A 110,863-nucleotide genomic window follows, 5' to 3' on the forward strand; every position below is an offset into this window, starting at 1 on the left:
GCTTCGTCCCAAGAGTCTTGAGCTGAGCAACATCTGCACCCCAAATAGCCATTCGAAAAAACTCCTTAGTTCACCGGACCCGAAACTCTCGGCATCCCCAGCGGCCCCCGGCTGATCCGGAAGATCCAATGCCTCGAACCTACCCTGCCTCGCAAAAAACTGTCGATGGGCAGGCCTCCCCATCGGGTTACTTGCCGAAGCTGCGCAGCCGCAGCGAGTTGGCCACCACCAGCACGGAGCTGGCCGCCATCGCCGCGCCGGCGATCATTGGGTTGAGCAGGCCCAGCGCAGCAACCGGAATGCCGATGGCGTTGTAGAAGAAGGCCCAGAACAGGTTCGTCTTGATCGTGGCCAGGGTCCGGCGGGACAGCTCGATGGCCCGCGCGACCTGCCCCAGATCGTTGCCCATCACGGTCAGGTCCGCGGCTTCGATGGCGACGTCGGTGCCGGAGCCCATTGCGATGCCCAGATCCGCCTGGGCCAGCGCTGCGGCGTCGTTCACGCCGTCGCCGGCCATGGCCACCGTGGCGCCGCCGGCCTGCAGCCTCCGCACGGCGTCGACCTTGCCCTCCGGCAGGACCCCCGCGAAGACGTCCTCCGGCGGGATGCCGACGGCGGCGGCCACCTGGCCGGCCACCGCGGCGTTGTCGCCGGTCAGCAGGATGGGCCGCAGCCCCAGCTCCCGAAGCCGGGCGATTGCCGCAGCGGAGCCGGGCTTCAGCGTGTCGCGCAGGCTCACGATGCCCGCCGGTTCGCCGTCCACGGCCACCCAAATGGCGGTGGCCCCGGACTGCTCGGCGGCGGACAAGGCTTCGCGCTGCGCTCCGGAGACCGCAACGCCGTTCCCCTGCAGCCAGCCGGACCGGCCCACCGTAACGAGGCAGCCTTCCACGCTGCCGCGGACACCGCCGCCCGGGGCCGAATGGAAGCCGACGACGGCGGGCAGCCGCGCGTCGTCGCCGCGCCCACGCTCCGCGCTGAGCGCCGCTGCCGCGATGGCCCGGGCGACGGGGTGTTCGGACGCGGCCTCCGCTGCGCCGGCGAGCCGCAGGACCTCGTTTTCGCTGAACGGGGCGAACGCGCTGGTGCCGGCGACGGCAAGGTGCCCGGTGGTGACGGTGCCGGTCTTGTCCAGCAGGATGGTGTCCACGGTGCGGGTGTCCTCGAGCACCTGCGGGCCCTTGATCAGGATGCCCAGCTGGGCGCCGCGGCCTGTGCCAGTGAGCAGGCCGACCGGGGTGGCGAGCCCGAGGGCGCACGGGCACGCGATCACCAGCACCGCGACGGCCGCCGTGAAGGCGGCGCGAAGCTCGGCGTCGCTGACCTCCGGCCCGGCCAAGAGCAGCCACGCACCGAAGGTGAGCGCGGCGATGGCGAGGACCACGGGGACGAAGACGGCGCTGATGCGGTCTGCGAGCCGGGCGATCGGGGCCTTCCCCGACTGCGCCTGGGAGACCAGCCGGCCCATCTGGGCCAGGGTGGTGTCGGCGCCGACCCGCGTGGCGCGGACCAAGATCCGGCCGGAGGTGTTGATGGTGGCCCCCGTGACGGGGCTGTCCGGACCGACTTCAACCGGCACCGATTCCCCCGTCACCAGGGAGGCGTCAACGGCGGAGGCGCCCTCGATGACCACGCCGTCGGTGGGGATCTTCTCGCCCGGGCGGACCACGACGACGTCCCCGACCCGGAGCCGGTCCGCGGGCACCGGGAACTCGGTGCCGTCGCGGAGCACGGTGGCATCCTTGGCGCCCAGATCCAGCAGGGCCTTGAGCGCGTCACCGGCCTTGCGCTTGGCGTTCGCCTCCAGGTAGCGGCCGAGCAGCAGGAAGGTCGTGACGACCGAGGCGACCTCGAAGTACAGGCCGGCCGAACCCATGCCCTCCATGCCCGGGTGCTCGGTCAGGCGGGGATCGGCCAGGAGCTGCCAGGCCGAGAAGATATAGGCAGCGGATACGCCGATCGACACCAGCGTGTCCATGGTGGATGACAGGTGCCGGGCGTTCACTGCCGCGGCCCGGTGGAACGGCCACGCCGCCCAGCTGACCACCGGCAACGCCAGCGCGGCGGCAACCCAGCCCCAGTTCGGGAACTGGACGGCCGGGAGCATCGAGAGCACGAAAACCGGGACGGTGAGGGCGGCCGCGACAACCAGCCGGGGCTTCAGCGTCGCCGCAGGTCCTGCGGCAGCCTCCTCGGCCGGGGAGGCAGGCTCCCGCAGGGTCCGCACCGTGGCCTTGTAACCGGCGGCGTTCACTGTCGCAGCGATCTGCTCGTCTGAGATGTTGGCCGGGACGGTGACCCGGGCGGACTCCAGCGGGAGGTTAACCGAAGCCTGCACGCCGTCGAGCTTTCCCAGCTTGCGCTCGACCCGGCCGACGCAGGAGGCGCAGGTCATGCCCTCGATGTCGAGTTCAATCACCCGGCTTCCGGACTGGTCCAGCAGTTGCGCGTTGCTCACGGTATGTTCTCCTCGGTCGTGTTCGGTGAAGTCCTGCTCAGGTCCTGCTTCCGGGAGGCCGCCCGGCGCCGGGCTCAGGCCTCGTTCGCGACCACCAGGTAGCCCGCCTCGGCGACCGCTTCGCCGATTTCGGCGGGCGAGAGTGCCTTGTCGGAGGTGATGGTGACGGTGGAGATCCCGCCCGCGTTGAGGTCGACGTCGACGCTTTCGACGCCCGCCAGCGCTTCAAGTTCTTCGGAGACGGAGGACACGCAGTGCCCGCAGGTCATCCCGGATACCTCGACGGTGGTGGAAACGGTGCTCATGGCTTGCTCCTTGGTGGGGGACTGGTTTACCAGTCCGGTCGTGTTGTGGGAGGTGTGGTGAGTGGTGTTGCCGCTACCGCAGCAGGCGCCCGATGGCATCGGTGGCCTCCTTCACTTTGAAGTCGATGGCTTCGGCGCGAAGTTCCGGATCCGGTTCCGCGGCCGCCCCGACCACGCAGTGGCCGATGTGTTCTTCCACCAGACCGAGGCTGACGGCGTGCAGGGCCTTGGTGACGGCGGCGACCTGGGTCAGGATGTCGATGCAGTACTTGTCCTCATCGACCATCCGGGCAATGCCGCGGACCTGGCCCTCGATCCGCTTGAGCCGCTTGAGGTAGGCGTCCTTGTTGGCGGTGTAGCCGTGCTGCTGGGGCAGTGCGCCCTCCAGGGGTGCCACGCTGGAGGCTTCGGACTCGTTCATCCCATCAAGTTATACCCCCCAGGGGTATCTGGCAAGTACCCTCCGGGGGTACCGTGCCGGGAAAGGGAATTCTGTCCGGAAATTAAAGAGCTCCGGAGTGCGTTATTGGGGGATACGCACTCCGGAGCAGCTATGGGGTAGGGGTTTCCCGCCTACGAATACAACCTTACTTGGCAGTAGAGACCATGCGCCAGCACCTCGAATAACTACTTTCGCTTTATTTTCCCGGGCCGGTCAGGAGCCGCGGCGGGGCCTGCCCGCCCCGCTGGATCGCACCGGGACGATGAGGACCGGGCGGTCCTGATGATGGCTGAGCCAGGCGGCCACCGATCCGTTGAGTGCAGCAGTGAGCCGGTGCCCGGGTCCGGGTTCGGGAGTACCGACGATGATCATGGCCGCACCGGCGTCCGCCGCCAGCCGGCCGAGCGCCCGGGCGGGATCCCCGGCCAGGGTCCGCAGGTTCCATTCCACCCCCGGGACATCGCAGACGGCGGCGATCTCGGACCGCAGCCGCTCGGTGGCTGCCCGGATCTCCGCATTGTCGGCCTCCGGGTGGAGCGAGAGCCGGTGCGCGGACCGGGCCGGATCCCACTCCACGAGGTAGCTGGCCTCGTCCACGTAGGCACAGACCAGCGGGGCGGAAAGGCTTCTCGCCAGTGTCACCGCCGTTTCAAGCACCTCCGGGGGCTGGCCCGGGAGGACGCCGACAACCAGAGGTGCTGGGCTCATGCGCTCTGCGGGCATACCCAATTCTTGCCCCGGCTCTTCCGGCCCGGCTAGGGCCTTCCTCCCTTGATCGACTCCGGCGCCGGGCCTACGGTTGGAGGACACGGGAAGGGCGGCAGCGGTGGAAATCTTCATGTGGTGGCTGGACCTGGACCTTGCCAGCAAGGAATGGCTGCGCGGCAACCTGCGGGCCGAGGAGTTACCGCTCCCGGTGCTGCAGGGCATCGCCGAGGCCGGCGGCCCGCATCCGGACAAGGCCACCGGCGTCCTGAGCGCCGCGGACTGGGACTTCGTCGAAACCCAGTCTGAATTCGTCGATTGACCCCCGAAAAACCATTGCGGCGGCCGGGCCGCGGTGGTTGCATGTAGGGCATGGCTACCGCAGAAAGTTATGTCCTGGCGATCGGCACCAAGAAAGGGCTCTGGCTGGCCAGCAGCCCGGACCGGCAAAACTGGTCCCTCTCCGGACCGCATTTCCTGATGAGCGAGATCCCTAGCATCGGAATCGACACGCGCGAAGGCCGGACCCGCATCCTCGTCGGGGTCCGCTCGGAACACTGGGGACCCACCGTCTTCCACTCTGACGACCTTGGCGAAACCTGGAACGAGCCGGAAAACGGAGCCATCCGCTTTCCCGAGGACACCGACGCCGCGCTGGAGCGCGTCTGGCAGATCCACCCCGACGCGGAGTCGCGCCCCGGCGTCGTCTGGGCCGGGTGCGAGCCGATCTCGGTCTGGAAATCCACCGACGGCGGCGAACACTTCGAGCTCAACCGCGGCCTCTGGGACCACCCGCACCGCAGTGAATGGGGGGCCGGCTACGGCGGGGCGGCGGCACATTCGATCGTCGTCAACCCGGACGGGGAGAAGGTGCACGTCGCCATGAGCACCGGCGGTGTCTACCGCTCGCTCGACGGCGGGACGTCCTGGGAGCCGCGGAACAAGGGGATCTCGGCTTACTTCATGCCCGATCCCAACCCCGAATTCGGCCAGTGCGTCCACAAGATTGCCGCCGACGCCGCGGTGGACGGGCGCCTGTACGCGCAGAACCACCACGGCGTCTACCGCAGCGATGACGACGCCGAGAACTGGGAATCGATTGCCGAGGGCTTGCCGGCGGACTTCGGCTTTGTCATGCTGACGCACCCGCGCCGCGCGGGCACAGCCTGGGTCATCCCGCTGAAGGCCGACGGCGAACGGATCCCGCCCGGCGGAAAGCTTGCCGTGCACCGGACCGACGACGCCGGCGCGAGCTGGAAGCGGCTGGACGCCGGCCTGCCCGGGGCAGAGTTCAATTCCGTGCTCCGCGACGCGGCCTGCGTCGACGCCGCCGAACCCGCCGGAGTCTATTTTGGGACCCGCGGCGGCAGCGTCTACGCCAGCGCCGACGAAGGCGAACACTTCACCGAGGTCGCCTCGCACCTGCCCGACGTGCTGTGCGTGCGGGCCGCGGCTGTTGTCGGCGCCCCGGCGCCTGCGGCGCGCGTTGCCGCGGCTTCCGCTTGAGGCTAACTGTGCCTGAGATCAGTGTGCTGCTTCCCAGCGTCCTCCAACCGCTGGCCGGCGGGCAGTCCATCCTGACTGCGCCCGCGGACGGGGCCGTAACGGTCCAATGGGTGCTGGATACTGTGGCCGGGGACTTCCCCGCCCTGTCCCGGCGGCTGCGGGACGAAACCGGAGCCGTCCGCCGCTACGTGAATATATACGTCAACGGGAATGAAATCCGGCGGCTGCAGGGCCTCGGCACGGAAGTGGCGCCCGGCCAGGAGGTCCTGATCATCCAGTCCGTCGCCGGCGGCTAGCTCGTTAGGCCACGCGCCAGAGGGTGCACTCGTCGGCGTTGACCGCCTTGCGCGTGCCCGATTGCCGGTCCAGGATCCAGACGACGCCGATCCCCGGCGCCGTTTCCTGCACGCTGCCGCGGCGGATCACGACGTCGTCGTAGTTGGGGCCGACGCGCAGGCGGGCCTCGATCTCGTCGCCGCGGTGCAACTGATCGAGGGCGCGGATGCGGGTGGTCTGGGCTTTGGCTTCCTTCAACATGGCGGGCCTCCTGGACTGGAGCTGGTGCCTGCTCTTGCCGGCACTTCCAGTGTCCTGCGCCATTGTTGCCGCTGCGTTTCGGCCCGGTAAGCGGTGGGTTAGTTTTCCGGGCCGTCCTGATTTCCGCGCCAGGGCCGCCGGCTCAGGGGCACGCAGGCTCTGTCGTGGAAATCCGCACGACGGTCGGCCGCTAGCCCCCGGCTGGCCGCCCGGGGGTCGACGTCGGCGGCCGGCCCGGACAGAATGGGCCGTATGCGACTGCCGCTGATGCCCCCGATCGCGCCGATGCTGGCGAAAGCCGTAAGCGCCCTGCCGGAGGGTTCGATGAGTTTTGAGCCCAAGTGGGACGGATTCCGTTCCATCATCTTCCGCGACGGCGACGAGGTGGAGATCGGCAGCCGCAACGGCAAACCCCTGACCCGGTACTTCCCGGAGCTCGTGGAGTCACTCAAGGCAAACCTCCCGCCGCGCTGCGTTCTCGACGGCGAGATCGTCCTGGTCGGCGCCGCGGGGGACCGCCTGGACTTCGATGCCCTCCAGCAGCGGATCCACCCGGCGGCGAGCCGCGTCCGGCTGCTCGCCGCCCAGACCCCCGCAAGTTTCGTTGCCTTCGACCTGCTGGCCCTCGACGACGAGGATCTCACCGCCCGGCCCTTCGGGGAGCGCCGGGCGGCCCTCGAGCGGGTGCTCGCGGACAGCTCCGCGCCGGTGCACTTAACCGCCGCCACCGCGGACCGGGACACCGCGGCGACGTGGTTCCGGCAGTTCGAAGGCGCCGGCCTGGACGGGATCGTGGCCAAGGCGCTTGACTCCAGCTACCAGCCGGACAAGCGCACCATGTTCAAGGTCAAGCACGAACGCACCGCTGACTGTGTCCTCGCCGGTTACCGGGTGCACACCTCCGGCCCGGACCGGATCGGTTCGCTGCTGCTGGGGCTCTACGACGACGACGGCGTGCTCGCCAACGTGGGTGTGGTGGGTGCGTTCCCGATGCAGCGCCGCAAGGAGCTGTTCGAGGAACTCCAGCCACTCGTCACCGATTTTGCCGACCACCCGTGGGCGTGGGCCAGGCAGGAGGAGGGGGCCCGGACGCCGCGCAACGCCGAGGGCAGCCGGTGGAGCGGGGGCAAGGACCTGGGCTTCACGCCACTGCGCCCGGAGCGGGTGGTGGAGGTGAAGTATGACCACATGGAGGGCGCGCGTTTCCGGCACACCACCCAGTTCGTCCGCTGGCGGCCGGACCGGGAGCCGGGGTCCTGCACCTACGCCCAGCTGGAGGAGCCGGTCAGCTACGACCTGGCCGCCGTGCTGGGCGCCGGCCAGGGCTGAACTCCCGCCGTCGGGCGGTCCACACGACGCTCCCGCCCGGTTCTTCCGCCCGCAACACCGCCGACACGCGGAAAAACCCGGCGTGCTCACCGAACACGCCGGGCTTTTCCAATAAGAACTGGGCGGGAGCGTCGCGGATGCCCTTGCCCGTCGAGGGCCTTAGCGCAGGCCGAGCTCCTTGGTGGGAACCTTGAAGGTTTCCTTGGCGGTCAGCGCGGAGATGGCGGCGATGGCGCAGATGATCCCGGTGAAGATGGTGATCTGAACCCAGCCACCGGGCTTGATGCCGCCCATGGCCGCCACGATTGCCGGGGCGAAGCCTGCCATCAGGAAGCCGAGCTGGGTGCCGATCGCCAGGCCGGAGAAGCGGACCCTGGTGCTGAACATTTCGGCGTAGAAGGACGGCCAGACGGCGTTGGAGGCCGCGTAGCCGAAGGAGAAGAAGCCGATTGCGGCCAGGAACATCAGCGGGACGCTGCCGGATTCGAGGCTGAGCAGGAATACCGGGGTCAGCAACGCGCTGGAGAGAGCGCCGTAGATGAAGACCGGCTTGCGTCCGATCCGGTCGGCCAGCTTGCCGAAGAGCGGCTGGGTACCGAGTGCCACGAGGTTGGCGCCCACGACCAGCCACAGCGTGACGGTGCCGTCCACGTTGGCGACGTTCTTCGCGTAGCTGATGGCCAGGGTACCGAACACGGTGGAGACGGCGGCGATGAAGGCGCAAGCGACAACGCGGAGCACGTCGCGCCAGTGGTGCTTCAGCAGGTCGGCGACCGGGAGCTTGGAAATCTGGGCGCTCTTCTGGGCCTCCTCGAAGGCCGGCGGCTCGTGCAGGGTGCGGCGGATGAAGAAAGCAACCACGACGACGACGGCGCTGAGCCAGAACGGGATGCGCCAGCCGATGCCGTACTTGACCTCGTCAGGCAGGGCAAGGACGGGGATGAAGACGAGGGCGGCAAGGATCTGGCCGCCCTGGGTGCCGGTCAGGGTCCAGGAGGTGAAGAACGAACGGCGGTTGTCCGGTGCGTGCTCCAGGGTCATGGAGGAGGCGCCGGCCTGCTCACCGGCGGCGGAGAGGCCCTGGCAGAGCCGGGCAATCACCAACAGCACGGGGGCCCACCAGCCGACGGTCTTGAAGTCCGGCAGGCAGCCGATCACAAAGGTGGAGGCGCCCATCAGCAGCAGCGTGAACATCAGGACCTTCCGGCGGCCCACCCGGTCACCGAAGTGGCCCAGGATGACGGCGCCGACGGGACGGGCCACATAGGCGAAGCCGAAGGTCGCGAAGGACATGATGGCGGCGTTGGCGTCCGCGTCCGGGAAGAAGACCTTCGGAAAAATCAGGGCGGCGGCGGACCCGAAAATGAAGAAGTCGTAGTACTCGACGGCGCTGCCCAGGAAGCTGGCGAGGGCCGCCTTCTTAGGCGTCCCGGCCGGTGCGGCAGTGCCCGGCGTCGTAGACGGGAGTGTCTGGCTCATGGTGTTCCTTTGATGTGACGACGTTGTCGCGGATGGATCGGGAGGGTCCTGCCGGCCGGTGGCTTCAAGTGTGCGGCAGCCAGTGGACCGAGGAAAGACCCGGACTAGTAGCCACATGGTGGGAGCTACTTGTGCGATGTAGCAAGCATGGCTGTGAGCGCGGTCACTTGTCAAGAAAAATAATCACGATCTAGCAATAGCTCTCACTATGTGAGAACATCGATGCATGAGTGTGAATCAAGACACAGAGCCGGACCTCGCTGCCGGGGCCCCCGATGAAGAGACCGCGAAGCCTGCGCGCCCGGCCAAGGAGGACTCGCGCACCGATATGGTGGGCAAGGCTCTGGGCCTGCTGGTCCTGCTCGGCGATGAACCCCGCGGAGCCAGTGCCGCGGAGCTCTCGCGCCGGGCGGAACTGCCCTTCAGCACCACGTACCGCCTGCTCGGTTCGCTGACCAGGGACGGCTTTGTGGACTACGAGCCGGACGGCCGCCGCTATCATCTGGGCCTGCGCGTCTTCCAGCTCGGCCAGCGGGTATCCAACCACCATGGCTTCGCCGGCACGGCGCTTCCCATCCTGCGGCGCGTCACCGAGGAGACCGGCGAGGCCACCATCCTTTCGGTGCGTGACGGAAACCACCACCTCACCGTCAACAAGGTCGACGGTCCGCAGACTTTCCGCGTCACCTCCGATCCGGGCCACCTCGGCGCGCTGCACACTACCTCGGTGGGCAAGGCGCTGGTTGCGTTTGCCGACGATGCCACCCGGGACCGCCTGGTGCAGGACCTCGAGCTGGAGCCCCTGACGGAACTCTCCATCACGGACCGGGATGCGTTCCGGGCCGAAATCGAGCTGGTCCGGAAGCGCGGCTACGCCACCATGGACGAGGAAAACGAGCTGGGCATGCGCGCCGTCGCCGTCCCGGTCTTCAACTCCCAAGGCCACGCCTTCGCCTCGCTGGCCACCGCTGTGCCCGTCTTCCGGATGAGCATGGAGGCCCTTGTGGCCCTCGTGCCGCTGCTCCAATCCGCCGCGGCCGAGCTCTCGGCCCGGCTGCCCCAGCAATGAAGAAATATATGTTCGCAATAAGAACATCAGTGCAATATGTGAACACTTGCGGTAATGTAATCCCTACCACCCGGCCTGCCGCCCACATTGCGGCCGCCGAGTGCCGTTGTCAAAGGAGCTAGACGGATGAGCAATCGAGCAGAGTCCTTCCTCGTGGGCCTCGTAGGCGATGGCGTGACGCCGTCCCTCACGCCCCCCATGCATGAACGCGAAGGCGATGTGCAGGGCCTCCGGTATCTTTACCGCCCCATTGACCTCACCGAACTGGGCCTCCCCGGCCAGGCCGTCGGGGAACTCCTGACCGGCGCCCAGCGGCTCGGCTTCAACGGATTGAACATCACCCACCCGTGCAAGCAGTTGGTGCTGGAACACCTCGACGAGATCTCGCCGGACGCCCGGCGCCTCGGTGCCGTCAACACCGTGACCATCCGCGACGGCCGCTTCATCGGCCACAACACCGATTTCTCCGGCTTTGCCTCCGCCCTCGCCTCCGGCCTGCCCGGGGCGAAGCTGGACCGCGTCGTGCAGCTCGGCGCCGGCGGCGCCGGGTCCGCTGTCGCCTACGCACTGTTGACTGCCGGGGTCCGGCGGCTGGACCTCGTGGACACCGACGCGGCCCGCTGCGCGGACCGGGCGGCCGAACTGGCCGGGTTCTTCCCGCACAGCCAGGTCACGGCCCGGACGACGGCGGAGCTTCCCGGGCTCATGCCGCTCGCCGACGGGCTGGTGCACTGCACCCCGGTGGGCATGGCCGCCCACCCCGGTGTCCCGCTGGACATGTCCCTGCTGGAACCCCGGCACTGGGTCGCGGACATCGTCTACCGGCCGATCGAGACCGAACTGGTCCGCGAAGCCCGCGCCAAGGGCTGCGAGGTGCTCGACGGCGGCCGGATGGCCGTGGGCCAGGCAGCCGACGCGTTCCGGATCTTCACCGGCCTCGAAGCGGACGCGGACCGGATGCGGGCCCACTTCCTGGAGCTCGTGGCTGCCGAGGAGGTGGCCGCCTGATGCGCACCGGAATCGCCACCGTCTGCCTCTCCGGCACCCTGAAGGAGAAGATGCACGCCTGCGCCGTCGCCGGGTTCGATGGGATCGAGATATTCGAGCAGGACCTCGTGACGTCCTCGCTGAGCCCGGAGGAGATCCGATCGATGGCCGCGGACCTGGGCCTCGGCCTCGACCTGTACCAGCCGTTCCGCGACTTCGACAGCGTGCCGGAGGAGCTGCTCGCCGCCAACCTGCGCCGGGCGGAGGCCAAGTTCCGGCTGATGTCCCGGCTGGGCATGGACACCATCCTGGTCTGCTCCAACGTGGCCACCGCCAGCATCGACGACGACGAGCTCCGCGCCGGGCAGCTGTCCCGGCTCGCCTCGCTCGCCGGCGAGCACGGTGTGAAGGTCGCCTACGAGGCCCTGGCATGGGGCAAATACGTCAACGACTACGAGCACGCCCACCGCCTCGTGGAACTGGTGGACCACCCGAACCTGGGCACCTGCCTCGACTCGTTCCACATCCTGTCCCGGGACTGGGACACGGCCCCGATCGAGCGGTTCAACCCCGAGAAGATTTTCTTCGTCCAGGTGGCGGACGCCCCGAAGCTGTCCATGGACGTGCTGTCCTGGAGCCGGCACTACCGGGTCTTCCCGGGCGAGGGGCAGTTCGAGCTCGCCAAGTTCATGGGCCATGTGGTCCGTGCCGGCTACTCCGGCCCGGTCTCGCTGGAGGTGTTCAACGACGTCTTCCGGCAGTCCGACGTCGAGCGCACTGCGGTGGATGCCATGCGTTCGCTGATCTGGCTCGAGGAACAAAGCGCACAGTGGCTGGAGGCGCACCCCTCGGCGCCAGAGGCGGCCGAAACGGCCGCCGGGACCGCCGGCCGCCGTCGTCATCCGATGGAACTGGCCACGCTGCCGCAGGTGGCCGAACCGGCGGGCTTCAACTTCGCCGAGGTGCGGGCCGCCGACACCGCCGCCCTGGAGACCCTGCTGGGCCAGCTCGGCTTCGCGTTCAACGGCCGGCACCGGACCAAGAATGTGCAATTGTGGATCATGGGCCACGCGCGCGTGATCATCAACGAGGAAGCCCCCGCCGCGGCGGAGACCGCCATTGCCGCGGCCGGCTTCGACGTCGACTCACCCGTGATCGCCGCCGCCAGGGCGCAGCAGCTCAAGGCCCCCGCAGTGCCGCGCAAGAGCCAGGCGAACGAGGAAATCTTCCAGGGCTTCGCCGCCCCGGACTCCACCGAAATCTTCCTGTGCCAGGGCAGTCCGGACGGGACCGCCGCCTGGGTCAACGAGTTCGGCACGCCCGCCGGAACTGGAAACGCCACTGGAGGCGGCGCTGCCGGCGCAGCCGCAGGCAGGGCTGCGGGGCCGCAGGCCGTGATCGACCACGTCAACCTCGCCCAGCCGTGGCAGCACTTCGACGAGGCCGTGCTCTTCTACACCAGCGCTCTGGCCCTCGAGCCGCAGCCGTACGCCGAAGTGGCCAGTCCCACCGGGCTGGTCCGCTCCCAGGTGATGACGACCCGGGACCGCGGAGTGCGGCTGGTGCTGAACCTGGCCCCGCTGCACCAGCAGGACGGCGGCCAGGACGCAGCCGGCGGCGCACCCACCGGAATCCAGCGCCGGACCTACCAGGAACACATCGCGTTCGCGGTGGATGACCTTGTGGCCACGGCCCGGGCCGCCCGCGGCCGCGGCCTGGACTTCCTGCGCATCCCGGCGAACTACTACGAGGACCTGGACGCGCGTTTCGACCTGGATCCGGGGTTCCTCGCCACCCTCCGCGAGCTGAACCTGCTCTACGACCGTGACGCCGACGGCGAATTCCTGCACTTCTACACCGCGACCGTCGGCAGCGTGTTCTTCGAAATGGTGGAACGCCGCGGCTCCTACGACGGCTACGGGGCCCCCAACGCCCCGGTCCGGCATGCCGTCCAGTACGACCATCTGCACCAGCTCAAACTCACCGCCTGACCGCTCCCGGCCAGGTTCGACCCACCCCAACGAAAGGAGGCTGCTGTGCCTGAAGAAATCAACCTCGAAATTTTCAACGCGGACCCGATCACCGAAGACGTGTCCGACGCAGCGCCCGAGGCCACACCGCAGGCCGCCGCGCAGGCTGTTCCGGCCCTGGACACTGCCGCGGAATCGCAGCAGATCCTCAGCGACGAGATGAAGGCACTGGGCGACGCCTACGCGCAGGCCCGCCTCAACGGCGCCGCGGCGGAAACCCAGCCGCGGCTGGACTACCCCCCGTACCGCAGCAGCATCCTCCGGCACCCGACCAAGAGCCTGCAGCATGCGGACCCCGAGACCATTGAGCTGTACTCGCCGGCCTTCGGACACATGGACGTGCACGCCCTCGAATCCGACCTCACCATCCAGCACAACGGCGAACCGATGGGCGAGCGGATCATCGTCTCCGGCCGCGTGCTCGACGGCGACGGCCGGCCGGTGGCGGGCCAGCTGGTGGAAATCTGGCAGGCCAACTCCTCGGGCCGCTACATCCACAAGCGCGACCAGCACCCGGCCCCGCTCGACCCGAACTTCACCGGCGTCGGCCGCTGCATCACGGGCGCGGACGGGTCCTACAGCTTCACCACGATCAAGCCCGGCGCCTACCCGTGGAAGAACCACCTGAACGCCTGGCGGCCGGCCCACATCCACTTCTCCCTCTTCGGCCAGGAGTTCACGCAGCGGATCGTCACGCAGATGTACTTCCCCGGCGACCCGCTCTTCGCCCTGGACCCGATCTACCAGTCGATCGTGGACCAGGACGCGCGGGACCGCCTGGTCGCCAGCTACAACCATGATCAGACCAAGCCGGAGTGGGCGCTGGCCTACAACTGGGACATTGTCCTGACCGGTTCGAAGCGGACCTGGACCGAGAACGAGGCGCTGGGCGCAGAAGGAGACGACCATGAGTAAATTGACCCCCACACCCGGCCAGACGGTGGGCCCGTTCTACGGCTACGCACTGCCCTACGCGAAGGACCGGGAGCTGCTGGCCCCCGGGTCCGCCGGCTCGATCCGCCTGCAGGGCACCGTGTTCGACGGCGCCGGCCATCCGGTCCCGGACGCCATCCTGGAGATCTGGCAGGCCGACGCCGAGGGCCAGGTCCCGCAGCGCACCGGCTCCCTGGTCCGTGACGGCTACACCTTCACCGGCTTCGGCCGCAGTGCCGTCGGCAACACCGGCGTCTTCACCTTCACCACCGTCAACCCGGGCCCCACCGCGCCCGGCGCCGCACCGTTCATCTCCGTGGTCGTGTTCGCCCGCGGTCTGATGAACCGGCTCTTCACCCGCGTCTACCTGCCGGAGAACGAGGAGGCCCTCGCCGCGGACCCGCTGCTGTCCTCCCTGGAGCCGGAACGCCGCCGCACCCTGATCGCCCGGCGCGATCCCGACGGCGGCCTCAGCTGGGACATCCGGCTGCAGGGCGAGGGCGAGACGGTGTTCCTCGATTTTGAAGGCGACGGCGCTAAAGCCAGTAGCGTCGAGGATGCCGGCGTTCAGGACGCTTCGCAGTGACGATTCCCAACGGTGACGCCGCTGCCGGCCGGGACGGCGATTTCGGCCTGCTAAGCCCCGTGTCGGCGTCGCCCCGGGTGGCGGCGCTGACCGGGGACCGCGCGGTGCTCGCCGCCATCCTCCGGGTCGAAGCCGGCTGGGCCGCGGTCCTCGAGGAAGCGTCCCTGGCCCCGGCCGGGTCCGCCGCCCTCGTGGCGGAGGCCGCCGACGTCGGACGCTACGACATCGCTTCAATCGCCGTCCGAGCCCAGGGCGGCGCCAATCCGGTGATCCCGCTGCTTGCCGACCTCCGCAAGCAGGTCACGGCCCTCGACACGGCCGGCATCGGCGCCGGACGCGCCGTGCACACCTCGCTGACCAGCCAGGACGTGCTCGACTCCGCCCTGATGCTGCTGGCAGCCGGAACCGTTGGGGAACTGCTCACCGACGTCAAACGCACGACGGCGGCCCTCGCCGCCCTCGCGGAGCGGCACCAGCAGACGCTGTGCGTGGGCCGGAGCCTGACCCAGCACTCGCTGCCGTTCAGCTTCGGGCTCAAAGCCGCGCAGTGGTTCCACGGGCTCGCCGCTGCCGCGCGCCGGCTCGAGGCACTGGAGCTGCCGGTGCAGACCGGGGGAGCCGCCGGAACCCTGGCGGCCGGCACCGTGCTGACCGAAGGCTCGGCCCTCGCGCCGCTCGACCTGGCCGACCGCCTGGCCGCCCGGCTGGGACTGGCCGCTGCCCCGGCGCCCTGGCACACCAACCGGCTCGCGGTCACCGCGCTCGGCGACGCCCTGGCAGCCGTGACGGACGCCGCTGGCAAAATCGCCGCCGACGTGCTCTTCCTGAGCCGCCCGGAGGTGGCCGAACTCGCCGAACCGCGGGCCGCGGGCCGGGGAGGCTCCTCGGCCATGCCACAAAAGCAGAACCCGGTGCTGTCCGTGCTGGTCCGCAGCGCCGCGCTGCAGGCACCGGCGCTGGCGGCGCAGCTGCACCTCGCGGCGGCCAATTTCAACGACGAACGTGCCGACGGCGCCTGGCACAGCGAGTGGCCCGCGCTGCGTTCCCTGCTCCGGCTGGGCCTGGGCGCCGCCGGACAGCTCCGCGAACTGGCCGAGGGCCTGCAGGTCTTCCCGTCGGCGATGCGCCGGAACCTGGACCTGTCCGGCCCGCTGCTGCTCTCCGAGGCGGTGACTGCCGCCGTCGGCCCGCTGCTGGGCGCGGACGGCCCACGACGGCTCCAGGACGTGGTGGACCAGACCCTGCAGGCGCCGGCGGCCGAACAGCCAAGCACCTACCGCAAGCTGCTCCGCGCGGCCGTCCCGGCCGAACTGCTCTCCGACGAGCGGCTTGAGGAGTTGCTGGACCCGGCCAACTACCTCGGCCAGGCCGCCGAAATCTCACGACGCATCCTCGCGGCGTGGCCCGACTTCGCGGCGGCCCTGCCCCAACCCATCGAACCGAACCAAGCGACCGAAGAGAACGGAGCCCACCGTGGCTAGACCAACCGTCAAGGCCGTACTGCTCTCGCCCGTGCGCGAGCTCGGCGATAAGCCCCTCCTCGTGGTGGGCCCGTCGCTGGGCACCTCCACGCTGCTCTGGAGCCAGGCCGGCGCACTGCTAGGCAACGACGTCGACGTCGTCGCCTGGGACCTGCCCGGCCACGGCGTCTCCCCGGCCGCCGCCGAATCCTTTTCCGTCGCCGAACTGGCCGACGCCGTCATCGAACTGGTCGACTCGATCGCGCCCGGCGCGCGGTTCCACTACGCCGGAGTCTCCCTCGGCGGGGCCACTGGCCTGCAGCTGGGCATCAAGCACGGCGAACGGCTCAAGAGCCTGTCCGTGCAGTGCAGCGGCGCGAAGATCGGCACCCCGGAAGGCTGGCTGGAACGGGCCGAAACCGTCCGCAACCAGGGCACCGGAGTGATGATCGAGGGCTCCGCCCAGCGCTGGTTCGCGCAGGGCTTCATGGAGCGTCAGCCCGAGCTCAGCAGCCGACTGCTGCACACCCTGCGGGACGCGGACCGGTTCAGCTACGCCTTCTGCTGCGAGGCCCTCGCCGGCTTCGACGTGCGGGACGAACTCGGCAACATCCGGGTCCCCACCCAGGCCCTGGCCGGCGCCGAGGACACCGTCGCCCCGCCCTCGTTCGCCGAGGAGATCGCCGCCGGCATTACCGCCGGCGGGGGCACGGCCAGCGCCGCGACGCTGGAGGGCGTATCCCACCTGGCACCCTTCGAGGCCCCGGGGCACGTGGCCGAACTGCTGCGCAGCCTGATCAGCTGGACCGAATCCCGCGGAGCCGCAAAGTGACCGGCCCCCGGCCCGGCGGCCCGCAGGCCGGCCCGGAACGGAACGGCGTCGTGCAGCCGGACGCCACCAGCCAGGAGATCTACGACGGCGGCATGAAGGTCCGCCGCGAGGTGCTCGGCGCGGCCCACGTGGACCGGGCCAACGCCAACAAGGATTCCTTCACCGAGGACTTCCAGGACATGATCACCCGGATCGCCTGGGGCGGGATCTGGACCCGGCCCGGGATCAGCCGCCAGATGCGCTCCGCCGTCACCATCACCGCGATGGTGGCCCACGGCCACTGGGAAGAACTCGCGATGCACATCCGTGCCGCCATCACCAACGGCCTGAGCAGGGACGAGATCAAGGAAATTTTGCTGCAGACCGCCATCTACTGCGGCGTTCCCTCCGCCAACACCGCCTTCAAGACCGCGCAGCAGGTCTTCCACTCCATGGACGAGGCCGCCCCACCCAACTAGCTCGCAATAGTTGTCGTTTTGAGGGCTGAAAACGACAACAACTGCCAGCTACTTGGGCCCCACCGAGAATTCAGAGGAAATCATGATTCAGGCTTTTGTTTACGACGCCGTGCGGACCCCGTTCGGCAAGTTCGGCGGCGGACTTGCTGGCGTGCGCCCGGATGATCTGGCCGCGCACGTGATCGGCGAGGCGGTCAGGCGCGCCCCGGGCCTGGACGCAGCGCGGATCGACGAGGTGGTGTTCGGCAACGCGAACGGCGCCGGCGAGGAAAACCGCAACGTGGCCCGGATGGGCACCCTGCTGGCCGGGTTGCCGGTCTCGGTCCCGGGGACCACGGTCAACCGGCTGTGCGGTTCCTCGCTGGATGCGGCGATCATCGCGTCCCGGCAGATCAACACCGGGGACGCGGAGCTGATGCTGGTCGGCGGGGTCGAATCGATGTCGCGGGCGCCGTGGGTGCTGCCGAAGACCGAGAAGCCCTACCCGGCCGGGGATCTGTCCCTGGTCTCCACCACGCTGGGCTGGCGGCTGGTAAACAAGGACATGCGCCCGGACTGGACCATCTCGCTGGGCGAGGCGACCGAACGGCTGGCCGAGAAATACGGGATCACCCGCGAGGCGCAGGACGAGTTCTCCGCCAACTCGCACAACCTCGCCGCCGCGGCCTGGGACGAGGGTTTCTACGACCGGCTCGTCACCGCGGTCCCGGGCACGGACCTGGTCCGGGACGAGGGCATCCGGCCCGGATCCTCGGCGGAGAAGCTCGCCTCGCTCAAGACCGTGTTCCGGAGTGAGGCCGGGACCGTGACGGCCGGGAACGCGTCGCCGCTTTCGGACGGCGCCTCCGCGGCGTGGCTCGGGTCCGAGGACGCCGCCGAGCTCCTGGGCCTGGAGCCGCTGGCCCGGATCGCCGGGCGCGGCGTGCATGCGAACGATCCGCAGTTCTTCGGCTACGCCCCGGTGGAGGCCGCGAACAAGGCCCTCGCCAAGGCCGGGATCGGCTGGGACCAGGTCGGCGCCGTCGAGCTCAACGAGGCGTTCGCCGCGCAGTCCCTGGCCTGCATCAACGCCTGGGGCATCGACCTCGCAATCGTGAACCGGCACGGCGGGGCGATCGCGATGGGCCACCCGCTCGGCGCCTCCGGCGGACGCATCCTCGGCACCCTGGCCCGGTCCCTGCAGGCCTCCGGCGAACGCTGGGGCGTCGCCGCGATCTGCATCGGCGTCGGCCAGGGCCTCGCCGTCGTCCTCGAAAACATGACCGTTGCCGGAACCAACACAGGAAAGGCCTAAGGGAATGCTCAACTTCGTAGATACCGTCGGCGAGGCCGTCGCCGGGATCCAGGACGGTTCCACCGTGATGATCGGCGGTTTCGGCAACGCCGGGCAGCCGTTCGAACTCATTGACGCCCTGATGGACTGCGGGGCCACGGACCTCACAGTGGTCAACAACAACGCCGGCCAGGGCGACCAGGGCCTTGCACTGCTGATCAAGGAGGGGCGGGTGAAGAAGATGATCTGCTCCTTCCCGCGTCAGTCCGACTCCTGGCACTTCGACGCCAAGTTCCGGGCCGGGGAGATTGAACTCGAACTCGTGCCGCAGGGCAACCTGGCCGAACGGATCCGCGCCGCCGGCGCCGGGATCGGCGGCTTCTTCACCCCCACGGGCTACGGCACCATGCTGGCCGAGGGCAAGGAAACCCGCTTCCTGGACGGAAAATGGCAAGTGTTCGAGACCCCCATCCACGCCGACGTCGCGCTCATCAAGGCGCTCACGGCCGACGGCAAGGGCAACCTCGTCTACCGCAAGACGGCCCGCAACTTCGGCCCGATCATGGCCGCCGCGGCCAAACACAGCATCGTCCAGGTCTCCGAGATCGTCCCGACGGGCGGCCTGGACCCGGAGGTCATCGTGACCCCCGGTATTTACGTCAACAGCATCGTGAAGGTGGCCTGATGAGCAGCGCGACGAGTATCCAGACGTCCGACAAGCCGCTGGGCCGCGACGACCTCGCCCGCCTGGTGGCCCGGGACATCAGCCCCGGCTCCTTCGTGAACCTCGGCATCGGCCAGCCCACGCTGGTGTCCAACTATCTCGAACCGGAGCAGAACATCACGCTCCACACCGAGAACGGCATGCTCGGCATGGGCCCGGAAGCCACCGGCGACCAGATCGACGGCGACCTCATCAACGCGGGCAAGATCCCCGTGACCGAACTGCCCGGCGCCTCCTACTTCCACCACGCCGACTCCTTCGCGATCATGCGCGGCGGCCACCTGGACATCTGTGTGCTGGGTGCCTTCCAGGTCTCCGCAACCGGTGACCTCGCCAACTGGCACACCGGCGCACCGGACGCGATTCCCGCCGTCGGCGGCGCCATGGACTTGGCGACCGGAGCCAAGGACGTCTTCGTGATGATGACGCTGCTGACCCGCGAGGGTGTGTCCAAGCTGGTGGAGTCCTGCAGCTACCCGCTGACCGGGATCGGCTGCGTCACGCGGGTCTACACCGACAAAGCCGTCTTCCTGACCGGCCCCGACGGCGTCCAGGTCCGGGAGACCTTCGGCTGCACCCTCGAGGAACTGCAAGCGCTCGTGCCGGTGCCGCTCACCGCCGCCGCCTCAGCCTGACCACCCACGTGCGAACGAACGCTTGGGGCCCGGCCGGAGAGCCGTTTCGGGGCCTCAAGTGTACGTTCGCGCGTATAAAGTGATGCGTGATCGAGAGGCGTGAAATGACTGAGGCAGCAAAGGCCACCCGTGCCGACGGGGCGCCCGCAGCCAGCGACCAGTACGTGCAGTCGCTGGCGAGGGGACTGGCGGTGATCCGGTCCTTCGACGCGGAGCACCCGCTGATGACCCTGACCGAGGTCGCGGCCCGGACCGACCTCACCCGTGCCACTGCGCGGCGTTTCCTGCACACGCTCGTCGAGCTCGGCTACGTCCGGACCGACGGCAAGGCGTTCGCGCTGACCGCCAAGGTGCTGCAGCTCGGTTACGCCTACCTCTCCGGGCTGTCGCTGCCGCAAATCGCCCAGCCGCACCTGGAGGAGCTGTCCCTGAAGCTCGGGGAGTCGACGTCGGCCGCCGTGCTGGACGGGACGGACATCGCCTACATTGCCCGGGTGGCGACGCGGCGGATCATGACCGTCGGCATTACCGTGGGAACCCGCTTTCCGGCCTACGCCACCTCCATGGGCCGGGTCCTGCTGGCCGCCCTGCCGCCCGCGGAGCTCCAGGAATACCTGGACGCGGCCCGGATCCGGCCGCTCACCCCGCGCGCCATCGGCACCCGCGAAGAACTGCTGGCGGAGCTGGCCACCGTCCGGGCCCAGGGCTGGTGCCTGCTGAACCAGGAACTGGAGCTCGGGCTGATGTCCCTGGCGGCGCCGATCTACGACGGGCCGGACAAGGTGGTCGCCGCCATTAACGTCTCCCTGCAGGCGCAGGCCGTTGCGGCGCAGCCGGACCCGGAGGCGTACTTGGATTCGGTGCGCGAGGCCGCCGTCGCCACCGCGGAACTCATCTCCGCGGACCTCTCCGCCGGACGCTGACGCTGCCGGACGCTGACTGGTCCTAGCTTCGGCGGGACTGGGCGAACAGTTGCCGCAGCGTGAAGAAGCAGCCCAGGGCGCTGAACAACAACGCCATCAGGAACTCGCCCTTTAGGCCCTCGACCAGGTCCGTGTTGTTGGCGAAACTGTAGCCCAGCAGGTCCCAGGCCTGCGGTTCGAACAGCAGTGCCAGCGGTGAGCCTCCAAGGTAGTCGGCCAGATCCAGCCAAATGGTGCCGAGGAACGAGAGCAGCACCGTCGCCACTGTCACGGCCACGACAACCCAGGCGCCGCGCCTCGTCATGGCGCCGCCGCTGCCCACGGTGCTGCCGGCGACATACAGCCGGGCGGCGCCGGCCGCCGTCACGAAGGCCACAATCGAGGCCATCCAGCCAAGCTTCCACAGGATCAGCCACAGTCCGACGCCGACCGGGATCACGGCCAGGGCAAAGACTGCGCCCCGCACCGAGTGTTCCAGGGACTCCGTCCGGATCCGGGGAAGGGGCAGCGGTGGCAGCTGCGCCTGCCGGCGTTCGGAGGAATCCGGCCAAGGGGCCCCGTCCGGCCAGCGCTGACTGTAAGACGGCTCGGCCCTGCCGAAGGATTCGGATTCTTTTCTGGCGTCAGAATTTGCGCGCTCTGTCATCATTCCCCCAAATGAGATGAGTGTCCCGGCCCACTGTATGCCGGTAAATCCCGCTTAGTCTGGCACACAAAGGGAGGGAATTGATGATTTGAGCGGCTTTATTTCCGCCCGGGCGTCAGCCGGCGGACTCCGCCGTCGTCGACACCGTGATCGTGACCCCCGCCGCGTCGTCACGGATTCTGAGGTGCAGCGGCCGGTCCACGAGGCTGGCGTGCATGTCTTCGCTGTCTTCCGGGGCAAGTTGCTCCGCCAGCCGGGTCAGGGCCAGCGCCATCGCCCGGCCCCAGTCGTGCGGATCCCTGCTTGAGGCTTCGGCTTCGGCTGAGTAGTTTTCCTCTGGTTCGGTCATGTGGCCGCCTTCCGCGCCTGGAACGCGGCCACCCCGGCGGTTCCGGGACGGCATCCGGCCAGGCCGGCACGCTTCAGTTCCTAAACATGGCCAGTGTAGTGACCCGCCGGACAGCGCGTCCATGATTCGCTGCCATGGCGCGCAAGTTATGCCGCCCCACCCCGATAAGATTTCCTTGCGGGGCCTATCCCGCCACATGCCCGAAGGACGCCATGCCCCAGACCAATGCCGCCCAAGACAATGCCGCCCAGGACAGTTCCGTGCAGCCCAAGCGCGCCGCCGTGATCATCAACCCCATGAAGTCCTCCGGCGAGGATTTCAAGGCTGCGTTCTACCGGCTCTGCGAGACGCAGGGCTGGAAGGAGCCCCTCTGGCTCGAAACCACGGCCGAGGACACCGGACTGGGCCAGGCGCGTGAAGCGCTCGAAGCGGGGGTCGACGTCGTGATTGCCGCCGGAGGTGACGGAACCGTCCGCTGCGTGGCCGAGGTCCTCGCCGGCACCGGCACGCCGATGGGCCTGGTCCCGATGGGCACCGGCAACCTGCTGGCCCGCAATATCGGCGTCGACATCACTGACCCCGTGGCCGCCAGCTACGACATCCTGAACGGCTCAGACATCAAGGTCGACGTGGTGAAGGCAAGCCTGGACCACGCCCGGGACGAACAGCTTTTCCTGGTCATGGCCGGCCTTGGCTACGACGCGGCGATCATGGCGAACACCGTGGACGAACTCAAGGACCGGGTGGGCTGGCTCGCCTACGTCGAGGCCGGCATCCGGCACCTGCCCGGCAAACCGGTGAAGGCGCAGATCAGCATCGACGGGCAGCACCCGGTCCGGCGCCGGATCCGCAGCGTGATGGTGGGAAACTGCGGCCAGATCACGGGAGGAGTGGAAGTATTCCCCGACGCCAAAATCGATGACAACATTCTCGACGTCGTGGTTCTGGCCCCGAAAGGCAAGCTCGGCTGGTTCAGCGTGCTCGCCGGCATGTTCGGCCGCAAGAACGCCAAGAACAAGTCGGTCGAGTATTTCGCCGGCAAATCCGCGGAAATCACCCTCGACCATGAGCAGGAATTCCAGCTCGACGGCGACCACATTGGCAAGGCCAAGCACCTCAAGGTCGCGGTGGAGCACGAGGCGCTGACCATCCGGATGACGAAGGCGGCCTAACCGTTCCGGGCCCGGGACCCGGAGCTACCGCCAGGTAGTATCCGGGCCGTGCCAGGCCGTTGGGTGAAGGCCTCGGCGGGTTCGGCCGGCCGGTGCGGCCGCCCGAATTAGCGGCTGTGTTTCCCCGAGAGCTCGACCGTGCGACCGCCGGGGAGTTCGGATGTGTCTTCGCCGCGGTCGGGATGCCCGGCGGTCCCGCCGTCGGCGTCGGGATGCCCGGCGGTCCCGCCGGTGCCGGCCAGCCCGGCCAGCAGGTCGCGGATCTCCGCCAGCAGTGCGGTGTCGGCCGGGACCGGGTTCTCCTCCGGCTCCGCGGCGGCCAGCCGGTGCTTGACCATCCTGTTGATCCGGTTCATCGGAGCCACAAAGATGAAGTACACCACCGCCGCGGTGATGAGGAAAGTCACGAATGCCGTGAGGACGGCACCGATATTGACGAAGGTCTTCGCATTTCCGGGCCAGACGTAAAAACCGAGCCCCTGGGTTTCGACGCCGCCGGCTGCCGCGATGATCGGGTTCACGATGTTCGTGGTGAACGCCGTGACCAGGGCGGTGAACGCCGTACCGACGACGACGGCGATGGACAGTTCGATCACGTTGCCGCGCAGGATGAAGTCCTTGAATCCTTTGAGCATGGGTCCTCCGGAAGATGCCGTGTGGGTGGTTCAACCGATAGACGCTACCACCATGCCGATCCCCCGCTTGTTCCGTTGAATGGAATTCGAAGCCTGCCGGCCGCGGTTGCCGGCGTACGATTGAGCTGGATGCCAGTGCCGCCGTCGTTTTCAACCGACTGCAAAGGAAGACCCATTCCACCTGTGAAACCCGCGACATTGTTCGGCGAGATGTTCACCATGGCTCCAGCCAACAAGGACCACCAGGCCGCGGTCCGTTGCGCCGTCGGCGTCTTCGTCCCGCTGATCACCCTCGTGCTGCTGGGCCGGCTGGATCTGGCCATCTTCGCCTCCTTTGGGGCCTTCGCCGGGATCTACGGCCGGAACGAGCCCCACGGCCGCCGCTTCGTGCTGCAGTTGCGCGCCGGCACCCTCATGCTCGCGGTGATCCTGCTCGGCGCCCTGGCGGCCCGCGCCGGGGCGGCGTTGGCGCTCACGCCGTCGGGCACCGTCTGGCTGCAGGTCCTCGCGACCACAGTGGTGGCCGGCGGCTGCTCCCTGATCGTCGCCTGGTGGCGGCTCCGCCCGGCAGGATCGCTTTTCCACATTTTCGCCTTCGCTGCCATCGCCTCCATCCTCAGCCAGCCACCGCTCTGGCAGGGCATGCTGGTGGCCGTCCTGACCGTCGCGCTCTCGCTCCTGATCGGCTTGTCCGCCCGGGTCGCCCCGAGCCGCCGGAAGCCGTGGTCGTGGCCCCGGCCGGTCCGGCTGACCACAGCGGAGCGCCGCGTTGCCTGGCTCGAAGCCGTGGGCTACCTCGTGGCGGCCGGCCTGGCCGGCACCCTCGCGACCCTGGCCGGCGAATGGCTCGGCTTCGGCCACAACTACTGGGCCATGGTGGCCGCCGTCGTGCCGCTCGTGGGGCACAGCACGCGTCACCGCGTCAGCCGCGGCGTTCAGCGCATCATCGGCACCGCGCTCGGACTGGTGCTGCTGGCCGCCATCCTGCTGCTGCAGCCGGCCCCCTGGCAGACCGTGCTGGTGATTGCCGCCTGCCAGTTCGGCGCCGAGATGTTCATCGCCCGCCAGTACATGCTGGCCCAGGTCTTCGTCACCCCGCTGGCGCTGATCTCGACCCTGCTGGTGGCGCCCGTGCCCGCGGGGACCCTGCTGCGCGACCGGTTCCTGGAGACGGTCATCGGAGCCGCCGTCGGCGTCGCCGTCGTGCTGGCGCCGGCCCTCTGGCGCCGGGTGGCCGCCGGCCACCGTTCAATGGAAGACTGATCCCAGGCAGTCAACAATTCGGGGAAGCGGGAAGCGTGGCCAATTCCGGGTCGGGGGACTCCGTGGTGGACCGCGTGGTGCGCCTGATCGAGGCCTTCCCCGAGGGCTCTGCCGCCCTGCAGCTCTCCGAACTCGCGGACCGGGCCGGCCTGCCCCTGACCACCGCCCACCGATTGGTCCGGCAGCTGGCCGGGCACGGGCTCCTGGAGCTCGGCAGCGGGGGGTCGGTCCGGCTGGGGCTGCGGCTGTGGGAGCTGGTCAACCGCAATTCGCCGACCCTGGCCCTGCGGCAGGCGGCGATGCCGTTCATGGAGGACATCCAGCAGGTGCTCAACCAGAACGTGAACCTGGCTGTCCTGGACGGCTGGGACGCCTTGTTCGTGGAGCGTCTGTCGCGCCGCGGCTCGGTCGCCAACCGGGCGAAAGTCGCCGGGCGGATGCCGGTGCACCTGTCCTCGGCCGGGCTGGTGTTGATGGCCCACCAGCCGGCCTCGGTGCAGGCGGCATACCTGCGCCAGTTCAACGACCCCGCAGGCAGACTCCGCGCCGGGGACCTCCGCTCGCTCCTGGCCGAGGCCGCCGAGGAAGGCTACGCCCAGCTGGCCGGCGTCGTGGACCCCGACACCTGGGGGATCGCCGTCCCGGTGCGGGACGCGAGGAAGCGGACCGTCGCTGCCCTCGGCGTCGTGGTTCCGCTGCGGGAGATGCGGCTGCAGGCGCTGGTGCCGGCGCTGCAGACCGCGGCGCGGGGCATCGGGCGCCGGCTCGGGGACTCCCGCACGGCGGCCGAATTCCGTTCAACGGAAGACCTGTAACGCAGATCACTGCTCCGGGCGCACACTGTTAGCCAGAAGACCGATCCGGTCCGGAGCCGCGGCGTGCGGCCGACAGCTTGGCGCGCCGCTCCGGGCCCCGCAACGAAGCGAGGACAACATGGCAGCCCGAAAAGTCATCACCACCCAGGTGGCCATCGTGGGCGGGGGCCCCGCCGGGCTCATGCTCTCCCACCTGCTGGCCAAAGAGGGCATCGAGTCCACCGTGGTCGAACTGCGCAGCCGGCGCGAAATCTCGGAAACCGTCCGTGCCGGCATCCTCGAGCACGGCACCGTCAACCTCCTCGTGGACACCGACGTCTCCGATCGCGTGCTGCGCGACGGCGACCGGCACGACGGGATCGAGCTGCGGTTCAACGGGGAAAGCCACCGCATCGACTTCCAGGACCTGGTTGGCGAGTCGGTCTGGCTCTACCCGCAAACCGACGTCTTCATGGACCTCGCCGCGCGCCGGGAGGCCGACGGCGGCGACGTCCGGTACAGCGTCACGGACACCAGCGTCCATGACATCGAGGGTTCGCCGAAGGTGTGGTTCACGGACGCGGACGGCACCAAGATCGAGCTTCAGGCCGACTTCATTGCGGGCGCGGACGGCTCGCGCAGCCACTGCCGTGTCCAGATTCCCGAGGCTGACCGTAAGTGGTACTTCCACGAGTACCCCTTTGCCTGGTTCGGCATCCTGGCCGAGGCGCCGCGCAGCTCCGACGAGCTGATCTATGCCAACTCGGAGAACGGCTTCGCCCTGATCAGCCAGCGGACCGAGACGGTGCAGCGGATGTACTTCCAGTGCGACCCCGGCGAGGACGTCAACAACTGGGACGACGAGCGGATCTGGGAGGCGTTCCGCAGCCGCGTGAACGGCAACGGCTTCGAACTCAAGGAGGGCCCGGTCATCGACAAGACGGTCCTGAAGTTCCGCAGCTTCGTGCACGCCCCGATGCGGCACGGCAAGCTGTTCCTGGCCGGGGACGCCGCCCACACCGTCCCGCCCACCGGAGCCAAGGGCCTGAACCTGGCCATCCACGACGTCAAGGTGCTGTTCGAAGGCCTGGACAGCTTCTACAAGACCGGCTCCACGAAGCTCCTTGACCTGTACAGCGACCGCGCCCTGGACCGGGTCTGGAAAGCGCAGCACTTCTCCTACTGGATGACCTCCATGCTGCACACCCAGACCGGAGCCGACGACTTCGCCCGCGCCCGCCAGCTCGGCGAACTCAATTCGGTGGTGTCCTCGCGGCACGGCCGCGCTTACCTTGCCGAGGCCTACACGGGCTGGCCGGCAGGGAACTAGGACGTCCTCCGGGACTCCGGCAGCTCCGCATCTTTCCATCGACAGCACCCCGGGCCAGGACTAGCCTTTAACCGTCCCAGCATGACCCGACAAGGACGACGGAGAGGTGTCCGATCATGGGAAACGCAGAGAATGTTGAACTGGTCCGGCGGGGGTACGAGGCCTTCAACGCAGGGGATATGGCGACCCTCAGCGAGCTGTTCGCGGAGGACGCAGTCTGGCACGTGGCCGGAAGCGGCGTGCTATCGGGGACGAAACAGGGCCGCGACGCCATCCTGGCGTATTTCGGCGAACTGGGAGCGCGCACGCAGGGAAATTTCCAAGCCAAGGTCCAGGACATCGTGGGCGGGGAAAGCCACACGGTCGCGATCCAGCAAACCCACGGGGAGGGCAACGGCAAGACCCTGGACATGGGCACCGTCATCACTTTCGTGGTCCGCGACGGCAAGATCGCCGAGGGCCGGGAGTACTTCGAGGACACGGCCAAGTCAGACGATTTCTGGACCTGACGGTCCGGGCCCGGCGGCACTGGCAACGCAGGCACTGACAGCGCAGGCGGCACGCAGCGACGCGCGGCCTCACGCCATGGCGGTGTGCGCGGCGCTGTGCGAATCGATCGGCTTCGCGTAGCAGTACGAGTGCTCCACGCCGATGTATGGGCCGAAGTTGGGCACGGCCACAAAGCCCGAGTTCTGGTAGAACTGCCGCCCGTCGGTCTGCGCCGACCCCGCCTCAGCGGTCAGGGTGGTGACGCCGAGGGCATGGGCGTGCCCCTCTAGCGCCGCCAGGATGGAACTGGCCACGCCCGAACCTCGCGTGTACGGCAGCACGTAGAGCCGCTTGATCTCGGCGGTGTGCTCGTCCAGCAGGCGCAACCCGCCGCAGCCCACCGGCTGGCCCGACGCCTTGTCGTGCGCCACCAGGAACACCGCGGTGTCGACTTCCGACGGCGGTGGCCCGGACTCGTGCCCGCGGTGGCCGAAGCGGGCGTCCAGTTCCGCCTGCTGGGCTGCCCGCAGGTCGGCTCCCACCGGGTTGGACCAGGGGACCTGCCGGATGTTGAGCCGCGGGTTGGTCTGCATCGCTGCCTCGATTCGCCGAAGGGTTATGCAGACCAAGGCTATGGAGCGGCGGTTTCCGTGGTGTTTCGGCCACGTAAGGGCTTCGAGAACTCGGTTTCCGCGATTTCGACGAGTCGGCGCACATTCGGCGTCCGGAAACGCCCGTCCGGCACGGAAACGTCTAAGCGGACGGTTCGGCGGGGCGGCCGGTTGGGTCCTCCGCCGTCGGGTCCGCCAGGGCCAGTCCGCCCACCGGGCTGTCGTCCCAGTGGATTAGCCGCCAGCCGGCGTCGGGATCGCCTTCCAGCGCCACGATGCCGGTGTTGGCGAGCACGTGCCGCGCGGCGAACTCCGCCTCGACATTGGCGGCACGCAGGCCGGTCCAGACCCGGATCGCGGCGCCGTGGCTGACGACTGCGACGGCGGCGTCCCCGGCGGCGGAGGCAGCGGCGGCGATCCTCGCGATCGAGTCGTCGTAGCGTTCGAAGAAATCGTGGCCGCTGGGGCCGGAGGGCATCCGCCGGTCCAGTTCGCCCGCCGTCCAGGCGAACACTGTGCCGAGGTAGCGCAGGTGGGATTCGCGGTCGGTGAGCTTCTCCAGCGCCCCGGCTTCGATTTCCCGCAGCCCTCCCAGCACCTCAATCTCCAGCCCGCGGGTGGTGGCGAGCGGTGCGGCCGTGAGCTGGGTGCGGACCAGGGTGGACGCGTAGAGCAGTCCGATCTTTTCGTTCGCCAGGGAGCGGGCCAGCGCGGCCGCCTGGCGTTCGCCCAGTTCGGTCAGTCCGGGGCCCGGATGGGCGGTGTCCAGCTGTCCCAGGACGTTGCCCGGGGTCTGGCCGTGACGGATCAGCAGAAGCCTCATGGCAGCGATTTTACCGGCTGGGCCGGGGCCCGGCGCGGCCCAGCTTGCCGCCCGTGATTCCGGCGGTCAAGGGATCCGGACCGTGGCCTGGATCGGGGCGTGGTCGCTGGGGTACCGGTCGTCCAGCCGGAAGGTGTTGACCGCGGCCTCCGCGACCTGGATCTCCGGCGTGACGGCGATCCAGTCGATGCGGCTTTCGCCGATGACCGGGTCCTTGTAGTTCGGGAACGTCCCGTACTCCGGAGTCAGCCGCTGCTTGGCCGCGGTCCAGGAGTCCCGGAAGGTGCCGCTCCCCACCAGGGTGCTGTACGCGCCGGAGGCACCGGCGTCGGCGTTGAAGTCGCCCATCAGCACGGTCGGCAGCCCCGGCTCGAAGCGTGTTGCGTGCTCCACGATGGCCTCGGCGCTGCGCAGCTGCGCGTTCTCGGACTCGTGGTCGAAATGGGTGTTGACCACCATCAGCTCACGTCCGGTGTGGTTGTCTTCGAACCGGCCCCAGGTGGCGATCCGGGTGACGTGGTTGCCCCACGTCGCCGAGCCGGCCACCGTGGGCGTGTCAGAGAGCCAGAACTGGTCCCACGTCCGCAGCTTCAGGCGGCGGGCGTCGTAGAAGATGCAGGAGTGCTCGCCCCGGCGGCCACCTTCGCGGCCGTGGCCGATCATCCGGTAATGGTCCGGAAGGGCCTCGCCGATCACGGCCAGCTGGTGCTCCAGGCCCTCCTGGATGCCCAGCACCTCGGGCAGCTCCTCGGCCAGTACGGCCTGCAACGCCGGAACGCGCTCCGGCCAGTAGTCGGCCTGGCCCGGCAACGTCGCCGCGATGTCGCAGCGGATGTTGAAGCTCATCAGGCTCAAGGCAGCCGGGTCGGCCGCGGCGTCAGCAGCCGCGCCGGCTCCTGGGCCGGGGTCGGCGTCGGGACCGGCCGCTGGGCCGGGGTCGGTCAGAACGGTCCGTGCTGTCGACGGTGCGTCGCTCGGCAAGGGGTCTCCTCGGGTCGGTAACAGCCCCAGCTTCCTTTCTGAAGCTGGCCAGTCCTCGACGGCCGCGTAAACGGCGGCCTGCCGGAAGGTGAATTCGGGGCGAGCACGGCTAGGCCAGGTGGTCGACCAGCTTGTCCGCGATGCCGGTGTACTTGCCCGGGGTCAGCGCCAGGAGGCGGGCTTCGGCATCGGCTGACAGGCCCAGGCCCTGGACGAATTCCCGCATCCGGGCGGCGTCCACCCGCTGGCCGCGGGTCAGGTCCTTGAGCCGCTCGTACGGGTTTTCCATGCCCGCGACACCGGCGATCGCCTCGGCCCGCATGACCATCTGGATCGCCTCGCCGAGGACCTCCCAGTTGGTGTCCAGGTCCCTGGCGAGCACGTCCTCGGCCACGTCCAGGCGGTCCAGGCCCTTGGCCACGTTGGAGATGGCCAGCAGGGAGTGGCCGAAGGCCACGCCGATGTTTCGCTGCGAGGAGGAGTCGGTGAGGTCGCGCTGCCAGCGGGAGGTGACCAGCGTGGAGCCCAGTACGTCCAACAGGCCCGAGGAGATTTCCAGGTTGGCCTCGGCGTTCTCGAAGCGAATCGGGTTGACCTTGTGCGGCATCGTGGAGGATCCGGTGGCTCCGGCAACCGGGACCTGCGCGAAGTAGCCGATCGAGATGTAGCTCCAGATATCGGTGCACACGTTGTGCAGGATCCGGTTGAAGCGCGCGACGTCGGCGTACAGCTCGGCCTGCCAGTCGTGGCTTTCGATCTGCGTGGTCAGCGGGTTCCAGCCCAGGCCCAGGCCTTCTACGAAGCTCTTGGCGACCTGCTCCCAGTCCGCCCCCGGCACGGAGGCGACGTGGGCGGCGTAGGTGCCGGTCGCGCCGTTGATCTTGCCGAGGTACTCGGTCCGGGCAATGCGGTCCAACTGGCGGGTCAGCCGGTGGGCGATCACGGCCAGTTCCTTGCCGAGCGTGGTGGGGGTGGCGGGCTGGCCGTGCGTGCGGGACAGCATCGGGACCGCGCGGTTGGCCTCGGCCATCGCGCTGATCTGCGCGACCAGCTTGCGGGCCGCGGGCAGCCAGACGTCCTCCACGGCGCCCTTGACGCCGAGCGCGTAAGAGAGGTTGTTGATGTCTTCCGAGGTGCAGCCGAAGTGCACCATGGCGGTCAGGTGCTCGATTCCGATGCCCGGCAGCCGGCGGCCGATGTAGTACTCCACGGCCTTGACATCGTGCACGGTGACGGCCTCGATTTCGGCCAGTTCGGCGACCGACGCGGCGTCGAACTCGGTGACGATGGCCCGCAGCTGCTCCTGCTGCCCCGCGCTCAGCGGTCCGGCCCCCGGCAGGACGTTGTTGTTGGTCAGGTGGATCAACCACTCAACCTCGACGGCGACCCGGTCACGGTTGAGCGCGGCCTCGGAGAGGTAGTCCACCAGCGGCGCGACCGCCGACTGGTAGCGGCCGTCGAGCGGGCCGAGCGCGATCTGGTGGTCGGACGCGGCGAGGGCCAGGCGTCCGGACGGCGTGCGGGTCTCAGCTGTGGCGGCAGTTTCAGGCATGGTCCGATTCTTTCACGAAGTGCCGCCGGGCCTTAAGCGGGCAGTTCCTTATGACATTTCCCCCCGCGGACGGGACCGTTCCGCCCCCTGCGCGGGCGGCAGCTTTTCCACATAGCTGTCCCGGCCGCTTCCGGCGCCGCTGGCCGGCCCCTAGCGTCGAACCCGGGACTGAACTGCGAATGAAAGGGGCCCGGACCATGAGCGGCACGTTGACAGCGGCGGAGGCGGCGGCGTGCGCCTCACGCAGCTACGAGGTCCAGCAGCTAGCTGCCAGGGTCGCGTCATGTGCGGACCAGGGCGGTGCCGCCTTGGCCGCACTGAGCCGGCTGGAACTCCACGGCTGGCAGTCCCCGGCCGGCCGCGCCTACCGCTCTACGCTGTCGCTTCAGTCCGCAGCCTTGCGGCGGGGCCGGGGCGGGCTGCAGGACGCGGCAGCGGTGGTCCTGCGGCACGCCCAGAACGTGACGCTTTCGTCGGGACGGCCGGGGTACTGATGGCGGAGGCGACCCCGGCGGGCTCCGGAGACGTCCCCCGCCCCTCCGCACCGCCCCCGGACGGGATGCTCCGGATCCGTGGCGGGATCGGCGGCCTCAGCTTCCAGTTCGAGGAACTGCTGGCGGGCGCGGCGGCCCTGGATGGGGTGGTGCGCCAGCTCTACGCCCTGGAGGCGGAGGCCGACGGCGTCCGCCGCGCGCTGTTCGACTACCAGCCCGACTCTTACCGCAGCGGCAGCGACGCCATCATCGCGGTGGGGGAGGCCGGCCGGGACGTCAGCCGCGTCAGGGCCGAATTGGAACACATCGCCGCCCAGGTCCGGGCCAGCCACCGGGAGTACGAATTCACCGAAGCCCGGAACGCCTTGCTGCTTCGGATGGGGCTCTCCGCCCCCGGGTACGGCTCCCCGCAAAGTCTCTTCGCGCTTCCCGGGATCCGCGACCAGGTCGAACACGGCGTGGCCATGGCTCCGCGCAGCCTGGCCCTCCTGTTGGGCCTGCCCGTTCCCCTGGCCGGGGCCGTCGGCGCGCTCAGCGGGCCCACTGACGTCCGGCGCGCAATCCGGGACCTGGCGGCCGCGCCGGGACTGGGGTTCCTGAAACCGCGGCCGGTCACAGTGGTCGGCAGCGAAACAGCCGCCGCGGACGTGGACCTCTCCCCGGCGGGCCTCTTGCGGCGGGCGGACGCGGTGGGCCGGAACAGCGGCGACATTGAAGTCATCCGGGTCGACGGCGGCAGCCGGCGCGCTTGGGTGGTCATCATCCCGGGAACCCAGCTCGGCGGGCTGCCCGCGGGAACCAACCCCTTCGATACGGCAGGCATCGCCGAGGGGCTCGGCTACGATTCGCAGGCAACCACAGCGGCCATCAGGCAGGCACTGCGCGAGGCCGGTGTGGAGGCGGGCGAGCAGCTCGCCGTCGTCGGCTACAGCCAGGGCGGCATCCACGCCATGAACCTCAGCAGGGACAAAGCCTTCCTGGCCGAATTCGACCTGAAGTTCGTACTGACCGCCGGTTCCCCGGTGGGCGGCATCACCCCTGAGCCGGGCATCGGCAGCCTGCACCTGGAGCACCAGCACGACTGGGTGCCGGGAGCCGACGGACTGGCCAATGCGGACACCAAGGACCGCGTGACCGTGACCTTGACCAATGACCTGGTCATGCCGCCGCCGCAGGATTTCGGTCTCGGTCCCGGCCATCGGCTGGAAAACTACACGGCCGGCGCGGAGGCGGTCGCGGCGAGCCGGGATCCCTCGCTGCGGGCATCCACCGCCGCACTGGCCGCCGTGGTCGGTGCCCGCGGCATCGCAACGGTGACCCGATTTTCCCTGCGGCGCGAACCGCAGCCGGCGCAGGGCGTGGTCACGGCTCCGGGGCCCAACCGCTCGACCGGCGTATTGCCCTCAGCCCGCGTCGCGACGGACGCACGACCCGCTGCGGCCCCGGCTGCGGCACCGGCTGCGGCGGGGATGTCCGGCTAGGGGCTGGACGGGGAGTGCCGGCGGGAGTGTCCGCGGAGGGCCGGCTAGCGGCGCCGGCCGCCCGGGAGCCGCCCGGCGACGAGGGACACCACGGTGATGATGATGGCTGCGAAGACCGCGGTCCAGAAGAAGGAGTCGATGGTGAAGTGCACCGGCGTGTAAGAGCTCAGCCAGGAGGTGAGGTACAGCATCGCGGCGTTGATGACGATCGTGAACAGCCCCAGCGTGAGGATGGTCAGTGGTAGCGACAGCAGGCTGACCAGCGGCTTGACGAGGGCGTTGACGAGGCCGAAGATCAGCCCGATAAACAGGTACGCCAGGATGATCCCGATCGTGTCCGTGCCCTGCGTGACGCCGCTATTGGCCACGGCCCCGGTGGTGGCGGACGTGGAAATATCCAGCCCGGGGAGGATCCAGCTGGCGATCCAGAGGGCCAGAGCATTGACGATGACCCGCACGAAGAGTGAGCGCATGGCCCCATGCTGTCACATCACCGGTCGTACCGGCAGGAGGGCGAAGTAGGCTAAGAGGCATGACTTCATCAGACAAGCAGGCCGGAGGGATCCGCCCGCGGCCGGTAGTAGACCTCCTTCCCCGTTACGCAGCCGGAAAACCGCCGGTCCCGGTCGAGGGGCTAGTGAGCTACAAGCTTTCCTCCAACGAGAACCCGCTGGCTCCGATCCCTGCAGTGCAGCAGGCCATCGCGGCGCAGACCGACTTCAACCGCTACCCGGACCCGTTGAGCAGCAAGCTGCGCGGTGCGCTCGCGGGCTTCCTGGACGTCCCCGCCGAGGACATCGTGACCGGCGCCGGCAGCCTCGGTGCGCTCAACCAGCTGCTGGCCACCTTTGCCGGCCAGAACGACGACGGCAAGGCCGACGAGGTCATCTACGCGTGGCGTTCCTTCGAGGCGTATCCCATCAGCGTGGGCCAGGCCGGCGCCGAGAGCGTGCAGATCCCGCTGACGGCCGACGGCCGGCACGACCTGGACGCGATGGCTGCCGCGGTGTCGGCCCGCACCCGGATGATCCTGCTGTGCACCCCGAACAACCCCACCGGCCCCATTCTCACGACCGAGGAGACCGAGCGGTTCCTCAAGATCGTCCCCTCGGACATCGTGGTGGTCATCGACGAGGCCTACCAGGAGTTCGTCCGGGCCGAGGATGCCGTCGACGGCATCGAGATGTACCGCAAGTACCCGAACGTCGTCGTCCTGAGGACCTTCTCCAAGGCGCACGGCCTGGCCGGACTGCGCGTGGGTTACAGCGTGTCCCAGCCGGACCTCACCCAGCACCTGCGCGTCACCGCGACGCCCTTCGCGGTTTCCCAAATCGCGGAGGCGGCGGCTGTCGCCTCGCTGCAGCACTTTGGCGAGGTTGTAGAAAGGGTACAAAGCCTGGTCGATGAGCGGGACCGCGTGACCGAGGGCCTGCGTGAGCTCGGCTGGTTCGTACCGGACGCCCAGGGCAACTTCGTCTGGCTTAATCTGGGTACCAACAGTGCGGAATTTGCCGCACTGGCGGGGGAGCGGGCACTGTCGGTCCGGGCCTTCGGCAACGAGGGGGTGCGGGTGAGCATCGGCGAGGCCGAAGCCAACACCCGTTTCCTCGAATTGTGTGCGATCTATACAAAACCCCCACAGCGTTCCTAGCGCTTAACACGAAGTCCGCCGAAGGTACGCTGCGGATAAAGTAGGGACGAGTAAGCCAAAATATATGCCGGACCTGGAATGCATGCCCGGTCCGGCATATATCCCAGCGATTGCGGCGCATTCGGATGCGGCAGGCAAGGAGACGGTATGGGCGCCACACATCTGCCCTCTACCGAGTTCGACGGAACCGACGTGGATGACCAGCTCGAGGCGCAGGCCGAGGCGGTGCTGGGCGACCCCGCTGTCCCGATGGTCCAGCTGCTGGGTCCGGACGGCACCCTGAGCTCGGATCCGGTGTTTTCCGAGTACGCCGCGCGGCTCGACGCCGGGAAGCTCCGCGGTTTCTACGCGGACATGGCAAAGATCCGCCGTTTCGACGTCGAGGCCACCGCGCTGCAGCGGCAGGGCCAGCTGGCCCTGTGGGTCCCGCTCACCGGCCAGGAAGCGGCGCAAATCGGGTCCGGCCGGGCGAGCCAGCCGCAGGATTACATCTTCCCGACCTACCGGGAGCACGGCGTCGCGCTGACCCGCAACGTCGACCTGGCCGAGCTGCTGCGGCAGTTCCGCGGGGTGTCCAACGGCGGCTGGAACCCCAAGGACACCAACTTCCACCTCTACACGCTGGTCCTCGCCGCCCAGACGCCGCACGCGGTCGGTTACGCAATGGGCATCCAGCGCGACCAGAAGCTCGCCGCGGCCCAAACGGCAGCCGGGGAGGCGCCGGCCGGTTCACAGGCGCCCAAGGCCGCCGTTATGGTCTATTTCGGCGACGGTGCCAGCTCCGAGGGCGATGTCCACGAGTCCATGGTCTTCGCCGCCTCCTACAACGCCCCCGTGGTGTTCTTCTGCCAGAACAACCACTGGGCCATCTCGGTTCCCACCGCCGTCCAGACCCGCATTCCGCTCTCCAACCGCGCCAAGGGCTACGGCTTCCCGGGCATCCGGGTGGACGGCAACGACGTGATCGCGGTCCACGCCGTCACCGAGTGGGCCCTCGAACGCGCCCGCGAAGGCACGAGCCCGGTGCTGATCGAGGCCTTCACCTACCGCGTCGGCGCGCACACCACCGCCGACGATCCGACGAAGTACCGCGGCTCGGATGAAGAGGCGCAATGGCGGGCGAAGGATCCGCTGGAGCGGCTCGAGAAGTACCTGCGCGCCGAAGGCCTCGCCGACGACGCCTTCTTCGAGCAGGTCAAGGCCGACGGCGACGAGCTGGCGGCGTACGTCCGCAGCACCATCCACGACCTGGGAACCCCGGACATCCGGACAGCCTTCGCCAACACCTACGCCGAGGCACACCCCCTGGTGGCCGAGGAGCTGGCGTGGTTCGAGGAATACAGTGCGGGCTTCGCCGACGAGGCAGACGGAGCCGAGGCAGGCGCTGCCGGGTCCGAAACGGCCGCGGCACACACAGAGGGGGCGGTGCGACGATGACCACCATGACCATTGCCAAGGCCATCAACGAGGGCCTGCGCGCGACGCTGAGCAGCAACCCCCGGACCCTGCTGATGGGCGAGGACATCGGCCCGCTCGGCGGCGTCTACCGCGTCACCGACGGCCTGATCGGGGAGTTCGGCGCCGACCGCGTCGTGGACACCCCGCTCGCCGAGTCCGGCATCATCGGCACCGCGATCGGCCTGGCGCTCAGCGGCTACCTGCCGGTCTGCGAGATCCAGTTCGACGGCTTCGTCTTTCCCGGCTTCAACCAGATCACCACGCAGCTGGCGAAGATGCATTCGCGCAGCAACGGCAACCTCACCGTCCCCGTCGTCATCCGGATCCCCTACGGCGGCGGCATCGGCTCGATTGAACACCATTCCGAGTCCCCCGAGGCGCTGTTCGCCCATACCGCCGGGCTGCGCATCATCACCCCGTCCAACCCGCACGACGCCTACTGGATGATCCAGCAGGCGGTCGACTGCCTGGACCCCGTGATCGTCTTCGAGCCGAAGCGGCGCTACTGGCTCAAAGGCGAGGTCGACACCGACTCCCCGGGCCAGTCCGCGGACCCCTTCAGGGCCCATGTGCTGCGTGAGGGGTCGGACGCTACCGTCGTGGCCTATGGCCCGCTGGTTCCCGTGGCCCTCGCGGCCGCCTCCGCGGCGGCCGAGGACGGCCACAGCGTCGAGGTGATCGACCTGCGCTCCATTTCGCCGATCGATTTCGACACCGTCACGGCCTCGGTCCGGAAAACGGGCCGGCTGATCGTGGCGCATGAGGCGCCGACCTTCGGCGGTATCGGCGGCGAGATCGCGGCGCGGGTCAGCGAGCGGGCCTTCCATTCCCTCGAAGCCCCGGTCATCCGCGTCGGCGGCTTCCACATGCCCTACCCGGTCGCCAAGGTGGAAGAAGACTACCTCCCGGACATCGACCGCATCCTTGAGGCGCTGGAACGCGCCCTCGCCTACTGACGGGGACCTCCATGACCGTGAACAAGTTCAACCTTCCTGACGTGGGCGAGGGCCTGACCGAGGCCGAAATCGTGTCCTGGAAGGTCAAGGCCGGTGACACCGTGGCCGTCAACGACGTGCTGTGCGAAATCGAGACCGCCAAGTCCCTCGTGGAGCTTCCTTCCCCCTACGCCGGAACTGTCACCGAGCTGTTAGTCCCGGAGGGCGTGACGGTCGACGTCGGAACGCCGATCATCAGCGTTTCCGACGCCGCCGCCGAACCCGCCGCGCCGGCCGCAACCCCGGCCGCTGCCGCTGCGCCGGCGCCCGAGGCGCCGATGTACGGAAAGCTGGAGCACGACGCGTACGACACCGCCGAGCCGGCCGGGCCCCCGGCCGGCGGCCCGCTGGTCGGTTCCGGTCCGAAGGCCGACGCCGTCAAACGGCGCCGCCGGATCTCCGCGCCGGTTGCGGCGGCCTCCGCCCCCGCCGTCGAACGGGCCGGGATCGAGGCGCACGACATCTGGATCAGCCCGTCCGCGGCCACCCAGGCTGAACCGCCCGTCGCGGCGGAAGCCGAAGCTGTCGACCAGCGCCCGACGCTGGGCGGGGCCATCACCGGCCTCGTCAACCGTGTCCTGGCCAAACCCCCGGTCCGGAAGATTGCCCGCGACCTCGGCATCGACCTGGCCGACGTCGTTCCCACCGGCGCGCGCGGCGAAGTGACCCGTGAGGACCTCGTCAGCTATCAGGCCCAGCGCGACGCCGAGCTGGACCAGGCGGATTCGTTCTGGGGCAAGACCGGCCGCCCCCAGGAGCAGCGGATCGAGCGCATTCCGGTCAAGGGCGTCCGCAAGGCCACCGCACGGGCGATGGTCGAGTCCGCCTTCGCGGCCCCGCATGTGAGCATCTTCGTGGACGTGGACGCCAGCCGCACCATGGAGTTCGTCAAGCGGCTCAAGGCTTCCCGCGATTTCGAGGGCATCAAGGTTTCGCCGCTGCTGATCCTCGCCAAAGCCGTCATCTGGGCCGCCGCGCGGAACCCCAGCGTCAACGCGAGCTGGGTGGATGCCGAGGACGGCAGCGACTCAGCCGAGATCCACGTCAAGCACTTCATGAACCTCGGCATCGCGGCCGCGACCCCGCGCGGGCTGATGGTGCCCAACATCAAGAACGCCCAGGATCTCTCGCTGAAGGAACTGGCGCTGGCCCTCAATGAGCTGGCCACCACCGCCCGGGCGGGCAAGACCCAGCCGGCGCAGATGCAGGGCGGCACCCTCACGGTCACCAATATCGGCGCCCTGGGCATCGACACCGGAACGCCGATCATCAATCCCGGCGAGGTGGCGATCGTGGCTTTCGGCACCATCAAGCAGAAGCCCTGGGTGCTCGACGGCGAGGTGATCCCGCGCTGGATCACCACGCTCGGCGGTTCGTTCGACCACCGGGTGGTGGATGGAGACCTGTCGGCCCGCTTCATGGCCGACGTCGCAGCCATCCTCGAAGAGCCCGCACTGCTGCTGGACTGAGCCGGGCGGCCGCCGGTCCGGCCCCCGCTCCGGGGCGCTGGCCGCCGACGCTCCTGCCCAGTTGTTCCCGGCCAGTTCCTGGCCAGTACCCGGCCGGGCGGCGGGATCCCGCGGTTCTCCGGCGCCGGCGCGGACCCCGCTGCAGTAGAGATGCCCAAAAACCGGGCGGGAACGCGGGGTCCGGGCGTGTTGCGCCTAGTTCGACCCGTAGGCGGCGAAGGTCGAGAGCAGCTCGGTCATGCCCGGGTCGCTGCCCCAGCCGGCAACGGCGGCCGCTGCGGCAAACACCACGCCGGCGAAACCGAAACTGCCGGCCGTGACCGCGCCCAGGAACTTCCAGTCCTCGCGCAGGATGCTCCGGACCGTATCGGGCATCCGCAGCGCCGGGGAGATCAAATTGGGGGCGCTGTCCACCGAGCCGTCGTCGAGGTACGCGACCACCCGGCCGGCGGCACGGTCGACCCGCATCGTGCTGATGTGGTTTCCGTGGCGGGCCAGCAGAATGTCGTGGCCGACGAGCTGGCGGCGCTGAAGAACAGGCATGGTTTCTCCCCGGGAGGTGGCGGATAGGTCTGTCCGCACCATCGGGGGCACCTCCAATTTTACCGCCGCGCGCCGCGCCGTCGCCGGTAATTCCGGGTGAGGCTGCCCACGACAGAGGGTGACCGCGGTCAAATCCAGGCGAATCCTGTCCCGGAACCGCGCGGCGGCACTAGAGTGGCACCAGCCGCCGCCGAGCCGGCGAACGCCGATCAAAGGAGATTTTGCGTGTTCTCGAGCCCGTTCCCCGCTGTAGAAATTCCCGACGTCAGCCTTTACGAGTACCTCTTCGGCGGCCTGGAGGAGGCGGACCTGGACCGGGTCGCCGTCGTCGACGGCAGCAGCGGAGCCGAAACCAGCTACCGCGAGCTGCGCGACCGGATCAACGCCCTCGCGGGCGCCGTCGCCGCCCAGGGGCTGGGCATCCACGGCGTCGCCGCCATCCTATGCCCGAACATCCCGGCGTTCACTGTCGTGTTCCACGGCCTGCTGCGGGCCGGCGCCACCGTCACTCCCGTCAATTCGCTGTACACGGCCGATGAGATCGCGAAACAACTCACCGACGCCGGAGCCAGCTGGCTCTTTACGATCTCGGCCCTGCTGCCCGCCGCCCGGGAAGCGGCCGGCCAGGTGGGCATCCCCGCGGAGCGGCTGGTGGTGCTCGACGGCGCCGAGGGTCACCCCTCGCTGACGGAGCTGCTCGCCAGCGGCGCACCCGCCCCGGATGTCAGCTTCGACCCTGCCACCCACCTCGCCGTGCTGCCGTACTCCTCGGGCACCACCGGACGGCCCAAGGGCGTGATGCTGAGCCACCGCAACCTCGTGGCGAACGTGGAACAGTCGCGCGGGCTGCTCAAGGTCCTGCCGGACGACCGGCTGCTGGCACTGCTGCCGTTCTTCCACATCTACGGACTCACGGTGCTGCTGAACCTGGCCCTCCGGGAACGCGCAAGGCTGGTCACCATCCCGAAGTTCGACCTCGCGGAATTCCTGCGGATGGTCCAGGACCACAAGTGCAGCTATCTCTTCATTGCCCCGCCGGTTGCCGTGGCACTGTCCAAGCACCCGCTGGTGGCGGAATACGACCTCAGCTCCGTGCACACCGCGTTGTCCGGCGCGGCGCCGCTGGACGGCGAACTGGGGGCGCGGCTGGCCGAGCGGCTGGGCTGCCGGGTGCTCCAGGGTTACGGCATGACCGAGATGAGTCCCGTTTCCCACCTGATCCCGGTCGACGCGACGGACGTTCCGGTCAGCTCGGTGGGCTACACCGTCCCCAACATGGACTGCCGGCTGGTGGATCCGGCCACGGGCGAGGAAATCGAGGTCCCCGCGGAGGGAACAAGCGCCCCGGGCCACCTGCTGTGCCGGGGGCCCAACGTGATGCTCGGTTACCTGAACCGGCCGGATGAGACGGCTGACACCCTCGACGCGGACGGCTTCCTGCACACCGGGGACATCGCCACGGTGCGGGCGGATGGCGTGGTGTCGATCGTGGACCGGCTCAAGGAATTGATCAAGTACAAGGGGTACCAGATTGCGCCGGCCGAGCTTGAGGCGCTGCTGCTTACCCACCCCGGCATCGCCGACGCCGCCGTGGTCGGAACCGCCGACGCCGACGGCCAGGAGGTGCCGATGGCTTTCGTGGTGCGCCAGCCGAACGCCGAGGGCGAGCTGCTGGACGAAGCCGGGGTGCAGGAATTCGTAGCCGCCCGGGTGGCGCCGTTCAAGAAGATCCGGCGCGTGGAATTCATCGAGGCGGTGCCGAAGTCCTCGTCCGGCAAGATCCTGCGCCGGATGCTGAAGGCAGTGGATGCCTAGGACAGCAAAGCCGGCGCAGCAGCCCTAGGGCTGCTGCGCCGGCATCTGCAGTTGCGCCGCTACTCGGGGCTGTCGGTCTTGGCGATGTAGACGTCGCAGGGGGCGCCGTGGGCCACGCTGTTGGCAACGCTGCCGAGGACGCGCCCCAGGCCGCGCATGCGGCGGTTGCCGACCACGATCATCTGCGCGTCGGAACGTTCCGCCTCGTGGATCAGCGCTTCCGCGGGCTTGCCCCGGGCTGCCGCGTAGGTGACGTTGATCCCGGCCGTCCGGAGACTGTCGGCTACACCCTTGGCCACCTTCTCGGCGTCGTCGGCGTCGGAAACAATCCACCGGTCGCTGCCGCTGCCGAACACCTCGGTCCGGTCGCTATCGAACGCGCTGACCACGTGCAGCGTCGCGCCGAGCGAGACAGCCAGGTCCCGGGCCGTTTGGGCCGCCTTCAGGGCAGTCTCGCTGCCATCGACGCCGACAACGATGATTCCGGTCATAGGGGACTCCTCTGGTCAGGCATGAATACGTCAGGCGCCGTTCAGTCAACAGCAATAGTTCAGGCTACAACGCCGCGACTGCTTCCCGCAGTACCGGCGCCAGACGCCGGACGCCTTCCTCGATTGCGTCCGGCGGCACCGCACTGAAAGCGAGCCGCAACTTGTTGGAGGGCTCGTCCGAGTGGGTAAATGCTGCACCGGGAATGAACACCACTCCGGCTTCGATGGCCTTCTGCAACAGCGGGTAGGTGTCGATGCCCTCGGGCAGCGTGACCCAAATGAAGAAGCCGCCCTGCGGGCGTGTCCAGTTCAGCCCCTCGGGCATGTACTTCTCGAGGGCTGCGAGCATGGCCTCGCACCGCTCCTGGTACAGCCCGCGGTAGGTGGCAATCTGGCCGCGCCAGTCGTAGTCGCGCAGGTACGCGGAGACCAGCATCTGGTTGAGCGTCGGCGGGCACAGGGTGACGGCTTCCGAGGCGAGGTAGTAGCGGCGCTGCAGGTGCGCCGGGACCAGGGCCCAGCCGATCCGCAGTCCCGGGGCGAAGATCTTGGAGAAGGAGCCCATGTAGATCACATCGTCCGGGTTGCCGGCCCGCAGCGGGGTCAGCGGTTGGCCGTCGAAGCGCAGCAGGCCGTACGGATTGTCCTCCAGGACCAGAATATTCGCGTTGCGGCATATATCGACTACCTGCTGCCGGCGTTCGGCGGCGAGCGTGATACCGGACGGATTGTTGAAGCTAGGGATCGTGTAGAGGAATTTGACGTTCTTGCCCGCGGTCTGCAGGGCCGCGATCCTGGCCTCGAGGAGGTCCGGGATGATCCCGTGCTCGTCCATCGGCACCGTGCCCACCTCGACCTGGTAGGCCTCGAAGGTGTTCAGTGCACCGACGTAGGTGGGATCCTCCACGAGGACGACGTCGCCCGGGTTGCAGAAGACCTTGGTCGCGACGTCCTGGGCGGACTGCGAGCCTGCGGTGATGACGACGTTTTCGGGCTTCGCGTCGAGGATCCCCTCGGCGGCCATGACCTCGCAGATCTGCGCGCGGAGCTCTTCGGTACCCTGCCCGCCGCCGTACTGCAGCGCCGTCAGGCCGTGTTCGGCGATGATTTTCGCGGCGGACTGGCCCAGCCGCTCCAGTGGAAGGGACTGGAGGTAGGGGCTGCCGCCGGCGAGGGAGACCAGGCCCGGACGCAGGGAGATGTCGAAGACGTCCCGGACGGCCGACTGCTTGATATTTGCTGCGCGCTCCGAGAAAAGCCTCTCGTGGCGGTGGGCGGACGTAGCCGCCCGTTCGATTGCGTCAATTGCCTCGGCCGGAAGGAGCTCTGCGGCGGCATCAAGTGTTTCGTGGGTCACAGTCCTAGGATACAGGCCCGCGTTGTCACGGGGAAAACTTTTGTTCACAAGAACGGCCAGGGGATCCCGGACACAGGACACCCCCGGCAGTGGGGGGCGCTGCCGGGGGTGTCGGTCTGTGATGAGCCTGCTTAGGCGGCGTCGGCGGTACGGGCTTCGGCCAAGGCTTCGAACACGCCCTTGATCTGCTCCACGACCTCGGCGTCGTCCTTCGGGTGGACCTCGGCGAAGCGGACCATCGAACCGGGGACGGCAAGCTTGACGTCTTCGAGCACCTTGGCGCCGGCGATGCCGACGGCCTTTCGGGCCTCGTCCTGGGCCCAGACGCCGCCGTACTGGCCGAACGCGGTGCCGACGACGGCGGTGGGCTTGCCGCTCAGGGCGCCGGCGCCGAAGGGCCGGGAGAGCCAGTCGATGGCGTTCTTCAGCGGTGCGGGAACGGTGCCGTTGTATTCCGGGGTGACCAGGAGCAGGGTGTCGGCGTCGTTTGCGGCGGCACGCAGCGCTGCGGCGGCGGCGGGAACCTGGCCCTCGACGTCGATGTCCTCGTTGTAGAACGGAATGTTGCCGAGGCTCTCGTGGATGACGACGTCGACCTGCTCGGGAGCGTTGAGCTGGATGGCTTCAGCCAGCTGGGCATTCGTGGAGCCGGCGCGCAGGCTGCCGACCAGGGTGAGAACGGTGTTGGTAGTCATGTGAACTCCTTGAAACGCGCCGCGGAGATTCCGGCGGCTGGATGGTCGCGGAGGCTTTGATGGCCTTCACCAAAGCTAAACGGACTGCGGTCCGCTTATTATTCCCCCGGGGCTAGAATGGGCGTTGTGAGCCTCATCCCAATTCGGCCCGGCGGGCAAGCAGACGACCCCCCGGCCCACTCCGGTAATCGTCCCGGCGTCCGGGGCGCGGCCGAGTCTGAACGCCGGGATGCCGCCCGCAACCGTGAATTGTTGCTCCGGGCCGCCCGGGAATTGATTGAGGAGTGCGGGGCGGACGGCCTCACCATGGCGTCCCTGGCCGGGCGCGCCGGCGTGGGCAAGGGGACCGTCTTCCGGCGCTTCGGCAGTCGGGCGGGACTCATGATGAGCCTGCTCAGTGATGCCGAGGCGCAGTTCCAGGGCCGGTTCATGTTCGGGCCGCCGCCGCTGGGGCCCGGTGCGCCGCCCCTGGAACGGCTGATTGCCTGTGGCGCGGAACGGATTGCCTGGGTGCTGGAATTTGGTGAACTCGCCCGCGCCGCGGATGCGTCCGCCCACAACCGGTTCGATGTGCCCGCCGCCGTGCTCTGGCACCGGCATCTGGAACTGCTGCTGCGCGAAGCCGGGGTCAGCGCGGATCCCTGGCTGATGGCGGGCGCCCTGAGCGTGACCCTCGAGCCGGAGCGCATCCTGCATGCGGTGCGGGTCCACGGGGTCGCCCCGGACCGGCTGGTTGAGTCCTGGCGGGAGCTGGCCACCCGGGTGGTGCGCGGCGCGTAGGCTAGCCGACCCGCGCGGAGACTGCCAAGTCAAATCAATTCAAATGAGTTATTCATAACGATCTGGTAGTGGGCATACCGTTTCGCCCCCTTTCGCGCGCCTCCCCGCAATTTCTATGTGGTAGTTTCCTCTGGAATGTGACCCGCAACATAGCCCGGCTGGGCTGGCCGCAAGGCCTGCGGGGGGCCAGGCACCCGCTGGCCGAGATCCCGGATCGGCAGCGGACACCCCGCTGCCTTATGGGGGGACGACGGAAGGATCCACGCTGTGAATGTTGTAACGACCCCGGCCTGCGGACAGGCTGGCCCAGCCCGTGCGGTGGCCTCCGGAACCGCGCAGACCACGGCGATCCTGAACTAGCCCCATGCTCCGATACCTTGCCAAACGTGCCGTCACGTATGCATTCATGATTTTCCTGACCACCAGCGCCGGGTATTTCCTGGCGGTCACCAGCCTGCAGCCGGCGCTGCTGGAGCAGGAAAAAATTCCGCGCCCCACGCCGGAACAGGTTGCCAACTCCTTCCGGCTCAAAGGACTGGACCCGGCCCTGAGCCCTTGGGAACGCTACGTGGACTGGCTCACCGGAATCGTCACGCGCTGGGACTGGGGACGCAGCCCCAACGGCGCCTTCGTGAACGCCGAGTTCGGCGACCGGGTCTGGATCTCCACCCGGCTGTTCCTGGCTTCGATCATCCTCACCCTGATCATCGGCGTCGCCCTCGGCGTCTACACCGCGGCCCGGCAGTACAAGTTCTCCGACCGCGCGATCACCTCGTACAGCTACCTCGTGTACATCGTGCCGGCCCCGATCGCCTACTTCCTGGTACAGCTCGGCGCCATCAACATCAACGAAACCGTGGGCGACCGGATCTTTTTCGTCACCGGCATCTCCACACCCGGGCTGGACGGTGACGGCTGGGTGCAGTTCGTCGACATGATGGCCCACTACGCCGTGCCGACCTTCGCGATCACGATCGTGGGCTGGGGCGCCTACCAGATCGCCCAGCGCCAGTACCTGCTGGACAACGTCAACGCCGACTTCGTCCGCACCGCCCGGGCCAAGGGCCTCACCCGCAACCAGGCCATCAGCCGGCACGCCCTGCGGGTCTCGTTCATCCCGGTGGCGCAGAGCATCGCCTTCACCATCCCGGCCATCTTCGCCGGCGGCTTCTTCGCCGAGAAGATCTTCGCCTGGCACGGCGTCGGCTCCTGGAGCATCGACGCGATCGCGCTGCAGGATGTCAACGCGGCCACGGCGACACTCGCCTACGGCTCCGTGATCTTCGCGATCGGGGCGATCCTCGCCGACTTCGCCACCACCCTTGTCGACCCGAGAGTGCGGGTGCAGTAGCCATGACGAACTTGAACGCCATCGATCCGGCCGCCGTCGCGGAAGAAGCCAAGATCGAGAACAACGACGTCGTGATCGCGAAGTCGCGGATCATCGTGCGGCGCTTCCTGCGCAACAAGACCGCCGTGACCGGCCTGGCGATCTTCGTCCTGCTCACCGTGCTGTCCCTGATCGGCGGGATTTTCTCCAGCTGGGACAAGGAGACGATCGACCCCTTCAACATCGGCATGGGCCCTTCCTCGGAGCACCTGCTGGGCACCTCCCAGGCCGGCATCGACCTGTACGCCCTGACCGTGGAAGGGACCCGGGTCTCGATCCTGATCGGCCTGGTCGTCGGCCTCGTGTCAGTGCTGATCGCCGCGGTGTACGGCTGCACCATGGCCTACTTCGGCGGCAAGGTCGACAAGGTGATGCTGTTCATCCTGGAAGCCCTGATCATGATGCCGGCCCTCCTGGTCGTGGCCGTGGCCACGAGCGGCGGCGGCAACGGGCTGCAGCAGAACCTCCCCAGCTGGCTGCTGCTGATCATCGTCCTGCTGATCTTCAACTGGATGGGCACCGCCCGCCTGATCCGCTCGCTCTCGATGTCGCTCATGCAGCGCGACTTCGTCAAAGCCGCCCAGTACATGGGCATCCCCGCGCGCCGCATCGTCTGGCGCCACCTCGTGCCGAATATCGGTTCGCTGCTGGTCCTGGACATCACCCGCGGCGTGACCGGCGCCATCCTCGCCGAGGTCGCGTTCTCCTTCATCGGCATCGGCATCAAGGTCCCGGATGTGAGCCTGGGCGTGCTGATCGGCCAGGCGACCTCCCAGGTCTCCACCTTCCCGTGGATGTTCTGGGTGCCGCTGACCGTGATGTTCCTGCTGACCGGTTCGCTCGCCATGATGAACGACGGTCTCCGTGACGCGTTCGATCCCAGCTCCAGCTCCATTGGCAGCGCCAAGGAAAAGAAGAAGACCTCATGAGCAGCGATACCACCGCCACCGACCTCAGCACCGCCGAACGGCTGCACGTGGCCGGCCTGCACACCGCCGGCGGGCACTACGCAGATGCGCCGGCGGGTGCCGTGCTCTCCGTCCGCGACCTCAACGTCCGCTTCAACACCGAGAACGGCGTGGTGCACGCTGTGCGCGGCATCGACTTCGACCTGATGCCGGGAAAGACCCTCGGGATCGTCGGCGAATCCGGCTCGGGCAAGTCCGTCACCTCGATGGCCATCATGGGCCTGCTGCCGGATACCGCCGAGGTCACCGGCTCCGTCCGGCTCAAGGGCCAGGAACTGTTGGGGCTCAGCGACAAGGCCATGTGCCGCTACCGCGGCAACGAGCTGGCCATGGTCTTCCAGGACCCGTTGTCCTCGCTGACCCCGGTCTACACCGTAGGCAACCAGATCATCGAGGCGCTCACGGTGCACAACCCGACCATGAGCAAGCAGGCCAAGGAGGCCCGCGCCGTCGAACTCCTGGGCATGGTGGGCATTCCCAGCCCCAAGGACCGGCTCAAGGCCTTCCCGCACGAATTCTCCGGCGGTATGCGCCAGCGGGTGATGATCGCCATCGCGATTGCCAACAACCCGCGCGTTCTGATCGCGGATGAGCCGACGACGGCGCTCGACGTCACCATCCAGGCGCAGGTGCTCGAGGTGCTGCACACCGCGCAGGAGGAAACCGGCGCCGCCGTCGTGATGATCACGCACGACCTGGGCGTCGTAGCCGGAATGGCCGACGACATCATGGTGATGTACGCCGGCAAGCCGGTGGAGACCGGCAGCGTCGACGACATCTACTACAACCCCAGGATGCCCTACACCATGGGGCTGCTGGGCGCCGTTCCCCGCGTCGACGTGGCCGAGAAGACCTCGCTGGTGCCGATCGAGGGCATCCCGCCGAACCTCATCCACGCGCCCACCGGCTGCTCCTTCGCCCCGCGCTGCCCGCTGGTCAGCGAGGCCTGCCTGCAGGGCGAACCCGAGCTCTGGCCGGTCAGCGGCACCGGCGACGGCACCCTGGAGCACAAGGCCGCCTGCATCAAAACCGATTCCCTTGCCACCGAGGTGGACGTCCACGAAATCTTCCACGCCCCCGCGGTGCCCGTCTCCCGGTTCGACGCGGTGCCCCGGGCCGAGCGCAAGGCTGTCCTGGAGCTCAAGGACGTCAAGAAGCACTTCCCGCTGATGAAGGGCGCCCTGCTCAAGCGCCGGATCGGCACGGTCAAGGCCGTGGACGGCCTGAGCTTCGACATCCGCGAGGGCGAATGCTTCTCGATCGTGGGCGAGTCCGGCTGCGGCAAGACCACCACGCTGCTGGAAATCATGGAATTCCACCGCGACCAGGACGGCGAGGTGACGATCGGCGGCCTGAGCAACAAAGCCGCCTCGGACGCCAAGACCAAGGCCGCCATGCGCAAGGAACTCCAGATGGTGTTCCAGGACCCCACCGGCGCCCTGGATCCGCGCTTCACCGTCTACGAGGTGCTGGCCGAGCCGCTGGAGAACTCCGGGATGGCCAAGCCTGCGATCCGGAAGCGGATCATGGAGCTGATGGAGCTCGTGGGCCTCCAGCCGGACCACGTCAACCGCTTCCCGAACCAGTTCTCCGGCGGCCAGCGCCAGCGCATCGGCATCGCCCGCGCCCTGGCGGTGAACCCCAAACTCGTGGTCCTGGACGAACCGGTGTCCGCGCTGGATGTCTCCGTCCAGGCCGGCGTCATCAACCTGCTCGACCAACTCCGCGCCGAACTCGGGCTGAGCTACCTGATGGTGGCCCACGACCTGTCCGTGGTGCGCCACATCTCCAACCGTGTGGCCGTGATGTACCTGGGCAAAATCGTGGAAATCGGGGACGTCGACAGCGTCTTCGACAACCCGCGCCACCCCTACACCCGCGCCCTGCTCTCCGCCATCCCGGTGCCGGACCCGCAGCTGGAGCGCACCCGCGAACGCATTATCCTGCAGGGCGACCTGCCGTCGCCGCTCGATGCGCCGAAGGGCTGCAACTTCGCCACCCGCTGCCCGGTCTTCGCCGCACTCCCGGCCGCCAAGCAGGAAAAGTGCCTGACCCTGGAGCCGCCGCTGGAAACCGCGACGGCGCCTGCCCCGGCCACCGGCCCCCGGACCGACGCCTCGCCGTCGGCCTCCACAGACCAGCAATTCGCCTGTTTCTACCCGGACGGCGAACTGGACGCGGACATGTTGGTTGTCCACGAGTCCCTCTGACGCACCAAACCGCACCTGAACCACAACTCGCACCAAAAATGAAGGGGATCATTATGAAGAATCTGACCAAGATCGGCGGGGTGGCCGCCGTAGTGGCAGCCCTCGCGCTGACCGGATGCGGCGGAGGCGGCGCCACCACGACCGCCGAGAGCGCCAAGGCCCAGGACGCCAACGGCGACCTCAACAAGCTCGTCAGCGTCAACGCCAAGAAGGCCGACGAACTGAAGCAGGGCGGCACCGTGACCCTGCCGGTCGGCAACATCGGCCCGGACTTCAACGGCTTCTCCAATGCGGGTAACTCCGCGGACAACACCGAGCTGCACTACCCGATCGACGAAGCCGGTTACGTGGGCTGCTGGAAGCTCGACTTCGACGGCACCGCGAACCTGAACAAGAACTTCTGCGAAGACTTCAAGAGTGAGGTCAAGGATGGCAAGCAGACCATCACCATCAAGATCAACCCGAAGGCCGTGTACAACGATGGCACCCCCATCAACGCCGCTACCTTCGTCAACACCTGGAAGATGCTCAACGGCAAGAACAAGGACATCGACATTGTCTCGTCCGGTGCCTACGAGTTCATCGACTCCGTCAAGGCCGGCAGCAGCGACAAGGAAGTCATTGCCACCACCACCCAGCCGGTCTACCCGCTGAGCGACATCTTCGGCGGCTTCATCCCGCAGACCGTCAACACGCCGGAGCTCTTCAACACCGGGTTCTCCGGCCAGATGCACCCCGAGTGGATGGCCGGCCCGTTCAAGGTCGACAAGTTCGACTCCGCGGCGAAGACCGTCACCATGGTCCCGAACGACAACTGGTGGGGCGAAAAGCCGGTTCTGGAAAAGGTGGTCTTCCGCCAGCTCGAGGCCAGCGCCGAGATTGCAGCGTTCAAGAACGGCGAGATCGACATGGCTGACGGCCGCACGCTGACCAAGTACAAGCAGCTCGAAGGCTCCAAGAACTCCGAGGTCCGCCGCGGCCAGCGTCTGTTCGCCGGCGGCCTGAACCTCAACGCCCTGAAGGCCCCGCTGACCGACGTCGCCGTCCGCAAGGCGATCTTCACCGCCGTCGACCGCCCGGCCATCCGCGCCGTGCGCTTCGGTGGCTTGAACTGGGAAGAGGAAAGCTCAGGATCGATGATGCTGATGCCGTTCTCCAAGTACTACCAGGACAACTACCCGGTCAAGGATGTTGGCGCCGACGCGGCGAAGAAGGCCCTGACCGAGGCCGGCTACGCCCCCAACGCCAAGGGCATCATGGAGAAGGCCGGAAAGCCCGTCTCCTTCAAGATCACCAACTTCGGTGACGACCCCACCTCGCTCGCCACCGTGCAGACCCTGCAGAAGCAGCTCCAGGCCGCCGGCATGGACGTCGGCATCGACCAGCGCGGCGACGCCGACTTCGGCAAGGTTGTGGGCAGCCGCGACTTCCAGCTCACCATCAGCGGCTACACCGTGGGCTCGGACGCGACCTCGGGTGTGAAGCAGTTCTACGATTCCAAGACCAACGAAAACCAGCTCGGCGACGCCGAACTGGACAAGGAAATCAAGGACCTCGCTTCCATCCAGGACGATGCCCAGCGCAACAAGGCCGCCATGGAGGTCGAGAAGAAGCACATGGCGAAGTACTTCTCCATGGGCGTCATCATGAACGGCCCGCAGATCTACTTCGCACGCACGGGCCTTGCCAACTATGGCGCGTCCCTGTTCCAGACCCCGGACTGGAGCCTCGTCGGCTGGCAGAAGTAAGCCTTCCCTTCCGACGCTCCCTCACCTAGGGCAGCAATCCAGGCGACCCTCCCCACTCTGCGGGGGAGGGTCGCCTGCGTTGTTGCCGGGCCTGAGGGAGCCCCGGGCGGGCGGGTAACGTGGACGCATGGCACCTTCCTCCCCGCCCGTCCGCACCGCAGTCGCCGGCTTCGGCCTCTCCGGCAGCGTGTTCCATGCGCCGCTGATCGCGGCCAACCCGGCTTTTTCCCTCGACGTCATTGCCACCTCCGACGCGGGCCGGAAGGCGACGGCCGCCGCGGCCTACCCGGCGGCCAGGGTCGTCGATACCCCGGCCGCCGTCCTCGAACTCGCCGGCGGGCTGGACCTGCTGGTGCTGGGGACTCCGCCGGCCACCCACTACCCGCTGGCCAAAGCCGCGCTGGAGGCGGGCCTCGACGTCGTCGTTGACAAGCCCTTCACGGTGCGCAGCGCCGAGGGCCGGGAGCTGATGGACCTGGCCGCACGGCTGGGCCGCGTACTCACCGCCTTCCAGAACCGGCGCTGGGACGGCGATTTCCTGACCGTGCGCGCCCTGCTGGAGAGCGGCGTCCTGGGCACGGTCACTCGCTTCGAATCACGCTTCGAGCGCTGGGCGCCGAAGGTCACGAAAGCGTGGAAGGCGGCGGCCACCCCCGACGACGGCGGCGGGGTGCTGTTCGACCTCGGCACGCACCTGCTGGACCAGGCGCTCGCGCTCTTCGGCCCTGCCGCCGTGATCCACGCGGAACTGGCGGCCCGGCGGCCCGGGGAACGGGCGGACGACGACGTTTTCGTGGCCCTGCGGCATGATTCCGGGGTGACGAGCCACCTCTCGATGAACCTGCTGTGCGCCCAGCAGGGGCCGCGCTACCGCCTGTTGGGCAGCGACGGCGGCTTCACCAAACACGGCGTGGACCCGCAGGAGCCTTATCTCGCCGCCGGCGGGAGTCCGCTCGACGCAGCCTACGGCGTGGAGGACCGCGAGTGGGCCGGCCTGTTGGGCCGCGACGGCCACCTGGACCGCCTGCCCACCGAACGCGGCGCGTACCCGGAGTTTTACCGGATCCTCGCCGAGAAAATCATCGACGGCGGCACGTCCTCGGCTCTGCCGCTCCCGGTGGATCCCGCCGACGCCGTCGAAGTGCTGCGGCTGATCGAACAGGCCCGGGAGCTCGTTTAAACACCCATCGACTGCTCCGATAACGCCGTTTGGGGGGTCCAAAAGGGCGTTCACGGAGCAGCCGATGCCGGTGGAACTTACGCGGAGACCAGCTCGTGCCAGTCCGCGACCAGGGGCAGGTTGTGCGCCTCGGAGACCGAGCGGTGCGCAACCTGGCCGGCGGCGATGTTGAGGCCGGCAGCGAGGGCGGCGTCGCGCTCAAATGCGGCCTTGACGCCCAGGTTGGCCAGCGAAACCGCGTAGCGCAGCGTGACGTTGGTCAGGGCGTAGGTGGAGGTGTTCGGCACGGCGCCGGGCATGTTGGCGACGCAGTAGAAGATCGTGTTGTGGACCTTGTACGTCGGTTCCTGGTGCGTGGTGGGGTGCGTGTCCTCGAAGCAGCCGCCCTGGTCCACGGCGATGTCCACCAGCACGGAGCCGGGCTTCATCCGGGAGACGAGCTCGTTGGTGACCAGCTTCGGGGCCTTGGCGCCGGGGATCAGCACGGAACCGATCACGAGGTCGGCGTCGACCACGGACTTCTCGATCTCGTAGGCGTTGGAGGCGACCGTCTTCAGGCGGCCCTGGTACTGGGCGTCGAGTTCGCGCAGCCGGTTGATGTTGATATCCAGGATGGTGACGTCGGCGCCGAGGCCCAGGGCCATGGCGGCGGCGTTGGTGCCGGCCACGCCGGCGCCCAGGACTACGACCTTGGCCGGGCGGACGCCCGGGACGCCGCCGAGCAGCACGCCCTTGCCGCCGGCCGGAGCCATCAGCGAGGTGGCGCCGACCTGCACGGACAGGCGGCCGGCAACCTCGGACATCGGGGCCAGCAGCGGCAGCGTACGGCCTTCCTGCACGGTCTCGTAGGCGATGGCGGTGACGCCGGAGTTGATGAGCTCCTGCGTCAGTTCCGGCTCGGCGGCCAGGTGCAGGTAGGTGAAGAGGATCAGGCCCTTGCGGAACCGGTGGTATTCGGCCTTGACCGGCTCCTTGACCTTCATGACCATGTCGGCGCGGGACCACACGTCGTCCGCTTCGGCGACGATCTCGGCACCGGCAATGGCGTATTCCTCGTCCGTGATGCCGGAGCCCAGGCCTGCGCCGCGCTCGACCAGGACGGTGTGGCCGTGGTGGCGGAATTCGTGCACGCCGGCGGCCGTGATGGCGACGCGGAATTCGTTGTTCTTGATCTCTTTGGGGACGCCGATGATCATTTTTGGGCTCCAGTGGTGGTGGCCGCGCGGGCCGGGTGTGCGGGGGAAGTCGTGATTCCAGAATAGAACCGGCTGTGAGGCAGGCGACAGGGCCGCCGGTCCCGCCCCACGCCGCAACCGCGTGTTTCCGGGAATTTCCAAAAGCTCGGCTCGACAACTGTCGAGTCAGGAAACGTCAGGTGTCGCCTCTTGTTCGTCGCCGTTCCGTTCGGCTCCGGGACCCGCGGGGCAGTAATGTGGCAGCATGCAGCAGCAGGACGTAGAGCAGCTCGTGGAGCGGGTGGCCCAGCGGCTCGGGCGCGGGCTCTCGCTCGAAGACCTCGACGGCGTCCTGCTCGCCTACAGCTCCAACCAGTCGCACGCGGACCGGGTCCGGGTGAACTTCCTGCTCAGCAAGCGCGTCGCGGCGGACGTCAGCGCCTGGCAGCTCTCGCACGGCATCGCGACGGCGGTGCGGCCCGTCGTCGTGCCGGCCAACGAGGAACTGGGCATGCTGGGGCGCGTCTGTGTCCCGTTGCTGGTCCGCGGATTCCGGGTGGGCTACCTCTGGGTCCAGCTCGACGCCGCGGAGCCCACCGCGGGCACCGTCCTGGCCCAGTTGCCGGAGGTGGCGCGCGAGCTGGAGGAGCTCTCCGCCCTGCTGCTGGACTCGAACACTGCCGAATCCGAGTTCCGCCGCCGGCGCGAACAGGAGTTCCTCGCCGCCTGCCGGGGCGAGGCGAACGCCGTCGCCGCCGTCGCGGGCTGGAAGGAAGTGCAGGGCCGCGGGCCGTGGCAGCTGGTGACCGTCCTCGACGCCGACGGCTGGGCGGAGGGTTCGGACCCGATCGCCTCCACACTGATCCACAGGTCCGCCGCGCTGCAGGCCACCATCGGTGTGGACGCGGCACTGTTCAGCGCGGGGACCGAGACACACGCCGTCGTGCTGTTCAAGGAATCCACCGGACGGGCCAACCACGCCCAGGTGCTGGTCCACTACCAGCTGGAACTGGCCAAGCGCGCGGGCCGACCGGTCCGCCGGATCATCCTCGGCACCTCCGAGGGCTTCTCCCGGCCGCGGGAACTGGCCGAGGCGTACCGGCAGTCCCGGCAGGCGGCGCAGGCCGCGGCCGTGGACCCCCAGCTGGGCGAGCTGGTGGACTGCCGTGCCACCGGTCTCTACCAGTTGCTGGCCTCGGCCGGCGGCGGGGCCGGAGCCTGGGCGGATGCGGGCTCGGTGTACTTCCGGATGCTGGAGGACCACGACCGGAACGGTGAACTGCTGCCGGTGCTGGAGCTTTTCTACGATAACGACAGTTCGGTCCAGGAGGTGGCGGCCAAGCTGCACCTGCACCGGAGCAGCATCTACAACCGGCTCGGCAGGATCCGCCAGGTGCTGGGCGTCGACCCGCTCAAGGGAATGGTCCGGCTGGAACTGCACGCGGCGCTGAAGGCGCGGCGCTGGGCCCAAAGGCCAAGGATCTAGGCTGCCCCGGCTAGCGGTCGTCGCGGAGGGCGGAGTCCTGCTCGCTGTCTGGGCGGGAGGCCAGCGGCCGCGCCGCCTCCCGAAGCGCATCGGGCGCAGTCTCCCGCGCTGTGCGCCTCCGGCGCGATATCCGGCTGTCCATCCACAGGGCGACGGCCACGAACGCGACGCAGCTGGCCATGAACGCCGCGGTGTTGTTCAGCCCCATCACCGTTCCGAGGATGCCGGTGAGCACCATGGCGGCGATGCCGGCCAGGATGTGCCACCCTCTGAACTTACCCACAATTCAAGCGTAACCCCGGCCTCTGCCGCGTTTCCGCGCCGGGACGGGATCGTTGTTTGATCCTTATCACGCCGTCACGAAGCATCCGCGCCGCCGCTGTCATTGCTGTCAGCTGAGTCGCCGACGGCCTCGGGTGCCGCATTTTCCGCGGCGGTTTTCTTCTTTTGCGTCTCCAGCCACGCCATGATGTCGGCCAGCCGGATCCGCCGGTGCGTGCCGCGGTACTCGACCGGGATCTCGCCGCGGTCCGTCATGTTCCGCAGGTACGTGTGCGAGATGCCCGCCAGCTCCGCCGCCTTCGACGTGGTCAGCATCTCCTCCACGCTGCTGACGGTGACCGACTCGCCCCGGCTGAAGCGGCCCAGCAGGTCGACGACGGCGTCCCTTGCCGCGGGCGGCAGGCGGTGCACGGTGCCGTCGACGAAGACCGTGATGTCGTTGCTGCCGTTGAGCGCGTACTGGAGTTTTTGTGCGTCCTCGGCCGGGAGCCCGGCGGTCACCCGGGGAGCAATCAGTGTCATGGAGTGCATCCTAGCGCCCCGGGTGCGGGCTCACGCTCCGGTTACAGACCCAGTTCTTCCAGCACCGGCAGCTTGGCCCGGACCCAGGCGCGCGCCTCTGTGGCGCTCGGGGCGGAAAGTGCCAGCTTGGCCAGCTCCTGCGCCTCGGCCAGGGTCACGGTCTTCAGCACCGCTGCCACGGCCGCGATGGAACGCGCCGTCATCGACAGGGTCGTGACGCCCAGCCCGGTCAGCACGACGGCGAGGGCAGGATCCGCCGCGGCCTCACCGCAGACGCCCACCGGTTTGCCGTGGCCTTCGGCGGCGGAACCTTCGACCGTCAGGCCCACGAGCCGGAGCACGGCCGGCTGCCACGGGGTGTTCAGCGCGGCGAGCGGGCCCAGCTGCCGGTCCGCGGCCATGGCGTACTGGGTCAGGTCGTTGGTGCCCAGGCTCGCGAAAGACACTTCCCGCAGGATGGCCTCCGCGGTCAGCGCCGCGGACGGCACCTCCACCATGACGCCGGGGGTCTTGATCCCGGCGGCAGCGCACAGGGACGCGAATCGTGCGGCTTCCTCCGCCGTCGAAATCATCGGTGCCATCACCCAGACGTCCGCCTCGGATTCCTGCTCCGCCAGGGCGATGGCCTGCAACTGGCGTTCCAGCACTCCCGGGGTGGTGAAGTCGGTCCGGTAACCGCGGACGCCAAGGGCCGGGTTGGGCTCGGTGGCGTCGGTCAGGAACGGGAGCGGCTTGTCCGCGCCGGCGTCGAGGGTGCGGAGCACCACCTTCTTGCCGGGGAAGGCGTCGAAGACGCCCTTGTAGGCGGCGGACTGCTCCTCCACGGTGGGTTCGGTATCCCGTTCGAGGAAGCAGAACTCGGTCCGGAACAGGCCCACGCCCTGGGCGTTGAGCCCGGCCGCGGCCACGGCATCCTTCGCCCCGCCCACGTTGGCCAAGAGCGGCACGAGGTGGCCGTCCGCCGTCGCACCGGTACCGTCAAAGTCCGCCAATAGCGATGCGGTCGCGGCCCAATGCTCCGCGGCGGCGCGCTGGGCGTCGTCCGGTTCAGCCGTGATGGTCCCGGCGGCCCCGTCGACGTAGACCTCTGTGCCGTCCGGCAAGGCGTCGACGCCGGCGGCAGCGACGACGGCGGGCAGGCCGAGGGAGCGGGCGATGATCGCGGTGTGCGACTGCGGGCCGCCGCCGGCGGTCAGCAGTGCGAGCACCTTTTCGGGATCGAGCGTGGCCGTGTCCGCCGGCGCCAGGTCCTCCGCAATCAGGATGAACGGGGTGGCGGCGGAGGGGATGCCCGGGGCGGGCACGCCACGCAGCTCGGCCACGATCCGCGCCCGCACGTCCAGGACGTCGGTGGCCCGCTCGGCCATGTAGCCGCCGAGGTTGTGCAGCATCTCCGAGACGGACGCGCCGGCTTCCCAGATGGCGCGCTGGTTGGAGGTCCCGCGGCCAATCAGCTTGGCGGCGGACTTCAGCAGCATGGTGTCGGTCGCCATCAGCGCGGTGGCCTCCAGCACGGCCTTGCCGTCGCCGCTGACCGTCTCGGACCGCGCCTTGAGCTCGTCGTGCACGGCCTTCGCCGCCGCCTTCAGGGCCGCTGTGGCCTCCTCGGCGGAGACGCCGGCCGGAAGCTGTTCGCCCGCCGGCGGCTCACTGACCGGCTTCGGCATCTGCCGGATGGTGCCGATGATCCGGCCGGGGCTGACGCCTACTCCTTGGAAGTTCTGCACTGAAAGTCCTCATTCTCTGCCGTGAGCCAGTAAGTCAGTCCAGGTGCCGCCACTGAACCGCTAGATCCTAGATTTCCTGCGGCTGTCCACTACGTCAACCGGCAACTTGCGGTACCTGAAAAAAGTGTATGTGATGCACTTCATATAGCGTTGCTATAGGTGCTAGGGTAGCGGTTATGAGTATCGAAGGCCAGCTGCCGCCCAAAATCCGGCTGCTGCGTGCAGCTGCGGGATTGCTGGCCAAGTCCGGGGGAGCCGCGGTTTCCACGCGCCAGATCACGCAGCTGGCGGGGGTGACTGCCCCCACCCTGTATCACCACTTCGGTGACAAGGAGGGGCTGTTCGACGCCGTTGTGGCGGCAGGATTCGAGGAGTACGTGGCCGGCGAGCGAGACTTCGCTCCGTCCGGGCAGCCGCTGGAGGACATCCGGCGGATGTGGGACCAGCACGTGCAATTCGGGCTGAAGCAGCCGGAACTGTACCTCGTCATGTTCGGCAACATCCGCCCCGAGAGCCGTCCCGCCGTTGTGGCTGACGCCGAGGCGCTCATGGAGGAAATGCTGAACAAGGCCGCGGTCGCCGGCCAGCTCAACGTCCCGCCCCGGGAGGCGGCGAGGAGCATCCTGGCTGCGAACGTGGGCGTGACCCTCATGCTGATCACGGAGAAGGCACCGGAGCGCAACCTCGAGCTCTCCGCCATGACCCGCGACGCGATGATCTTCGCGGTCTCCACGGAACAGGCCCGGCAAGCCGGGCCGGAAGACTCCGGGAAGTCCCCGGTAGTGGTAGCGGCCATCGCCCTGAATGCGGCGCTGCAGGCCTCGCACTCGGACCAGCTGTCCAGCTCTGAACTCAAGCTCTTTCTCGAATGGCTCCACCGGATCTCCACCAGTTCCACCAGCTAGCTCGTCGAAAATATCGGACAATCCTGCGGTGCAGCAGGAATCACGGTTAGGAAATCACATGGCAACAGAGACCGTTGCGAAACCCCGGACCAGTATCAGGGTCGGTGTGCAGAAATTTGGCACCTTCCTGTCCGGAATGATCATGCCCAACATCGGCGCCTTCATCGCCTGGGGCATCATTACCGCCTTCTTCATCCCGGCGGGCTTCACCCCCAACGCCGACCTGGCCAAGCTGGTCGGCCCGATGATCACCTACCTGCTGCCGCTCCTGATCGGCTACACCGGCGGCCGCATGGTCTACGGCGTGCGCGGCGGCGTGGTCGGCGCGGCGGCCACCATGGGCGTGATCGTCGGAACGGACATCCCGATGTTCATCGGCGCCATGATCATGGGGCCGCTGACGGCGTGGATCATGGAGAAGATCGAAAGCCTCTGGGAGAACAAGGTCAAGCCCGGCTTCGAGATGCTGATCGACAACTTCACCGCGGGCATCGTCGCCGCCGTCATGGCCATCTTCGGCATGCTGGTGATCGGCCCGGTGGTGAAGGCCTTCAGCAACGGCGCCAGCGCCGTCGTCGAGTTCCTGGTCAACAACGGCCTGCTGCCCTTCACGAGCATCTTCATCGAGCCCGCGAAGGTATTGTTCCTGAACAACGCCGTGAACCACGGGATCCTGACCCCGCTGGGCACCGAACAGGCGCTCGCCCAGGGCAAGTCCATCCTGTTCCTGCTTGAGGCCAATCCCGGCCCGGGCGTGGGCGTCCTGCTCGCTTACATGATCTTCGGCAAGGGCATGGCCAAGGCTTCGGCCCCCGGCGCCGCCCTGATCCAGTTCGTCGGCGGCATCCACGAAATCTACTTCCCGTACGTGCTGATGAAGCCGATCATCATCCTCGCCGCGATCGGCGGCGGCATGACCGGCATCTTCACCCTCGTCCTGACCGGTGCGGGCCTGCGCTCCCCGGCCGCCCCGGGAAGCATCCTCGCGGTCTTCGCCGCGACCCCGCCGGACAGCTACTTCGGCGTGGCCTTGTCCGTGCTGCTGGCCGCGACCGTGTCCTTCCTGATTGCCTCCGTCATCCTCAAGTCCAGCAAGGACGTCGAGGGTGACGAACTTGGCGCCGCGACCACCCGGATGGAAGCCATGAAGGGCAAGAAGAGCTCCGTCTCCTCCGCCCTCGTGGGCGGCGGTGCGGGCGCCGGCGGCGTCGCGGTGCTGGCCGGTCCGGTCAAGAACATCGTCTTCGCTTGCGACGCCGGCATGGGCTCGAGCGCCATGGGCGCCTCGGTGCTCCGCAACAAGATCAAGGCCGCCGGCTACCCGGATGTCAAGGTCACCAACTCCGCGATCGCGAACCTGAGCGACACCTATGATGTCGTCATCACGCACCAGGACCTGACCGAACGGGCCAAGCCCGCGACGTCCGGCGCCGTCCACGTCTCGGTGGACAACTTCATGAACTCGCCGCGGTACGACGAGATCGTAGAGCTGGTCCGGACCAGCAACGCGCCGGCCGACGCCTCCGGTGCGATGGCGGGTGCGGGAACGGGTGCGGCCGTGGCAACGGCATCCGCTCCGGAAGCGGAGCCCGAAGCCGGGCCGTCCGGCATCCTGGTGGCCGACAGCGTGATCCTCAGCGGCACGGCAACCACCCGTGACGCTGCGATCGACGAGGCGGGCCGGCTGCTGCTGGACCGCGGCGCCGTCGACGCCGGCTACCTGGACGCCATGCATGAGCGCGAGGAATCCGTCTCGACCTACATGGGCAGCTACCTCGCGATCCCGCACGGCACCAACGCCGCCAAGGACCACATCATGAAGTCCGCGGTCTCGGTGATCCGCTACCCGAACGGCATCGACTGGAACGGCAAAGAGGTCAAGTTCGTCGTCGGCGTCGCCGGCATCAACAACGAGCACCTCCAGATCCTCTCCTCGATCGCCAAGGTCTTCACCAACAAGGCACAGGTCGCGCAGCTGGAGGCGGCCACCACCGTCGACGAAGTGCTCGACCTGTTCGGAAAGGTAAATTCCTAGTGAAGGCTGTTCATTTCGGAGCCGGAAACATCGGCCGTGGATTCGTCGGACTGCTGCTGCACGAGGCCGGGTATGAGGTGGTGTTCGCGGATGTCGCGGATGCCCTCATCACCCAGCTCGCCGCGGCGGACAGCTACCAGGTCCACGAGGTGGGGGACAGCCCGGCCGTGCGCACGGTGGACAACTTCCGCGCGCTGAACTCCGGCACCCAGGAAGCCGACGTCGTCGCGGAAATCGCGACGGCGGACATCGTCACCACCGCGGTGGGCCCGCACATCCTCAAGTTCGTGGCACCCGTGATCGCCAAGGGGATCGCGGCCCGGCCGGCCGGGCTGGCGCCGCTGCAGGTGATGGCGTGCGAGAACGCGATCAACGCGACCGACATCCTGAAGTCCGAAATTTCCGCCCAATGGGATCCGGCCGCCGGTTCGCTGGATGCCGCCGCCGTGTTCGCCAACACGGCGGTGGACCGGATCGTGCCCAACCAGGAGGCCGGGCAGGGCCTGGACGTCACAGTGGAGACGTTCTATGAGTGGGTCATCGACCGGACCCCGTTCGCGGGGAAGGAACCAGCCATTCCGGGGGCGACCTTCGTGGACGACCTGGCGCCCTACATCGAGCGGAAGCTCTTCACCGTGAACACCGGGCACGCCTCGGCCGCGTACTTCGGCTTCGAAGCCGGGCTGTCCAAGATCTCCGAGGCCATGGCGGACCAGGACGTCGCCGCCGATGTGCGCGCAGTGCTCGACGAGACCAAGGAACTGCTGGTGGCCAAGCACGGCTTCAACCGCGAGGAGCAGGAAGCCTACGTGCAGAAGATCCTCGGCCGGTTCTCCAACCCGCACCTTCCGGACACCGTGAACCGGGTGGGGCGGGCACCGCTGCGCAAGCTCAGCCGGCACGAGCGCTTCATCGGTCCCGCTGCGGAGTTGGCCGAGCGCGGGATTGTCCCCGAGGCACTGCTTGGTGCAATCGCCGCCGCGCTGCGCTTCAACGACCCGGCCGACGCCGAGGCCGTGGAGCTGGCGCAGATCCTGAACTCCTCCACCCCGGAGGACGCCACGACGAAGATCACCGGCCTGGACTCGGGGCATCCGCTGTTCCCGGCCGTCTGTGCCCTCGTCGAGGAAGCCAAGGCCGCCGTCTAGCCGGACGCTTCCTCACCTTTCGCGGAAAAACAACGGGCCCTCCCTCACACCAGGTGAGGGAGGGCCCGTCGTTTAGGCCGTGGATCTGCGCGGGCGTCGCCCCAGGCCCGGCAGGCCCGGCAGGACCGGCAGGAGCTGCCGAAGCGTCAGACGCGGCTGGCGGCGGCGGTTTCGCCGTCGGCCATCGCCTTCCATTCGGCCACGCGCGCCTGGTGCAGCGGCGAGCGGCGGACGACGGCGAACGCGGCACCCAGGACCGCGAACCAGAGCGGCGTGACCAGCAGGGCCACAAGGGTGTCCGGCTGCGTGGTCAGCGCCCAGACCAGGAACGCGAAGAACGCAAACACGACCCACACCATGGGAATGCCGCCGGGCATCTTGAACGTCGAGGCCGCGTGGAGTTCCGGCCGGCGCTTCCGGAACACGAGGTAGCTGGCCAGGATGATGCTCCAGACAAACATGAAGCAGACGGCGGACACGGTGGTGACCATGTCGAAGGCCACGCCCACGTCCTTGCCCGCATACAGCAGCGCGACGCCGGCCAGCAGCAGCACGCAGGACAGGAACAGCGCGTTCTGCGGGACCTTGCGGCTGGAGAGGCGGCCGAAGAGCCTGGGGGCGTCGCCGTCGTTGGCCAGGCCGTAGACCATCCGGGAGGTGGAGTAGATGCCGGAGTTGGCCGAGGACATCGCGGAAGTCAGCACCACGAGGTTCACCACCGTGGCGGCCATGCCGAGCCCGGCGAGGGAGAACATGGCGATGAACGGGCTCTGGCCCGCCTTGAAGCCGGTCCACGGGGTGACGGACATCAAGATGATGAGGGCGCCGACGTAGAACAGCATGACGCGCAGCGGGATCGCGTTGATGGCGCGGGGCAGGTTGTGCTCCGGGTTCTTGGTTTCGGCCGCGGCGGTACCCACCAGCTCGATGCCCACGAAGGCGAAAACAGCGATCTGGAAACCGGCCACGAAGCCCATGAACTCCTTGGGGAACAGGCCGCCATGGCTCCACAGGTTACTGAAGCCCGCGGTGCCGGCGTTGGAATGGAAGCCGGTGAAGATCATAACCAGGCCCACAGCGATCAGCGCCACGATGGCCACGATCTTGATCAGGGCGAACCAGAATTCCGTCTCACCGAAGGCCTTGACGGTCGGAAGGTTCAGCAGGAGCAGGATGATGATGGTCGCGATCCCCGGGACCCACAGCTGGATGCCGGGCCAGAGCTGCTCGGCGTAGCCGGCAATCGCGATCACGTCCGCCACCCCGGTGACCACCCAGCAGAACCAGTAGGTCCAGCCGGTGAAGAACCCGGCCCAGGGGCCCAGCAGGTCGCCGGCGAAGTCGCTGAAGGACTTGTAGTTCAGGTTGGACAGCAGCAGCTGGCCCATGGCGCGCATGACGAAGAACAGCATGAAGCCGATGATCATGTACACGAAGATCACGGACGGTCCGGCCACGGAAATGGTCTTGCCGGAGCCCATGAAGAGGCCGGTGCCAATGGCGCCGCCGATGGCCAGGAGCTGGATGTGCCGGTTGCTCAACGAGCGTGCAAGGTGGGGCTCGGTGTCCCGGCTGGAGGCAGTTCTCTGCTCCGCGGTTGTCTGTTCGGGCATGTCAACAATCCTTCGTGTGGTCCGCCGCATTGGTGACGGCGGTTACAAATCAGCCTTTCTAAGGTACAGCTTCGAAGGCCGGGCCCCCTGCCGAACGTTTCATCGTTGCGTCATGGCAAGCTGGGCGGGTGACTACAAATTCGGCGGACCAGGCCGCCCTGCTAACATTCGGCGTCGACGGCGGGACGTTCCGGCTGCGCCCCGCCGCCCGCGCGGACCTGCCCGCCATTCTCCGGCTGCTCGCCGACGACCAGCTGGGCTCCTCGCGCGAGGATGCTGCGGATCTGGCGCCGTACCAGACTGCCTTCGACGCGATCGACGCCGATCCGGCCCACCTGCTGCTGGTGGGGGAACTGACACCGGAGCGCGGCGCCGGGCCCGGGGTGGTGGCGACCTTCCAGCTCAGCTTCCTGCCCGGGCTGTCCCGGCGCGGGTCGTGGCGTGCCCAGCTCGAGGCCGTGCGGGTCGCCGGCGAACTGCGGGGCCAGGGCGTCGGCGCCGCGATGGTGCAGTGGGCGCTCGGGGAGTCGCGGCGGCGTGGCTGTTCCCTGGTGCAACTCACAACGGATAAGTCGCGGACAGCGGCGCACCGATTCTACGAGCGGCTGGGGTTCGCGGCCAGCCATGAGGGCATGAAGCTGCTGCTTTAGCGGCCGTGCCGGCGGCAGCGGCACCATTGACTCTTAGGGCGCCTAACTGTTAGGCTCCCTAAGTATGAGTGAACACCCGCTGCCGGATCCCGGCCTGCTCGTCCTCTCCCGGGATTTCCGGGAAGCCCTGCGCCACAGCATCTACCTGGTCCGGCGCTTGGACGCCGACGGCGAACTCAGCTCTGCCCAGCTCAGCACTCTCAAGATGCTGCTGGACAGCTCCGAAGACAGCGCCCAAGACAGCGCCGGGGCCAACGGCGTGCGGGTGGGTGAGATTGCCCGCAACCTCGGGGTCAAGGTTCCCAGCGCCACCGAGCAGATCATCAAGCTCGAACGGGCCGGGCTGGTCCGGCGTGAGGCGGATCCGGCCGACTCCCGGGCCGTCCGCGTCAAGCTCACCGCCGAGGGCCACGCCGCCGTCGAATCGGCCAACGCCCGCCGCAACGCGGTCATGGCAGGGATCCTCGGCTCACTCACCGATGCGGAACGGCAGGCCCTCGCGGCCGCCATCCCGGTGATCGGCAAGATCAACGAGAGCCTGCAGCCCTGACAGCCAGGCCACTGCCTGCCAGGAACAACGACAGCAAGAACCCACAACCTTAGGAGCGCCCTCCATGGACGGCCAGCTCACGGCCCCCGCGCCGGAAGCAACATCAACCCTTGAGGCCGAAAAAGCCTCGCTACTCAAGCAGCCCAAGGCGGTCTGGGCCACGGCCCTGGCGGCGGTGTTCGCGTTCATGGGAATCGGGCTGGTGGATCCCATCCTGCCCGCCATCGCAAAGAACCTTGACGCCACCCCCAGCCAGGTGTCCCTGCTGTTCACCAGCTACTTCATGGTCACCGCCATCGCCATGCTGATCACCGGCTTCGTCTCCTCCCGGATCGGCGGCAAGCGCACGCTGCTGGCCGGCCTCGCCATCATCGTGGTGTTCGCCTCGCTGTCCGGCCTCTCCGGCAGCGTGACCGAACTAGTCGGCTTCCGTGCCGGCTGGGGGCTGGGCAATGCCCTCTTCGTCGCCACCGCCCTGGCCGTGATCGTCGGCGTCGCCAGCGGCGGCGCCGGGACCGCCATCATCCTCTACGAGGCGGCGCTGGGTCTGGGCATTTCACTCGGCCCGCTGCTGGGCGCCCTGCTCGGTGGGTGGCAGTGGCGGGCCCCGTTCTTCGGCACCGCCGTCCTGATGGCCTCGGCCTTCATCGCCTTGATCGCCCTGCTGCCCAAGACCCCGCTGCCGGAACGGAAGGTCCGGCTCCGGGACCCGCTGCTGGCGCTGGGCCATAAGGGCCTGCGGACGACGGCGGCCAGCGGGCTGTTCTACAACTACGGCTTCTTCACCATCCTCGCCTTCACCCCGTTCATCCTGGGGATGGACGCCTACGGTATCGGCGGCGTGTTCTTCGGCTGGGGTGTCGCCGTCGCCGTCTTCTCGGTGTTTGTCGCCCCCGCGCTGCAGCGGCGCTTCGGGGCTGTCCGCGTGCTGAGCGGCACGCTGGCGCTGCTGCTCCTGGACCTGGCCGGCCTCGGCCTGGCCGCGGGGCACTCGGTGCCCGCCGTCGTCGTCCTCGTGGTGGCCTCCGGCGCCCTGCTGGGGATCAACAACACGATCTACACCGAGCTGGCCATGGGCGTCTCCGACTCGCCGCGGCCCGTGGCCTCGGCCGGGTACAACTTCGTGCGCTGGATGGGCGGCGCACTGGCGCCGTTCGCCGCGGCGCAGCTGGGTGAACACTTCGGGCCCCAGGTTCCGTTCTTCGCCGCGGCGGTCGCCATGGCGCTGGCGATCGCGGTGGTCCTCGGCGGGCGGCGGTACCTGAGCACGCACGAGCCGCACCTGGTCTAACCCGCCGGACCTACAGTTGAGGCCCATGTTCCGCGGAACATGGGCCTCAACTTTTTGTTCGTGCAATGCCGCGGGGGCTACTTCTTGGCGGAACCCTTCGGCACGAACAGCGTCTCCGCGTGCTCCAGCGCCATGCCGTTGGTTTCCGGCACCTTGAACATCACGAAGAAGAACGACGCCGCCGCGAACAAGGCGTACATGGCGTAGGTCAGCGGCAGCGAGGCTGCCGCCATCACGGGGAAGCTCAGCGTGATGGCGAAGTTCGCGATCCACTGGGCGGCCGCGGCCAGGCCCAGGGCGCGGGCGCGGATCCGGGACGGGAAGATTTCACCCAGCAGCACCCAGACCAGCGGGCCCCAGGAGGCGCCGAAGCTGATCACGAAGACGTTGGCGGCCACCAGGGCGGCTGGGCCCCAGGCGCCCGGGAGCGTGATCGCATCGCCGGATCCGGTGGCGGATCCGAAGGCGAAGGCCATGGTCGCCAGCGAGACGGCCATGCCGATGGAACCCGCCAGCATGATGGGGCGGCGGCCGATCCGGTCCACCAGTGCGATGGCGACCAGGGTGACCAGGATGTTGGTGATCGCGGTCGCCACGGAAATCGTGAGCGAGTCCTTCTCCTGGAAGCCCACAGCTTTCCAGAGCGTCGTGGAGTAGTAGAAGATCACGTTGATGCCGACGAACTGCTGCAGCACCGACAGGATGATGCCGATCCACACCACCGGCTGCAGGCCAAGCGCCTTGCCGCGCAGGGAGCCCTTCTGGCCGGCGAGCTTGTCCTCCTCGATGGCCTTCTTGATGTCACGCAGGTGGCGGTCGGTGTCCTCGTCCGGCGCGATGGATTCGAAGACCTTGAGGGCGTCCTCGTCCTTGCCCTTGAACACGAGGAACCGCGGCGATTCGGGAAGCGTGAAGGCGATCCAGCCGTAGACGACGGCCGGGACGGCGCCGGCAATGAACATCCAGCGCCAGGCCTCGATGCCGAACCACAGGTTCTGGTCGGCGCCGCCGGCGAAGTTGGCGAACACGGCGTCGGAGAGCAGCGCCGCGAAGATACCGGTGGTGATGGCGAGCTGCTGCAGCGACGCCAGCCGGCCGCGCACGTGGCGGGGTGAAATCTCGGAGATGTAGGCCGGGGCGATCACCGAGGCGAGGCCGATTCCCAGGCCCCCGACGAGGCGCCAGAAGATCAGGTCCCAGACGCCGAACGCGAAGCCGGTGCCGAAAGCGCTGACCAGGAACAGCAGCGCGCCGAGCTTCATGGCGGGGATGCGGCCGTAACGGTCCGCGACCTTGCCGGCCAGGTAGGCGCCGGCCGCGCAGCCAAGCAGGGCGACGGCGACGGCGAACCCGGTCACGGCCTCGCTGAGCGCGAATTCTTCCTTGATGGCGTCGACTGCGCCGTTGACAACCGAGGAATCGAAGCCGAAGAGGAAGCCGCCAACGGCGCCCGCCACGGCCAGCCAAATGACCCGCTTGGGGATCTTGGCGACGGTCTGGTCTTGGGTGGTGGTCATGTGGCTCCCTCGGCAATTCGTGGTCAGCGGCTCACGCCGCAGCTACCCAGTCTGACACCGGGGATGCCGCGATGCACGTCACAGGACGGGAAAATGAGAGCAAGCTTACAATTCCGGAGGAGATGCGCCGCGCGGCCCACCTGCGGCGTCACGCCGGACCCACTTTCGACGTCGGCGGACCTGGAAGGCCGCGTCCCGGCGGCCAAAAGCGTGGGCAGGCAGTCCAAAAGACTGCCTGCCCTGACGTGCTGCGGCGTGTGCCCTAGTGCGCGGGGACTGCCTCCTTGGCGGCGGCCTTCGGGTCCGTGAGCTTTTTGTTCGGCAGCGCGAAGCTGATCAGGAAGGCGATGCCGGTGAGCACGGCGGCGGTGAGCATGACGGCGTCGATCGACTGGGCGAATCCTTCGGTGATCGGCCGGGTCAGGCTGGCGTTCGCGGTGTGCAGCCAGCTTGTGTCGTTCAGCGAGTCGTTGCTGGCGCCGTTCTTGAAGAACTCGTAAAGCTTGGCGTTCGCGGGGTCGGCGGCAACGGCCGGGTCCTTGAGCACTTTGAGGTAGTCCGCGTTCTGCGCGGCGGCTTTCATGCCGGTGGCGATCTTGTCCGCTGCGAGGCTGAACAGCATCGAGATGAACACCGCGGTCCCCACGGCACCGCCCATGGAGCGGAAGAACGCGGCGGAGGAGGTGCCCACGCCCATGTCCTTGGCCGGAACGGAGACCTGCATGGCGAGGGTGAGCGGCTGCATGCAGAAGCCCAGGCCCAGGCCAAAGAACACAGCAATCGCGCCGGGGACCCAGAGCGGCGTATCCACGCCCAGCGAGAGTCCCATAACGACGGCGGCCGCGGTCAACACGGCGGTGCCCAGGATCGGGAAGATCCGGTAGGTGCCGGACGCCGAAATGGTCCGGCCGGCCGTGATGGACCCGGTGAGGATGCCCACCGTGAAGGTGATCATCATGAGCCCGGCCTCGGTGGGGGTGAGGCCCTTGACCAGCTGGAGGTACATCGGCAGCATCGCGATCGCACCGAACATGCCGACGCCGATGATGAAGTTCAGCAGCGAGGAGAGCCCGAAGGTGATGTTCTGGAACAGCCGGAGGGGGATCAGGGCGTAGTCGCCGGCGCGCTTCTCGGCCAACAGGAACGCGACGATGCCGATGATGCCGAGTCCGTAGCAGAGGAAGGCCCCGGTGGAGCTCCAGCCCCAGGTCCGGCCCTGTTCGGCGACGAGCAGCAACGGCACGATCGCCAGGGTGATGGCGGCGGCGCCCCAGTAGTCGATCTTCTGCTTCAGGTGCTTGGCCGGCAGGTGCAGGTAAAGGAAGACGACGGCGAGGGCGGCCAGGCCGATCGGGATGTTGATGAAGAAGACCCAGCGCCAGCCGTCAAAGCCCAGGATGTTGGCGGAACCGGCAAAGGCGCCGCCGATCACCGGGCCCAGCACGGAGGAGATGCCGAAGACGGACATGAAGTAGCCCTGGAACTTGGCGCGGTCCTTCAGCGCCACGATGTCGCCGATGATGGTCAGCGCGAGGGCCAGCAGGCCGCCGGCGCCCATGCCCTGGATGCCGCGGGCGATCGCGAGCTCGGTCATCGAGTGGACCGAGCCGGCGTAGAGCGAGCCGGCCAGGAAGATCAGGATCGCGGCGAGGTAGAGCGGCCGCCGTCCGAAGATGTCGCTGAGCTTGCCGTAAAGCGGCGTGCTGACGGTGGAGGTGATCAGGTACGCCGTCGTTGCCCAGGCCTGCAGCGAGAGGCCGTCCAGGTCGTTGGCGATGGTGTAGATCGACGTGGACACGATCGTCTGGTCCAGGGAGGACAGGAACATGCCGAGCATGAGGCCCACCATGACGGTGATGGTCTGACGGTGCGTCAAGACCTCTCCGGGCAGGTGTGAGGACGTGGTTTTGGACATAACCGCTCCAAGGGGAAGTTTTTTGGGGTCAAGCAGGAAGGTTGCTTTCAGTAACTATCTTAGGGCCTGCTTTGTTCCCGCCCGCACCGGCTCCTTGGGCGTTGCCGTCCAGTTCCCGCCCACCCGCTCAGCGTTCCAGCAGGATGCCGTCCGGGTCGCACCAGATCAGCTGGCCGGGCCGGACGGCGACGCCGTCGATGTCCAGCTCGACGTCGGCCTCCCCGGCGCCTGCCTTGGCGCTCTTGCGCGGGTTGCTGCCGAGCGCCTTAACCCCGAGCGGCAGGCCGGCGACCGCCACCCGGTCCCGGATGGCACCGTTGATCACGACGCCGGCCCAGCCGTTCTCCACGGCGCTCGCCGCGATCAAATCCCCCATCAGCGCGGTGCGCAGCGAGCCGCCGCCGTCGACCACCAGGACGGCGCCGTTGCCCGGCGTGCCCAGCATGGCCTTGACCAGGGCGTTGTCCTCGAAGCAGCGGATGGTCCGGACCGGTCCGCTGAAGTGGGTGTGGCCGCCGAGCGACTGGAACTGCAAGGAGATGGAGTCCAGCTCCTCGCCACGCTCGTCGTAGAGGTCGGCGGTGTTGACGGGATTTGAGGGCTGGTCTGGCACTGGTTCTCCTTGGCTGGGTGAATAGGTGGTGGGCGTTGCTGCCCACGATAGTCTGGGCCCACACTGATCATCAGCTTCAGTCACCAGTTCCGGGGGGAACCACATGAGCCTGTCCAATGCCGCGGCACCGGCCCTTGCCGAGCCGGAACGCCGTGTCCGCCCGGTCTGGACGGCGGGTGTGGTCTTGGTCAACGTGGGCATTAATGCGGCCTTCTTCGGCCCGCTGCAGGTGCTGCTCGGCCAGCAGGCGGCGGCCTTCAACGAGGGCGAAAAGGAGGCAATCCTGGCCCTCGTGACCGGGGCGGGGGCGGCCGTCTCGCTCGTGGCCAACCCGTTGTTCGGCGCCTTGAGCGACCGGACGGTTGCGCGCCGCGGCCGCCGCGTGCCGTGGGTCCTCTTCGGTGCCATTCTTGGCGCGGCCGCCCTCACGGCGCTCGCCGGCGCCCCGAATGTCGCCGTCATGACCATTCTCTGGTGCCTCGTGCAGGCCGGCTGCAACGGAGCCTACGCCGCCATCACCGCCGCCATCCCGGACCGGGTGCCGGTACCGCAGCGCGGCACCGTGGGCGGGCTCGCCGCAATGGGCCAGACCGTGGGCATCCTGATCGGCGCCGTGATCGCCGCCGTCGTCTCCGGCAACTTCGCGCTCGGCTACGCGTTCTGCGCCGTGGCGCTGCTGGCCGGCGTCGGACTGTATTTCTTCCAGAACGACGACGTCGCGCTGCCGCGGCACGGCCGCCCGCCGTTCAAGCTGGGCGAATTTGCCAGGAGTTTCTGGATCTCCCCGGCCCGATACCCGGATTTCGCCTGGGCCTGGCTCACCCGCCTGCTCGTGAACATCGGCAACCACATGGTGACGCTGTACCTGCTGTTCTTCCTCACCGACGCCGTGCGCCTGCCCCAGACGCAGGGCATCGAGGCGGAGTTCGGCGTCCTGATCCTCACCGGCCTGTACGCGGTCATGGTGATCATCACGAGTGTGATCGGCGGCCGGCTCAGTGACCGGATGGGCCGGCGCAAGCCGCTCGTTATCCTCTCCTCGGCCGTCATCGCGGCGGCCGCGCTGATCCTCGCCTTCGCACCGACCTGGCCGGGGGCGCTGATCGGCGCCTCGGTGCTGGGCATCGGCTTCGGCTCCTACCTCGCCGTGGACTTCGCCCTGATTACCGAGGTGCTGCCGACGGCGCTGAACCGAGGCAAGGACCTGGGGGTCATCAACATCGCCAATTCGCTGCCGCAGGTGATCGCGCCGCTTATCGCCTACCCCTTCGTGGCGCTCTGGGGAGGGTACGTTTCGCTGTACGTCGCGGCCGCGGTGATCGGCCTGCTCGGCGCTGTCTTCGTGGTCAAGATCAAGGGCGTGGACTAGGCGTTCCGGGGGTCCGTGTGACTGGCAAACGGCCCCACACCGTGCCGTATAGTGGACGGGATCGCCGAGGCAGTGCTGTGGACTAACCCTCCCGGCTGCCGAGAAAAACGACCCCGGAACGCTGCTGATGCCTGAATTTCCTTCAGATCTTCCACCAATGGCCCCGCCGCCCACCCTGCCCCGGCAGCGCCTGCGCTATGCGCGGATCCTCGACGTCGCAGCCGGCTTTGCCCGCAAGGGACTCGACTCCGTGGTTCTCTCCGAGGTGGCAGCCAGGGCGGACGTACCGCTGGGCACCCTGTACCGCTATTTCCCCTCCTCGGCGCAGCTGATGCTGGCCCTGTACCGCAAGCAGCTCGGCGAGCTGCACCTTGGCGAATGGCCGGCGGGGACCAGGGTGCCGGTGCACGCCCTGGTGGGCGCGGTGATGGAAATCTTCCACATGCGCCTCATGCAGCCTGCAGTGGAGCAATGCCTGACCCGCGCGGTCTACGCGAAGGACACGGACACCACCCGCCTGCTGCGGGACATTGACGCGACGGCGGAGAAAGCAGTGACCGCGGTCAGCGGCGACCCCGCCGTCTCGCGGGTCCTGCTGCTCACCGTCACCGGCCTGGTGCAGTCCGTCCGCTGCCGCCGGCTCTCGCTCTTCGAGGCCGAAGAGGACCTGAAGAAGGCCTGCTCCCTGCTGTCCCGGGGGCGCCAGGCCGCCCAGCCGGTCTAGACCAGTTACCGGAATGTGTCCGGCCGAATCTCCGGCCGGCGACCGCGTTGCTTACCATGGCAGAACCGGAGCGGCGCGAGCGCCAGCACTTCCGGAGCTTCACCCGCAGGCCCGCCACCCCGGGGCCGCCGCCGGAGTTCCGCCAGACCATCTCGGGCACCCTGTGCCCCAGCAGCCAAGTGCCGTATGCCCACGGTGAGCCCCAGGAGACAACGACGTGTCCATTGAAACGACCATTCCCGCCGAACCCACTGCCCCCGAAGGGGCCGCAGAAGCGCCGGTAGCGGCGCTTAGCGACGAGGAGATCTTCGCCTCCCACCAGGGCGGCAAGCTCTCGATTTCCAGCACCGTCCCGCTCGCCAGCAAGCGCGATCTGTCCATCGCCTACACGCCCGGCGTCGCCCAAGTTAGCCGCGCCATCGCAGCCAACCCGGAACTGGCCAAGACCCTCACCTGGGCCCAGCGCCTCGTGGTCGTGGTCAGCGACGGCACCGCAGTGCTCGGACTTGGCAACATCGGCGCCAGCGCCTCGCTGCCCGTCATGGAAGGCAAGTCCGCCCTCTTCAAGGCGTTCGGCGACCTCGACTCCATCCCGCTTGTCCTCAACACGACCGACGTCGACGAGATCGTCGAGACTCTGGTCCGGCTGCGTCCCAGCTTCGGCGCGGTTAATCTTGAGGACGTTTCGGCGCCGCGCTGCTTCGAACTCGAGGAAAAGCTGATCGAAGCCCTCGACTGCCCTGTCATGCACGATGACCAGCACGGCACCGCCGTCGTCGTCCTCGCCGCGCTGACCGGTGCCGCGAAGGTGACGGCCCGCGAGCTCAAGGGACTCCGCGTGGTGGTTTCCGGTGCCGGCGCGGCCGGGATTGCCGTCGCCGAAATCCTGCTGACCGCCGGCATCGACGACGTCGTGCTGCTGGACTCCCGCGGCGTGATCAACCGGGACCGCGCGGACATCGCCGCGGACCCGGCCAGCAAGAAGGCCCAGCTGGCCGTCCGCAGCAACCCCCGCGGCGTCTCCGGCGGCCCCGGCGAGGCGCTCCTCGGCGCGGACGTGTTCATCGGCGTCTCCTCCTCCCGGCTGGACGAGGAGCACTTGAAGCTGATGAACCACAGTTCGATCGTTTTTGCCCTTTCCAACCCGGATCCCGAAGTGCTGCCGGAGGTCGCGTCCAAGTATGCGGCCGTCGTCGCCACGGGCCGCAGCGACTTCCCCAACCAGATCAACAATGTGCTTGCGTTCCCAGGCATCTTCCGCGGCGCCCTCGACGCCGGTGCCCGCCGCATCACTCCGGCGATGAAACTCGCCGCGGCCCGCGCCATCGCGGACCTGGCCGAGGACGATCTCTCTGCCGACTACATCGTGCCGAGCCCGCTGGACCCGCGTGTGGCCCCGGCCGTGTCGGCGGCCGTAGCCGCGGCGGTGGAGGCGGAATAACCAGCCGCCGCCGTGGCCAACCCTAAACTGGGGGCATGAACCCCGAGATCATCGTGACCGTCCTCTGCGGGCTCGCCATTCTGGTGGGCGTGGCGGGCATCGTCATCCCTGTGCTCCCCGGCAGCATCCTGATCGGCCTCAGCCTGCTGGCCTGGGCCCTGTGGGGCGGTGCCGGAACCACCGGCTGGGTGGTCTTTGGCGTTGGCCTGGCCTTGGTGCTGGCGGGAATGGCGGCCAGCGCCGTGCTGACCGGCCGCAAACTCAAGGAACACCGCATTCCCAGCCGCAGCGTGGTGACAGGCCTGGTCTTTGGGGTGGCGGGCATGTTCCTCATCCCGGTGGTAGGACTCTTCGTGGGGTTCGCCGCCGGCCTGCTACTCAGCGAATCCCACCGCACCCGGGATTTCCGGTCCGCCATGACCACCAGCTGGGCGGCCTTGAAGGCCACCGGTGTGGGCATGCTGGTGGAGTTCGGTCTGGCTTGCCTTGCCGCGAGCACCTGGGTGATCGGCGTCTGGGTGGCTGCCGCCAGTTAGCCCTTCCACCGGCTGCCAAGGGTGCACTACTAGCATGGAAGAATGAGCGCCGGACAGTCCCCAGGACCCATCTATCGCGACACCCGTGACCTCACCCCGTTCGGCGTCCCGCAGGTCCGCACGCCGGTGCGGGACATCGCAGACGGCGTCGGCGGCATCCTGCATACCGCCCTGGGCGGCCGGAACGGGGCGCTGCTCAGCGTGGACGGCGCCACCCCCCGGCTCAAGCGGATGCCCGGAAAAGCGGCGAAGGCGGTGTACGAGGCGACCTTCCACAACACCGACCCCAACCGGCTGATCGCCTTGGGCCGCGCCTACCCGGGCTGGGCCGGGCTTTGCTACGTGCTGGCTGGTCTCCTGGCGCACAAGCAGGGCGGCTACCTGCGGGCCTCGGAGCTCCTCCAGCGCGGACTCACCACCGGGAACGACGACGACGCCAACCGGTTCGCGTCCGGCTATCTGACCCGTGTGGTCACCCGGGTCGAAGTAGCCGAGCGCATCGAGGTTCCGGTTCTCTTCAGCGAGGAAGCGGTGTTCCTCGCACTTTCGCACTCCCTGCGGGAGACAGGCCACCTGGAGGCAGCGCTGCAAACCGTGGCCTCGCTTCCGCCGTCGCTGCCCGCGGCCCTGGCCCGGTGCTCGGTGGCGTTCTCGATGGGCCGGGACAAGGAAGTGATGGTCTGGACGGAGGGGCTGCTGAATGCCGACGACCTCTCGGCCGCGCTGCTGCTGATCCGCGCCCGGTCACTGCGCCGCCTTGGTGCCGCGGCGGCCTCCCAAGCGGCGGTGAAGGAAGTTCTCCGGCGGCGGAAGACCCACCTGGCACTCCGAAATGATGCCCTGACCGACCGCGCCTTGCTGCTCCTGGACAACGGCCGCAAATCACTGAATCCCCGCGACTGGCTGCGCGGCCGGCCCGCCCAGCTGGAAACTTTCGAGGTCATCCGCAAGGACGTGGAGGAACGCAGGCTTTGGGAACAGGAATGGAAGCAGTTGAACGGGGAATGATGCCGTCCTGGCGGTTGCCGGAAGGCTACTGCCAGATGGTCTGCGCAGCCAGCGGCACCAGCTGTTCGCCCAGCAGCACCAGGCCCAGCGCCACCATGATGATTCCGCTGGCCAGCGTCACCCGGCGGGCAGCGCCGGGCCGGGTGTGCAGGAGCTTCCGGGCCAAGAGCGCCACGCAGCTGTAGACCACGGCCACCAACAGGACAAAAGTGAGCCCCAGCAGGCCGGACTGCAGCGGCACGGACAAGGCGGCGTCGGTGCTGACGAACTGCGGGACCAGGGCAACGAAGAAGAGCAGCCCCTTAGGGTTGATGCCGCTGGTGCCCATGCCCTGCAGGAAGACCCGGAACTGGTTGGCCTGGGCCGGCGCGGTGGCGGCTTGGCCGCCGAAGCTGGCGCCCCGCCAGGAGCGTACCGTGCTGACGCCGAGCCAGAGCAGGTAGCCCGCGCCCGCCACCGTAAGCCAGCCCAGGAGCCCGGGCATGCCCGTGATCACGGCGGCCAGCCCGGCGGCCAGGAGTGCGGTGTGTACGACGTAGCCGCCGCAGAGGCCGGCCACTGCGGGCACGAAACTGCGGTCCTTGAGCCCGGCGGCGATGGAGTAGGCCCAGTCGACGCCCGGGGTGCAGGCGAGGGCCACGGCGACGCCGATGAAGGCGAGGAACAGCTGGGGGTTCACGACGGACTCCTGACGGTGGGCTCTAGGAGTAAGCCTAGGAATTTTCGGGCCAAAAGTGCTTACTGATTTCGCCCGTAAAGCCGTGCCGACGGTAAGGTTATTGCGTGATTGACCATATTGACAGAAGTATTTTGCGCAACCTCCGTGAAGACGGCCGGATGACTGCCACGGCGCTCGCGGCGAAGGTCGGGCTCACCGTGGCGCCGTGCCACCGGAGGCTTCGCGAGCTGGAGACGTCCGGCGTCATCCGCGGTTACCGCGCCGACATCGATCCGGCCGCCGTCGGGCTGGGCTTCGAAGCGATTGTGTTTGTCACGCTGCGTCAGGTGGACCGCGCCACCATGGAGATCTTCGAGAACCGCGTGGCGGAGAACCCCAACATCGTCGAGGCCCAGCGGCTCTTCGGCGAGCCGGACTATCTGCTCAAGGTCATTGCAGAGGACCTCCCGGCGTACCAGCGCTTTTACGACGCCGAGCTGACCTCGCTGCCCGGCGTCGAGCGTCTAACCTCGACGCTGGTCATGAAGAACCTGAAAGCGAATACCGGCCCGCCCGTGTGATCCGGGCGGTTAGCCTTCCAGCAGCCCTGTGGTCCGGTAGGGGATGACCTCGCGCAGGAACATGCTGGTGGACGTCCGCACAATCCCCGGACACAGCCGGATTTCCTCGGAAACCCGGTAGAGATCGTCGGGGCTCGTGGCGACCACCCGGATCAGCAGGTCGGTGTCGCCTGCGGGCGCATGGCATTCGAGCACCTCCGGGATGTTCCGTAACGCGGCGATCGCCTCATCCAGGTGGCTCTGGTCCAGTTCGGCGCTCACCGCCGCTGCCACTCCGCGACCCAGTGCGGAGGGCAGTACCCGGCTGCTGTTCGGGCGGAGCGCGCCCGACGCCGTCATCCGCTCGAGCCGGGACTGGACAGTTCCGCGGGCCAGGCCCAGTTTCTGGGCCAGCACCATGATGGGGACCCGCGGGTCAGCATCCAGGGCCAGGAGGATCCGGCGATCCGTCGAGTCGAGCTGCTGCAATCTGACCACTTCCTGCCAATAGTCGAAGCTCTCAATGGTCAATCTGACCAACGAGCGCGGTGCCTGTTGCACCAACTGTATGGCTACTGCTCAAATAGTGGCAACAAGGGATGCGGGCCACCGCCGGCACCCGAAGGCTACAGATCCCCCGGCACACCTCCCGGACCCTGGATGAGGCATCCCGCAAGGAGCCCGCCGCTGATTGACTCTTGTTCACGCATCGTCTTTCCGCACACCCTTAACGGCAAGAGCCCCTGAGCCCCCGACGTCGGATGTCCGAAGTCATCGGTGGCTGAGGGGCTCTTGTGTTGCGCCGCATAGGCTTGTCCCATGACATCAGCCGGACGCTTCGCCCCCAGCCCCTCCGGCGAGCTGCACGTGGGCAACCTCCGTACGGCCATCCTCGCGTGGCTCTTTGCCCGGTCTACCGGCCGACGCTTCCTGATGCGGGTCGAGGACCTGGACCGCGCCCGCGCGGGTGCCGAGGCCGGGCAACTCCGTGATCTGGCGGCGATCGGCGTGGACTGGGACGGCGGCGTCGTCCGTCAGACGGACCGGGAGCACCTCTACGCCGCCGCGATCGACCGGCTGACCGCGGCCGGGCTGACCTACGAATGCTTCTGTACCCGCCGCGAAATCCAGGAGGCGCCGTCCGCCCCGCACGCCCCGCAGGGCGCGTACCCGGGCACCTGCCGGAACCTGGGCGAGGCCGAGCGTGCGAGCAAACGGGCGGTCCGGCCTGCGGCGGTCCGGCTCCGCGCGGCCGTCGCCGAGGCGACTGTTCGGGACGTGCTGCACGGCAGCTTCACCGGCGTGGTGGATGACTTCGTGCTCCGCCGCAATGACGGGGTCACCGCCTACAACCTGGCCGTGGTGGTGGATGATGCCGCGCAGGGGGTCGACCAGGTGGTCCGCGGCGATGATCTGTTGCCATCCACTCCGCGGCAGGCCTACCTGGCCTCCCTCTTGAATATTCCCGTTCCGGAATATGCCCACGTGCCGCTGGTGTTGAACGCCGACGGCGCCCGGCTGGCCAAGCGTGACGGTGCGGTGACGCTCGCGGATCTTGCTGCCGTGGGGGTCGCCGTCGATGAGGTGCGGGACGCGCTGCTGGAATCCCTGGGTTTGCCTGCGGGATCCCTGCGGCAGGCGCTGGCCGTGTTCGATCCCGCGGGCCTGCCGCGGGAGCCGTGGGTGTGGCCGGGGATGGGCGGCCCCGACGCGTAGGCTGGAAGCATGTCAGAACCAGAGTTCATGGAAGCGGCCGCGCCGAAGACCGGGTTTACCGTCGAGACGGCCAGGGTCCTCGCCGAGGTGGCCCACAACCGGCAGAAGGACAAGCTCAAGCGGCCCTACCGCGAGCATGTGATCGCCGTCGGCGATGCGCTGGCCGACTTCGATGACGACATCCGGATCGCCGGATACCTGCACGACATCGCCGAGGACACTCCGATGACGCGGCAGGCGCTGCTGGAGATGGGGGTCCCCGAACGGGCCGTGGACATCATCGAGCGGGTCACGAAGCGGCTGCACGAGAACCCGGACGACTACCAGGCCGGCATCCGCTATATCGCCGAGGACCACGATGCCACCCTGGTCAAGATCGCCGACAATGCGCACAACTCCCTGCCCGAACGGGTCAAGGCGCTGGCGGAGAAGTGGCCGGACAAGCCGCCGGTCACCCGCTACGACGAGGCCCGGCCGGTGCTGTACGCCGCGGTTCCGGTGGAGGAAACCCGCAAGATCCTGGCCCGGATCAACCCGTGGTTGCTCGAGGAGCTCGATGACATGCTCGACGAGGCCGACGACACCGACTACGAGAACCTCTCCTACGACGGCAACCCGGAGGGCTAGACCCGGCCCAGCAGGTCGATGTCCTCGAGGAACTCCTGCTGCACTTCCGCGCTGACGGTGGTCCGGGTGTCCGCGATCGCGTCGAGGTAGTCCTGCGTCGCCGGGCCCTTCCGGACCGCCTCGCGGACGGACGCGCCGCCGTCGTCGTACACGGCTTTCTCAAGCGCACGCTGGGAGGCGCTCCGGGCGGCGTATTCGATGTCGGCGGGAGAGAAGCCCTCAGTGCGATCCACCAGCAGCTCCACGTCCACATCGTCCACGACGGTGGCGGGGATGAAGCGCTGCCACATGGCCTCGCGGGCCAGGCGGTCCGGCAGGCCGATCGGGATGACGTAGTCGAAGCGGCCGTGGCGCAGGAACGCGGAATCCAGGGCGCGGATGAAGTTGGTGGCGCAGACCAGCAGCCGGCCGGGCTGTTCGCGGAAGGCCGGAATGATCTTCAGCAGCTCGTTGGTGACGCCCTGCAGCGGCGACGGCGGCTCGCCGGAGCGCTGCGAGGCGATCTCCTCCACCTCGTCGATGAACACGACGGCATGCTCCAGCTCGGCAATCTCCAGGAAGGTCTCGCGCAGGGCCCCGGCCAAGCCCAACGGGTCGGCGGCGAGCCGGGAGGGGAAAACCTCCACAAAGGGCCACTCCAGCCGGGACGCAATCGCCTTGGCGAAGGTCGTCTTGCCGGTGCCCGGAGGGCCGAACAGCACGACCGCGCGCGGCGGGACCACGCCATACTCGTCGGCCAGGTCGGCTTCGGCCAGCGGCAGGACGAGTCGGCGCTCCAGGAGTTCCTTCTCGTTGCGCATGCCGGCGACGTTTTCCCAGAGGTCGCGGGCCAGGATCCGCCCGCCCAGCTGGCTCAGCGGCTCGAGTTCCTGGCGCTGCACCGGGATCTTGCGTTCAAAATAGCGCAGGTTCTTCTTCAGCACGAAGCCGCGGCTCAGGAAGGCCTCGACGCGGGTTTCGGACTCCGGCATGAGGGCGGAGAGCTTGTTCAGCCCGTGCGGGGCCATCCGGTTTTCCACGGAGGCCAGCAGCGAGGTGCCGATTCCGCGGCCGCGGAACTCGGGCAGGGTGGCCAGGAAGACGATCCAGCCCTGGTCGTGCGCGGCGCGGCCGACGGCGGCACCCACCACCTGCTCGCCCTGCACCGCGACGACGGCGTGGTCCTTCTCGCACGAGGCCAAGACCTCGGAGAGTGCGTAGACCGGCTCGACATTCGTGGCCTTGAGGGATTCCCAGAGGTGCAGGATCCCGTCCAGGTCGGCCGAATGGAAATCCCTGATCCGCCAGTTGGTCATGAGGTGTCTCCCGGGTGGTTCGTCGCTGAGCCAAGTGGAACTGTTGTTCCGAGCTTAGGCGACAGGCACCCGGCGGGAGCGCTCCGGTACTCTCCGTTACGCCGCCCGTCCACCCAACTAGCTCGCAGTTGTTGTCGTTTTGAGCCCTGAAAACGACAACAAGTGCGAGCTAGTTGGGCGGCGGCGGCCCGGTTCTATTCGTTCCCGGAGTTCCCGGAGTTCCCGGAAGGCCGGTTGGCCACCAGCGGGTACGGCCCGGTGAAGCCGTCGCGGACCGCGGCGATCTCCAGGATGCGGTGCCGGCAGAGGCGCCACCCGAGCATCAGAAGCGGGACGATGACCACAAGGGACGCTATGGTCCAGGTCCCCACCGGCGAGTCGAACGCCATCAGGACCAGCACCGCGAGCAGGAACGCGAGCGTAATCCAGCCTGTGACGGGTGCGCCGGGCATCCGGAACGCGGGCCGGAGCAGTTCCCCGCGGGCTGCCAGCCGGGCAAGCTGCATCTGGCACAGGACGATCATGGCCCAGGTGCTGATGATACCCAGCGACGCAACGTTCAGGACGATCTCGAAGGCCTCGGCCGGGACCACGGCGTTCAGGATGACGCCCAGCACGGCCACGCCGGCAGTGAGGGCGATTCCGCCGTAGGGCACGCCTGCCTTGTTCATCCGGGCGGCGAACTTCGGCGCGGACCCTGAAACGGACATGGACCGCATAATCCGGCCGGTGGAGTACAGGCCGGCGTTGAGCGAGGAGAGGGCCGCGGTCAGGACCACCAGGTTCATGATGGCGTCCACGCCGTCCACACCAATGGAACCGAAGAACGTCACGAACGGGCTTTCACCGGCCTTGTAGGAGCTGTAGGGGAGCAGCAGCGAGAGCAGCACGAGTGAGCCGACGTAGAACACGGCGATGCGTACGATCACGGTGTTGATGGCGCGCGGCATGATCTTTTCCGGGTTTTCCGTCTCGCCCGCCGCCGTGCCGATCAGCTCGATCGATGCGTAGGCGAACACAACGCCCTGCATCACCACGATTGCCGGCAGCAGGCCGTTGGGGAACAGGCCGCCGTTGTCCGCGATCAGGGTGAAGCCGACCTCCTGGCCGGCGACGGGGGTGCCGAAGATGACGAAGTAGATGCCGACTATCAAAAAGGACACGAGCGCCACGACCTTGATGAGCGCGAACCAGAATTCGAGCTCGCCGAACACCTTCACGCTGATGAGGTTCAGGCCCAGCACCAGGATCAGGGCGGCAAGGGCCCAGGTCCATTGCGGTACATCTGCGATCGGCGCCCAGTACTTCTTGAAGAAGTTCATGTACAGCGCGACGGCGGTGATGTCCACGATCGCGGTCATGGCCCAGTTCAGCCAGTACAGCCAGCCGGTGACGAACGCGGCCTTCTCGCCGAAGAATTCGCGGGCGTAGGAGACGAAGGAGCCTGATGACGGCCGGTGCATCACGAGTTCGCCGAGTGCGCGCAGGATCATGAACGCGAAGAACCCGCAGAGGGCGTAGCTGATGATCAGGGCCGGTCCGGCGGTGGCGAGTCGGCCGCCGGCGCCCATGAACAGGCCGGTGCCGATGGCGCCGCCGATCGCGATCATCTGGACCTGCCGTGGTTTCAGGCCTTTGTGGTAGCCCTGGTCTTCGGCATGGAGTGCGGCCTCGGAGGCGTGGGCATGCGCCGGAATGGTGTGGTCGGAGATGCCCTGCTGTGGGGTTGGCTGTTCTTGGGCCGGCGGTTTTTGGGCGCGGGCAGTCTCTGGATAGGTCATGGGGGTCCTTCGGGGTTCGAGGGGGCGCTACTTGCTCAGGTTGGCCAGTCGCTGCGGGCTGAGCAGTTCGGTGAGCTGCTCGGCGGTGAGCAGCCCGTGTTCGAGTACGAGTTCCGCGACTCCCTTGCCGGTGGCGAGGGCTTCCTGCGCGATCGCCGTGGCGGTCGCGTAGCCCAGCTGCGGGTTGAGGGCGGTGACGAGGCCGATTGACTGTTCCACCGTCAGGCGGAGCCGTTCGGTATTGGCGGTGATACCCCGGACGCAGCGGGCCGTGAGGGTGCGGCAGGCGGCTTCCAGGTGCGAGATGCTCTTGTGGAGGCTGTGGACGATGATCGGTTCGAAGGCGTTGAGCTGGAGCTGGCCGGCTTCTGCGGCCATGGTGATGGTGACATCGTTGCCGATGACCTCGTAGGCCACCTGGCTGACCACCTCCGGGATGACCGGGTTGATCTTGCCGGGCATGATGGAGGAGCCGGACTGCACGGCCGGAAGGTTGATTTCGCCGAAGCCGGCGCGCGGGCCGGAGGAGAGCAGCCGGAGGTCGTTGCAGATCTTGGACAGTTTCACGGCCACCCGCTTCAGCACCCCGGAGAGGTGCACGAAGGCGCCGACGTCCTGGGTGGCCTCGATCAGGTCCGCCGCCGTGACCAATGGCAGGCCGGTGATCTCGGCAAGGTGCCGACAGGCGGCCTCTGCATAGCCCGCCGGGGCGTTCAGACCGGTGCCGATCGCCGTGGCGCCGAGGTTGATCTCGTGGATCAGCAGGTCGGCTTCGGCCAGCCGGAGCCGGTCCTCGCCGATCGTGACGGCGTAGGTGCCGAACTCCTGCCCCAGCGTCATGGGGACGGCGTCCTGCAACTGGGTGCGGCCCATCTTCACCACCGTGCGGAATTCGACGGCCTTGGCGGCGAAGGCATCTTCCAGCTCGGTGAGGGCTGCCAGCAGTTCCCGGGCGGCGAAGATCGTGCCGAGTTTGACCGCGGTGGGGTAGACGTCGTTCGTGGACTGGCTGAGGTTGACGTGGTCGTTGGGGTGCAGCCGTGCGTAGTCGCCCTTCGGGTGTCCAAGGATTTCCAGGGCCCGGTTGGCGATTACCTCGTTGGCATTCATGTTCGACGACGTTCCGGCACCGCCCTGGATGACGTCCACCACGAACTGCTCGCTGAGTTTGCCGCTCATGACATCGGTGCAGGCGTCCTCGATGGCACGGGCGCGCTCGGCGTCGAGCAGCCCGAGCTCGTGGTTGGTGCGGGCGGCAGCCAGCTTCACGGCGGCCAGCCCTCGGACCAGGTACATGTTGGAGGACAGCGGCTGGCCGGTGATGGGGAAGTTCTCTACGGCCCGAAGGGTGTGGACACCCCAGTAGGCGTCAGCGGGAACATCCCGGTCGCCCAGGAGGTCATGTTCGGAGCGGAAGTCGGCGGGTTCGTCGAGCGGGGTCATGGCGGTCCTTATAGGGCGTGGGGGTCGTTGAAAGTTACGTGGGCGGCGAGGAAATCGGTGGCCTGCAGCAGTCCGACGGGCCGGCCGCCGCCCAGCACAGCTGACGTGGTGAGCCCCGTCAGAGGCGAGGTGTCGACGTCGAGCGCCTCCAGCAGGCGCACGGTGACAGGCATCCGGGCGCGGTCCCCGCCGTCGGAGATTTTGACGGCGACGGCGCGGCCGTCCGGAAGGCCCACGAGCTGGACGCCCTCAAAGCCGTCCTTCGCGAGGAGGCCGGGGACCAGGCGCATCAGTGCGGTGACATCTCGGTCCTCGCCCGCCACCATCCCGGGGTGGCGGCGCATGGCGTGGGCCACGGCAGCCTCCGCGCTGTCGGATCCCTTTGCCGAGGCCAGCTGGCCGAAGGCGCGGGCCATGCCGCGCAGGGTCAGGGCGAACAGCGGGGTGCCGCAGCCGTCGGTGGAGGCGCGCTCAGGCTGCTCGCCGGTCAACTCCGCCACGGTCCGGGCCACGAGTTGCTGCAACGGGTGCGCCGGGTCCAGGTATCCCCGGACGGGCCAGCCGTTGACGAGGCAGGTGGCAACCATCGCGGCGTGCTTTCCGGAGCAGTTCTGCGCCAGCCGGGTGGCCTGGCCGCCGCCGCCGAGCCATTCCTCGCGTTCGCGGACGCCGTAGGGGAGGTCGGTGCTGTTCTCAAGGTCAGCGGGGTTGAGGCCGTACAGGTCCAGGATGCGCAGCGCGCCGTCGCGGTGGACGGTGGCTCCGGAGTGGCTGGCGGCGGCCAGGGCGAGGAGTTCCTCCGGGAGGTCGAGGCCGGCGCGAACCATGGCGACCGCCTGCAGGGGCTTAAGGGCGGAGCGCGGGTAGAACGGGGCGAGCGGCTCGCCGGCGGCCAGGAGGGTGCGGCCGTCCGCCGCGGTGGCGATGGCCGAGCCGTAGTGGACGCTCTCGGCCATGCCGTCGCGGGTCTGGACCGCAAGGGGGACGTGCTGCGGGAGCCTCGCGGGGGCCGCTGGAGTTGGAATGTGCGCGACGGCAGGGGAAATCATTGCGTCCTTAGCAGTGGAGGTGTTCGTTGCTGTTCAAGGTGCTGTTGCTGGGTCTGCCCGCTGGGCCGGATCACACGCCGGCGTGGGGATGCAGGATCGAGGCGAGGGCAAGACCAACGGCGTGCAGGTGCTGGCTCATGGCGATTCGCGCTGTTGCTGCGTCGCCGCCCTCGATGGCGGCCAGGATGCGCCGGTGCTCTTCATCCGAGGCGTGCTGGCGGTCCGCCACCATATTCAGGGTCTCCGACTGATGTGCCAGGGCCTCGCGGATGTCCGCGACGACGTTCTCGAAGACCTTGTTCCGGCTGGCCTTCGCGATCAGGGCATGGAAATTCGAATCCAGGCCAACCCACACTTCGGGGTCGTCCTCGGCGGTCATGGCCGCGACGATGTCCCGCATGGTGTCCAGTTCCTCCGGCGAACGGCGTTCCGCGGCGAGCCCGGCGGCCGGAACTTCGATGTGGGGGCGGGCCTCGGTGAGGTCCAGGGCGGAATACTGGCCCAGGACCAGGTCTTTGGCCACATGGTCGGCGACGACGAAGGTGCCCCGCCCGGTCCTCGTGACGGTAAGCCCCAAGGCGTTGCAGGAACGCAGGGCCTCGCGGACCACGGAGCGGCTCACGCCGTACTGCTGGGCGAGCGTGGCTTCGGAACTCAGTTTGGCGCCGATGCCGAGCTTGCCGGATTCGATCTCGGAGCGCAGGACGTTAAAGACGGCCTCGGCCGCGCTGAGGCGGGCGAGTGGTTGTCCGGCTGTCCGGCTGTCTGACAGGTTCACCTCTCAAATATGGCAGAGGTCACACTGGGGTGTCAACCGGCTCCCACGCCCGGGAGCCGGCCGAGCGGACACTTGGGCACACTCCGAGGGCCCGGTCAGGGCTACAAGTGTCCGCTCGGACCCGGCAGCTGAGCCTAGAGGCCGGCCAGCAGTCCCTTCATTTCCTTGATTTCGTCCGTCTGGGAGGCGGCGATGTCCCTGGCCAGTTTGATCGCGTCCGGGTTCTTGCCGCTTCGGACCTCCGCGTTGGCCATCTCGACGGCGCCCTCGTGGTGGGCGATCATTTGGGTGAGGAACAGCTTCGCGGCCTCGGTGCCCGTGGCGGCGTCGAGCTGGCGGATTCCGTCATCGCTCACCATGCCGGACATGACGTGGCCTCCCGGCATTTGGGTGGATTCGTTCCAGCTCCGGAGCCAGCCGGTCATCCGTTCGATCTCCGGCCCCTGGGCAGCCTTGATGCGGCCGGCCAGGGCGGTCACCTTGGGGTCGATGCCCTGCTCCTTGAGCATCATCTCGCTCATTTCGACAGCCTGGGCGTGGTGCGGGATCATCCCCTGGGCGAACATGGTGTCCGTGCCGTTGTGGTCCGCGGCTGCGGGCGCGGAACTCGATCCCGCGCTGCCGTGGTCCATGCCGGGCATGCTGCTGCCGGAGCCGGTGCTGGCGGAGCAGCCGGCCAGGGCGATGATCGCGGCGAGGGCGGTGGCGGAGATTGTCAGTGCTTTGTTCATCAAAATTCTGTCCTTTGGGAATCCGGCGTGCGCCGGCGGCGGACGATGCGAGCCTAAGGGGTGCGCACCGTGTGGAGGCGTGGGTGCCGGCGAAGCGCGGCACGGATCCCCTTTACGTCCGGCTAATGGACAGCTCGTTCGGCGTTGGCGTGGAGGGGAGGTAGGAGTTGGCGGCGAGCTGGTCCACTTCCGCCGCGCTCCGTGGCCGGAACGTGAGCAGTGTTGTCCCGGGCAGGGGCGCGCTCAGGGACGCGCCCGAGGGGGCCGGGGTGCACGACGTGTGTGCCGCGTGCTGTTCGCCGCAGCCTCCACCGCAGACGCACGACGGCGGCGTCGGAGTTTCGTGATGGATCGCCTGGCCGGTGTGCGCGGGTGCAGTATGGCCGGCAGCTGCGTGGAAGGATGCAGAATGGCCGGACGCTGGGGCGGTCTGGACGTGCTCAGCCGAGGCGTGCGCTCCCTGGGTGCCAGCGAGGACGTGCATGCCGAGAAGCCCGGCAAGCACGGCGAGGATGCCGGCCAGCAGGGCGAAGCGGAGGAGGCAGGCGGCCGGATCATGCTTCGATGCTTCGGTCACGTCGCACCTCCTTTCAGGCTGATGTCCCGCAGTTCAGGCTACCGGTGATCAACGATGGCTCCGCTGATTGTGTTCCAGCCACCCGCGGCCAGCCCGGTTAACAGTTGGACCGACGCGGCGGGTGTGAAAGTATCTGCGTATGAATGCAGATATGCGGGTTGATGTCGAAAGCCCCCACGTGGAGCTGGCCGTCGAAGTATTTTCCATGCTGGCCGACGCCACGCGGGTCCGGCTGATCCTCGCTCTGGGGAACGGTGAGCTGCCGGTTAACGCCTTGGCGGAGCAGGTCGGGAAACCGGCCTCTGCCGTCTCGCAGCACCTGGCCAAGATGCGGCTGGGCGGTATGGTCGCCACCAGGCAGGAAGGCACCAAGGTCTTTTACCGGTTGCAGAATGATCACGCCCGCCAGCTGGTGATGGATGCGATCCACCAGGCCGAGCACGCGCTAGGCACTGCCCCGGGACACGGCGCATGAGCGGGCCGGGGAACGCAGTGGGCCACAACCGCCACGGGGAACACGACGGCCACGATCATCCGCATGATCACGACCACCCGCACGAGCACGACCACGAGCACGAGCACGGCCACGAGCACGAGCACGGCCACGAGCACGAGCACGGCCACGAGCACGAGCACGAGCACGGCCACACCCACGCCCCGGGGCTGAAGGGTTGGCTGCACGAGCTCTTCGTCCCGCATTCCCATGACGCCGCGGACTCCATCGACGAGGCACTCGAGTCCAGCGCCCAGGGCATCCGCGCAGTTAAAGTCTCGCTGCTGGGCCTGGGCGCCACCTCGCTGTTCCAGCTGGCGATTGTGCTGATCAGCGGATCGGTGGCGCTGCTGGCGGACACCGTGCACAATTTCTCCGATGCGCTTACCGCGGTGCCATTGTGGATTGCGTTCCTGCTCGGCCGGCGCAAACCGACGCGTACCTACCCGTACGGCTTCGGCCGCGCCGAGGACCTGGCCGGACTCTTCATCGTCGCCATGATCGCCCTCTCCGCGGTCGTGGCCGCCGTCGAATCCATTCGCCGCTTCTTCGAACCGCAGCCCGTGCAGAACCTCGGCTGGGTCCTCGCTGCAGGCCTCGTCGGCTTCGCGGGCAATGAGCTGGTGGCGATCTACCGGATCCGGGTCGGCCGGCGGATCGGGTCCGCGGCGCTGATCGCCGACGGCGTGCACGCCCGGACTGACGGCTTCACGTCCCTCGCCGTGGTGGCCGGTGTCATCGGCGTCTGGCTCGGCTTCCCGTTGGCGGATCCGATCGTGGGGCTGCTGATCTCGGTGGCGATCATGGTGCTGCTCTGGGGCACCGTGCGCGACGTCGGGCGGCGACTCATGGACGGCGTCGACCCCCAACTGAGCGATGCGCTCGCTGGCGTCGTCCGGGAGCACTCGCCACTGGGCGGGACCTCCCGGCTGCGCTGGTCCGGCCACCGGCTGCACGCCGAGATCACGGTCCCCCTCAGTCCGGACGCCCGGCTGGCCGATCTTTCCTCGGTGGCCGCGGACCTGGAAGAGGGCGCCAAGGCGGCGCTGCCGCACCTCGGCTCGGTGACGGTGGTGCCGTCCATAACGCAGTCCGCTTAGCCGGGGTCAGATCCCCAGGGAAGCGAGGCTCTGCCGCAGGGTCTCGGCCGAGTGGTGGAGGGAAGCGAGTTCGCCCTCGTCCATGGGTGTCTCCAGGACCGCGCGCACGCCGCCGTTGCCCACGATGCTGGGCAGTGAGAGGGCGATTCCGTCGATCCCGTACTGCCCGCCCAGCACCGTGGAGACCGGGAGCACCGCGTTTTCCGAGCGCAGCAGCGCCTCCACGATCCGGGCACCGGAGAGGCCGATCGCGTAATTCGTGGCGCCCTTGCCGGCGATGACTTTGTAGGCGGCCTGCGTGACTTCGCGGGCGGTTTCGGTGAGGTACCCGGGGGTGAAGATGCGCTCGCCGTCGACCTTCCAGTCCAAGATCGGCACCGGGCCGATGGTCGCACCGGACCAGACCGGGAATTCGGTGTCGCCGTGTTCGCCGACCATGCTGGCGTGCACGCTGGTCACGGACACGCCCGCGCGGTGCGCCAGCAGCCAGCGCAGCCGCGAGGTGTCCAATACGGTGCCGGAGGAGAAAACCCGGGCGGTCGGCAGCCCGGTGATCTTTTGCGCGGCCACGGTCAGCACATCACAGGGGTTGGTGACAAGCACGTAGACCGCGTCCGGGGCGTGTTCGAGCAGTTGCGGCATGAGCTGCTCGAGGATGCGGACGTTGGTGCCGGCCAGGTCCAGGCGGGTCTGGCCGGGCGCCTGTTTGGCCCCCGCGGTGATGACGACGACGTCGGCGCCTTCGGTGACGCTGATGTCCCCGCCGCCGTTGACGGTTGCCGCCGCCGCCGTGAACTGGGTGCCGTGCGCCAGGTCCAGGACCTCGGCCTCGGCCTTGGCCGCGTTGACGTCAAAGAGCGCGACGTGGCTGGCCGAGCCGCGGATCAGGGCGGCGTAGGCCAGCGACGTGCCGACGCTGCCGGCGCCGACGACGGCCAGTTTGGATCCGGAGCGTGCGGTCATAAGCCTCTCCATCTTGCGCGGTCAGCTGCCGGGCGGCACGACGGTGCCCGCGGTTTCGCCGCCATCAATGACGAATTCGGCACCCGTGACGAAGGAGGATTCCTCGCTGGCCAGATAGACGGCGAGCTGCGCGATCTCGGCGGGTTGGCCGATCCGGTGCAGGGGCACATGGCCGGTGTCGAAGGTCATGCCCTCGGTCATGGGGGTCTGGATGACGCCGGGGTGGACGGAGTTGACCCGGGTCCCGTCCCGCCCAAGGTCGAGTGCGGCCGCCTTGGTCAGGCCGCGCACGCCGAATTTCGACGCGGTGTAGCCGGCGAGGTTCTCGTAGCCGCGCAGTCCGGCGATGGAGGAGACGTTGATGATGGAGGAGGAGCCCGCCCTGGCCAGCGCTGGGGCGGCGGCCTTGATGCCGTTGAAGACCCCGGTGAGGTTCACCTCGATGATCCGGGCCCACTGTTCGTGCGGGTAGTCGTCGATCCGCCCGAAGTTCACGATGCCGGCATTGTTGACCAGGATGCTCAGGCCGCCGAAAGCGGACACGGCCTCGTTAACTGCTGCGTCCCAGTCCGCCGGGCTGGTCACGTCCAGGTGAACGTAGCGGACGCCGTCGCCGAGTTGAGCCAGTAGCTGGGCGCCGTCGTCGTCCAGCACGTCGCCGACGACGGCCGTCGCCCCTTCGTCAAGGAAGCGCTGCGCGATCGCGGCGCCAATGCCGCGGGCGCCGCCGCTGATCAGTGCGACTTTGCCGTCCAAACGTCCCATACCGTTGTCCCTTCGAGCTGCACCAGTCAGCGCTGTATCCGTCTGCGACGGGCCGGCCGTGATGCGGTCAGCTATCCCAGCTTGGCTGGGGGAGACGTGGTTGGGCAGGGCCGTTGGGCCCAAGGGCAACGTCGGCAGGCGGCGGCGAGCCGGCGTCGTGTGGCCCCTAGAGGTGCTGGATCCCCGCCCGCTGCATGGCGTCCTTGTAGACTGCGACGTTCTTGGCCAGGAGTTCTTCCTGCTTGGCCGGCGATACGGCAAAGGCGCGGCCACCCAGCGCGGTGGCTTTGTAGATTTTCACGCCGCGGTTCTTCAGTGAGGAGTGGTAGGTCTTTTCGAACAGCGTCAGGAAGGCGTGGGCGTCGGCACCGTGGGCGATGATCGCGGAGGTCCGCTTGTTGATCTTCATGAACTGGCGGAAGGGCCGCAAGCCGTCGGTCTTTTCCTGGACGTTCAGGGCTGACGGGAGCTCCGGGTCGCGGACCCAGGGATAGGCGTTCCACGGCATCACATAGCGCGGGTCGAGTTCGACGGCTTCGTAGATGGAGGTGGCGCGGCGGGCTGCCTCGTCCTCGTTGAAATGCGAGACGAACCCCGATTCGCAGCCCTTGCCGGGCGCAATATGGAGGGTCACGATGCGGCACTCGTCCTCATCATGGACGGGGTCGATGTACGGGACCACAGATCCCGGCTTCTTCTCCATCAGTTCGTCGCAAAGTTGGGTCACGGCCGCGATGTTCGGTTCCTGCAGCAGAGTCTTCTTTTCGTCCCAGTCAATCGTCACGATTTCTCCCTCAGCACTCGGCGTCCAGAATCAGGCGTCTTGTTCCACTCTACGCTTCTGTGCCGGAGGGTGTTTTCGTGCGGCCCGGAAGAGGCAACGGACCCCTAGCCTCGGCTTCTGGGCAGGCGTACGCTTAAAGCGCCTGCAGGTAACCACTTGATTAAGCCGGGTCGTTCTGGACATGAAAATGTCCGAGCCGTCTCATAGCGAGATCGCGAAGGTACCTGCAGGTCCTGTGTTTAACGGATTTTTGGCCTTTAGCGGATACATGGCGGCCTGCCGCCCTCCCCGAAGTCCCTCAGCAAGCCGCGGACGGCCAACCTCGTCCCTAAGTCTCAGGCCGCTCTCAGTCCTGACCCGCCCGAGCTTCAGCACCTTGACGAGGTGTCGAATTTCCCGACGCTGGCCGAATGTCGCAGTCGACCCATATGCCCCTCCCGGCAGCGGCGGGGCGGTGGAGTGGTAGCTGTGGCCGGTGGGTGTGGTGAGTTGGAGGGTGTGCCGGGGTCCGGGTCGTGGTTGTGCGTTCCAGCCGGGGGTTTCTTTGGTGTGGTTGCAGGCTTCGCAGAGCCCGGCGCCGTTGGCTGCTGTGGTGGTGCCGCCGGTGTGCCAGGGGATGATGTGGTCCAGGTGGCGGATGGGTGCGTCGCAGTACGGGGTCCGGCAGGTGTCGTCCCGGGCCTGGATTAACCGGCGAAGCCCGGGCGGGAAGATCCGGGCGCGGGAGTCCATGGCCACGAGTTCGCCGGTGGCCGGCGCGGTGTAGAGCCTGCGGAGCCAGAGGGCGAAGGCGCGTTCGTCGGCCGAGCCGCCGGCCGCGTCCGCAGTGCCGGTGCCCGCGTCCCTCAGCAGGGCCCGGGCCCACCCTGCTGGGACGATGCCGTAGCCGGGAAGACGGGCGGGTTCGCTGTCGGCCTGGAAGAGGGTGCGGTCGGTCATGATGAGCTGGATGTCGATGCCGCTGATCCCGCCGGCTTTGCCGGTGGTGCGTTCGACCAGGGCGTCGGCCATCAGCTGGCCCCGGGAACGGGGATCCCCGGCGGCCCGGGCAGCGTCTGCGTACCGGGTGAGCGCCGCGTGCACGGCCACTCCCTGGCCGACCGACAACAACGCCGTCAGGTAGCACATGGTGTCGGGGGCCGGGCGGAGGCTGACGTGGCGTTCGGTTTCGGCGTGGCCGGCGAGCTGGGTGATGGAGCGCGGGTCCCGCCGGTACGCGGCGGCACGGGCCGCGGCGATGATGGCGCGGCCGCCCGCGCCGTCGAAGGTCCCGGCGTCGGGGGCGAGTTCTTCGTCGACGGCGGCCCGGTCGGCGGGGGACAGGCAGGCGGTTTCGCGGGCCAGGAGGGTGGCGCGCCATTCGTTGAGCTGGCCGGTTTCCAGGGCGGCGAGGGTGTGCGGCATTTCGGTGACGAGTGCCTTGGCGAGGCCGAGGAGTCTCCCGCCTTTGGCCGGGGATTCGCGGCGGGCGAGGGCGAGCTGCGCAGCAATGCCGGTGCCGAGCTGGTCGGCGGGAACCCCGGCCAGGGATTGTTCGCGGCGCTGGGCCAGGTCGAAGGCGACGGCGTCCCGGGCCTGCCGGGCGGCCAGGGCGGACTTCAGGTCCTCCAGCTCGCGTGTTTCGTCGATGAGGGCCGCTGCGCTGGCCGGGGCCGGGATTCCGGCCAGGATCCGCGCGAGGTCCGCGACCGTTGCGCTGTCCGCCGGAGCCACGTCGGGCCCTTGCTTGCCGTCCATGGAATCCAGTCAATCAGGCACCTGTGACAATTAAGGCGGCCGAGAAACCGCCGCCTCCGTAGGCACCAAGAGCACCGCCACGCCTAAAAGCCCAAGCCAAGGAACCCATGCCGATCAACAGACAGTCACTGAAGCAGGACGGCTTCACCGGGTTCCGGGCGCTAACGGAGTTGGACATCAACCGGATCCCCCAGAAACCCGGCATCTTCGCCGTGCTGCTGCCCGAGAGCCCCGGGCCGGGTAGCGCCCGGCCTCAGTTCCTCGCCAAGAGCACGGCTGGCATCTTCAAGAAAAAGGATCCAACCCTCAAGCCCGAGGCGCTCGACGTCGAATGGGTCGATGGTGCCGACGTCCTCTACGTGGGCAAGGCCGGGCCGGGCAGCAAAGGCAACCGGGGGCTGCGCCGGCAGATCCAGGAGTTCGTGGACTTCGGGAAGGGCAAGCCGCCGGGCCACTGGGATGGGCGGCTGATCTGGCAGCTCGCCGCCGCCAACAAGCTGATCATCGCGTGGAAGGAGCTACCCGTGGACCAGCTCGCCGCGGCCGAAGCCGGCTACCACGCCGCGTTCATCGCAGACCACGGCAGGCTGCCTTATGCCAACATGGTCCAGGCCCGCGTCAAGGGCGCCTAGTCGTTAAGGGCGCCTAGGCGCACCCAGCTAAAACCCGACGCGGTGCGTGAACCGCCCCGCCACCAGCGTCGCGGCCACCGGCATCGCGGCAAACTCGGCGTCGGAGGCGGCCAGCGGGTCGGCGTCGAGCACGACGACGTCGGCAGGGTCGCCGACGCTGATCCGGCGCCGTCCGCGCGACGACGCAGCCAGCGCCTCCTGCCGGGTCAGCGCCTGCTCCGGGTGCCACGGACCGCGGCCGTCCTGCCGGGCCCGGGTGGTGGCGGCAGACATGGCCGTCCAGGGTTCCAGCGCCGCGACCGGAGCGTCGGAGCCAAGTGCCAGCGTGGCCCCGGCGTCGAGCAGGGAGCGCAGCGGGAACGCCCGCTCCGTCCGGCCGGCCCAGTTGGAGTCGGCCGCGTCGCGGTCATCGAGGGCGTGGGCAGGCTGCACGCTGGCGGTGAGGCCGAGTTCGCCGAACCGTGCGAAGTCCTGCTGCCGGACAAACTGCGCATGCTCTATCCGGCCCGGTATCCCGGCTGCCGCGAAGGCGTTCAAAGCCACCTCGTTGGCGCCGTCGCCGATCGCGTGTACCGCGGGAACGAACCCGGTGTCGCGGGCCCGCACCAGCAGCTCCAGCAACTCCGGCTCGCTGACCGTGAGCAGTCCGCGGCCGCCGTGCGGGTAGGGGTCCACGCAGTACGCCGTGCGCGTGTTCAGTGAGCCGTCGATCAAGACCTTCAGCGGACCCACCCGAAGGAGTCCGCCGCCCTCCGGAACCTGCTGGCCGGTCCGCATCCCCGCGCCGACGGCTCGGTCCAGATCCTGCGGATAGACCCCCGCATCAACGCGGAAGGAATCGAACCCCGCCGCGATCCGCCGCAGCCACGTATCCCGGTTCCAGACCATCTCGAAGTCGACAATCCCCACGATGCCTCGCGCAGCGGCTGCCTTCCCGGCGTCGCGGACCATGGCGTCGACCGCGGCGTCGGGCAGTCGGCCCAACTCCCTGGTGAGTTCAAAGGCCGGATCCTCGCGGAGCAGTCCGTCCGCACCCACGGCCACGCCGTAGCGCCCGGCGGCCGCGGTGTTGAGCCACACGCAGTGCAGATCGTGGCTGATCAGCGCCGTGGGGACGCCGGCGGTTGCGCCGTCGAGCAGTTCAAGACTGGGCATGTCCGCCCAGACAGCGTCGCGGAATCCGACGCCGACGAGCGTCCGGCCGCCGGCCGCGGCGCCGCCGTAGCCTCTACCTTCGGCCGCCCCGGAACCCTTTTCATTCAGCTGGGATTGCACGACGGCGGCCGCTTCCCGAGCGGAGCCTGCGCCGGAAAGATCGATCCGGCCCGCGGCGAGGGCCCACTGGGTCATGTGGACATGCTCGTCCCACAGGCCCGGAATCACGAAGCGCCCGTCCAGGTCCACCACGTCGAGACCGCCCGCCGATGCCTCCGCCGACGGACCCCGCGAGCCCGCGGGCACAATCCGAGCAACAATGCCGTCCGTAATGAAAATGTCACACAGCGTCATTTCCCCCGGCTGCCGGACCGAGGTGAGGGCAAGACCCGGCTGAGCGGCGGAAACGGCATTTTTCGGCATAGGAACAGGCTAGGGCCACCTGGGGGTGGCAACAATTCGCGCACCACTGGTCACTGCCAACACACGCCTCCCAGTCGCCCGAGCCCCGGCGCGTGCAAGGGACTTTCGCCCCCTTGCCCGCGAACAGCACGGAGGTCATTCTGAAATTGGGGCGGTTCCTGCACGGCCATGGGGGATGAACCGCCTGCAAGCATTTTCGGTCTCGCTAGGACCCTGGGGTGAGGAAATGGCATTTGCACTTTCCAGCTTGGGCAGGAAAGGCAGGAGACCATCCAACATGTCTAGTCAATATTCTGTCGCAGCCGATGCGCACACGACGACCGCCACTACGGCTGCGCAGCGGGGGAGCTCTGAGAACGCATGAGCCCGCTGCGACACTTGAACCAAGCCAGCCGCGCCCGGTCTTTCCACGCACACCCCTCCCACGGCGATCCGCGGATTAAGGTGGTCATCCGGATCGACCCCGCGGAGGAGTCCGCGCGCGTCGAGGTTCGCGGCGTCGTCACGACCGCCAACATCCGGGCTCTCTACGTGGTGTGCCGCCGGGTGACTTCCAGACTCGCAGGCTACGAGATCATCGTGGACCTGGCGCACGCCCGGGTCACCGCGGCAGCTTTCGAGGAACTCCGCGAGCACGCCCGCCAGTCCATCGTTTCTTCCGGCATTGACTCGTCTGTCACCCCCTGCCGCCTGCGGATCGTCGATCCGCACGTCATCCTCAGAACCAAGGAGCTCGCATGAAAGCCCTCGTGTACGGCGGCCCCGGCCAGAAGTCCTGGACGGACGTCCCGGATCCGAAGATCCAGAATCCCAGCGACGTGATCGTCAAGGTGGATACCACCACCATCTGCGGCACGGATCTCCACATCCTCAAGGGCGACGTGCCCGCCGTAACCAAGGGCCGGATCCTCGGCCACGAGGGCGTAGGAACCATCACCGAGACCGGGTCCTCCGTGACCGGACTGAAGGTGGGGGACCGCGTCATTATTTCCTGCATCAAGTCCTGCGGGCACTGCGCCAACTGCAAGACCGGGCTCTACTCGCACTGCATGGGCGAGGAAGGGCAGTCCGGGATCGGCTGGATCTTTGGACACCTGATTGACGGCACACAGGCCGAATACGTCCGCGTCCCCTACGCCGAAAACTCGCTCCATCTACTGCCGGAGGGTGTGAGCGACGAGCAGGCAGTGATGCTGTCCGACATCCTGCCCACCGGGTTTGAGATCGGGGTGCAGTACGGCCGGGTCAAGCCCGGCGACACCGTGGCCGTGGTGGGTGCCGGCCCGGTCGGGCTTGCAGCAATCGCCACCGCGGGTCTCTATGGCGCCGCCACCATCATTGCCATCGACCTCGACGCGAACCGACTGGAAAAATCACGCGAGTTTGGCGCCACTGACGTCGTGCTTTCCGGGGACGCCGACTGGAAGGACCAGGTCATGGTGCTCACTGACGGGCAGGGCGTGGACGTGGCGATCGAGGCTGTCGGTATCCCGGCAACCTTCAGCATGTGCACCGACATCGTCCGTCCGGGGGGCAACGTGGCCAACGTGGGAGTGCACGGAAAATCCGTGGAACTTCACGTGGAGGACCTCTGGATCCGGAACATCAACATCAGCATGGGTCTGGTCAATGCCAACACCACCCCGATGTTGCTCAAGCTGGTAGCCCAGGACAAGGTGCCGGCAGACAAGTTCGCCACCCACCACTTCAGTTTCGACCAGTTCATGGACGCCTACGACACCTTCGCCAGAGCCGCGGAAACGAAGGCCCTGAAAGTGGTGATCACCGCATGAAAGCCCACGTTGTCTACGATTCGGCGTTCGGCAACACCAAATCCGTGGCGGAAGCCGTCGCCGGCTCGCTCGGCGAACTCCACGCCACACCCGTGCCGGTCAACGAGTTTTCCCCCGACGACCTGGCTGCGGGGGACCTGCTCGTACTTGGAAGCCCCATCAACGGCTGGCGTCCGACGCCGAAGATCACGGAGTTGCTCTCGACGCTTGGGGACGGCCATCTTAACGGGGTCAAAGCGGCAGCTTTCGACACCCGCGTCCGGATGTTCGTCCACGGCGACGCGGCGAAGAAGATGGCGCACGCGCTCCGGGACAACGGCGCCGACATCATTTCCGAGCCTATGCCCTTTTACGTCCAGGGCAGCGAGGGGCCGTTGCGGCCCGGCGAAATCGAGAAGGCCGCACGATGGGGCAAGTCACTGCTGGAGGCGTTGGAACGGCCATGAAACCGGGCCGGATTGTCATGCTGGTGCTCGGCACGCTTGCGGCGCTGCTGGGACTGGGACTTCTCGCCGGGGCCGGCTTCACCGGTTGGGCCAATTACCAGCAGCGCGACGGCGGCTATTTCACCACCCCGTCCGAGCGCTACACGGTGGACTCTTACGCGTTGACCTCGCCGCGGCTGAACGTCATGACCGACGCCGGACCCGCCGGAGTCGACCCGGCCGCGGCGGCCGGCAGCGTGATGCTGCGCGGCTCCGCTGCGGACTCGGCGCAGCAGATCTTCATCGGCATCGCTCCGCAGGCAGATGTGGCCGCCTATTTGAGCGGCGTCAAACATTCCGAGCTGACCGAGGTCCGCTTCTCGCCTTTCCGGGCCGAGTACCGTGATGTGTCCGGAACCAAGCCTCCCGCCCGGCCTGCGGATCAGAAATTTTGGACGGCGTCCGCCACCGGGGCCGGCAGCCAGGAACTCAAGTGGGACCTGCGCTCCGGGAACTGGGCGGTCGTGATCATGAACGCCGACGCGAGCAGCCCGGTTTCTGTCGACCTCCGCGGCGGTGCCCGCTCGGACCTCCTCTGGCCAATCTTCCTCGGGCTACTGATCGGCGGCATTGTGTTGCTGGCGGTGGGTGTCCCCCTGATTGTGGCCGGCGCAGCCGGGCTGGGACGCGGCAGGCCGCCGCAGGGTCCCGGGCAGCAGCCTGGGGCTCCTTACGCCGGCGCTCCACACGCCCCGGCTCCTTACACAGGTGCTTCCTACGCCGGCGCTCCCTACGCAGGTGCCCCGTACTCGGCGGGACCGCTGCCGTCCGGCGCCCCTCCCGGGGGTTATGTCTATCCGGCCCGGCTCAGTGGCTATCTGGACCCGCAACTGTCCCGCTGGCTGTGGCTGGTCAAGTGGTTCCTGGCCATCCCGCACTACATCGTGCTGTTCTTCCTTTGGTTCGCCTTCGTCGTCACCACAATCGTGGCCGGCTTCGCGATCCTTTTCACCGGCCGCTATCCGCGCTCGCTGTTCAACTTCAACGTGGGCGTGATCCGCTGGAGCTGGCGGGTGGCCTTCTACTCCTACGCGGCGATCGGCACGGACCAGTACCCGCCATTCACGCTGGCCCGCACCGGCTATCCGGCGGACTTCGACGTCGACTACCCGGAGAAACTGTCCCACGGCTTAGTGCTGGTGAAGTCCTGGCTGCTGGCCATCCCGCATCTGCTCATCGTGGGGGTCCTCACCGGCACCACGAGAGTCTGGGGCAGCCGCGAGGGTTACTGGGACGACGGGCAGTGGGTCCAGCAGAACGCCGGCATCTCGCTGATCGGGCTGCTGGTGCTCATCGCGGGCGTCATCCTGTTGTTCACCGGCCAGTACTGGCGCGGGCTGTTCGACCTGCTGATGGGCCTGAACCGCTGGATCTACCGCGTCATCACCTACGTGGCCCTCATGCGGGACGAATACCCGCCGTTCCATCTGGACATGGGGCCCACCGATCCGGGCGACCTCCAGCCGGTGCCGACCGCCGGCCCTCCGCCGGCCCCCGCGTACGGCCAGCAGGCACCCAGCCCGGGCCAGACTGCGGCCCAGGCCGGAACGCCCGAGCAGCAACCCGGGCCGCCGGGCTTCTATGGGATCGGCGGCCCGTCCGCGGCTGTTCCTCCGGAAGTTCACGAGGGGAGAGGCGGCCCGGAGGTCCCTCCGCGTCCCTAGGCCACCCCAGATCGTCTCCTGCGGCAGCCGGGCACCTCACTGAGGAACCCGGCTGCTGGACTACGTCCGCTGGGCACGCACAGTCCTCCTGCAAAACATTTCTACATGCATCTGCATCCAAACGGCTCCACGCGCCGGTAGTAGGGGTGTAAGCAAATAATCGCCCGCTCCCCGGGCCGTTGAAGGAGATGTAAATGCGTACCAGCCTTTTCAGTGCAGGCGCCGTGGCAATCGCGGCAGCACTCACCCTTGCCGGCCCCGCCCAGGCGGCCGAGCCCGACGCCCAGCTTTCCGTCCTCCACGGAGTGCCGGGGTTGACCGTTGACGTATGGGTCAACGGCGAACGCACCTTGGATGACTTCGCCCCGGGGACCCTGGCCGGTCCGCTGGCCCTTCCTGCCGGGGCCTATGAACTTGCCATCACCGCCGCAAATGCCAAGGACGCCTCTGCCCCCGTAATCGGTCCCGTGAAGGTCAACCTCGCCGCCAGCGGCAACTACACGGCCGTTGCCAACCTCGACGCTGCGGGCAAACCGACGGCCAACTTCTTCACCAACGACGTGTCGCAAATCGGTCCCGGCAAGGGCAAGCTCACTGTCCGCCATACGGCAGCGGCGCCGGCCGTGGACATCCTTGCAGGCGGCGCCCCCGTCATCTCAAACCTGGCCAATCCCAAGGAGAAGACGCTCACCCTTGACCCCGGGACCCTGTCCGTTGCCGTTGCCGCCGCCGGCACCACGGCTCCGGTGATCGGCCCGGCCGACGTGACTGTCGCCGAAGGCACCCACACCGTGGTCTACGCATGGGGCAGCCTCGCGGACAAGAACCTGAAACTGGCCGTACAGAAGATCGAGGGGCTGCACTCCGCTCCCGGCGGCGTTCCGGGCGGACGCTCCGGCGCCGCCGACGCCGGCACCGCACCCTTCGGTCAGACAGCCGCGACTGTGGGCATCGGTGCCGCGGTGATGCTGCTGCTTGTCGGCGGTGTTGCTGTGGCCCGCAGGCGGCCGGCGTTCCGCCGCACCCGCTAGGACGCGAACGCCCACGCCGGCCGCCCGGACACCCCGGGCGGCCGGCCCTTGGGCTCCCCACGGGAGGAGGAAGAATATGCTGCGCAAGACGGCGAAGGCCACCTGGCGTCTCCACGCCGATGTTCCGCAAAGGTCCGCCCAGCGCTCCGCCGCGCGGATCGCGGCATCCGCCGCCACGGTGGCGCTGCTGATCGCCGGTTGCGCCGCCCCCCGGTTGAGCTCCGCTCCGCTGCCTTCGGAGACAGCCGGCCTGGGGACTGCAGCCCCCGGCGCCGGCCAACCCGGCGTCGAAATACCGCCGCAAACCCGGCCCACGCGGCCTGTGCAGGTCGCGCCGGCTCCCGCCCCAAAGTCAGCGGTCCCGAAGTCACCCATCCCGGTCCGGCCGGCGGCCCCGGTGGCCAGCCCGGCCAAGGACCCGGCCCCGCGCTTCCTGACTGTCGCGGGAACCACCATCAACATGGCCATTGTGGAGGTGGGGGTCAGCCCCGACGGGGCCATGGAGATCCCGGAGCCCTTCAACCAGGCCGGCTGGTACCGCTTCGGGCCTGCTCCCGGGGCCGCCGCCGGCACTGCCGTGGTGGCGGCGCACGTCGATACCACTTCCGAGTCGGCGCCGTTCTCCCAGCTCAAGTCGTTGCCGGCCGGCTCCATCGTCACGGTCCAGCGGCACGGTGCCGCGCCCCTGGCCTATCGGGTGATCCGGGTGGAGCTGATGGCCAAGGACGCGTTCGACGGCGCCTCCGTGTTTCGGCGCGACGGGCCGCCGCAGCTGAAGCTCGTGACCTGCGGGGGCAGATGGCTGGACGAACAACAGGACTACGGCGACAATGTGATTGTCACGGCGGTGCCGGCGTGATCCAGGACGCAGCGCTCATTGTCGCCGCCAGCAGGGGGAAGGAGCCGGGCTTGGCACCTTTCGAGTCCCCCTCCGCCTGGGACGCGCGACTGAACGAGGCGTTCGCTGCCGGGGACGAAACCGCGCTGGCAGAGGCGTACCGGCAATTCTCACCCCTGGTGCACACCCTGGCCTTGCGCTCGCTGCGCGACAGCGCCGCGGCCGACGATGCCACCCAGGAAGTCTTTATCCGGGTCTGGCGCTCGCGGTCCGCGTTCGATCCCTCGAAGGCGCGGCTGCCGGCGTGGATCGTCGGCATCACGCGGAATGTCATTGCGGACGCCCAGGCGGCTACAACGCGGGAAACCCGGAAGGTCCTGGCCGCCGTCGAACACTCACCGGACCCGGGCCAGGCCGCCGGGCACGCGGCGGCCGAGCTGCTCGCCGACCGGCTGCTGCTGGATGGGGAACTCGAGCGGCTGGGCGAACCGCAAGGATCCATCCTCAAGCTCGCTTTTTACGACGACCTGACGCACTCGCAGATCTCACAGAAACTGGACCTGCCGCTTGGTACCGTCAAGAGCCACATCCGCCGCAGCCTGTCCGTGCTCAGAAGCCGATTGGAGGTAGACCGTGCAACATCTTGATCCGGAGTCCCTGAGCCTGCTGGCACTTGGCGAGGAGCTCGGGGACGACGCCGCGGACCACCTCCGCTCCTGCGCCGGCTGCGCAGCGGACTTTGCGGGGCTCCGCCGTGCCGTGGTCGCGGCCAAGCCGGGACCGGACGCCGTCGCGCTCGAAGCGCCGGGACCGCAGGTGTGGGCAGGAATTCACAGCGCGCTGGGGCTTTCCCCCGCCGTCGCCGCAAACCCGCTCGCGGCCTCCGATTCGCCGGCGCCGTCGCCGTCGCCGTCGGCGTCGTCGGAGTCGCCGGTGTCACCGTCACCGGCGCCGCTGCCCTCCAGGGAAGAGCGCGCCGCCCGGAAACGGAAGCCCGGCGGGGGCGCGGGCTGGATGCGCCGCCCCGGGGTGTGGCTGGCGGCCGCCGCCGCCACAGTCCTTCTGGCGGCGGGAGCCTTCTGGTCCGTACAGCAGAACCAGGCGCAGGTGACCCCGTTGGCCCGCGCCGAGCTCGCCCCGGTCGATCAGCACTCGGCCACCGGATCGGCCCGCGTCGTCGAGGCCAAGGACGGTCAGCGCACCCTGGAAGTTCAGGTCAACAAGAATGAGGCCCGCGGGTACCAGGAGGTCTGGCTGATAGCGCCGGACCTGTCCCGGCTGGTGAGCCTTGGGGTCATGACCTCTGATTCGGGCACCTTCCCGGTGCCGGCGGGCCTGAACCTGAGCGAGTACCCGATCGTGGACGTGTCCGACGAACCGGTCGACGGCAATCCCGCGCACTCCAGCGTGAGCATCGTGCGCGGAACCCTCGTGTCCTGAGCCGTTCGTCCCGTTGCCACCTGACCCCTTGTCACCTGACCCCAGCGAGAACATAGTTGAGGGAATTCACCACTCCGCGGCGGGAGGCAGGGAACGATGCTCACTAACCAAGTGCCGGCTGGCGGCCTACTGCAGGGCAAGACCGCGCTGATCTACGGCGCCGGCGGTGCGATCGGCGGAGCGGTGGCACGGGCCTTTGCGGGCGAGGGCGCGACGGTGTATCTCGCAGGCCGCACGGAATCCAGGCTGGAGAAAGTCGCGCGGGACATCAGGGAGCAAGGTGGAACGGCGGAAACCGCCGTCGTCGATGCCCTGGACGAGGAGCAAGTGGACGCCTTTGTGGACTTCGTGGCGAAAAAGTCCAAACGGATCGACATCTCGTTCAACGTCATTTCCTTCGGCGATATCCAGCAGCCCCTGATGGAAATCGACGTCAATGACTTTGCCCAGCCCATCACACTGGCCACCCGCACCCACTTCCTCACCACCAGGGCCGCAGCGAGCTACATGATCAAGCAAAAGTCTGGCGTCGTGCTGATGTTCGGCGGCTCGGGCCCGCAGACCCTCGCCGGCCTCGGCGGCTTCAAGGTGGCCTTGGATGCGATGGAGGGCCAGCGGCGGCAATGGGCCCTGGAACTGGGGAAGTCAGGGGTGCGCGTCGTCACCATGGTCACCGGCGGCATCATCGAGACCATTCCCTGGCAGGTGGAGGAGCGCGAGGAGATCGTGGTGGAGATCGCCAAGGCCGCGCACCTGAACCGCACCGCCACCCTGGTGGACGTCGGCAACGTGGCGAGCTTCATCGCCTCGGACAAGGCCGGCGCCATCACCGATGCCACCATCAACATCTCTAGCGGCGCGATCGTGGACTACTAGCGGTTCCCGTCCCGATCGTCAGGATCGGTGCGGACTCGTCCGGCGGCTATTCCACAGTGACTTTGACCCGCTGGACCACATTGTTGCCCATGCCCTGGTAGTTCCAGACCGGCTCGAGCGGCTGGGTGGCGCCGCTGGAGTCCGTCGCGCGGCAGGAAAGTTCGTGCTGTCCGGGATCCGCCACCCACGGCATCGACCATGCGGACCAGGCGAATGGCGCCGCGGGATGTTCCAGCTGCGCGGGGGCCCATTTACCGTCGATTCCCACCTCCACCCGCTGGACGGCGCCGTGGCCGGACCAGGCCCGTCCGGTCAGCATCACCGGGCCCGCGGGCAGGAACCGCTGCCGGGTGAAGAAGTCCGGGATGCCCGGCGGAACCATGAGCGAACGCACCTTGATCCACCTGACCGGAGTGCCGGCGTCGTCCGCGTCTTGCTGGTAGCGGTACGCGACGGACTGCTGGAACCCGTCGAAGGGCTTGGTCAGCACCTTGATAGCAGACAGCCACTTGACGCTGGCCATGCCGTACCAGCCGGGGACGACGAGCCGCAGCGGGTAGCCGTGCTGCGGCGGCAGCTCGGCGCCGTTCATCCGGTACGCCAGCACGACGTCGGGCCGCAGCGCTTCGCTGACCGGCAGGCTGCGCGCGTACTGCTGGCGCACGCCGCCCTGGATCCCGGCGTCGGCCCCGGTGAACGCGACCTCGACGGCGTCCTCGTCCACGCCGGCCTGGGTCAGCAGGTAGGCCAGCGGCACCCCGGTCCAGACGGCGGTGCCGACGCCCTCCATCATCCAGGGCTGGCTCAGTGGCCGCGGTTTGAGCAAGGCCCGGCCGTTGCCGGCGCACTCCAGCGTGACCGGGACGCTGATGCTCGGTGCGCGGCGCAGGGCCCGGAGGTTCAGTTCCAGCGACCGCTGCACCGCGCCGCCAATCCGCAGGTGCCAGCTGTCCGCGTCGATGGCCGGGATGTCGAAGTGGTCCAGCAGGTAGTGCAGCCCGGGCGGTGTCACGTCGTTCCGGAGGGCCTCCAACGGCATCGAGTGGTTCCGCACTGCAAGCTGCAGCTCTTCGGCCGTGAGCGGCCCATGGCTGGGCTCACCGGCGTGCGCCGCCAGCTTTTGCGTTTGCCGGCGCCGTGCCATGACCGGTGAAGTGTGCTTGGACAGTTGTTTGGGCATGGGACTGCGATTCTGTGTGCTCTTCGCGTTCCTTCAGGTCTACGCCGCCGCCCGGTAGGCGTCAATACCGGGCCGCGCGCCGGCCCGCCTAGGGCCTGCCGCCTAGAGTGAGTGCGCTTCGGCGAGGAAGTCCGCCAGTCCCAGCGGCTCCCGCCCGGTCAGTTCGTGCACGGCCGACGTCGGCCCCGCGAGCTCGCCGGCGGCGATGGCGGTGTAGGTGCTGACCCAGGCGTCCACTTGCCAGGGCGGCGCTCCATAGGGTTCCCGGGAGGCGTACGCCTCTTCGAGGGTCTCGTTGTGGTACCTGATGGTGCGGCCGGTGCCGGCGGTCAGCAGGACGGCGGCCGCGGTCAGCGAAAGGTCCTTCGGGCCGGTCAGGTCATAGCTCCGGCCCACGTGCAGCGCTGGGTCCCGCAGCACAGCCAGCGCGGAACGGGCAACGTCCGCCCGGGCCACGGCTGCCATCACGCCGTCCCCGGCGGGGCCGCGGATCACACCGTCCGCGCCGGCCAGCAGCGGCAGGAAGTCCAGGTAGAAGTTGTCCCGCAGGATCGTGTAGTCCATTCCGGAGGCCTTGATCCGCTCCTCGGTGGCATAGTGGTCCCGTCCCAGCGTGAAGGTGCAGTCCGGGGCGGCGCCGAAGAACGAGGTGTACACGATGTGCTGCACGCCGGCCTCAGCCGCCGCGTCGACGAAGGTGTAGTGCTGCTGGAGCCTGTCCTCGGCCTCCGCCGCGGAGACCATGAAGAGGGTCTTCACCCCGGCCAGGGCGGTTCTTGCCTGTGCGGCGTCCGCGTAGCTGGCGAGGACGGGAACGGCGCCGTCCAGTTCCGGTGCCCGGCCGAGGTCGCGCACGAGCAGCCGCTGGGCGCTTCCCGCGGCGGCCAGCAGCCGAGCCACCTGGCCGCCGAGGTGGCCGGTGGCACCGGTGACAGCGAGATCCGGCAGAGTCTGCACGGGCTAGGCCTCGCGGGAGGCCGGCGACTTGGTCTGCGCCGGGTCCCGTTCGGCGAGGGAACCGATGGCGGCGTCGATCTTGTCCATGATGGCCGGGTCCAGTTTCACGCCGGCGGCGGCCACGTTTCCGGCGATCTGCTCCGGGCGGGACGCGCCCATGATGGCGGATGCCACATTCTTGTTCTGCAGCACCCACGCGATGCTCAGCTGTGCCATGGTCAGCCCGGCCTCCTCCGCGATCGGCTTGAGCTGCTGCACTCCGGTCAGCACCTCGTCGGACATCCAGCGCTCGATCATCCGGGCGCCGCCCTTGGCGTCCGTGGCGCGGCTGCCCTCGGGCGCGGGTTTGCCGGGGTGGTACTTGCCACTGAGCACGCCCTGGGCCATGGGGGACCAGACGATCTGGGACAGGCCCAGCTCCTCCGACGTCGGGACCACCTCGGCCTCGATGACCCGCCACAGCATGGAGTACTGCGGCTGGTTGGAGATCAGCTGGAAGCCAAGGTCCTTGGCGAGGGCATGGCCGTCGCGGATCTGGTTGGCCGTCCACTCACTGACGCCGATGTACAGCGCCTTGCCCTGCCGCACGATGTCGGCGAAGGCCTGCATGGTTTCTTCCAGCGGCGTCTCGTAGTCATAGCGGTGGGCCTGGTAGAGGTCCACGTAGTCCGTCTGCAGCCGGGACAGCGAGCCGTTGATGGATTCCATGATGTGCTTGCGGGAAAGTCCAAGATCGTTATGGCCCTTGGGCCCGGTGGGACCGAATACCTTCGTGAAGATTTCCAGCGACTCCCGGCGCTCGTCCTTGAGCGCCGCACCCAGAACCGTCTCGGCTGCGGTGTTGGCGTAGACATCCGCCGTGTCAAAGGTGCTGATCCCGGCGTCGAGCGCTGCCCGCACGCACTGGGTCGCGACGTCGTTCTCCACTTGCGAGCCGTGGGTGAGCCAGTTGCCGAAGGTGATTTCCGAAATCTTGAAGCCGCTGTGCCCGAGGTATCTGAATTCCATGGGTTCCAACGTAGCCCAGATGCCTGCCAGGGGTAAGGGTTCAGCTGGCCTTGCGTTCTGTGTTCTGCCCCTGGGCCGGCCGCGGGCTTTGCCGCTGGCCCGGCTTGGCCGGCTGGTGTTTGAGCATGGCGAGCGAGCCGGTGTCCAGGATTGGGCTCGTGGCCGGAACCGGGGGCTTCTTAAGGCCCAGTGGCGCGGCAGCCGGGACGCCGTTCCGGTCCATCGCGGACTCGACCAGGGGTCCCACTTCCTTGATGTCGCGAGCCGGGGCCTTGGGGCTCGGGAGCTCGCGGACTGAGACCTTGATTTCCGGAGCGGCTTCGGCCTTGGCCCGCGCCCTGGCACGGGCATCGGCACGCTCGACGGCGGCGGCCCACTCCGGGGACAGCTGGGGCTCCTTGCGGGCCGGTTTGGCTGGCTTAGCCGGCCTCGCGGCCTTGCCGGCGGCGGCACTAGGTTCGACGGCGATCGTCTGGCCGGCCGGTTCGCGTGCTGACTTCAGGCCGCTGGCGAGGGCCGCGACGGCGATGGCCAGCAACCGGCCGATTCCGGCAAGCAGCAAGGTGATGACGAGGGCAAGGAAGAGGCCGAAGAACATGACGAGGGCAACACCAAGGGTGCCGAAGAAGGTCAGGTTCATGGCGATCGTTGTCGGGTCTTCCACTTCGCCTCTCCAATCCAGCCTGCAGTGAGGTCCGTGCCGCAATCGTTCCGCCGGGCAACAGCCCTTCTTAACCATACGGACAATTTCGAACTGACACGCAGGTAATGGCCTTACCGGGCACTATGTGTCCAAGCTGATACCTTCGGCAACCCGCACGGGGACTCCCGCGTCCCCGCCGCCGCGAATGCCGCCGTCGGAATCTCAAATCCGGCCGGGCGTCTATAGTCGGAAACAGACCACGCCGGACCCGCCCGGCCCGCCGGAAGGATCCCTTTGACGCACGCCCAGGCCGCCAGTTCGGAGCCCCACGACGCCCCGTACCAGGGCAACTGCCCGTGCCTATCCGGCGAGCAGTATGGCGACTGCTGCGGCCGGTTCCACCGCGGCGACGCGGAGGCCCCCACCGCGGAGCAGCTGATGCGTTCCCGCTACAGCGCGTTCGTGGTGCTTGATGCGGCCTACCTGCTGCGGACCTGGCATCCGGACACACGGCCGGCCCAGCTGGAGCTGGATCCGGCCGTGGGGTGGCGGCGCCTGGACATCGTGTCGACGGGCCGCGGCGGCCCGCTGGACACCGAGGGGACCGTCGAGTTCAAAGCGTATTACCGGCACGACGGCGAACGCGGGGTCCAGCACGAAACGAGCCGTTTCCTGCGCGAGGACCGACGCTGGTACTACGTCGGCGCGGTCACTCTCGCCTAGCGCTCCTCGACGGTTTCTATCGGGGCGAAGCCTGCGCGGTCCACCTTGCGGTGGAAGCGCATGCCGGCAAGGCCGCCGAGCATCGCGCCGATGAGGGCCACCACGGCAATGACGACCGCGGCGATCATGCTCGTGGCGGTGAGGTCGCCCTCGTTGACCGGGATGCGCGGGAAGCTGTTCAGGTTTGCGAGGACGTTGAACTGCTGTCCGGCGGTCATGGCAAGGATGGCGACGACGATGGCCGCGATCAGTGCCCAGATCCACACCATCAGGCCCTGGCGGGCGCCGTTGAAGCGGGCCATCCGGCCGGCCACGTAGCCGCCGCAGTAGTAGGACACAAAGAGGATCACGAGCAGGGCGATGATGCCTGCGATTCCCACACTCTGGTTCTGCGAGGCCTGGTTGACCGCCTCGTTGACGTTGGTGTTGGTGGCCAGGCCGACGGCGGTGCCGGCGGCGGCGACCAGGGCGGTGAGCAGCACGGCCATGCCGGTGGCGGCAAGCCAGCCGAAGAACGCGGAGCCGATCTTGACGCCGCCGAACTGCTCCTTCTCGCGGGCCACCACGGTTTCGCGGGTGGGCACCTCTTCAACGACGGTGTCGTCTGCGAGGCGGTCATCGCGGGTCCCGTGGACCACCCGGTCGTCGCGGCTGGCTGTGCCCGCTGCGGCGGCGCCGGTAGCAGCGGTGCCCGCGAGCGGAGCGGCGGGGAAGGCACGGGTGTCGTTCGCGCGCTCGGCCCGTGCCTCCGCCCGGTCCTCGGCGCGGTTTTCGGCTCGCGCCTCGGCGCGGCGTTCCGCCTGCTGGTCGGCCGTGACGGGCTGTTCCGCAGTCACGCCGTCCTGGCGGGCGTCGTGGATCCGGGGATCCCGGTCAACGATTGCGTCTTCCTCGCGTGCGCGGCGGGGAAGGCGGTCTTCGGGGCCTGCTGTGCTGCTCACGATGGCTGCTCGCTTTCATTGGTTGACCCGAACCCATAATTTGAACCGGGCACTGCAATGCTTCGACCGTCATCAGGTCTTGATTCCACCTAACCACGGCAGCCGCGCCAATAGCAAGGATGCTTACTATTCATGCCAGAGCGTGGCCGCACCGGCATCGCCCCACGTCAGCGGTACTTTCGGTGCAGGTTCTCCTTCACCGAGGCGCGCGGGCTGGCATCCGCAATCCAGGGGCCGGTCCCCTCCGACTGGTCCAGCACGCCCGCCTCAAGCCATTCGAAGTCCCCGGCGAGGACCTGGCGCGTGAGGGCGCGGTCGCCGTCGTCGGTGTTGCGCCAGAGTTGGTCGAAATACTCCTCGACGCGGACCCGCGCCTGCTCGCAATAGGCGTCGGCGAGCTCGTAGGCCGAGGCGCCTCGTTCCGGGGAGGTCCGGAGCAGCATCTCCGCCCGCGAGCAGCAGGCGGCCATCGCGAACAGCTCCGCTCCGATGTCCACGATCCGGCCCAGGAACGCCTGCTTGTGTTCCAGCTTTGCCTGCCAGCGGCCCATTCCGTAGAAGGTCTGCCGCGCCAGCCGCCGCGACGCGCGTTCCACGAAGCGCAGCTGCCTGGCGAGCCGGCCGAAGTCGCCGTAGGAGCGCGGATCCATCCCGGTACCGGCCACCAGCTTCGGCAGCCAGCGGGCGTAGAAGCCGGAGGCGCCCACCGCGGCCTTCGCCTTTTCGGACAGACTGGCGTCCTCGGAGGCGAGCGCACCCGCGGCGGCCAGATGGGCGTCCACCGCCTCACGTGCGATCAGGAGCCGCATGATTTCCGAGGAGCCCTCGAAGATCCGGTTGATCCGCAGGTCCCGCAACTGCTGTTCGGCCGGTACGGCGCGCTCGCCGCGCGCCTCCAGCGAATCGGCGGTTTCGAAGCCTCGACCGCCGCGTATCTGCACCAGTTCGTCGGCGATCCGGCAGCTGATTTCGGTGGACCACAGCTTGGCGAGGGCGGCTTCGATCCGGACGTCCTTCTGCCCGGCGTCGGCCAGCTCCGCGGACAGCTCGAACACGGCGTCCAGCGCGAAGGCGCTGGCGGCGATGAAGGCGATCTTCTTGCCCACCGCCTCGTGCTCGCCCACCGGGCGGCCCCACTGGGTGCGGGCGTTGGACCATTCCCTGGCGATTTTCAGGCTCCAGCGGCCGGAGGCAACACAGAGTGCGGGAATGGAGAGGCGTCCGGTGTTGAGCGTGGTGAGGGCGATTTTCAAGCCCTGTCCAACACGCCCCAGCCGGTTGGCGGCCGGCACCTGGACCTGGTGGAAGCGGGTGACGCCGTTTTCGATGCCGCGCAGGCCCATAAACGCGTTGCGGTTCTCCACCGTGATGCCGGGGGAGTCCATTTCCACCACGAAGGCGCTGATGCCGCCCTTGTGCGCGGTTCCGTCCGCGTCGGTGTGCGCGGGGACGAGCGCCATCACCACCACGAGTTCGGCGATCACGCCGTTGGTGGTCCAGAGCTTCACGCCGTCCAGCGTGTACGACCGGCCGTCCTCGGAGGGGACGGCGGTGCTGCCCATCCGGGCCGGATCGCTGCCGACGTCGGGCTCGGTGAGCAGGAACGCCGTCACAGCGCCGGAAGCGCAACGCGGCAGGTACTCGCGCTTTTGCTCCGGCGTGCCGAACACCTTGACCGGTTCCGGGACACCGATCGACTGGTGCGCGGACAGGAGGGCACCGAGGCTGGGGTGGACCGAACCCAGCAGGGCCAGCGCCCGGCCGTAGTACACGAGGGAAAGGCCCAGGCCGCCGTATTCGCGGGGGATCTTCATGCCAAAGACGCCCAGGGCCGCCAGCCCGGAGAGGTATTCGTCGGGGATCTTGGCGTCGCGCTCGATAGTTCGGCCGGACATGGTCCGGCAGAATGTGGTGAGCCGCTCCATGAACGCTTCGCCGCGTTCGACGTCGTCCGCCGGCGCCTGCGGCCAGGGGTGGATGAGACTGAGGTCGAAGCTGCCGAGGTAGAGACCCTTGGCGAAGCTGGGGCGGTCCCAACTGGTTTCGCGGGCGGCTTCGGCGATGGCCCGGGCATCTGCCGCGGTGGCCTCGGGACCGATCTTTTGCGCGGCCACCGGAACTTCGGCGGCGGAGCTGTCGGTGGCCGGATCTTCGGTGGCTGGGTTGTCGACGGCGGAGCTCATTGGGCATCTCCTCTAACCGGGTTGTCCGGCTCGAGCCCTGGATCCGCCGCGGGTGGAGGACCCTTCAGCTGTCCCGCAATACTACCCGCGGGTAGGTGCCCGTGCTAGGGGAGGACTGCCCTATTAGTTCGCCGGGGAATTCTCCCGGGAGCTCCACCGTGGCGGCGTGGTGCAGCAGCCGGTCCCAGCCGGCGTTGATGCCGTGGACCAGGCCGAGCAGCACACTGGCAGCCACGAACCAGGACAGCCGGGCTGCACCCACCAGCATCAGGGCCGCGAAGGCCGCGGCCATGATGAAGAGGGCTATCACGAGGGCGAAAACCAGCGTCCCGACGAACACCATGGTGGCCGTTTCCACTGCGCTTAAATCGAACTGCATTCTTCCTCCTGCACCGACGCTCCGGCTGAACCAGTAGCCCGAGCGTAGGGTGCCGGAGGGGAACCCAGCCAGAGTCTTGAGGCGCGTCGTGAGGCCTTGATACGGGATCGAAATGCTACCCGGGCGTAGGTCACGGAGTGGTCGCGGAAACCTCACCCGCAGCCCGGTCCTCGCGCCTGCTGACCCGCTGCGCGAGCGGTTCAGCAGGGATCAGGGATTGGGAGGCCCTGCGTTAACCTTGTAGTTGGCAGTTTTCTTAGATCCGCTGCCCGACCCCACCCTCGGCAGCGATTGGAGAATTGCGTGTCCCGTTCCGCTGTGTCCTCCGCCGACGCCATCAGCGCCCGGCTCCGGGACCTCGAACTCCTTACGAAGGGGCCGGCCTGGGCGCTGACCCGGTCGGCGCCGTGGGTGATCGCCGTGTTGCAGGCATCCTTCACCCGCACCCGGCCGCAGCTGCCGCTGGAACAGTTCCACGCCGACGTCGACGCTTTCCTTGAGCAGCTCCGGCGCCAGGAGCCGGGTCTGGGCGGATCCGCCAACGGCAAAGGCTTTGGCGACGAGTGGACCCGCAAGAACTTCCTGACCCGGCGGAACCAGTCGGGCCAGATCGTGTACGAAGTCACCGAGCCCGCCGCCCGCGTCCTTGCCTTCCTGGACAGCCTGTCCAGTGAACGCTCCACGCTCAACGGCTCCCGGCTCGGCACGCTGCTGGGCGACGTCGAGAAGCTCGCCAACGAGACCAACCCGGACCAGAGCGCCCGGCTGGAATCGTTGGAGGAGGAGATCGGCGAACGCCGCCAACTGATCGAGGAGATCAGTTCCGGCGAGTTCGACGGACTGCTCGACGACGAGGAGGCCGTCGAAGCGGCCGGCAACATCCTGGACCTCGCCGCGAGCCTGCCGG

The 110,863-nt window shown here is 68.2% G+C and carries 110 protein-coding genes (1 of these 110 cut by a window edge); 63 read left to right on the top strand and 47 right to left on the bottom strand.

Annotated elements, in window-relative coordinates; genetic code table 11:
* Window positions 1-187 precede the first annotated feature (187 nt).
* The 4 genes from AC1DB8_RS14075 to AC1DB8_RS14090 form a co-directional block, all read right to left on the bottom strand.
* Window positions 188-2,458, bottom strand: a complete 2,271-nt coding sequence (locus AC1DB8_RS14075; RefSeq protein ID WP_476893376.1) for a heavy metal translocating P-type ATPase — start codon at window positions 2,456-2,458, stop codon at window positions 188-190.
* A gap of 74 nt (window positions 2,459-2,532) precedes the next feature.
* Window positions 2,533-2,763: a heavy-metal-associated domain-containing protein gene (locus AC1DB8_RS14080; RefSeq protein WP_175323461.1), complete on the bottom strand. Its 231-nt coding sequence runs from the start codon at window positions 2,761-2,763 to the stop codon at window positions 2,533-2,535.
* 73 nt (window positions 2,764-2,836) lie between these two features.
* Window positions 2,837-3,184 carry a metal-sensitive transcriptional regulator gene (locus tag AC1DB8_RS14085; RefSeq protein WP_441419187.1) on the bottom strand — a complete coding sequence of 116 codons (348 nt, stop codon included), beginning with the start codon at window positions 3,182-3,184 and terminating at the stop codon, window positions 2,837-2,839.
* Between the two features lie 234 nt (window positions 3,185-3,418).
* Window positions 3,419-3,928, bottom strand: a complete 510-nt coding sequence (locus AC1DB8_RS14090; RefSeq protein WP_476893377.1) for a universal stress protein — start codon at window positions 3,926-3,928, stop codon at window positions 3,419-3,421.
* 103 nt (window positions 3,929-4,031) lie between these two features.
* On the opposite strand from AC1DB8_RS14090, the gene AC1DB8_RS14095 reads away from it, so the two are divergent.
* From AC1DB8_RS14095 to AC1DB8_RS14105, 3 genes are read left to right on the top strand one after another with little or no spacing between them, the layout of a single operon-like run.
* Window positions 4,032-4,232 carry a hypothetical protein gene (locus AC1DB8_RS14095; protein ID WP_441419189.1) on the top strand — a complete coding sequence of 67 codons (201 nt, stop codon included), beginning with the start codon at window positions 4,032-4,034 and terminating at the stop codon, window positions 4,230-4,232.
* A gap of 50 nt (window positions 4,233-4,282) precedes the next feature.
* Window positions 4,283-5,416, top strand: coding sequence for a WD40/YVTN/BNR-like repeat-containing protein (locus tag AC1DB8_RS14100; RefSeq protein WP_441419190.1), 1,134 nt, complete (start codon window positions 4,283-4,285; stop codon window positions 5,414-5,416).
* Between the two features lie 8 nt (window positions 5,417-5,424).
* Complete coding sequence (locus tag AC1DB8_RS14105) at window positions 5,425-5,712, top strand: MoaD/ThiS family protein (RefSeq protein ID WP_441419191.1); 288 nt, start codon at window positions 5,425-5,427, stop codon at window positions 5,710-5,712.
* Between the two features lie 4 nt (window positions 5,713-5,716).
* On the opposite strand, the gene AC1DB8_RS14110 is transcribed toward AC1DB8_RS14105, so the two are convergent.
* On the bottom strand, window positions 5,717-5,953 hold the full coding sequence (locus tag AC1DB8_RS14110) for a hypothetical protein (protein ID WP_441419192.1): 237 nt from the start codon (window positions 5,951-5,953) through the stop codon (window positions 5,717-5,719).
* Between the two features lie 252 nt (window positions 5,954-6,205).
* Here AC1DB8_RS14110 and AC1DB8_RS14115 point away from each other — a divergent pair, with 252 nt between their 5' ends.
* Window positions 6,206-7,282, top strand: a complete 1,077-nt coding sequence (locus tag AC1DB8_RS14115) for an ATP-dependent DNA ligase (protein ID WP_476893378.1) — start codon at window positions 6,206-6,208, stop codon at window positions 7,280-7,282.
* A gap of 159 nt (window positions 7,283-7,441) precedes the next feature.
* Here AC1DB8_RS14115 and AC1DB8_RS14120 read toward each other — a convergent pair whose 3' ends face one another.
* Entirely contained in the window at window positions 7,442-8,761 is a 1,320-nt protein-coding gene (locus tag AC1DB8_RS14120) for an MFS transporter (RefSeq protein WP_441419194.1), read from the bottom strand.
* 226 nt (window positions 8,762-8,987) lie between these two features.
* Between AC1DB8_RS14120 and AC1DB8_RS14125 the strand changes: the two genes are divergently transcribed.
* The 12 genes from AC1DB8_RS14125 to AC1DB8_RS14180 all read left to right on the top strand — a co-directional run bounded on the left by AC1DB8_RS14125 (window position 8,988) and on the right by AC1DB8_RS14180 (window position 20,671).
* Complete coding sequence (locus AC1DB8_RS14125; RefSeq protein ID WP_476893379.1) at window positions 8,988-9,830, top strand: IclR family transcriptional regulator; 843 nt, start codon at window positions 8,988-8,990, stop codon at window positions 9,828-9,830.
* A gap of 126 nt (window positions 9,831-9,956) precedes the next feature.
* On the top strand, window positions 9,957-10,838 hold the full coding sequence (locus tag AC1DB8_RS14130) for a shikimate dehydrogenase (RefSeq protein ID WP_441419196.1): 882 nt from the start codon (window positions 9,957-9,959) through the stop codon (window positions 10,836-10,838).
* Window positions 10,838-12,808: a TIM barrel protein gene (locus tag AC1DB8_RS14135; protein WP_476893380.1), complete on the top strand. Its 1,971-nt coding sequence runs from the start codon at window positions 10,838-10,840 to the stop codon at window positions 12,806-12,808. Before AC1DB8_RS14130 ends, AC1DB8_RS14135 begins: the two co-directional genes overlap by 1 nt.
* A gap of 45 nt (window positions 12,809-12,853) precedes the next feature.
* Window positions 12,854-13,762, top strand: coding sequence for a protocatechuate 3,4-dioxygenase subunit beta (gene pcaH / locus AC1DB8_RS14140; RefSeq protein ID WP_441419198.1), 909 nt, complete (start codon window positions 12,854-12,856; stop codon window positions 13,760-13,762).
* A complete protein-coding gene (pcaG, locus tag AC1DB8_RS14145) occupies window positions 13,755-14,366 on the top strand; it encodes a protocatechuate 3,4-dioxygenase subunit alpha (RefSeq protein ID WP_476893381.1) in 612 nt (203 codons plus the stop codon). The genes pcaH and pcaG overlap by 8 nt, the downstream gene beginning before the upstream one ends.
* On the top strand, window positions 14,363-15,847 hold the full coding sequence (locus AC1DB8_RS14150; protein ID WP_476893382.1) for a lyase family protein: 1,485 nt from the start codon (window positions 14,363-14,365) through the stop codon (window positions 15,845-15,847). The genes pcaG and AC1DB8_RS14150 overlap by 4 nt, the downstream gene beginning before the upstream one ends.
* Window positions 15,840-16,658, top strand: a complete 819-nt coding sequence (locus AC1DB8_RS14155; protein ID WP_476893383.1) for an alpha/beta fold hydrolase — start codon at window positions 15,840-15,842, stop codon at window positions 16,656-16,658. Before AC1DB8_RS14150 ends, AC1DB8_RS14155 begins: the two co-directional genes overlap by 8 nt.
* Window positions 16,655-17,116: a 4-carboxymuconolactone decarboxylase gene (pcaC, locus tag AC1DB8_RS14160; protein ID WP_441419202.1), complete on the top strand. Its 462-nt coding sequence runs from the start codon at window positions 16,655-16,657 to the stop codon at window positions 17,114-17,116. The genes AC1DB8_RS14155 and pcaC overlap by 4 nt, the downstream gene beginning before the upstream one ends.
* A gap of 82 nt (window positions 17,117-17,198) precedes the next feature.
* On the top strand, window positions 17,199-18,410 hold the full coding sequence (locus AC1DB8_RS14165; RefSeq protein WP_476893384.1) for a thiolase family protein: 1,212 nt from the start codon (window positions 17,199-17,201) through the stop codon (window positions 18,408-18,410).
* Between the two features lie 4 nt (window positions 18,411-18,414).
* Window positions 18,415-19,074 (top strand): 3-oxoacid CoA-transferase subunit A, encoded by a 660-nt coding sequence (locus AC1DB8_RS14170; RefSeq protein ID WP_175323478.1) that lies wholly within the window; start codon window positions 18,415-18,417, stop codon window positions 19,072-19,074.
* Window positions 19,074-19,748, top strand: a complete 675-nt coding sequence (locus AC1DB8_RS14175) for a 3-oxoacid CoA-transferase subunit B (protein ID WP_476893385.1) — start codon at window positions 19,074-19,076, stop codon at window positions 19,746-19,748. The genes AC1DB8_RS14170 and AC1DB8_RS14175 overlap by 1 nt, the downstream gene beginning before the upstream one ends.
* A 104-nt stretch (window positions 19,749-19,852) precedes the next feature.
* Window positions 19,853-20,671 carry an IclR family transcriptional regulator domain-containing protein gene (locus AC1DB8_RS14180; protein WP_441419205.1) on the top strand — a complete coding sequence of 273 codons (819 nt, stop codon included), beginning with the start codon at window positions 19,853-19,855 and terminating at the stop codon, window positions 20,669-20,671.
* A 22-nt stretch (window positions 20,672-20,693) separates the two neighbouring features.
* On the opposite strand, the gene AC1DB8_RS14185 is transcribed toward AC1DB8_RS14180, so the two are convergent.
* Both AC1DB8_RS14185 and AC1DB8_RS14190 read right to left on the bottom strand, forming a co-directional pair.
* The gene (locus AC1DB8_RS14185; protein WP_476893386.1) at window positions 20,694-21,137 is read right to left on the bottom strand and encodes a hypothetical protein; all 444 of its coding nucleotides are present in this window, start codon (window positions 21,135-21,137) and stop codon (window positions 20,694-20,696) included.
* Window positions 21,138-21,432: 295 nt separating this feature from the next.
* Entirely contained in the window at window positions 21,433-21,666 is a 234-nt protein-coding gene (locus tag AC1DB8_RS14190; protein WP_441419207.1) for a hypothetical protein, read from the bottom strand.
* Between the two features lie 212 nt (window positions 21,667-21,878).
* On the opposite strand from AC1DB8_RS14190, the gene AC1DB8_RS14195 reads away from it, so the two are divergent.
* Window positions 21,879-22,838: a diacylglycerol/lipid kinase family protein gene (locus AC1DB8_RS14195; RefSeq protein WP_441419208.1), complete on the top strand. Its 960-nt coding sequence runs from the start codon at window positions 21,879-21,881 to the stop codon at window positions 22,836-22,838.
* A gap of 107 nt (window positions 22,839-22,945) precedes the next feature.
* Here the strand turns inward: AC1DB8_RS14195 and mscL are convergent, their stop codons facing one another.
* Window positions 22,946-23,473 carry a large conductance mechanosensitive channel protein MscL gene (gene mscL, locus AC1DB8_RS14200; protein ID WP_441419209.1) on the bottom strand — a complete coding sequence of 176 codons (528 nt, stop codon included), beginning with the start codon at window positions 23,471-23,473 and terminating at the stop codon, window positions 22,946-22,948.
* A gap of 210 nt (window positions 23,474-23,683) precedes the next feature.
* On the opposite strand from mscL, the gene AC1DB8_RS14205 reads away from it, so the two are divergent.
* The 4 genes from AC1DB8_RS14205 to AC1DB8_RS14220 all read left to right on the top strand — a co-directional run bounded on the left by AC1DB8_RS14205 (window position 23,684) and on the right by AC1DB8_RS14220 (window position 27,369).
* Window positions 23,684-24,736 carry an FUSC family protein gene (locus AC1DB8_RS14205; RefSeq protein ID WP_476893435.1) on the top strand — a complete coding sequence of 351 codons (1,053 nt, stop codon included), beginning with the start codon at window positions 23,684-23,686 and terminating at the stop codon, window positions 24,734-24,736.
* A gap of 35 nt (window positions 24,737-24,771) precedes the next feature.
* Window positions 24,772-25,551 carry an IclR family transcriptional regulator gene (locus AC1DB8_RS14210; protein WP_476893387.1) on the top strand — a complete coding sequence of 260 codons (780 nt, stop codon included), beginning with the start codon at window positions 24,772-24,774 and terminating at the stop codon, window positions 25,549-25,551.
* A gap of 118 nt (window positions 25,552-25,669) precedes the next feature.
* Window positions 25,670-26,860, top strand: a complete 1,191-nt coding sequence (locus AC1DB8_RS14215; RefSeq protein ID WP_476893388.1) for a 4-hydroxybenzoate 3-monooxygenase — start codon at window positions 25,670-25,672, stop codon at window positions 26,858-26,860.
* A gap of 116 nt (window positions 26,861-26,976) precedes the next feature.
* A complete protein-coding gene (locus AC1DB8_RS14220; RefSeq protein ID WP_441419212.1) occupies window positions 26,977-27,369 on the top strand; it encodes a nuclear transport factor 2 family protein in 393 nt (130 codons plus the stop codon).
* Window positions 27,370-27,438: 69 nt separating this feature from the next.
* On the opposite strand, the gene AC1DB8_RS14225 is transcribed toward AC1DB8_RS14220, so the two are convergent.
* From AC1DB8_RS14225 to purB, 4 genes are all read right to left on the bottom strand, one after another.
* Window positions 27,439-27,942 carry a GNAT family N-acetyltransferase gene (locus AC1DB8_RS14225; RefSeq protein WP_441419213.1) on the bottom strand — a complete coding sequence of 168 codons (504 nt, stop codon included), beginning with the start codon at window positions 27,940-27,942 and terminating at the stop codon, window positions 27,439-27,441.
* Window positions 27,943-28,102: 160 nt separating this feature from the next.
* Window positions 28,103-28,783 (bottom strand): histidine phosphatase family protein, encoded by a 681-nt coding sequence (locus tag AC1DB8_RS14230; RefSeq protein ID WP_441419214.1) that lies wholly within the window; start codon window positions 28,781-28,783, stop codon window positions 28,103-28,105.
* 66 nt (window positions 28,784-28,849) lie between these two features.
* The gene (locus AC1DB8_RS14235) at window positions 28,850-29,764 is read right to left on the bottom strand and encodes an endonuclease/exonuclease/phosphatase family protein (protein ID WP_441419215.1); all 915 of its coding nucleotides are present in this window, start codon (window positions 29,762-29,764) and stop codon (window positions 28,850-28,852) included.
* 109 nt (window positions 29,765-29,873) lie between these two features.
* Window positions 29,874-31,316 (bottom strand): adenylosuccinate lyase, encoded by a 1,443-nt coding sequence (gene purB, locus AC1DB8_RS14240; protein WP_476893389.1) that lies wholly within the window; start codon window positions 31,314-31,316, stop codon window positions 29,874-29,876.
* A 197-nt stretch (window positions 31,317-31,513) separates the two neighbouring features.
* Here purB and AC1DB8_RS14245 point away from each other — a divergent pair, with 197 nt between their 5' ends.
* Window positions 31,514-31,810, top strand: coding sequence for a hypothetical protein (locus tag AC1DB8_RS14245; RefSeq protein ID WP_476893390.1), 297 nt, complete (start codon window positions 31,514-31,516; stop codon window positions 31,808-31,810).
* A complete protein-coding gene (locus AC1DB8_RS14250; RefSeq protein WP_476893391.1) occupies window positions 31,810-33,291 on the top strand; it encodes a hypothetical protein in 1,482 nt (493 codons plus the stop codon). Before AC1DB8_RS14245 ends, AC1DB8_RS14250 begins: the two co-directional genes overlap by 1 nt.
* A 44-nt stretch (window positions 33,292-33,335) precedes the next feature.
* Here the strand turns inward: AC1DB8_RS14250 and AC1DB8_RS14255 are convergent, their stop codons facing one another.
* A complete protein-coding gene (locus tag AC1DB8_RS14255; protein WP_441419219.1) occupies window positions 33,336-33,764 on the bottom strand; it encodes a phage holin family protein in 429 nt (142 codons plus the stop codon).
* 59 nt (window positions 33,765-33,823) lie between these two features.
* On the opposite strand from AC1DB8_RS14255, the gene AC1DB8_RS14260 reads away from it, so the two are divergent.
* The 4 genes from AC1DB8_RS14260 to AC1DB8_RS14275 all read left to right on the top strand — a co-directional run bounded on the left by AC1DB8_RS14260 (window position 33,824) and on the right by AC1DB8_RS14275 (window position 38,864).
* On the top strand, window positions 33,824-34,942 hold the full coding sequence (locus tag AC1DB8_RS14260) for a histidinol-phosphate transaminase (RefSeq protein WP_476893392.1): 1,119 nt from the start codon (window positions 33,824-33,826) through the stop codon (window positions 34,940-34,942).
* Between the two features lie 147 nt (window positions 34,943-35,089).
* Window positions 35,090-36,379 (top strand): thiamine pyrophosphate-dependent dehydrogenase E1 component subunit alpha, encoded by a 1,290-nt coding sequence (locus tag AC1DB8_RS14265; protein ID WP_476893393.1) that lies wholly within the window; start codon window positions 35,090-35,092, stop codon window positions 36,377-36,379.
* Window positions 36,376-37,356 carry an alpha-ketoacid dehydrogenase subunit beta gene (locus AC1DB8_RS14270; RefSeq protein ID WP_476893394.1) on the top strand — a complete coding sequence of 327 codons (981 nt, stop codon included), beginning with the start codon at window positions 36,376-36,378 and terminating at the stop codon, window positions 37,354-37,356. The genes AC1DB8_RS14265 and AC1DB8_RS14270 overlap by 4 nt, the downstream gene beginning before the upstream one ends.
* 11 nt (window positions 37,357-37,367) lie before the next feature.
* On the top strand, window positions 37,368-38,864 hold the full coding sequence (locus tag AC1DB8_RS14275; RefSeq protein ID WP_476893395.1) for a dihydrolipoamide acetyltransferase family protein: 1,497 nt from the start codon (window positions 37,368-37,370) through the stop codon (window positions 38,862-38,864).
* A 195-nt stretch (window positions 38,865-39,059) separates the two neighbouring features.
* Here the strand turns inward: AC1DB8_RS14275 and AC1DB8_RS14280 are convergent, their stop codons facing one another.
* Window positions 39,060-39,407 carry a hypothetical protein gene (locus tag AC1DB8_RS14280; RefSeq protein WP_441419224.1) on the bottom strand — a complete coding sequence of 116 codons (348 nt, stop codon included), beginning with the start codon at window positions 39,405-39,407 and terminating at the stop codon, window positions 39,060-39,062.
* A 225-nt stretch (window positions 39,408-39,632) separates the two neighbouring features.
* Between AC1DB8_RS14280 and AC1DB8_RS14285 the strand changes: the two genes are divergently transcribed.
* Window positions 39,633-41,222, top strand: coding sequence for an AMP-binding protein (locus AC1DB8_RS14285; protein ID WP_476893396.1), 1,590 nt, complete (start codon window positions 39,633-39,635; stop codon window positions 41,220-41,222).
* Between the two features lie 59 nt (window positions 41,223-41,281).
* Here the strand turns inward: AC1DB8_RS14285 and AC1DB8_RS14290 are convergent, their stop codons facing one another.
* The 3 genes from AC1DB8_RS14290 to AC1DB8_RS14300 form a co-directional block, all read right to left on the bottom strand.
* Complete coding sequence (locus tag AC1DB8_RS14290; protein ID WP_175323500.1) at window positions 41,282-41,713, bottom strand: universal stress protein; 432 nt, start codon at window positions 41,711-41,713, stop codon at window positions 41,282-41,284.
* Window positions 41,714-41,777: 64 nt separating this feature from the next.
* Complete coding sequence (locus AC1DB8_RS14295; protein ID WP_476893397.1) at window positions 41,778-43,070, bottom strand: aminotransferase-like domain-containing protein; 1,293 nt, start codon at window positions 43,068-43,070, stop codon at window positions 41,778-41,780.
* Window positions 43,071-43,201: 131 nt separating this feature from the next.
* Window positions 43,202-43,765 carry an NAD(P)H-dependent oxidoreductase gene (locus AC1DB8_RS14300; protein ID WP_175323502.1) on the bottom strand — a complete coding sequence of 188 codons (564 nt, stop codon included), beginning with the start codon at window positions 43,763-43,765 and terminating at the stop codon, window positions 43,202-43,204.
* A 126-nt stretch (window positions 43,766-43,891) separates the two neighbouring features.
* Between AC1DB8_RS14300 and AC1DB8_RS14305 the strand changes: the two genes are divergently transcribed.
* The 6 genes from AC1DB8_RS14305 to AC1DB8_RS14330 all read left to right on the top strand — a co-directional run bounded on the left by AC1DB8_RS14305 (window position 43,892) and on the right by AC1DB8_RS14330 (window position 52,041).
* Window positions 43,892-44,545, top strand: coding sequence for a TetR/AcrR family transcriptional regulator (locus tag AC1DB8_RS14305; RefSeq protein WP_476893398.1), 654 nt, complete (start codon window positions 43,892-43,894; stop codon window positions 44,543-44,545).
* A 364-nt stretch (window positions 44,546-44,909) separates the two neighbouring features.
* Complete coding sequence (locus tag AC1DB8_RS14310) at window positions 44,910-45,896, top strand: ABC transporter permease (protein WP_441419229.1); 987 nt, start codon at window positions 44,910-44,912, stop codon at window positions 45,894-45,896.
* Between the two features lie 2 nt (window positions 45,897-45,898).
* Window positions 45,899-46,864 (top strand): ABC transporter permease, encoded by a 966-nt coding sequence (locus AC1DB8_RS14315; RefSeq protein ID WP_476893399.1) that lies wholly within the window; start codon window positions 45,899-45,901, stop codon window positions 46,862-46,864.
* Window positions 46,861-49,113: an ABC transporter ATP-binding protein gene (locus tag AC1DB8_RS14320; protein WP_441419231.1), complete on the top strand. Its 2,253-nt coding sequence runs from the start codon at window positions 46,861-46,863 to the stop codon at window positions 49,111-49,113. Before AC1DB8_RS14315 ends, AC1DB8_RS14320 begins: the two co-directional genes overlap by 4 nt.
* 53 nt (window positions 49,114-49,166) lie before the next feature.
* Window positions 49,167-50,861 (top strand): ABC transporter family substrate-binding protein, encoded by a 1,695-nt coding sequence (locus AC1DB8_RS14325; protein WP_476893400.1) that lies wholly within the window; start codon window positions 49,167-49,169, stop codon window positions 50,859-50,861.
* Window positions 50,862-50,988: 127 nt separating this feature from the next.
* Entirely contained in the window at window positions 50,989-52,041 is a 1,053-nt protein-coding gene (locus AC1DB8_RS14330; protein WP_476893401.1) for a Gfo/Idh/MocA family protein, read from the top strand.
* 77 nt (window positions 52,042-52,118) lie between these two features.
* On the opposite strand, the gene ald is transcribed toward AC1DB8_RS14330, so the two are convergent.
* Complete coding sequence (gene ald, locus AC1DB8_RS14335) at window positions 52,119-53,237, bottom strand: alanine dehydrogenase (protein WP_441419234.1); 1,119 nt, start codon at window positions 53,235-53,237, stop codon at window positions 52,119-52,121.
* 244 nt (window positions 53,238-53,481) lie between these two features.
* Between ald and AC1DB8_RS14340 the strand changes: the two genes are divergently transcribed.
* Window positions 53,482-54,702, top strand: a complete 1,221-nt coding sequence (locus AC1DB8_RS14340; RefSeq protein WP_441419235.1) for a PucR family transcriptional regulator — start codon at window positions 53,482-53,484, stop codon at window positions 54,700-54,702.
* A gap of 10 nt (window positions 54,703-54,712) precedes the next feature.
* Here the strand turns inward: AC1DB8_RS14340 and AC1DB8_RS14345 are convergent, their stop codons facing one another.
* The 3 genes from AC1DB8_RS14345 to ptsP form a co-directional block, all read right to left on the bottom strand.
* A complete protein-coding gene (locus AC1DB8_RS14345) occupies window positions 54,713-54,985 on the bottom strand; it encodes a hypothetical protein (RefSeq protein ID WP_441419236.1) in 273 nt (90 codons plus the stop codon).
* Between the two features lie 74 nt (window positions 54,986-55,059).
* Window positions 55,060-55,506, bottom strand: a complete 447-nt coding sequence (locus tag AC1DB8_RS14350) for a helix-turn-helix domain-containing protein (RefSeq protein WP_476893402.1) — start codon at window positions 55,504-55,506, stop codon at window positions 55,060-55,062.
* Window positions 55,507-55,547: 41 nt separating this feature from the next.
* Complete coding sequence (ptsP, locus tag AC1DB8_RS14355) at window positions 55,548-57,233, bottom strand: phosphoenolpyruvate--protein phosphotransferase (RefSeq protein ID WP_476893403.1); 1,686 nt, start codon at window positions 57,231-57,233, stop codon at window positions 55,548-55,550.
* Window positions 57,234-57,409: 176 nt separating this feature from the next.
* On the opposite strand from ptsP, the gene AC1DB8_RS14360 reads away from it, so the two are divergent.
* Genes AC1DB8_RS14360 through AC1DB8_RS14370 form a run of 3 tightly spaced genes read left to right on the top strand, consistent with a single transcriptional unit; the run spans window position 57,410 to window position 61,321 of the window.
* Window positions 57,410-58,138 (top strand): TetR/AcrR family transcriptional regulator, encoded by a 729-nt coding sequence (locus AC1DB8_RS14360; protein ID WP_441419239.1) that lies wholly within the window; start codon window positions 57,410-57,412, stop codon window positions 58,136-58,138.
* 58 nt (window positions 58,139-58,196) lie between these two features.
* Entirely contained in the window at window positions 58,197-60,173 is a 1,977-nt protein-coding gene (locus tag AC1DB8_RS14365) for a PTS mannitol transporter subunit IICBA (protein WP_476893404.1), read from the top strand.
* Window positions 60,173-61,321 (top strand): mannitol-1-phosphate 5-dehydrogenase, encoded by a 1,149-nt coding sequence (locus AC1DB8_RS14370; RefSeq protein WP_441419241.1) that lies wholly within the window; start codon window positions 60,173-60,175, stop codon window positions 61,319-61,321. The genes AC1DB8_RS14365 and AC1DB8_RS14370 overlap by 1 nt, the downstream gene beginning before the upstream one ends.
* A 146-nt stretch (window positions 61,322-61,467) precedes the next feature.
* Here AC1DB8_RS14370 and AC1DB8_RS14375 read toward each other — a convergent pair whose 3' ends face one another.
* The gene (locus tag AC1DB8_RS14375) at window positions 61,468-62,934 is read right to left on the bottom strand and encodes an amino acid permease (RefSeq protein WP_441419242.1); all 1,467 of its coding nucleotides are present in this window, start codon (window positions 62,932-62,934) and stop codon (window positions 61,468-61,470) included.
* Between the two features lie 128 nt (window positions 62,935-63,062).
* Here AC1DB8_RS14375 and AC1DB8_RS14380 point away from each other — a divergent pair, with 128 nt between their 5' ends.
* From AC1DB8_RS14380 to AC1DB8_RS14390, 3 genes are all read left to right on the top strand, one after another.
* Window positions 63,063-63,584, top strand: coding sequence for an N-acetyltransferase family protein (locus AC1DB8_RS14380; RefSeq protein WP_476893405.1), 522 nt, complete (start codon window positions 63,063-63,065; stop codon window positions 63,582-63,584).
* A 64-nt stretch (window positions 63,585-63,648) separates the two neighbouring features.
* A complete protein-coding gene (locus AC1DB8_RS14385; protein WP_476893406.1) occupies window positions 63,649-64,134 on the top strand; it encodes a MarR family winged helix-turn-helix transcriptional regulator in 486 nt (161 codons plus the stop codon).
* 64 nt (window positions 64,135-64,198) lie between these two features.
* The gene (locus tag AC1DB8_RS14390; RefSeq protein WP_476893407.1) at window positions 64,199-65,425 is read left to right on the top strand and encodes an MFS transporter; all 1,227 of its coding nucleotides are present in this window, start codon (window positions 64,199-64,201) and stop codon (window positions 65,423-65,425) included.
* A 77-nt stretch (window positions 65,426-65,502) separates the two neighbouring features.
* On the opposite strand, the gene AC1DB8_RS14395 is transcribed toward AC1DB8_RS14390, so the two are convergent.
* From AC1DB8_RS14395 to rraA, 3 genes are all read right to left on the bottom strand, one after another.
* Window positions 65,503-66,942, bottom strand: a complete 1,440-nt coding sequence (locus tag AC1DB8_RS14395) for a sugar porter family MFS transporter (RefSeq protein WP_441419246.1) — start codon at window positions 66,940-66,942, stop codon at window positions 65,503-65,505.
* A 262-nt stretch (window positions 66,943-67,204) separates the two neighbouring features.
* A complete protein-coding gene (locus tag AC1DB8_RS14400; protein ID WP_476893408.1) occupies window positions 67,205-68,857 on the bottom strand; it encodes an MDR family MFS transporter in 1,653 nt (550 codons plus the stop codon).
* Between the two features lie 127 nt (window positions 68,858-68,984).
* Entirely contained in the window at window positions 68,985-69,470 is a 486-nt protein-coding gene (rraA, locus tag AC1DB8_RS14405) for a ribonuclease E activity regulator RraA (RefSeq protein WP_441419248.1), read from the bottom strand.
* A 103-nt stretch (window positions 69,471-69,573) separates the two neighbouring features.
* Here rraA and AC1DB8_RS14410 point away from each other — a divergent pair, with 103 nt between their 5' ends.
* The 5 genes from AC1DB8_RS14410 (at window position 69,574) to AC1DB8_RS14430 (ending at window position 74,548) form a co-directional block, all read left to right on the top strand.
* Window positions 69,574-70,839, top strand: a complete 1,266-nt coding sequence (locus AC1DB8_RS14410; protein ID WP_441419249.1) for an MFS transporter — start codon at window positions 69,574-69,576, stop codon at window positions 70,837-70,839.
* Window positions 70,840-70,966: 127 nt separating this feature from the next.
* The gene (locus AC1DB8_RS14415) at window positions 70,967-71,563 is read left to right on the top strand and encodes a TetR/AcrR family transcriptional regulator (RefSeq protein WP_441419250.1); all 597 of its coding nucleotides are present in this window, start codon (window positions 70,967-70,969) and stop codon (window positions 71,561-71,563) included.
* Between the two features lie 235 nt (window positions 71,564-71,798).
* Complete coding sequence (locus AC1DB8_RS14420; RefSeq protein WP_441419305.1) at window positions 71,799-73,004, top strand: NAD(P)-dependent malic enzyme; 1,206 nt, start codon at window positions 71,799-71,801, stop codon at window positions 73,002-73,004.
* A 35-nt stretch (window positions 73,005-73,039) separates the two neighbouring features.
* Window positions 73,040-73,540: a DUF456 domain-containing protein gene (locus AC1DB8_RS14425; protein ID WP_441419251.1), complete on the top strand. Its 501-nt coding sequence runs from the start codon at window positions 73,040-73,042 to the stop codon at window positions 73,538-73,540.
* A gap of 42 nt (window positions 73,541-73,582) precedes the next feature.
* Window positions 73,583-74,548: a hypothetical protein gene (locus AC1DB8_RS14430; RefSeq protein ID WP_441419252.1), complete on the top strand. Its 966-nt coding sequence runs from the start codon at window positions 73,583-73,585 to the stop codon at window positions 74,546-74,548.
* 25 nt (window positions 74,549-74,573) lie between these two features.
* Here the strand turns inward: AC1DB8_RS14430 and AC1DB8_RS14435 are convergent, their stop codons facing one another.
* Complete coding sequence (locus AC1DB8_RS14435) at window positions 74,574-75,227, bottom strand: LysE family translocator (protein WP_441419253.1); 654 nt, start codon at window positions 75,225-75,227, stop codon at window positions 74,574-74,576.
* 104 nt (window positions 75,228-75,331) lie between these two features.
* Between AC1DB8_RS14435 and AC1DB8_RS14440 the strand changes: the two genes are divergently transcribed.
* Window positions 75,332-75,787 (top strand): Lrp/AsnC family transcriptional regulator, encoded by a 456-nt coding sequence (locus AC1DB8_RS14440; RefSeq protein ID WP_175323527.1) that lies wholly within the window; start codon window positions 75,332-75,334, stop codon window positions 75,785-75,787.
* Window positions 75,788-75,796: 9 nt separating this feature from the next.
* Here the strand turns inward: AC1DB8_RS14440 and AC1DB8_RS14445 are convergent, their stop codons facing one another.
* On the bottom strand, window positions 75,797-76,255 hold the full coding sequence (locus AC1DB8_RS14445; RefSeq protein WP_476893436.1) for an Lrp/AsnC family transcriptional regulator: 459 nt from the start codon (window positions 76,253-76,255) through the stop codon (window positions 75,797-75,799).
* 330 nt (window positions 76,256-76,585) lie between these two features.
* On the opposite strand from AC1DB8_RS14445, the gene gluQRS reads away from it, so the two are divergent.
* Window positions 76,586-77,482 (top strand): tRNA glutamyl-Q(34) synthetase GluQRS, encoded by an 897-nt coding sequence (gene gluQRS, locus AC1DB8_RS14450; RefSeq protein ID WP_476893409.1) that lies wholly within the window; start codon window positions 76,586-76,588, stop codon window positions 77,480-77,482.
* Window positions 77,483-77,491: 9 nt separating this feature from the next.
* Complete coding sequence (locus AC1DB8_RS14455) at window positions 77,492-78,109, top strand: HD domain-containing protein (protein WP_441419255.1); 618 nt, start codon at window positions 77,492-77,494, stop codon at window positions 78,107-78,109.
* On the opposite strand, the gene AC1DB8_RS14460 is transcribed toward AC1DB8_RS14455, so the two are convergent.
* The 7 genes from AC1DB8_RS14460 to AC1DB8_RS14490 all read right to left on the bottom strand — a co-directional run bounded on the left by AC1DB8_RS14460 (window position 78,106) and on the right by AC1DB8_RS14490 (window position 85,763).
* Complete coding sequence (locus AC1DB8_RS14460; protein ID WP_441419256.1) at window positions 78,106-79,404, bottom strand: ATP-binding protein; 1,299 nt, start codon at window positions 79,402-79,404, stop codon at window positions 78,106-78,108. The two genes, AC1DB8_RS14455 and AC1DB8_RS14460, sit on opposite strands and share 4 nt — an antisense overlap.
* A gap of 194 nt (window positions 79,405-79,598) precedes the next feature.
* Window positions 79,599-81,185: an amino acid permease gene (locus AC1DB8_RS14465; RefSeq protein WP_441419257.1), complete on the bottom strand. Its 1,587-nt coding sequence runs from the start codon at window positions 81,183-81,185 to the stop codon at window positions 79,599-79,601.
* Between the two features lie 27 nt (window positions 81,186-81,212).
* Window positions 81,213-82,628: an aspartate ammonia-lyase gene (locus AC1DB8_RS14470; protein ID WP_476893410.1), complete on the bottom strand. Its 1,416-nt coding sequence runs from the start codon at window positions 82,626-82,628 to the stop codon at window positions 81,213-81,215.
* 8 nt (window positions 82,629-82,636) lie between these two features.
* Complete coding sequence (locus tag AC1DB8_RS14475) at window positions 82,637-83,677, bottom strand: asparaginase (protein ID WP_476893411.1); 1,041 nt, start codon at window positions 83,675-83,677, stop codon at window positions 82,637-82,639.
* A 70-nt stretch (window positions 83,678-83,747) separates the two neighbouring features.
* Window positions 83,748-84,455, bottom strand: a complete 708-nt coding sequence (locus AC1DB8_RS14480; protein WP_476893412.1) for a FadR/GntR family transcriptional regulator — start codon at window positions 84,453-84,455, stop codon at window positions 83,748-83,750.
* A 134-nt stretch (window positions 84,456-84,589) separates the two neighbouring features.
* Window positions 84,590-85,186, bottom strand: a complete 597-nt coding sequence (locus AC1DB8_RS14485; RefSeq protein ID WP_441419261.1) for a DUF305 domain-containing protein — start codon at window positions 85,184-85,186, stop codon at window positions 84,590-84,592.
* Between the two features lie 112 nt (window positions 85,187-85,298).
* Entirely contained in the window at window positions 85,299-85,763 is a 465-nt protein-coding gene (locus tag AC1DB8_RS14490) for a hypothetical protein (protein WP_476893413.1), read from the bottom strand.
* Window positions 85,764-85,902: 139 nt separating this feature from the next.
* Here AC1DB8_RS14490 and AC1DB8_RS14495 point away from each other — a divergent pair, with 139 nt between their 5' ends.
* Window positions 85,903-86,238 carry an ArsR/SmtB family transcription factor gene (locus tag AC1DB8_RS14495; protein WP_476893414.1) on the top strand — a complete coding sequence of 112 codons (336 nt, stop codon included), beginning with the start codon at window positions 85,903-85,905 and terminating at the stop codon, window positions 86,236-86,238.
* Window positions 86,235-87,356 carry a cation diffusion facilitator family transporter gene (locus AC1DB8_RS14500; protein ID WP_476893415.1) on the top strand — a complete coding sequence of 374 codons (1,122 nt, stop codon included), beginning with the start codon at window positions 86,235-86,237 and terminating at the stop codon, window positions 87,354-87,356. Before AC1DB8_RS14495 ends, AC1DB8_RS14500 begins: the two co-directional genes overlap by 4 nt.
* Before the next feature lie 6 nt (window positions 87,357-87,362).
* Here the strand turns inward: AC1DB8_RS14500 and AC1DB8_RS14505 are convergent, their stop codons facing one another.
* The 4 genes from AC1DB8_RS14505 to AC1DB8_RS14520 all read right to left on the bottom strand — a co-directional run bounded on the left by AC1DB8_RS14505 (window position 87,363) and on the right by AC1DB8_RS14520 (window position 91,605).
* Window positions 87,363-88,319: an L-lactate dehydrogenase gene (locus AC1DB8_RS14505; protein ID WP_476893416.1), complete on the bottom strand. Its 957-nt coding sequence runs from the start codon at window positions 88,317-88,319 to the stop codon at window positions 87,363-87,365.
* A gap of 21 nt (window positions 88,320-88,340) precedes the next feature.
* A complete protein-coding gene (locus AC1DB8_RS14510) occupies window positions 88,341-89,084 on the bottom strand; it encodes a glucose 1-dehydrogenase (protein ID WP_441419266.1) in 744 nt (247 codons plus the stop codon).
* A 166-nt stretch (window positions 89,085-89,250) separates the two neighbouring features.
* Window positions 89,251-89,868 carry a uracil-DNA glycosylase family protein gene (locus tag AC1DB8_RS14515; protein ID WP_441419267.1) on the bottom strand — a complete coding sequence of 206 codons (618 nt, stop codon included), beginning with the start codon at window positions 89,866-89,868 and terminating at the stop codon, window positions 89,251-89,253.
* A gap of 201 nt (window positions 89,869-90,069) precedes the next feature.
* Window positions 90,070-91,605 carry an HNH endonuclease gene (locus AC1DB8_RS14520; protein ID WP_441419268.1) on the bottom strand — a complete coding sequence of 512 codons (1,536 nt, stop codon included), beginning with the start codon at window positions 91,603-91,605 and terminating at the stop codon, window positions 90,070-90,072.
* 107 nt (window positions 91,606-91,712) lie between these two features.
* On the opposite strand from AC1DB8_RS14520, the gene AC1DB8_RS14525 reads away from it, so the two are divergent.
* The gene (locus AC1DB8_RS14525) at window positions 91,713-92,237 is read left to right on the top strand and encodes a hypothetical protein (RefSeq protein ID WP_441419269.1); all 525 of its coding nucleotides are present in this window, start codon (window positions 91,713-91,715) and stop codon (window positions 92,235-92,237) included.
* A gap of 27 nt (window positions 92,238-92,264) precedes the next feature.
* On the opposite strand, the gene AC1DB8_RS14530 is transcribed toward AC1DB8_RS14525, so the two are convergent.
* A complete protein-coding gene (locus AC1DB8_RS14530) occupies window positions 92,265-93,815 on the bottom strand; it encodes an amidohydrolase (RefSeq protein WP_476893417.1) in 1,551 nt (516 codons plus the stop codon).
* A gap of 360 nt (window positions 93,816-94,175) precedes the next feature.
* Here AC1DB8_RS14530 and AC1DB8_RS14535 point away from each other — a divergent pair, with 360 nt between their 5' ends.
* From AC1DB8_RS14535 to AC1DB8_RS14575, 9 genes are all read left to right on the top strand, one after another.
* Window positions 94,176-94,556 carry a DEAD/DEAH box helicase family protein gene (locus tag AC1DB8_RS14535; protein ID WP_441419271.1) on the top strand — a complete coding sequence of 127 codons (381 nt, stop codon included), beginning with the start codon at window positions 94,176-94,178 and terminating at the stop codon, window positions 94,554-94,556.
* Window positions 94,553-95,608 (top strand): zinc-dependent alcohol dehydrogenase family protein, encoded by a 1,056-nt coding sequence (locus AC1DB8_RS14540; protein ID WP_441419272.1) that lies wholly within the window; start codon window positions 94,553-94,555, stop codon window positions 95,606-95,608. Before AC1DB8_RS14535 ends, AC1DB8_RS14540 begins: the two co-directional genes overlap by 4 nt.
* Entirely contained in the window at window positions 95,605-96,054 is a 450-nt protein-coding gene (locus AC1DB8_RS14545; protein ID WP_441419273.1) for a flavodoxin family protein, read from the top strand. Before AC1DB8_RS14540 ends, AC1DB8_RS14545 begins: the two co-directional genes overlap by 4 nt.
* Window positions 96,051-97,757 (top strand): DUF4389 domain-containing protein, encoded by a 1,707-nt coding sequence (locus AC1DB8_RS14550; protein WP_476893418.1) that lies wholly within the window; start codon window positions 96,051-96,053, stop codon window positions 97,755-97,757. Before AC1DB8_RS14545 ends, AC1DB8_RS14550 begins: the two co-directional genes overlap by 4 nt.
* A gap of 194 nt (window positions 97,758-97,951) precedes the next feature.
* Entirely contained in the window at window positions 97,952-98,788 is an 837-nt protein-coding gene (locus tag AC1DB8_RS14555; RefSeq protein WP_441419275.1) for a DUF4397 domain-containing protein, read from the top strand.
* 76 nt (window positions 98,789-98,864) lie between these two features.
* Window positions 98,865-99,647 (top strand): class F sortase, encoded by a 783-nt coding sequence (locus AC1DB8_RS14560; protein ID WP_476893419.1) that lies wholly within the window; start codon window positions 98,865-98,867, stop codon window positions 99,645-99,647.
* Between the two features lie 50 nt (window positions 99,648-99,697).
* Window positions 99,698-100,273, top strand: coding sequence for an RNA polymerase sigma factor (locus AC1DB8_RS14565; protein ID WP_441419277.1), 576 nt, complete (start codon window positions 99,698-99,700; stop codon window positions 100,271-100,273).
* Window positions 100,260-101,066, top strand: coding sequence for an anti-sigma factor domain-containing protein (locus tag AC1DB8_RS14570; protein ID WP_476893420.1), 807 nt, complete (start codon window positions 100,260-100,262; stop codon window positions 101,064-101,066). Before AC1DB8_RS14565 ends, AC1DB8_RS14570 begins: the two co-directional genes overlap by 14 nt.
* Before the next feature lie 96 nt (window positions 101,067-101,162).
* Window positions 101,163-101,942: an SDR family NAD(P)-dependent oxidoreductase gene (locus tag AC1DB8_RS14575; RefSeq protein ID WP_441419279.1), complete on the top strand. Its 780-nt coding sequence runs from the start codon at window positions 101,163-101,165 to the stop codon at window positions 101,940-101,942.
* A 46-nt stretch (window positions 101,943-101,988) separates the two neighbouring features.
* On the opposite strand, the gene AC1DB8_RS14580 is transcribed toward AC1DB8_RS14575, so the two are convergent.
* From AC1DB8_RS14580 to AC1DB8_RS14595, 4 genes are all read right to left on the bottom strand, one after another.
* Window positions 101,989-103,086, bottom strand: a complete 1,098-nt coding sequence (locus tag AC1DB8_RS14580; protein ID WP_476893437.1) for a sulfite oxidase — start codon at window positions 103,084-103,086, stop codon at window positions 101,989-101,991.
* A gap of 138 nt (window positions 103,087-103,224) precedes the next feature.
* Complete coding sequence (locus AC1DB8_RS14585) at window positions 103,225-104,079, bottom strand: SDR family oxidoreductase (RefSeq protein WP_476893421.1); 855 nt, start codon at window positions 104,077-104,079, stop codon at window positions 103,225-103,227.
* 3 nt (window positions 104,080-104,082) lie between these two features.
* Window positions 104,083-105,087: an aldo/keto reductase family protein gene (locus AC1DB8_RS14590; protein WP_441419281.1), complete on the bottom strand. Its 1,005-nt coding sequence runs from the start codon at window positions 105,085-105,087 to the stop codon at window positions 104,083-104,085.
* Window positions 105,088-105,127: 40 nt separating this feature from the next.
* Window positions 105,128-105,751 carry a hypothetical protein gene (locus AC1DB8_RS14595; protein ID WP_476893422.1) on the bottom strand — a complete coding sequence of 208 codons (624 nt, stop codon included), beginning with the start codon at window positions 105,749-105,751 and terminating at the stop codon, window positions 105,128-105,130.
* A gap of 273 nt (window positions 105,752-106,024) precedes the next feature.
* On the opposite strand from AC1DB8_RS14595, the gene AC1DB8_RS14600 reads away from it, so the two are divergent.
* Window positions 106,025-106,453, top strand: coding sequence for a YchJ family protein (locus AC1DB8_RS14600; protein WP_441419283.1), 429 nt, complete (start codon window positions 106,025-106,027; stop codon window positions 106,451-106,453).
* On the opposite strand, the gene AC1DB8_RS14605 is transcribed toward AC1DB8_RS14600, so the two are convergent.
* From AC1DB8_RS14605 to AC1DB8_RS14615, 3 genes are all read right to left on the bottom strand, one after another.
* The gene (locus AC1DB8_RS14605) at window positions 106,450-107,394 is read right to left on the bottom strand and encodes a YrzE family protein (RefSeq protein ID WP_476893423.1); all 945 of its coding nucleotides are present in this window, start codon (window positions 107,392-107,394) and stop codon (window positions 106,450-106,452) included. The genes AC1DB8_RS14600 and AC1DB8_RS14605 overlap by 4 nt on opposite strands.
* Window positions 107,395-107,561: 167 nt before the next feature.
* On the bottom strand, window positions 107,562-109,577 hold the full coding sequence (locus tag AC1DB8_RS14610; RefSeq protein WP_476893424.1) for an acyl-CoA dehydrogenase family protein: 2,016 nt from the start codon (window positions 109,575-109,577) through the stop codon (window positions 107,562-107,564).
* A 64-nt stretch (window positions 109,578-109,641) separates the two neighbouring features.
* Complete coding sequence (locus AC1DB8_RS14615; protein ID WP_441419286.1) at window positions 109,642-109,956, bottom strand: hypothetical protein; 315 nt, start codon at window positions 109,954-109,956, stop codon at window positions 109,642-109,644.
* A 303-nt stretch (window positions 109,957-110,259) separates the two neighbouring features.
* On the opposite strand from AC1DB8_RS14615, the gene AC1DB8_RS14620 reads away from it, so the two are divergent.
* Window positions 110,260-110,863 carry the 5' portion of a DUF3375 family protein gene (locus tag AC1DB8_RS14620; protein WP_175324001.1) on the top strand. Its footprint extends 845 nt past the window's final position, so 604 of the gene's 1,449 nt are visible here — the first part of the coding sequence; its start codon is at window positions 110,260-110,262; the stop codon falls past the right edge of the window.

The organism is Arthrobacter sp. 10N410, assembly GCF_056394945.1.

What these genes read in the sequence shown, in the direction of transcription:
- AC1DB8_RS14080 (WP_175323461.1), bottom strand. Translation starts at nt 2,763, where the DNA reads ATGAGCACCGTTTCCACCACCGTCGAGGTATCCGGGATGACCTGCGGG.
- AC1DB8_RS14085 (WP_441419187.1), bottom strand. Translation starts at nt 3,184, where the DNA reads ATGAACGAGTCCGAAGCCTCCAGCGTGGCACCCCTGGAGGGCGCACTG.
- AC1DB8_RS14090 (WP_476893377.1), bottom strand. Translation starts at nt 3,928, where the DNA reads ATGCCCGCAGAGCGCATGAGCCCAGCACCTCTGGTTGTCGGCGTCCTC.
- AC1DB8_RS14100 (WP_441419190.1), top strand. Translation starts at nt 4,283, where the DNA reads ATGGCTACCGCAGAAAGTTATGTCCTGGCGATCGGCACCAAGAAAGGG.
- AC1DB8_RS14110 (WP_441419192.1), bottom strand. Translation starts at nt 5,953, where the DNA reads ATGTTGAAGGAAGCCAAAGCCCAGACCACCCGCATCCGCGCCCTCGAT.
- AC1DB8_RS14115 (WP_476893378.1), top strand. Translation starts at nt 6,206, where the DNA reads ATGCGACTGCCGCTGATGCCCCCGATCGCGCCGATGCTGGCGAAAGCC.
- AC1DB8_RS14120 (WP_441419194.1), bottom strand. Translation starts at nt 8,761, where the DNA reads ATGAGCCAGACACTCCCGTCTACGACGCCGGGCACTGCCGCACCGGCC.
- AC1DB8_RS14125 (WP_476893379.1), top strand. Translation starts at nt 8,988, where the DNA reads ATGAGTGTGAATCAAGACACAGAGCCGGACCTCGCTGCCGGGGCCCCC.
- AC1DB8_RS14130 (WP_441419196.1), top strand. Translation starts at nt 9,957, where the DNA reads ATGAGCAATCGAGCAGAGTCCTTCCTCGTGGGCCTCGTAGGCGATGGC.
- AC1DB8_RS14135 (WP_476893380.1), top strand. Translation starts at nt 10,838, where the DNA reads ATGCGCACCGGAATCGCCACCGTCTGCCTCTCCGGCACCCTGAAGGAG.
- pcaG (WP_476893381.1), top strand. Translation starts at nt 13,755, where the DNA reads ATGAGTAAATTGACCCCCACACCCGGCCAGACGGTGGGCCCGTTCTAC.
- AC1DB8_RS14165 (WP_476893384.1), top strand. Translation starts at nt 17,199, where the DNA reads ATGATTCAGGCTTTTGTTTACGACGCCGTGCGGACCCCGTTCGGCAAG.
- AC1DB8_RS14170 (WP_175323478.1), top strand. Translation starts at nt 18,415, where the DNA reads ATGCTCAACTTCGTAGATACCGTCGGCGAGGCCGTCGCCGGGATCCAG.
- AC1DB8_RS14175 (WP_476893385.1), top strand. Translation starts at nt 19,074, where the DNA reads ATGAGCAGCGCGACGAGTATCCAGACGTCCGACAAGCCGCTGGGCCGC.
- AC1DB8_RS14180 (WP_441419205.1), top strand. Translation starts at nt 19,853, where the DNA reads ATGACTGAGGCAGCAAAGGCCACCCGTGCCGACGGGGCGCCCGCAGCC.
- AC1DB8_RS14190 (WP_441419207.1), bottom strand. Translation starts at nt 21,666, where the DNA reads ATGACCGAACCAGAGGAAAACTACTCAGCCGAAGCCGAAGCCTCAAGC.
- AC1DB8_RS14195 (WP_441419208.1), top strand. Translation starts at nt 21,879, where the DNA reads ATGCCCCAGACCAATGCCGCCCAAGACAATGCCGCCCAGGACAGTTCC.
- mscL (WP_441419209.1), bottom strand. Translation starts at nt 23,473, where the DNA reads ATGCTCAAAGGATTCAAGGACTTCATCCTGCGCGGCAACGTGATCGAA.
- AC1DB8_RS14205 (WP_476893435.1), top strand. Translation starts at nt 23,684, where the DNA reads ATGTTCACCATGGCTCCAGCCAACAAGGACCACCAGGCCGCGGTCCGT.
- AC1DB8_RS14215 (WP_476893388.1), top strand. Translation starts at nt 25,670, where the DNA reads ATGGCAGCCCGAAAAGTCATCACCACCCAGGTGGCCATCGTGGGCGGG.
- AC1DB8_RS14220 (WP_441419212.1), top strand. Translation starts at nt 26,977, where the DNA reads ATGGGAAACGCAGAGAATGTTGAACTGGTCCGGCGGGGGTACGAGGCC.
- AC1DB8_RS14225 (WP_441419213.1), bottom strand. Translation starts at nt 27,942, where the DNA reads ATGCAGACCAACCCGCGGCTCAACATCCGGCAGGTCCCCTGGTCCAAC.
- AC1DB8_RS14230 (WP_441419214.1), bottom strand. Translation starts at nt 28,783, where the DNA reads ATGAGGCTTCTGCTGATCCGTCACGGCCAGACCCCGGGCAACGTCCTG.
- purB (WP_476893389.1), bottom strand. Translation starts at nt 31,316, where the DNA reads ATGCCTGAAACTGCCGCCACAGCTGAGACCCGCACGCCGTCCGGACGC.
- AC1DB8_RS14245 (WP_476893390.1), top strand. Translation starts at nt 31,514, where the DNA reads ATGAGCGGCACGTTGACAGCGGCGGAGGCGGCGGCGTGCGCCTCACGC.
- AC1DB8_RS14250 (WP_476893391.1), top strand. Translation starts at nt 31,810, where the DNA reads ATGGCGGAGGCGACCCCGGCGGGCTCCGGAGACGTCCCCCGCCCCTCC.
- AC1DB8_RS14255 (WP_441419219.1), bottom strand. Translation starts at nt 33,764, where the DNA reads ATGCGCTCACTCTTCGTGCGGGTCATCGTCAATGCTCTGGCCCTCTGG.
- AC1DB8_RS14260 (WP_476893392.1), top strand. Translation starts at nt 33,824, where the DNA reads ATGACTTCATCAGACAAGCAGGCCGGAGGGATCCGCCCGCGGCCGGTA.
- AC1DB8_RS14265 (WP_476893393.1), top strand. Translation starts at nt 35,090, where the DNA reads ATGGGCGCCACACATCTGCCCTCTACCGAGTTCGACGGAACCGACGTG.
- AC1DB8_RS14270 (WP_476893394.1), top strand. Translation starts at nt 36,376, where the DNA reads ATGACCACCATGACCATTGCCAAGGCCATCAACGAGGGCCTGCGCGCG.
- AC1DB8_RS14275 (WP_476893395.1), top strand. Translation starts at nt 37,368, where the DNA reads ATGACCGTGAACAAGTTCAACCTTCCTGACGTGGGCGAGGGCCTGACC.
- AC1DB8_RS14280 (WP_441419224.1), bottom strand. Translation starts at nt 39,407, where the DNA reads ATGCCTGTTCTTCAGCGCCGCCAGCTCGTCGGCCACGACATTCTGCTG.
- AC1DB8_RS14290 (WP_175323500.1), bottom strand. Translation starts at nt 41,713, where the DNA reads ATGACCGGAATCATCGTTGTCGGCGTCGATGGCAGCGAGACTGCCCTG.
- AC1DB8_RS14300 (WP_175323502.1), bottom strand. Translation starts at nt 43,765, where the DNA reads ATGACTACCAACACCGTTCTCACCCTGGTCGGCAGCCTGCGCGCCGGC.
- AC1DB8_RS14310 (WP_441419229.1), top strand. Translation starts at nt 44,910, where the DNA reads ATGCTCCGATACCTTGCCAAACGTGCCGTCACGTATGCATTCATGATT.
- AC1DB8_RS14315 (WP_476893399.1), top strand. Translation starts at nt 45,899, where the DNA reads ATGACGAACTTGAACGCCATCGATCCGGCCGCCGTCGCGGAAGAAGCC.
- AC1DB8_RS14320 (WP_441419231.1), top strand. Translation starts at nt 46,861, where the DNA reads ATGAGCAGCGATACCACCGCCACCGACCTCAGCACCGCCGAACGGCTG.
- AC1DB8_RS14325 (WP_476893400.1), top strand. Translation starts at nt 49,167, where the DNA reads ATGAAGAATCTGACCAAGATCGGCGGGGTGGCCGCCGTAGTGGCAGCC.
- AC1DB8_RS14330 (WP_476893401.1), top strand. Translation starts at nt 50,989, where the DNA reads ATGGCACCTTCCTCCCCGCCCGTCCGCACCGCAGTCGCCGGCTTCGGC.
- ald (WP_441419234.1), bottom strand. Translation starts at nt 53,237, where the DNA reads ATGATCATCGGCGTCCCCAAAGAGATCAAGAACAACGAATTCCGCGTC.
- AC1DB8_RS14340 (WP_441419235.1), top strand. Translation starts at nt 53,482, where the DNA reads ATGCAGCAGCAGGACGTAGAGCAGCTCGTGGAGCGGGTGGCCCAGCGG.
- AC1DB8_RS14350 (WP_476893402.1), bottom strand. Translation starts at nt 55,506, where the DNA reads ATGACACTGATTGCTCCCCGGGTGACCGCCGGGCTCCCGGCCGAGGAC.
- AC1DB8_RS14360 (WP_441419239.1), top strand. Translation starts at nt 57,410, where the DNA reads ATGAGTATCGAAGGCCAGCTGCCGCCCAAAATCCGGCTGCTGCGTGCA.
- AC1DB8_RS14365 (WP_476893404.1), top strand. Translation starts at nt 58,197, where the DNA reads ATGGCAACAGAGACCGTTGCGAAACCCCGGACCAGTATCAGGGTCGGT.
- AC1DB8_RS14375 (WP_441419242.1), bottom strand. Translation starts at nt 62,934, where the DNA reads ATGCCCGAACAGACAACCGCGGAGCAGAGAACTGCCTCCAGCCGGGAC.
- AC1DB8_RS14385 (WP_476893406.1), top strand. Translation starts at nt 63,649, where the DNA reads ATGAGTGAACACCCGCTGCCGGATCCCGGCCTGCTCGTCCTCTCCCGG.
- AC1DB8_RS14390 (WP_476893407.1), top strand. Translation starts at nt 64,199, where the DNA reads ATGGACGGCCAGCTCACGGCCCCCGCGCCGGAAGCAACATCAACCCTT.
- AC1DB8_RS14395 (WP_441419246.1), bottom strand. Translation starts at nt 66,942, where the DNA reads ATGACCACCACCCAAGACCAGACCGTCGCCAAGATCCCCAAGCGGGTC.
- AC1DB8_RS14400 (WP_476893408.1), bottom strand. Translation starts at nt 68,857, where the DNA reads ATGTCCAAAACCACGTCCTCACACCTGCCCGGAGAGGTCTTGACGCAC.
- AC1DB8_RS14410 (WP_441419249.1), top strand. Translation starts at nt 69,574, where the DNA reads ATGAGCCTGTCCAATGCCGCGGCACCGGCCCTTGCCGAGCCGGAACGC.
- AC1DB8_RS14415 (WP_441419250.1), top strand. Translation starts at nt 70,967, where the DNA reads ATGCCTGAATTTCCTTCAGATCTTCCACCAATGGCCCCGCCGCCCACC.
- AC1DB8_RS14425 (WP_441419251.1), top strand. Translation starts at nt 73,040, where the DNA reads ATGAACCCCGAGATCATCGTGACCGTCCTCTGCGGGCTCGCCATTCTG.
- AC1DB8_RS14430 (WP_441419252.1), top strand. Translation starts at nt 73,583, where the DNA reads ATGAGCGCCGGACAGTCCCCAGGACCCATCTATCGCGACACCCGTGAC.
- gluQRS (WP_476893409.1), top strand. Translation starts at nt 76,586, where the DNA reads ATGACATCAGCCGGACGCTTCGCCCCCAGCCCCTCCGGCGAGCTGCAC.
- AC1DB8_RS14455 (WP_441419255.1), top strand. Translation starts at nt 77,492, where the DNA reads ATGTCAGAACCAGAGTTCATGGAAGCGGCCGCGCCGAAGACCGGGTTT.
- AC1DB8_RS14460 (WP_441419256.1), bottom strand. Translation starts at nt 79,404, where the DNA reads ATGACCAACTGGCGGATCAGGGATTTCCATTCGGCCGACCTGGACGGG.
- AC1DB8_RS14465 (WP_441419257.1), bottom strand. Translation starts at nt 81,185, where the DNA reads ATGACCTATCCAGAGACTGCCCGCGCCCAAAAACCGCCGGCCCAAGAA.
- AC1DB8_RS14470 (WP_476893410.1), bottom strand. Translation starts at nt 82,628, where the DNA reads ATGACCCCGCTCGACGAACCCGCCGACTTCCGCTCCGAACATGACCTC.
- AC1DB8_RS14475 (WP_476893411.1), bottom strand. Translation starts at nt 83,677, where the DNA reads ATGATTTCCCCTGCCGTCGCGCACATTCCAACTCCAGCGGCCCCCGCG.
- AC1DB8_RS14485 (WP_441419261.1), bottom strand. Translation starts at nt 85,186, where the DNA reads ATGAACAAAGCACTGACAATCTCCGCCACCGCCCTCGCCGCGATCATC.
- AC1DB8_RS14495 (WP_476893414.1), top strand. Translation starts at nt 85,903, where the DNA reads ATGAATGCAGATATGCGGGTTGATGTCGAAAGCCCCCACGTGGAGCTG.
- AC1DB8_RS14500 (WP_476893415.1), top strand. Translation starts at nt 86,235, where the DNA reads ATGAGCGGGCCGGGGAACGCAGTGGGCCACAACCGCCACGGGGAACAC.
- AC1DB8_RS14505 (WP_476893416.1), bottom strand. Translation starts at nt 88,319, where the DNA reads ATGACCGCACGCTCCGGATCCAAACTGGCCGTCGTCGGCGCCGGCAGC.
- AC1DB8_RS14510 (WP_441419266.1), bottom strand. Translation starts at nt 89,084, where the DNA reads ATGGGACGTTTGGACGGCAAAGTCGCACTGATCAGCGGCGGCGCCCGC.
- AC1DB8_RS14520 (WP_441419268.1), bottom strand. Translation starts at nt 91,605, where the DNA reads ATGGACGGCAAGCAAGGGCCCGACGTGGCTCCGGCGGACAGCGCAACG.
- AC1DB8_RS14525 (WP_441419269.1), top strand. Translation starts at nt 91,713, where the DNA reads ATGCCGATCAACAGACAGTCACTGAAGCAGGACGGCTTCACCGGGTTC.
- AC1DB8_RS14530 (WP_476893417.1), bottom strand. Translation starts at nt 93,815, where the DNA reads ATGCCGAAAAATGCCGTTTCCGCCGCTCAGCCGGGTCTTGCCCTCACC.
- AC1DB8_RS14535 (WP_441419271.1), top strand. Translation starts at nt 94,176, where the DNA reads ATGAGCCCGCTGCGACACTTGAACCAAGCCAGCCGCGCCCGGTCTTTC.
- AC1DB8_RS14540 (WP_441419272.1), top strand. Translation starts at nt 94,553, where the DNA reads ATGAAAGCCCTCGTGTACGGCGGCCCCGGCCAGAAGTCCTGGACGGAC.
- AC1DB8_RS14545 (WP_441419273.1), top strand. Translation starts at nt 95,605, where the DNA reads ATGAAAGCCCACGTTGTCTACGATTCGGCGTTCGGCAACACCAAATCC.
- AC1DB8_RS14550 (WP_476893418.1), top strand. Translation starts at nt 96,051, where the DNA reads ATGAAACCGGGCCGGATTGTCATGCTGGTGCTCGGCACGCTTGCGGCG.
- AC1DB8_RS14555 (WP_441419275.1), top strand. Translation starts at nt 97,952, where the DNA reads ATGCGTACCAGCCTTTTCAGTGCAGGCGCCGTGGCAATCGCGGCAGCA.
- AC1DB8_RS14560 (WP_476893419.1), top strand. Translation starts at nt 98,865, where the DNA reads ATGCTGCGCAAGACGGCGAAGGCCACCTGGCGTCTCCACGCCGATGTT.
- AC1DB8_RS14575 (WP_441419279.1), top strand. Translation starts at nt 101,163, where the DNA reads ATGCTCACTAACCAAGTGCCGGCTGGCGGCCTACTGCAGGGCAAGACC.
- AC1DB8_RS14580 (WP_476893437.1), bottom strand. Translation starts at nt 103,086, where the DNA reads ATGGCACGGCGCCGGCAAACGCAAAAGCTGGCGGCGCACGCCGGTGAG.
- AC1DB8_RS14590 (WP_441419281.1), bottom strand. Translation starts at nt 105,087, where the DNA reads ATGGAATTCAGATACCTCGGGCACAGCGGCTTCAAGATTTCGGAAATC.
- AC1DB8_RS14610 (WP_476893424.1), bottom strand. Translation starts at nt 109,577, where the DNA reads ATGAGCTCCGCCGTCGACAACCCAGCCACCGAAGATCCGGCCACCGAC.
- AC1DB8_RS14615 (WP_441419286.1), bottom strand. Translation starts at nt 109,956, where the DNA reads ATGCAGTTCGATTTAAGCGCAGTGGAAACGGCCACCATGGTGTTCGTC.